At 73.1% G+C, this 85,278-nt stretch carries 52 protein-coding genes and 1 pseudogene (1 of these 53 only partly in view); 32 read left to right on the top strand and 21 right to left on the bottom strand.

The window, feature by feature from the left end; genetic code table 11:
- Positions 1 to 98 precede the first annotated feature (98 nt).
- Positions 99 to 2,183, bottom strand: a complete 2,085-nt coding sequence (ligA, locus tag ACFVQG_RS30305; RefSeq protein WP_383389422.1) for an NAD-dependent DNA ligase LigA — start codon at positions 2,181 to 2,183, stop codon at positions 99 to 101.
- Positions 2,184 to 2,601: 418 nt separating this feature from the next.
- Here ligA and ACFVQG_RS30300 point away from each other — a divergent pair, with 418 nt between their 5' ends.
- The 5 genes from ACFVQG_RS30300 (at position 2,602) to ACFVQG_RS30280 (ending at position 6,041) form a co-directional block, all read left to right on the top strand.
- Positions 2,602 to 3,213 carry a TetR/AcrR family transcriptional regulator gene (locus ACFVQG_RS30300; protein ID WP_383389420.1) on the top strand — a complete coding sequence of 204 codons (612 nt, stop codon included), beginning with the start codon at positions 2,602 to 2,604 and terminating at the stop codon, positions 3,211 to 3,213.
- A 47-nt stretch (positions 3,214 to 3,260) separates the two neighbouring features.
- Positions 3,261 to 3,932, top strand: a complete 672-nt coding sequence (locus tag ACFVQG_RS30295; protein ID WP_383389418.1) for an enoyl-CoA hydratase-related protein — start codon at positions 3,261 to 3,263, stop codon at positions 3,930 to 3,932.
- A 373-nt stretch (positions 3,933 to 4,305) separates the two neighbouring features.
- The gene (locus tag ACFVQG_RS30290) at positions 4,306 to 5,142 is read left to right on the top strand and encodes a prephenate dehydratase (protein ID WP_383389416.1); all 837 of its coding nucleotides are present in this window, start codon (positions 4,306 to 4,308) and stop codon (positions 5,140 to 5,142) included.
- Between the two features lie 221 nt (positions 5,143 to 5,363).
- A complete protein-coding gene (locus ACFVQG_RS30285; RefSeq protein ID WP_383389415.1) occupies positions 5,364 to 5,744 on the top strand; it encodes a hypothetical protein in 381 nt (126 codons plus the stop codon).
- A 135-nt stretch (positions 5,745 to 5,879) separates the two neighbouring features.
- Positions 5,880 to 6,041 carry a hypothetical protein gene (locus ACFVQG_RS30280; RefSeq protein ID WP_383389413.1) on the top strand — a complete coding sequence of 54 codons (162 nt, stop codon included), beginning with the start codon at positions 5,880 to 5,882 and terminating at the stop codon, positions 6,039 to 6,041.
- Here ACFVQG_RS30280 and ACFVQG_RS30275 read toward each other — a convergent pair whose 3' ends face one another.
- Both ACFVQG_RS30275 and ACFVQG_RS30270 read right to left on the bottom strand, forming a co-directional pair.
- Entirely contained in the window at positions 6,042 to 6,851 is an 810-nt protein-coding gene (locus ACFVQG_RS30275) for a maleylpyruvate isomerase N-terminal domain-containing protein (RefSeq protein ID WP_383389411.1), read from the bottom strand.
- Between the two features lie 8 nt (positions 6,852 to 6,859).
- On the bottom strand, positions 6,860 to 7,627 hold the full coding sequence (locus tag ACFVQG_RS30270; RefSeq protein WP_383389409.1) for an enoyl-CoA hydratase/isomerase family protein: 768 nt from the start codon (positions 7,625 to 7,627) through the stop codon (positions 6,860 to 6,862).
- A gap of 311 nt (positions 7,628 to 7,938) precedes the next feature.
- Here ACFVQG_RS30270 and ACFVQG_RS30265 point away from each other — a divergent pair, with 311 nt between their 5' ends.
- On the top strand, positions 7,939 to 8,859 hold the full coding sequence (locus ACFVQG_RS30265; protein ID WP_383389407.1) for a LysR family transcriptional regulator: 921 nt from the start codon (positions 7,939 to 7,941) through the stop codon (positions 8,857 to 8,859).
- A gap of 334 nt (positions 8,860 to 9,193) precedes the next feature.
- Here ACFVQG_RS30265 and ACFVQG_RS30260 read toward each other — a convergent pair whose 3' ends face one another.
- Positions 9,194 to 9,832 (bottom strand): hypothetical protein, encoded by a 639-nt coding sequence (locus tag ACFVQG_RS30260; protein WP_383389405.1) that lies wholly within the window; start codon positions 9,830 to 9,832, stop codon positions 9,194 to 9,196.
- Positions 9,833 to 10,093: 261 nt separating this feature from the next.
- On the opposite strand from ACFVQG_RS30260, the gene ACFVQG_RS30255 reads away from it, so the two are divergent.
- Together ACFVQG_RS30255 and ACFVQG_RS30250 are read left to right on the top strand one after the other, a co-directional pair.
- Positions 10,094 to 10,270: a hypothetical protein gene (locus tag ACFVQG_RS30255; RefSeq protein WP_383389403.1), complete on the top strand. Its 177-nt coding sequence runs from the start codon at positions 10,094 to 10,096 to the stop codon at positions 10,268 to 10,270.
- Positions 10,267 to 10,509 carry a hypothetical protein gene (locus ACFVQG_RS30250; protein WP_383389402.1) on the top strand — a complete coding sequence of 81 codons (243 nt, stop codon included), beginning with the start codon at positions 10,267 to 10,269 and terminating at the stop codon, positions 10,507 to 10,509. Before ACFVQG_RS30255 ends, ACFVQG_RS30250 begins: the two co-directional genes overlap by 4 nt.
- Before the next feature lie 308 nt (positions 10,510 to 10,817).
- On the opposite strand, the gene ACFVQG_RS30245 is transcribed toward ACFVQG_RS30250, so the two are convergent.
- Positions 10,818 to 11,390, bottom strand: a complete 573-nt coding sequence (locus ACFVQG_RS30245) for a hypothetical protein (RefSeq protein WP_383389400.1) — start codon at positions 11,388 to 11,390, stop codon at positions 10,818 to 10,820.
- Positions 11,391 to 11,789: 399 nt separating this feature from the next.
- Positions 11,790 to 12,353: a CGNR zinc finger domain-containing protein gene (locus ACFVQG_RS30240; RefSeq protein WP_383389398.1), complete on the bottom strand. Its 564-nt coding sequence runs from the start codon at positions 12,351 to 12,353 to the stop codon at positions 11,790 to 11,792.
- Between the two features lie 411 nt (positions 12,354 to 12,764).
- On the opposite strand from ACFVQG_RS30240, the pseudogene ACFVQG_RS30235 reads away from it, so the two are divergent.
- Positions 12,765 to 12,902 (top strand): annotated as a pseudogene (locus ACFVQG_RS30235) (oxidoreductase); the annotation flags it as partial.
- Positions 12,903 to 13,190: 288 nt separating this feature from the next.
- Here ACFVQG_RS30235 and ACFVQG_RS30230 read toward each other — a convergent pair.
- Positions 13,191 to 13,358 (bottom strand): hypothetical protein, encoded by a 168-nt coding sequence (locus tag ACFVQG_RS30230; RefSeq protein ID WP_383389396.1) that lies wholly within the window; start codon positions 13,356 to 13,358, stop codon positions 13,191 to 13,193.
- A gap of 473 nt (positions 13,359 to 13,831) precedes the next feature.
- Positions 13,832 to 14,305 carry a GbsR/MarR family transcriptional regulator gene (locus ACFVQG_RS30225; protein WP_383389394.1) on the bottom strand — a complete coding sequence of 158 codons (474 nt, stop codon included), beginning with the start codon at positions 14,303 to 14,305 and terminating at the stop codon, positions 13,832 to 13,834.
- Positions 14,306 to 14,399: 94 nt separating this feature from the next.
- Between ACFVQG_RS30225 and ACFVQG_RS30220 the strand changes: the two genes are divergently transcribed.
- From ACFVQG_RS30220 to ACFVQG_RS30205, 4 genes are all read left to right on the top strand, one after another.
- Positions 14,400 to 15,329, top strand: coding sequence for an ABC transporter ATP-binding protein (locus ACFVQG_RS30220; protein WP_383389392.1), 930 nt, complete (start codon positions 14,400 to 14,402; stop codon positions 15,327 to 15,329).
- A 52-nt stretch (positions 15,330 to 15,381) separates the two neighbouring features.
- A complete protein-coding gene (locus ACFVQG_RS30215; protein ID WP_383389390.1) occupies positions 15,382 to 16,152 on the top strand; it encodes an ABC transporter permease subunit in 771 nt (256 codons plus the stop codon).
- 119 nt (positions 16,153 to 16,271) lie between these two features.
- A complete protein-coding gene (locus ACFVQG_RS30210; RefSeq protein ID WP_383389389.1) occupies positions 16,272 to 17,462 on the top strand; it encodes a cytochrome P450 in 1,191 nt (396 codons plus the stop codon).
- A 338-nt stretch (positions 17,463 to 17,800) separates the two neighbouring features.
- The gene (locus tag ACFVQG_RS30205; protein ID WP_383389387.1) at positions 17,801 to 20,653 is read left to right on the top strand and encodes an AAA family ATPase; all 2,853 of its coding nucleotides are present in this window, start codon (positions 17,801 to 17,803) and stop codon (positions 20,651 to 20,653) included.
- 68 nt (positions 20,654 to 20,721) lie between these two features.
- Here ACFVQG_RS30205 and sigJ read toward each other — a convergent pair whose 3' ends face one another.
- Entirely contained in the window at positions 20,722 to 21,627 is a 906-nt protein-coding gene (gene sigJ / locus ACFVQG_RS30200) for an RNA polymerase sigma factor SigJ (RefSeq protein WP_383389385.1), read from the bottom strand.
- Between the two features lie 166 nt (positions 21,628 to 21,793).
- On the opposite strand from sigJ, the gene ACFVQG_RS30195 reads away from it, so the two are divergent.
- The 10 genes from ACFVQG_RS30195 to ACFVQG_RS30150 all read left to right on the top strand — a co-directional run bounded on the left by ACFVQG_RS30195 (position 21,794) and on the right by ACFVQG_RS30150 (position 64,488).
- Positions 21,794 to 22,873: an LUD domain-containing protein gene (locus ACFVQG_RS30195; RefSeq protein ID WP_383389383.1), complete on the top strand. Its 1,080-nt coding sequence runs from the start codon at positions 21,794 to 21,796 to the stop codon at positions 22,871 to 22,873.
- Positions 22,874 to 23,093: 220 nt separating this feature from the next.
- Positions 23,094 to 23,588 (top strand): hypothetical protein, encoded by a 495-nt coding sequence (locus ACFVQG_RS30190; RefSeq protein WP_383389381.1) that lies wholly within the window; start codon positions 23,094 to 23,096, stop codon positions 23,586 to 23,588.
- Between the two features lie 33 nt (positions 23,589 to 23,621).
- A complete protein-coding gene (locus ACFVQG_RS30185) occupies positions 23,622 to 24,134 on the top strand; it encodes a hypothetical protein (RefSeq protein WP_383389379.1) in 513 nt (170 codons plus the stop codon).
- Between the two features lie 34 nt (positions 24,135 to 24,168).
- A complete protein-coding gene (locus tag ACFVQG_RS30180; protein WP_383389377.1) occupies positions 24,169 to 25,590 on the top strand; it encodes a PfaD family polyunsaturated fatty acid/polyketide biosynthesis protein in 1,422 nt (473 codons plus the stop codon).
- Positions 25,587 to 26,453 (top strand): ACP S-malonyltransferase, encoded by an 867-nt coding sequence (fabD, locus tag ACFVQG_RS30175; RefSeq protein WP_383389375.1) that lies wholly within the window; start codon positions 25,587 to 25,589, stop codon positions 26,451 to 26,453. Before ACFVQG_RS30180 ends, fabD begins: the two co-directional genes overlap by 4 nt.
- 55 nt (positions 26,454 to 26,508) lie before the next feature.
- Positions 26,509 to 38,757: an SDR family NAD(P)-dependent oxidoreductase gene (locus ACFVQG_RS30170; protein ID WP_383389373.1), complete on the top strand. Its 12,249-nt coding sequence runs from the start codon at positions 26,509 to 26,511 to the stop codon at positions 38,755 to 38,757.
- 2 nt (positions 38,758 to 38,759) lie between these two features.
- Positions 38,760 to 48,725 carry an SDR family NAD(P)-dependent oxidoreductase gene (locus ACFVQG_RS30165; RefSeq protein WP_383389371.1) on the top strand — a complete coding sequence of 3,322 codons (9,966 nt, stop codon included), beginning with the start codon at positions 38,760 to 38,762 and terminating at the stop codon, positions 48,723 to 48,725.
- Positions 48,722 to 62,476 carry an SDR family NAD(P)-dependent oxidoreductase gene (locus ACFVQG_RS30160; protein WP_383389369.1) on the top strand — a complete coding sequence of 4,585 codons (13,755 nt, stop codon included), beginning with the start codon at positions 48,722 to 48,724 and terminating at the stop codon, positions 62,474 to 62,476. The genes ACFVQG_RS30165 and ACFVQG_RS30160 overlap by 4 nt, the downstream gene beginning before the upstream one ends.
- Positions 62,477 to 62,491: 15 nt before the next feature.
- Positions 62,492 to 63,589, top strand: coding sequence for a MupA/Atu3671 family FMN-dependent luciferase-like monooxygenase (locus ACFVQG_RS30155; protein WP_383389367.1), 1,098 nt, complete (start codon positions 62,492 to 62,494; stop codon positions 63,587 to 63,589).
- An 86-nt stretch (positions 63,590 to 63,675) separates the two neighbouring features.
- Positions 63,676 to 64,488 (top strand): SAM-dependent methyltransferase, encoded by an 813-nt coding sequence (locus tag ACFVQG_RS30150; protein WP_383389365.1) that lies wholly within the window; start codon positions 63,676 to 63,678, stop codon positions 64,486 to 64,488.
- A 9-nt stretch (positions 64,489 to 64,497) separates the two neighbouring features.
- On the opposite strand, the gene ACFVQG_RS30145 is transcribed toward ACFVQG_RS30150, so the two are convergent.
- The 3 genes from ACFVQG_RS30145 to ACFVQG_RS30135 are packed head-to-tail and all read right to left on the bottom strand — an operon-like array spanning position 64,498 to position 67,028.
- Positions 64,498 to 65,313: a thioesterase II family protein gene (locus ACFVQG_RS30145; RefSeq protein ID WP_383389363.1), complete on the bottom strand. Its 816-nt coding sequence runs from the start codon at positions 65,311 to 65,313 to the stop codon at positions 64,498 to 64,500.
- A complete protein-coding gene (locus tag ACFVQG_RS30140; RefSeq protein WP_383389361.1) occupies positions 65,280 to 66,335 on the bottom strand; it encodes a ketoacyl-ACP synthase III family protein in 1,056 nt (351 codons plus the stop codon). Before ACFVQG_RS30140 ends, ACFVQG_RS30145 begins: the two co-directional genes overlap by 34 nt.
- Before the next feature lie 24 nt (positions 66,336 to 66,359).
- Positions 66,360 to 67,028 (bottom strand): YitT family protein, encoded by a 669-nt coding sequence (locus tag ACFVQG_RS30135; RefSeq protein ID WP_383389359.1) that lies wholly within the window; start codon positions 67,026 to 67,028, stop codon positions 66,360 to 66,362.
- Between the two features lie 143 nt (positions 67,029 to 67,171).
- Here ACFVQG_RS30135 and ACFVQG_RS30130 point away from each other — a divergent pair, with 143 nt between their 5' ends.
- From ACFVQG_RS30130 to ACFVQG_RS30110, 5 genes are all read left to right on the top strand, one after another.
- A complete protein-coding gene (locus tag ACFVQG_RS30130) occupies positions 67,172 to 67,420 on the top strand; it encodes an acyl-CoA carboxylase subunit epsilon (protein ID WP_383389357.1) in 249 nt (82 codons plus the stop codon).
- Positions 67,421 to 67,457: 37 nt separating this feature from the next.
- Complete coding sequence (locus ACFVQG_RS30125; protein ID WP_383389355.1) at positions 67,458 to 68,414, top strand: GlxA family transcriptional regulator; 957 nt, start codon at positions 67,458 to 67,460, stop codon at positions 68,412 to 68,414.
- Between the two features lie 109 nt (positions 68,415 to 68,523).
- Positions 68,524 to 69,522, top strand: a complete 999-nt coding sequence (gene gap / locus ACFVQG_RS30120; protein ID WP_383389353.1) for a type I glyceraldehyde-3-phosphate dehydrogenase — start codon at positions 68,524 to 68,526, stop codon at positions 69,520 to 69,522.
- Positions 69,523 to 69,587: 65 nt separating this feature from the next.
- Complete coding sequence (locus ACFVQG_RS30115) at positions 69,588 to 70,235, top strand: hypothetical protein (protein WP_383389351.1); 648 nt, start codon at positions 69,588 to 69,590, stop codon at positions 70,233 to 70,235.
- 54 nt (positions 70,236 to 70,289) lie between these two features.
- The gene (locus ACFVQG_RS30110) at positions 70,290 to 71,129 is read left to right on the top strand and encodes a hypothetical protein (RefSeq protein WP_383389349.1); all 840 of its coding nucleotides are present in this window, start codon (positions 70,290 to 70,292) and stop codon (positions 71,127 to 71,129) included.
- Positions 71,130 to 71,360: 231 nt separating this feature from the next.
- Here the strand turns inward: ACFVQG_RS30110 and ACFVQG_RS30105 are convergent, their stop codons facing one another.
- The 8 genes from ACFVQG_RS30105 to ACFVQG_RS30070 all read right to left on the bottom strand — a co-directional run bounded on the left by ACFVQG_RS30105 (position 71,361) and on the right by ACFVQG_RS30070 (position 78,877).
- On the bottom strand, positions 71,361 to 71,624 hold the full coding sequence (locus ACFVQG_RS30105) for a hypothetical protein (RefSeq protein ID WP_383389348.1): 264 nt from the start codon (positions 71,622 to 71,624) through the stop codon (positions 71,361 to 71,363).
- Positions 71,625 to 71,750: 126 nt separating this feature from the next.
- Positions 71,751 to 72,119 carry a PPOX class F420-dependent oxidoreductase gene (locus ACFVQG_RS30100; protein ID WP_383389346.1) on the bottom strand — a complete coding sequence of 123 codons (369 nt, stop codon included), beginning with the start codon at positions 72,117 to 72,119 and terminating at the stop codon, positions 71,751 to 71,753.
- Positions 72,120 to 72,230: 111 nt separating this feature from the next.
- Positions 72,231 to 72,782, bottom strand: coding sequence for a tellurite resistance TerB family protein (locus ACFVQG_RS30095; protein ID WP_383389344.1), 552 nt, complete (start codon positions 72,780 to 72,782; stop codon positions 72,231 to 72,233).
- A gap of 163 nt (positions 72,783 to 72,945) precedes the next feature.
- Positions 72,946 to 73,527, bottom strand: coding sequence for a hypothetical protein (locus ACFVQG_RS30090; RefSeq protein WP_383389342.1), 582 nt, complete (start codon positions 73,525 to 73,527; stop codon positions 72,946 to 72,948).
- Between the two features lie 167 nt (positions 73,528 to 73,694).
- Positions 73,695 to 75,026: an erythromycin esterase family protein gene (locus tag ACFVQG_RS30085; protein WP_383389340.1), complete on the bottom strand. Its 1,332-nt coding sequence runs from the start codon at positions 75,024 to 75,026 to the stop codon at positions 73,695 to 73,697.
- A gap of 78 nt (positions 75,027 to 75,104) precedes the next feature.
- Positions 75,105 to 76,565 carry a hypothetical protein gene (locus ACFVQG_RS30080; RefSeq protein ID WP_383389339.1) on the bottom strand — a complete coding sequence of 487 codons (1,461 nt, stop codon included), beginning with the start codon at positions 76,563 to 76,565 and terminating at the stop codon, positions 75,105 to 75,107.
- Between the two features lie 127 nt (positions 76,566 to 76,692).
- A complete protein-coding gene (locus tag ACFVQG_RS30075) occupies positions 76,693 to 77,706 on the bottom strand; it encodes a Ku protein (RefSeq protein ID WP_383389440.1) in 1,014 nt (337 codons plus the stop codon).
- Positions 77,707 to 77,860: 154 nt separating this feature from the next.
- Positions 77,861 to 78,877: a LacI family DNA-binding transcriptional regulator gene (locus tag ACFVQG_RS30070; protein ID WP_383389337.1), complete on the bottom strand. Its 1,017-nt coding sequence runs from the start codon at positions 78,875 to 78,877 to the stop codon at positions 77,861 to 77,863.
- Between the two features lie 307 nt (positions 78,878 to 79,184).
- Here ACFVQG_RS30070 and ACFVQG_RS30065 point away from each other — a divergent pair, with 307 nt between their 5' ends.
- From ACFVQG_RS30065 to ACFVQG_RS30050, 4 genes are all read left to right on the top strand, one after another.
- Complete coding sequence (locus tag ACFVQG_RS30065) at positions 79,185 to 80,498, top strand: ABC transporter substrate-binding protein (protein ID WP_383389335.1); 1,314 nt, start codon at positions 79,185 to 79,187, stop codon at positions 80,496 to 80,498.
- A 112-nt stretch (positions 80,499 to 80,610) separates the two neighbouring features.
- Positions 80,611 to 81,588: a carbohydrate ABC transporter permease gene (locus ACFVQG_RS30060; RefSeq protein WP_383389333.1), complete on the top strand. Its 978-nt coding sequence runs from the start codon at positions 80,611 to 80,613 to the stop codon at positions 81,586 to 81,588.
- 13 nt (positions 81,589 to 81,601) lie between these two features.
- Positions 81,602 to 82,516, top strand: coding sequence for a carbohydrate ABC transporter permease (locus tag ACFVQG_RS30055; RefSeq protein ID WP_383389331.1), 915 nt, complete (start codon positions 81,602 to 81,604; stop codon positions 82,514 to 82,516).
- A 38-nt stretch (positions 82,517 to 82,554) separates the two neighbouring features.
- Entirely contained in the window at positions 82,555 to 83,997 is a 1,443-nt protein-coding gene (locus ACFVQG_RS30050) for a GH1 family beta-glucosidase (protein ID WP_383389329.1), read from the top strand.
- A gap of 69 nt (positions 83,998 to 84,066) precedes the next feature.
- Here the strand turns inward: ACFVQG_RS30050 and ACFVQG_RS30045 are convergent, their stop codons facing one another.
- Positions 84,067 to 85,278, bottom strand: the 3' portion of a protein-coding gene (locus tag ACFVQG_RS30045) for an FAD-dependent oxidoreductase (protein WP_383389327.1). Its footprint extends 450 nt past the window's final position; the window shows 1,212 of its 1,662 coding nt (coding positions 451-1,662); its start codon lies beyond the right edge, outside the window — the gene reads right to left on this strand; its stop codon occupies positions 84,067 to 84,069.

Below are 85,278 nucleotides of genomic sequence, written 5' to 3'. Positions count from 1 at the left end.
GAACACCACACCTGGCCCCAGCCCACCCACACCGGCACTCAAGCAGTCCGCATCCAACGACCCCAACCCGCCGACCCCTAAACGCAACGGCATTGCCCTTAGCTGACGTAGTCGGCGACCAGGGCGGCGAACTCGTCGGGGGTGGCCAGGCGTATTCCGAGGCCCTCGGCCTTGGCACGCTTGGATCCCGCGCCGTCTCCGGCGACGACGAGGGTGGTCCTCTTGGAGACGCTGGATGAGGAGCGGCCACCGGCCTGTTCGATGAGTTCGTTCATCTGGTTGCGGCTGAGCTTCTCCAGGGGACCGGTCATCGCGCCGGTGACGACCACGGTCATCCCGGCCAGCGGCCCGCCCGCACCCTCGGCGTTCCCGTCGCGACCGGTGTCGCCCTCGTGCGGGGCGGGCGGGGTCGCGCCGGGTTCGCTCATGTTGACCCCGGCGGCGGCGAGTTTGTCGATGAGGGGGGCGAGGTCGGCGAGTTCGGCGACGATCGAGGGGGCCTTCTCGGTGCCGATGCCCTCGACCTGCTGCATGGCCTCCGCGTCAGCGGCGCGGACGTGGTCCATGGTGGCGAAGTGGCGGGCGATGCGGCGGGACATGGAGCGGCCGGTGCCGCGGACGCCGAGCGCGCACAGCACCCGCGACAGCGGCTGGCCCTTGGCCGCCGTGATGGCGGTCAGGAGGTTGTCGGTGCTGGTCGCGCCCATCCGCTCCAGGCCCAGGAGCTGATCGCGGGTGAGGGCGAACAGGTCAGCGAGGTCAGCGACGAGGCCCGCGTCGACGAGCTGGACGACGCGGGTGTGACCGAGGCCTTCGATGTCGAGCTGGTCGCGGCCAGCCGCGTAGGACAGGGCGGCCACCAGGTGGCAGTTGCGTCCGTTCTCGCAGCGCCAGCGCTGCTCGCTGGTGTCGATGCCGGACCCGCAGCGCGGGCACATGTCGGGGAAGGCGATGGGTTGTTCGTCGCCGGTGCGCAGGTGGGCGACGGGGGCTTCTACGCGGGGGATGACGTCGCCAGCCCGGTGGACCATGACGTGGTCGCCCAGGCGCAGGTCGCGGCGGGTGATGTCGGCGGGGTTGTGGAGGGTGGCGTAGGTGACGGTGGCGCCGTCGATCTCGACCGGCTCCAGGACGGCGCGCGGGGCGATGATGCCGGTGCGGCCCACGTTCCACTCCACCGCGAGCAGCCGGGTGATCTTCTCGACGGCGGGCAGCTTGTAGGCGATCGCCCACCGCGGAGCACGCGAACCCGCCCCTGCCGCCCGCTGGTCGGCGGCCAGGTCGGCCTTGATGACGATCCCGTCGATCCCGAACGGCAGCTCGGCCCGCAGAGCGGCGATCTCCTGCACCCGGCCCAGCACCTCCTCGACGCTGTCGGCGGTGATACCGGGCACCGCGGTGACGGCGGTGGTGTTGATCCCGAACGCGGCGGCCCGCGTCATCAGCTCACTGTGGGCGACTTCCCCCAGGCGCGCCGCGAGCGCCGTCTCCGTGTCGGGCAGGGGCAGCAGGCCGTAGCCGAAGAACGTCATCGGCACCGTGTAGGCGCGCTCCCTCGCGCGCAGCGTGCCCGCCGCGGCGCCCCGCGGGTTGGCGAACGGCTGCCCACCGTGCCCGGTGCGCACCTCGTTGGCGTGTTCGAACTGAGCGGTCGTCATCAGCACTTCACCGCGCACCTCCACGGTGACCGGCTCGGCGAGCGTCTCGGGCAGGCCCTCGATGGTGCCGATCGCGTGCGAGACGTCCTCCCCGGCCGTCCCGTCCCCGCGTGTGATCAGCTGTCTGAGACGGCCGCCGGTGTAGCGGGCGGCGACCGCGAGCCCGTCCAGCTTCGGCTCGACACTGAACCGCTCGACCTCGTGGCCGACACGCCGGGCCAGGGAAGCGGTCCAGGCGGTGAACTCCTGCGCCGAGAACACGTTGTCCAGACTGAGCATCGCCACCGTGTGCGGGACATCGCCCTCCACGGCGCCGCCAGCGACCTTCCCCGTCGGCGAGTCGGGCAGCACCTGATCGGGATGCTCGGCCTCCCACACCGCGATGCCCCGCACCAGCCGGTCGTAGGCATCATCGTCCAGAGCCGACGTCCCGCCCGCGTAGTAGGCGGCCGACGCCTTCACCGCGTCCTCAACCGCCTGCGCATAGGCGGCGGCATCCCTGATCACAGCTGCACGTGTCGTCATGCCCGCCATCCTGCCCGCCACCACTGACATCGCCCCGATACAGCGGCACCGGGCGGCCTGCGCCAGCACCGGCACGGCCGCCCGGGGCGACGGAGTCGTTCGGCGGGACCGACGCCGACCGCAACGGCTGCGACACCCGCGCGGAAGTCGTGCTCACCGAGTCCGTCGAGGCGCTGACCGGCACCGGCCGGTGAGTACCCCAGCTCTCCCTGTGCCTTCTCCGCCCAGCGCAGCGTGGTGAGCCAAGTGCGTGCGGAGGCACCGTCGTAGCTGGCGCGCGCCTCGGCCAAGCGGTGCCAGCGCTGCGGATTCCATGACCGCCCGCCGCACCTCTTGCATGTTCTATGGCATACCCCATAAGTTACCGGCAGGTAGCTCGCTTGGTCGGCCGTATGGCGGTGGAGAAGGTGGTGAGGGGATGAGCCCGCGCAGGAGTGACAGCCGTGACCGGATGATCCTCAGCGCCGCCGCTCTGCTGCGTGAACACGGCGCCAGCGCCACCAGCATCGACCGGGTGCTCGCCCACAGCGGAGCCCCGCGGGGCTCGGTGTACCACCACTTCCCCGGTGGGCGGACGCAGCTCATCGACGAAGCCGTGGCACTGGCGGGGGACTTCATCGCGGGGCTGATCGACGCCGCCATGCAGGCGGACGATCCCGTGGCGGCCGTAGACGCGTTCTTCCTGCTGTGGCGTGACCGGCTCGTGGAGAGCGGCTTCCGGGCTGGCTGCCCGATCGTGGCGGTAGCCGTCGAGACCAATGACGACGCCCCCCAGCTTGCCCGTTCCGCAGCCGCGGTCTTCGCCCGCTGGCAGGAGTCCCTCGCGGCCCTCCTCCTGAGACACGGCCTGCCCGCGGAGCGCAGCCGCAGGCTCGGTGCCTTCATCATCGCCGCGGTGGAAGGCGCGGTGATCATGTGCCGGGCCGAGCGGAGCACCGCCCCGATCGAGGCCGCCGCTGCCGAGATCCACGACCTGCTCCTCCACGCCCTGCGTGACCGCCCCGGTGCCGAATCCGGTCCCCGGCCGTAGCCCGCAGCCGCCCAGCCGCCTCATCCACGTAGCTCGAAGGAGTCGCCATGCCCTCGCTCGACCGTCAGGACAACGTGTTCGTCCTCGACCTCGGAGACGGTGAGAACCGCTTCCACCCCGACTGGCTCTCCGCGGTCGGCGCCGCGCTCGACGAGGTGGAGAAAGCGGAAGGTCCCCGCGCCCTCGTCACCGCCGCCACCGGCAAGTTCTACTCCAACGGACTCGACCTGGAGTGGCTGTTCGCCCACGCCGACCAGCACCAAAGCTACGTCGTCTCGGTCCACGAACTGTTCGCGCGGATGCTGTCGCTGCCGGTCGTGACGGTGGCCGCGCTGCAGGGGCACGCCTTCGCCGCCGGGGCGATGTTCTCCCTCGCTCACGACTTCCGCGTCATGCGCGCGGACCGCGGCTACTGGTGCCTGCCCGAAGCGGACATCAACATCCCCTTCACCCCTGGCATGGCCGCCCTCATCCAGTCCCGGCTGGCTCCGCGGACCGCGCACGAGGCCATGCTCACTGCCTGCCGCTACGGCGGCACCGACGCCGCGGCCACCGGCATCGTGGACCATGCGGTCGCCGAGGACGCCGTGCGGTCCACCGCGATCGAGATAGCGCAGGCGCAGGTGAAGAAGGCGGGCGACACCCTGGGCACCATCAAGGCCCGTATGTACGCCCCGGCCCTGGCCACCCTGCGCGACACCACCAACCCACTCGGCTGACCAGTACCTCACCGACCGCACCCCCTGCGCCCCGGGCGCTTTCACCCGGGGCGGGGGTGGAGCACGCTGCCTCCGCCGGTTATACCCGCGACAAGGCCCCGCGGCTGGACCGCTGCCGAAACGGTGGCGTCCGGCTGACGTCACCACTGCGGCGGGAGACGGACGGCAGCTTCACCCCCATCGACCGGGACACCGCCATCCGCGAGATCGCCGCACGGCTGAAGACCCGTCCACCATGTGGTCGCCGCAGCGTACGGACACGTTCCGACGGCAGACTGGAGGGGCGGCCGGCACCCCTGGTGAACCACATCGACGCCGGTTCACGGAGCTTCTGCCGCCCCTCGACAGGGCCTCCTTCGAAAGGCAGTAACCGGTGACGACCGCCGCATATCAGGGTGAACCCGGATCCAATTCGGCGACCGCCGCGCGCGCCCTCTTCCCCGACGGCCGCGAACTGCCCTGCACCGGCTTCGAGCAGGCCCTGGACGCCGTGACGCTCGGCGCCGCCGACGTCGCCGTCATCCCGGTCGACAACTCCGCGGCCGGACGAGTCGCCGACGTACACCATCTGCTGCCCGAGTCGGGGCTGTTCATCGTCGCCGAGTACTTCCTCGCCATCCGCTTCGACCTGATGGGCGTACCCGGCACGACACTCGACGACATCGAGTGCGTACGCAGCCATGTGCACGCTCTCGGACAGTGCCGCAAGATCCTGCGGGAGGGCGGCTGGCGCACCCTCGTCAGCGACGACACCGCGGGAGCCGCCCGCGAGGTGGCCGCGCTCGGCGACCCACGGCACGCCGCGCTCGCGCCGCCCGCCGCGGCCGACCTCTACGGCCTCGACGTGCTGCGCCCCGAGGTCGAGGACGACCCGGACAACACCACGCGCTTCGTCGTCCTGTCCCGGGACGCGGCCTTCGTCCCGCACACCGGGGAGCCGACGATGACGAGCCTGTTCTTCTGCGTGCGCAACATCCCCAGCGCGCTCTACAAGGCGCTCGGCGGGTTCGCCAGCAGCGGCGTGAACCTCACCAAGATCGAGAGCTACCAGATGGGGGCCGGGTTCAACCCCAGCCGCTTCTACGTCGAGATCGAGGGCCACCCCGACGACGAGCGCGTCGCCCTCGCCCTGCACGAGCTGCGCTTCTTCTCCTCCGAGGTGCGCGTCCTGGGCGTCTACCCCGCACACCCGCACCGCGTGAGCAGCTGACGAGGGGACGGGTTCCCCGGTCACTCGGACGGTCCACACCCGACACGTGTGCGTGGGCACCGACATTCCCCCCCCGTACCCGAGTGCCAGCGGCGAGACGTCACGCGCCTGCGAGAACCACATGGGCCCCTTGGCCGCCCTGACGTTCGCCGCGGCCCACACCACGTGGGTCCGTCTCGGCATGAGCACGCTGAACGGTGTGTGGCAGCCGCCCGGGCTGGATGCCCGACGAGTACACCGCGGTCTCCGTACCCGGGAAGGGCCGCGGCGCACGGCTCGACGAGACCCTTGACGTCCGGGAGGAGTACGGGGCCAACGACCAGCACGGTGCCGTGCAGGGCACGGCGGTCGCCAGACATCGCGTCTTCGCGTACGAGGGACCGCTGTTCACCATCCCGGAGACCGTGGTGGGCCGCAAGCCGAGTCGGCGGCCCGGACCGGATGCCACGGGCGGGCACACTCGCCCAGTACATCGACTGCGCGCGGGCCGCCGTCGACGCGGGCGTGCACGAACTGTTCGTGAACCGCGGGCGAATACCGCGACCCTCGCCGAACGCGTCGACCTGGCGGGCCGCTTCATCGAAGGCGTCCGCCGAGGCTGATCGCACCGAGTCGTCGGTGAGCGGAATGCGTCGGCCCTCTTTTTGGTTGACCGGAGCACTCACCCTTCGACCCTCGCCCCCTCGGCGCCGCGCCCTGGGGGCCGGGGCTCGTCGAACGCACCGATGGGAGAAGCCTTGAAGCGCTCCACCGCCAGGAACGAGTCCCCTCGCCTCCGCCGCGTCCACCTGCCCGGCACCGTGCCGTCGCCCTCCCCGGCGGCCCCGCGCCCACGGGACGCGGAGGAGAAGCGGGAGGCCTCGGACAGGGACACGGCCCGGCACGTCGTGGAGAGATAGTCAGAATCCGGGGAAGAGGGCCGTCAGGTCGGTCAGGGTGACGGCGCCGCTCACCTGGACTTCGTCCGTGGGCTGGTGGCGGCCGTAGACGAGACGCAGCACGGCCTCCGCCGCGCCCGTGACGCAGCCAGCCGGTTCGGCTGGCTCACACGGGTACAGGTGCAGCTCGGCACCGAGGTCCAGCAGCACGGTCCGGGCCGGGCTGGTCAGGGCGATGGTGAGCTGTGCCGGAGCGAGCCGGGCGAGAGTGGTGGCGTCACGGAAGCGGGTGGCGACCAGGTCCAGCCGCTCCCACAACAGATCCACCTCTCCCGCCGGAATCGTCGCGCCCGGAGTGAGGGCGGCTTCGATGTCCCAGGCGTGGACTGAGTGCTCCGAGAGCCGGTAACCGGCGTAGGCGGGAAGGCTGAGCAGGCCAGCGAAGTACGGAACACGCACCCGCAGCTGCTGGGACATGTCCAGCGAGTCCAGAAGCTGCAGGTGTCGCGTATCAGCTTGCTGCCACGCCTCCCGCTGCGCCGGTGGTGGCAACGTGTTCCACCGCTGCCACACCGGCTCCAGGTCCTCCCGTACCGGCCCCCTCTCATCGCCCGCGATGCCACGCTCAAGCAGGCCGGTGGAGATCTCGGCGGCGCTGCCGAGATGGGACAACACCTGCGCAATGCTCCACCCGGCGGCCGTCGAGGGCTGTTTCAGCTCCCGCTCGGACAGGGAGGCAACAGTGTCGGCCAGGCGGCGGGAGCTGGTGTGGAGGGCTTCGAGCCAGACCTGCGGGCTGTCGGCCGCGTCGGTGGGGGAGGGTGCCGTCACATCCTCGCTCACTGCTGCTGGTAGGCGAGGTCGGCGGCGGTGAGGCCCTCGAGAGCCATGCCGAGCTGAAGACCTTCGGCCATGCGGCGGCTGATGCGCTGGCGCAGGGTGACGGCGAGATAGCGGGTGAGCAGCTGCGGCTTGGCGGCCAGGTCCTCGGCGAGCCGCTGGGCGCGGGGCAGGACCTGCTCCAGCGGCAGTACCTCGGCCACCGCGCCCCAGCGCTCGGCCTGCTCGGCCGTGAAGGAGCCCTGCGTCAGGGTCAGATAGCGGGCCCGGTTGACGCCCAGGGCCTCCTCCCAGGCGATCTGGATGCCGTCCCCGGGGACGATGCCGAAGGTCAGGTGGGGGAAGTCGGAGAAGACGGTCGTGTCGGCGGCGATGACGACGTCCGCCAGCAGGGCGTACTCGCTGTGGACGGACGCGGGACCGTTGACCGCGGCGATGACGGGCATCTCCAGGTCGACCAGGCGCTGGAGGACGCGGCGGCCCTCGGCGACCGTGCGGTCCCACTGGGCGGGCTTGGTGATGTCGCCCAGGCTGGCGCCGTCGATGTCGGTCATGAACCGGTCACCGGTGCCGGTCAGCACCAGAACCCGGTTGTCGCGGTCCTCGCCGATCTCGAAGAGAGCACGAGGGAAGTCGGTGTGCGTCTCACCGGTGAAGGTGGCCGGACCGTCGTCGGTGTGGAAACGCAGCGTGAGCACGCCCGACTCCGTGCGGCTCATCGCCAGGTTCTTGAACGCGGTGAAGTAGGAAGGGTTCTGCTGGGACACGGAAGGCTCCTGAAGTGGACCGGGCGGTCGCTCCGCCCTGTGCCCTACTCAACTCCTGCCGCAGCAGCATGCATAGCGCCTGGCCAGAGGGCTTGCCGAGGGCTGCCATAAGAATGGGTGATGGCGCAGTGCGGGGCTTGCCGCCGCACACCGCAAGCCCGTACCGGGTTCACGGGGACCCTCTCGGCGGCGGCCGCACCGCCCTGGACCCGCCCGGAAACCGAAAGCGCCGCGCTGCACGGATAGCCACACCCCATCGGGCCACGCGGCGCGCCTGACCGGCCGCTCGCGGCTCGTGATGCGATAGGGGCATGGAGATCCGAGCGATGCGCGCGTTCGTCACCGTGCTGGAAGAAGGCGGCCTGTCGGCGGCGGCACGACGGCTGCACATCAGCCAGCCCGCCCTGTCCCAGACCATGAGCGCCCTGGAACGCGAGTTCGGTCAGCAGCTACTGGTCCGCTCCTCCACGGGCGTGCGGGCCACGGACACCGGCCTGCTGCTGCTCGCGGAATCCCGTGCCGTACTGGCCCGCTACGACCAGGCACTCGCGGTCATGACCGCGCGCACCGGGGAGAGCGCGACCACGCTTCGGATCGGCATCCCCCTGGAACTACCCGCCGACCTGCTGTCCAAGGCACTGCTCGAACTGTCCGCCGCCCACCCCGACACGCGGGTCCAAGCCCGGCACCTGTCCACCTCGGCGCAGGTCACGGAACTGCGCCAGGGAAACCTTGAGCTGGGCCTGCTACGAGAACGCCCCCAGGGGCAGGAACTCGACGCCATGCTGGTCGTCGAGGAGCGCCTGGGTGTTCTGCTCGCGGCCGAGCGTGCCGCGGAGCTGGCCAGCCCCGACGGCATCCGCCTGGACGCGCTGAACGCACTCGCCTGGGTCGGTTTCCCCCGTTCCGGCAGCCCCGCCTGGTACGACGAACTCACCGCCATCCTGCGCAGCCACGGTATCGACCCAGGCCCGCAGGTCCCCGACGGACAGCCACTGATCGCCGAGGTCAAACTCGCCTCCGTCAGCGCCGGACACGCCTTCACCCTGGCACCCCCAGGCTGGTCCCAGCCCCTGCCCGACTTCGTCACCTGGTTCCCGCTGGTAGGTCACCCCATCGTCCGGCGCACCTGGGCTGTGTGGAACGCAGGCTCTCGCCGCCGCGATCTCGGCCATCTGGTGGCGGCCCTGGACCAGCCCGCCAGGAAAGCAGCGTCCGACGCGACGCCCTGACGCATGCAGCCCTCCAGCCGAGACGGAGGACGGACGGCACGAGGGCCGACCACGGAGAACCCGGGTCCACGTCTTCGGCCCGGACCTCCGGTCTTCGACAGGCTGCCGCGCAACGGCGAGCCGAACTGCGGGCCGTCTCGCAAAGCCTGCTGGGGCAGACGTGCGTAGTCACGTGCGTTGCGACGGGCGTTCATGCACCAGCCGATCGTGCGCTCGACTTTCCAGTACCGGGGAAGAACGACGAAGGCCTTGACCGTGGGTCGAGCGTGCCAGCTCTCACAACTGACGTGCAGTTCGTGACACCGCTCGTACGCACCGGCGAAGCCTCGGGCGCTCAGGCGCCGGTGTGGAGGTAAGCGGCCCACAGGAAGGGGACCTTCGTGCGGTCTAGCGTGCCCGGCAGGTCGTGGCCGTCGCGCAGGGCGCGTACCGCCTGGTGGAGTGCCCAGGCCGAACGGCCGGTGTCCAGTGCTCCGGTGGGGGTGCGCAGGTGGGAGTAGAAGGCGACGGCGGCGGCGGTGAACGGGTCGGACGCGTGGTCGTGGAGCAGGAGCAGGCTCCGGGAGGGGTCGACGGGGTGGCTGGCGCCGTGGCAGGCGAAGTGCGCGATCGGACAGTCGGGCAGGTGGCGCAGAACGGCGGCCTTGGTGGGCAGGTCCGTGGCGGGTACGTCCCGTTCCGTGGGGTCGGGCTCACCCGACCGCCACTGGTGCGGCGGGCGTGGCGCAAGGCGCGGATGGTCGGCGTGTAGGAGGAGACCACCCGGTCCATGACGGTACGTACGTCGGCACGCGTCGTCGGCAGGATCGGTGTGCTGGCCCGCGGCGTGCAAGGGCAGCAACCCCAGCGCCCCACCCGGCACCCACCACACCCGCGGCCAGTCGGCCTCCGCCGACGGCCGCCGGTGATGGTTCAGCAGGTCGAGCACGGGTCCTGCCGCGTTGTCCCACAGCCATTCCAGGACTGCTGTCATGTCGTCCTGCGCCGCGCGCCGGAGAGCGGTGCTCGTGCCCGTGGAGGCGGTGGCCAGTGCTTGCTGAAAGGCGGTGATCTGCCAGTTCAGGGTTGGGTGGTCCCTGCTCGTCCTGCCCGGCGCCCTCTACCTCGCCGTCGCCACCGCCGCCGTTGCCCTCGGTCACACCCACCCGTTCGACCTGCCCCGCGTCGCCGAACGGATCACCACCTGGGCCAACCATTCGGCCGCGACCAGGGGCGGCGGCCAGCAGTACTGCTGGTGGCCGCCGACGCGTACGCCCTGTTGCTGGCAGCCGCCACCCGTCTGCACGCCCGCGACCTGGCAGGACACCTGGGCCTTGACACCACCACCCCCCTCACCCCCGAGGCCGCCGACACCCTCACTCGGTATCTGGCGCCCACCCCGCCCCCGCCGCCGGACGGGGGTGACGGTTGAGCGATGCTGACACCCGGGTCTCGTCACCGGCACTCATCCGGCTCGATCGGGCGTTCCTTGCGGACCTTCACGTCGATTGGCTGGTGGATGCGGGTGCAGTTCGGTTGGCCGTCGACCAGGAGGGCGTAGCTCACGCATTCGCCGCGTCCGATTCGACCTGGCCCGATGTGCAGCTCACTGCCTTCCCCACCATCAGCGAGGTGTGGCTGCGCCTGCTGGAGACGAGGCGTGACTCATGACCACCGCACGCGACCTCGTGCTCGTCGCCCCGGGTATGCCGGTCGGGCAACTCGTGGGCCAAGGAAGTCTGTCGCTCGCGGTCGCGGGAGCCGAAGCGATCGACCTGCTGAGGAGCGGGGCCCTGTGCCTGGACGGCGACCGCATGGTGCCCGCTCCGCAGGCGGTGTCCGGTGACCCGCTGCTGGAGGAGGCGGACACGGGGACTCTCGACGGCTCGGGCGAGGGGTTTCCGGGGCGGGGTTCGACGAACACGTATCCAATTCCCGGACGCGTGTACGGCCGTACTCGCCCACTCCCCCTGGATGACTCAGTCCGAGCTGTCGCTGTCTGCCGCACCCGGCTTGACCAAGGTGTACATGACGGAGCGCTGCCGCTTGTGGCGCCTGATGCGGCCCTTGGCGACCAGGGACTCGAGGGTGTTCCGCACCACCTGCGGTGTGGGGTCGCGGTCCGGGTGCTTCTCGAGGAGTTCGTCGCGCAGTTCCTTCGCCAGGCGCGGCTCCTCGTACTGGCCGAGCAGGTCCGCCAGCAGGTCCCCGAGCAGAGGCTGACGTGACTTCCCCTTCGCACCGGCCTTCGCCGTCTTGCTGGTGGGAGCGCTCTTGGCCGATGTCGAGCGTCGGGAGGCGGCTCGGGTGGACGTCTTCCGCGCCTTCGTGACAACAGGCTCGTCCTGCGCCTGCTCGGGCAGCCGGGACGCGTCGGCGAAACCCTCGTACCGCTCGGCGAGGCTGAGGATGTCCGCGAGGAGGGCTTCCTCCTGCTTCAACACGGAGATCTTCTCCGCCAGCTCCTGCTGTCGCCGACGGTTCTCCTCCAAGTCCGACGCGGCCTGTGCTACGTACCGCGACCGGAGCGTGGCGGCTGATTGGCTGGTCACAACCGTTCACTCCCTTGATATGGATGTGTTGCGCATGCTACCCACGCCGCGGGCCCCGTGTGGACAAGTGTCAACGCCTGAGGGTTCCTCCGACACGCTCACTCTTGACGAGCAGGGCTTCCCCATAGCCCTGTCCGAGGGAGGTGACGAGTGTCGCGTCACCCATGAGGAACACGTGTTCACCGGACGCGGACGCAGACGCGGACGCGGACGTGGACGCGGCAGTGGGACGACACAAACACCGCACACGTCCGCTGGGGCCTCGGCGCGGACGGTGGGGGAGTCGCGAACGGCGCTGAGTTCCCTGGCGTAGGTGCGCCGCAGTTCATGGCATGTGTACCGCTCGCGGCCGACTGAGCCCCGCGTCCGCCGGAACGCCTACTGACCGGGGTCGGGGGTTCAGCGGGGGGCCACGGCGGGAGCGGACTTCTTGCGGGCGCGGTACGCGGCGGCCTTGATCTTGTTGCCGCAGGACTCCATGCCGCACCACTGGCGCCGCATGCCACGGGACCGGTCGATGTAGACCCGGGTGCACTCGGGGTTGCCGCACTCCTTCAGCAGGGGCACGTCGGGGCCGCTGAGCAGCTCCACCGCCTGCCGGGCGACCGTCGCCAGCGCCTGCTCGGGGGTCGCCTCGGTGAGCCGCCCGGTCGGGGTGAGCTGGGGTGTCACGGGGGTCTTGCGCGCGGCGGCGTTGACCGCGTCGAGCGCCTCGGGGTCCAACTCCTCACCGAGGCGGCGGTCGGTGACGAGCCGGTAAATGGCCTCGCGCAGGGCCGTGGCCTCCTCGACGTCGTCCTCCCGACCCGGGGTGACCGTGTCCACCAGGCCGGACTCCAGGTACCAGGCGTTCAGCCGCTCCGGGGTCACGAACATCTCGAACCGGGTCGAGCGCCGGGCCCGGAGCGTGGCCGCGAAGTCGAGGGCCGGGTGCCCGCATACGAAGACATGGTCAAGATTCACATCACCATCTTGACAGGTGACTTCGCTCGGACGCAAGGAACGTCACCGCTTCAGCCGGTGCTCCCGGCCGTGCCGCCAGGTGGGCACTGCGCTTGCCGCCGTAGCGGACCGGGGCATCTCCCGCCTGGGGCGCCCCCGTCTCCGCTGAGTATCCCGTCGGCCAGCCGCAGTCAGTGACTGACTCCGATCTCGGCGAGGAGTCGGTCGTCAGGCGTGGCCCTCTTCATATGTGCCACGAGACATGTTGCTGTCGACACCGTATATCCCCATGCCAGTATCACCACCGGTTGCACCAGTGGTGCCGCCTGAGTGAGGGCGTCGACAGAGTTCACACGTGTTCGTAGGAGCATGCGCAGCATGGCGGATGAGCCGAAGCCGAGGACCGGGGGCGCACCCGTGGGCCGACGGGCGATGCTGGGCATGCTCGGCGCGGGCGCGGCCGGACTCGCCGCCGCGCCCTACCTCCCGCACGGCTGGGAAGGGTTCCCCGCCAAGGCGTCCGAGGTCGACGCCACCGGTCTGACCGGCCTGCTGCCCAACCCGGGCGGATCGGTGCGGCCGGTCACCCGGTCGTAGACGAGGATGTCACCCTGGTCGTCGGTGCCGGGTCCCGAGTAGCCCTCCAGGTAGGCGACCTTGCGCCCGCGCTGATCGGGGCGACGCCGTACGAGACCTGGTGGCCCTCGTCCATCGCGGGTGCCAGGCGCTCGGTGTGCCCGGTGCGCAGGTCCAGGACGTGCACGGAGGACTGTCCGGTCGCCGCCGAGTACGAACCGGACGTCAGATAGCGTCCGGACGCGGAGAGTTGGGGTGCCGAGGTCGTTTCGCCGGGCACGGTCACGCGCTCCAGCGGTGCGCCGGGGCCCTTCGGTAGAAGACGCCGTACGAGACGTCCGTGCCGGGCACGAGATTGGTGGCCCCGGACGCGAAGGCCACCACCCGGCCGTCCGCGCTGACCACCGGATCCACCGAGTGCCGGTTGCCGCCGGTGCCGTCGGGGGCCACGCTGATCCGCTCGGTGCGCGGGACCCGGGTGTCGCCGCCCGTGGCCCCGGCGGGCCAGGTGGGGGGACATGAGGACGCCCGCCAGGACTGCCGTCGCGGCGACGCGTAAGGACGGTCTCATCGGATGGTCCCCCTTCGGCTGCGGGACGGCCGTCTGTCGCCCCGACCCCCGGCCCGCGCGGAGGGCTCAGGCGATGGAAGCGCGGAGCCCGCGAAGGGTCAACGCGCCCGCCGGACGCGGTGGCCGGTCAGCGTGTCCCTTGCGGCACGGGCGCAATCCTCGGCTGCCCTTGCCGCCCCCCAACGGACTCGTGCCCTTGCCGCCCCCCAACGGACTCGCCAGCGCGCCCACCCGGCGGCCGACCCCGGCCGATGTCGAACAGCTGGCCCCCTCCTGATCGAGGCGGCGGAGGCCGTCTCCCGCCGCCTCGGGTTCGGGTACCGGCCGGGCAGCACGGGGCGCGGGCTGACGGTCAGCGCTCGTCGGCGTCGTAGCGTTCCCGCCACTTGTCGATCAGTGCCGCCATCTCCCGCTGCATGAAGCCGTAGAAGTCCTGCATCTCGTCCAGCCTGCGGCCTGCGACGCTCTCCCGGCCCGCCGCCTTGATGCCCTCCGCCGCGGCGTTCCACATGCTGTCCAGCAGGGCGTTCTGGTTGCCCATCAGGGTCGCCCAGGCGTGTTCCCGGAAGCGGTAGTGGTCGCGGCGGCTGCCCGGCGCGGGGACCCGCTCGATGATGCCGGTCGGGACCAGCTGGTTCACGGCACCGGAGACCGCGCCGCTGCTGATCTGGAGTTCCTCGCAGAGATCCGCGGAGGTCATGGCCTCCTGCTGGGTGAACAGCAGCGCTGTCATCACCCGGGCGGTCGTCCGCTGCATACCGCTCTGGGCGAGCGTCAGTGCGAGTCGCTCGGCGCAGTCGCGCAGCTGTGCGTCCCTCTCGTCCATCAAAGCCCTCCGTCTTGACTGAATCTCAGCATAACGAGGAAGTCGGAATCTCAAAACGTTTACAGAACTCTGAAACTTCGGTACGTTCCGTGCCATGGAGAACGTGATCGAGCTACGGAAGCTCACCAAGACCTATGGCACCCGCCGCGGGCTGGTCGACCTCACCCTCGACGTACGGCAGGGCGAGGTCTTCGGCTACCTCGGCCCGAACGGCGCCGGGAAGTCGACCACCATCCGGCTGCTGCTCGACCTCATCCGCCCCACCTCGGGCGGGGCGACGGTGCTGGGCCTCAGGCCGCGTGAGGACGGGGTGGAACTGCGCCGCAGGGTCGGCTATCTGGCGGGTGACTTCGTCTGCGACGGCCGCCAGAACGTCCGCGCCTATCTGCGCTTCCTGGGCGCGCTGCGCGGCGGCGTGCCCGAGGCGCGCATCGACGCCCTGGCCGAGCGGCTCGGGCTCGATCAGACCACCATGATCAAGAAGCTGTCCAAGGGCAACCGCCAGAAGGTCGGCCTGGTGCAGGCCTTCATGCACCAGCCCGAGCTGCTGGTCCTGGACGAGCCCAGCTCCGGCCTCGACCCGCTGGTGCAGCAGACCTTCCTCGACATGGTCGCCGAGGCCCGGGACGCCGGGCAGACCGTGTTCATGTCCAGCCACATCATGAGCGAGGTCGAGGCGGTCGCCGACCGGGTCGGCATCATCCGCGACGGCCGCCTCGCCGCCCTCGACACCGTGGCCAACCTGCGCAGCGGAGCCGTCCGGGACATCGAGGTCACCTTCGACGCGCCGGTCCCCGTCGGCGCGTTCGCCGACCTGCCCGACGCGGAGCGGCTGCGACTGGACGAGGAGCGCACCACCCTGACCGGCCAGATCTCCGGCAGCCCGGACACCCTGGTCAAGGCGCTGGCCCGGTACACGGTCACCAGCCTGCGGGCCACCGAACCCGCCCTGGAGGAACTGTTCCAGAGCTACTACGCGGGGGCCGAGGACGCGCCGCGCACCGAGACGGCACAAGCCGTATGACGGCCTCGCCGTCGTCCCCCGTGAACCGCACCGAAAGGACAGGGTCCCCCCGATGAGCAGCGCCATCCTCGTCAAGTACCTCTCCGACGGCCGACGGAGCCTGACCGGCTGGGCCGTCGGCATCGCCGTCGTCGGCATGGTGTACGCCAGCACCTACCCGTCGCAGCGCGAGAACACCGCCAACCTCCCCGAGGCCCTGCGCGAAGGGCTCAGCATCGACCAGACCGCCGCGGGCTATCTGCACGCCAGCGTGTTCGGCATCATGCTCCCCCTGCTTGCCATGATCTACGGCGTCACCGCCGGTACCCGCGCCGTCGCCGCGGAGGAGGAGTCCGGGCAGCTCGACCTGGTCCTCGCCCACCCCGTCACCCGCACCCAGCTCGCGCTCGAGCGCTTCGGCGCGCTGATCGCCGGGGCGTTCGCGATCGGCGTCCTGGTCTGGCTGGGCATGCTGGCCATCCGCAACGGCTCCGAGCTGACCAGCGTGACCCCCGTGGAGTTCCTGGCGCAGTCCCTCAACCTCGCCCTGCTGGCGGTCCTCTTCGGCGCGCTCGCCATCGGGATCGGCGGGGCGGTGGGACGCCGGGCGGTCGTCCTGGTGACCAGCACCGTGATCGGCGTGGTGACCTACACCCTGGACACGTTCGCGGCCCAGCTGAACGCCGACTGGCTTGCCTATCTGTCGCCCTTCCACTACTACATCGGCGGTGAGCCGCTGCGGAACGGCTTCCAGTGGATGGACGCCCTGGTGCTCGTCGTCGCCGCCGCGCTGTTCTTCGGGCTGGGGGTGCGCCGCTTCAATCAGCGGGACATCAACAGCTGACCCGTGCGTGGGCGCCCAAGGCTCTGGGGTGGGTGCTGGGGGAGACCCCAGTGTGCGCCCCGGGGCCTTCTGGCGAGGCTGCATCGACCGACCCGACCTGGCAGGGGAAAGGTGATGGGGTGTCCACGACAGAGACAGAGATTCCGCCGCAGCCGAACGTGAACGACCCGGCGATCTACGACTGGTACCGCCTGATGCGCGACGAGCATCCCGTCCACCGGGATCCGGCCACCGGCTGGTGGGTGGTGTACCGGTACGCCGACGCACGGCACGTCCTGACGAACCCCGGCACCTTCTCCTCCGAGATGCACCGGATGGGCTTCCCGGAGTCGGGCCTGGAGAGCCTGCCCCAGATGGATCCGCCCCGGCACACCCGGGTCCGGCAGATCCTGAGTACGGCGTTCACGCCCGCGTCGATCGCCGCCTATGAGCCCGCGATCGTGCGGCTGACCCACGAGATCGTGGACGAAATCGCCGATCGCGATCAGGTCGACCTGGTCGCGGATCTCGCGTACACCGTGCCCATCGCCGTCATCCTGGAAATTCTCGGTCTCCCGGCCGAGGACCGGGTGCTGTTCTACGACTGGGCCCGCAAGGTCATGAACGTGACGCCCGAGGAAATGGCGCAGGAGGGCTACCTGGAAGCCCTCGGCGAGCTTCAGCAGGAAGCGATTTCCTATCTGCGCGAACGGGTGCGGGAGCGGAAGAACAAGAGCACCGACGACATGCTCACCCGGCTGGCCAACGCGGAACTGGACGGTGATCGCCTCACCGAGGACGAGACCGTCAACTTCGCGAATGTCATGTTCGCCGGAGGGCACATCAGCACCACCATGACCATTGCCAATGCGGTCGATTTGCTGGACCTCAATCCGGACGCCCAGGCGGAGCTGCGGCAGAACCGTGGCCTGATTCCGCAGGCGGTCGAGGAGGTGCTGCGGCACCGGCCCCCGATCACCACCGGGCTGCGCGCCTCCACCCAGGAGGTGGAGCTGGCGGGCGTCACCATTCCGGAGAACCAGCATGTCGCGGCCAGCTTCTGTTCGGCCAACCGGGACGAGCGGCAGTTCCCGGACCCCGAGGCTTACGACATCCACCGGCGCAGCGAGGGCCGCCACTTCGGGTTCGGATTCGGCACCCACCACTGCATCGGCAACGCGCTCGGGCGCCTGGAGACCAGGCTGGTCCTGAACGTGCTGTTCGACCGGTTCAAGGAGATCGCGGTCGACCGGGACGGCGATCTGGCCTGGGCGATCCCCCCGCAGATGGTCGGCTTCGACAAGCTGCCGGTCTTCCTGCGGCCCGCCTGACGCAATAGCTGATCTCTTCGGCCATCCCTTTTCGGACACGACCGGAAAGGGATGGCCGCGCTGCATTCCGGACCGGTGGCCGAAAGGGCACGAAACTATCCTGCCGCCCTATCAGGGATCTCTGCCGTCTCTTCCTGGGCATGCGCCACTGGCATGTGGTAGCTTGTGACGGACTTCTGTTTGAGCGCGATACTAATCGGTAAGAGAACGGGGGAACATGTTGGTGCTGTCAAGAACGGGATAGTGAAGCCGCGCGCAAAAGCGCATCAAGATTTCGTCCATTTTCCCTTTTCTGGAATATTTCCGGTTTCTCAATTTTCCATCAAGGGGCGTGGCACATGCGGCAGAACTTCCTGCTTCTCGAACGTGAGCGCGAGATGGAACTGATCCGAACCGGCGTCGACCACACGCTCGGCGGCGACGGCGCGGTCGTCATGTTCGAAGGAGCCCCCGGATCGGGCAAGACCCAACTGCTGACGGCGGCCCGGGCCGAGGGGGAGAAATCCGGTTTACAGGTGCTCCACGCCCGGGCGGGCGAGCTGGAACGCGGCTTCGCCTGGGTGGTGGTACGTCAGCTTTTCGAGCACCGGCTGAACACCGACGACGCCGCCGACACCCTGCTGACCGGCCCCGCGGTCCTCGCCGGGAGCATCTTCGACTACGCCGACCCCGAGGGCATCAGCGCACCGCCTACCGAGGGCGCGGGCCTCTACCGGGCCCTCCACGGCCTCTACTGGCTGTGCCGCAACCTCTCCTCCACGGCTCCCGTCCTGCTGCTCATCGACGACGCCCACCATGCCGACACCGCGTCACTCCAGTTCGTCAACTACCTGGTCAACCGCATCGAGGGCAGCGGTGTGCTGCTGGTGCTCACCAGCGTCTCCGACGCCACCGGGCCCGCACAGGAGCTGCTGCTGGCCGCGAGCCGCTCACCGGACTCCTGTCACGCCGTACTCGAACCCCTCGGCCGCGACGCCGTCCGCGAGGCCATCGCCGCACGGCTCGGCGACACCCCGCACGACGACGTGACCCAGGCCTGCCTCGCCGCCAGCGAGGGCAATCCGCTGCACCTCACCGAGTTGCTGGACGAGATGAGCCGCCAGGGCATCGCCCCCGAGCAGCGGGCCGCCGCGACCATCCCCAGCCTGACGCCCGCCCGCATGGCCAAGGAGGTGGTGCGCCAGTTGCACGGCCTACCCCCGGCCGCGCGCGCCCTCGCGGGCGCCGTGTCGGTCCTCGGTGACGACGCCGAACCCCGCCACTGCGCGGCTGCCGCCGCACTGAACCATCCCGAGGCGCTCCAGGCCGCGCACGTCCTGCGCGAGGCGGAGATCCTCAACCCCGGCCTGCCGTACGCGTTCCGGCGCTCCGTCGTCCAGCAGATCGTGTACTCGCGGATGACCTCGGAAGCCCGCAGCCAGGCCCACCGGCGGTCCGCCTACGCGCTGCACGCGGCGGGCGCGGACCTCACCACGGTCGCCGAGCACCTGTGCCGGACCGAACCCGGCAGCGACCCCTGGACCGTCAGGACCCTGCGCGCCGCCGCCGTCGAGGCGATGCGCCGGGGCGAACCCGCCGACTCCACCCGGTATCTGCGCCGGGCGCTCGCCGACTCCACCGCCGAGCGCGACCCCTGGATACTCGGCCAGCTGGGCTCGGCCGAACTGCGCGCGCGACAGCCCTCCGCCGTGGAACACCTGCGGGAAGCGCTGCGCCGTAGCCACGATCCGGCCATCCGCGGCCGACTCCGGCTGGAACTCGGAGTCGCGCTGACCGCCGCCGCCCGCTACGACGAGGCCCTCAAACTGCTGACGGACGCGGGCACCGCGCGCGAGGACCACGACGCCGCGGTCTCCGCCGGTCAGGCCGCGCGCACCGTCGCGGCGGTGGTGGCACGTATCACCCCCGGGCACCGCGCGACCGGCCGCCCCGGACCACGGACCGCCGGGGCCGCACCGCGCTCCCACGCGGCCATCGAGGCGCTCTCCCGAGGGCGCTCCTCCGTACGGGTGGCCCGGCTGGCCGCCGCCGCCATCGCCGACGGCACACCGCTCTGCGAGGAGGACACCGAACTCACGGACACGGCGGTCGCGGCCTGGGCCCTCAGCCAGTGCGACGAGGCGGACCCCGCCGAACGCGCCCTGCGCGACACCGCCCGCCGCGCCTTCGACGCGGGCCAACTGCTGGCCGCGGCCACCTCCACCAGCCTGCTCGGCGGTGTCCTGCTGGACACCGGCCGCCTCACCGAGGCCGAGACCGGGGCGCGGCGGCTGCTGCGGCAGCAGGAGGACAGCTCCCTCATGCTCGCCTGCGTGCCGCTGGCCGCCGCGGTGCTCACCCACTGCCTCATCGAGACGGACCGGCTGCAGGAGGCCGAGGAGACGCTGGACCGCCACGGCCTCACCGGACGGCTGCCGCAGTCCGCCCTGTTCGTCCCGCTGCGGATCGCCCGGGTACGGCTGCGGATCCGTCAGGACCGCTTCGAGGCCGGGCTGCGCGAACTGACGGAGTGCCGCGACCAGGCGGGTCAGGAAGGGTGGCTGTATCCGTCCGCGTCCTCCGAGTACCTGGCGGACGCCGCCAAGGCGCTCGCCATCACCACCGGGCCGCGAGCGGCCCGCGCGCTGGCCGCCGACGTCACCGAGCGGGCCCGGACCTTCGGCGCCGCCCGGCCCCTGGCCGCCGCCCTGCGCACCTACGGCGAGATCGTGGGCGGGGACGAGGGCCTGGAGATGCTGGAAAGCGCCGAACGCCTCCTCGGCTCCTCGCCCTACCTCCTCGAACGCGCGCGTGTACAGGTCGCGCTCGGCGCGGCCCTGCGCCGCCAGGGCCGCCGCGGCGCCGCCCGGCGCCGGCTGACCGCCGGTATGGACACCGCCCAGCGCATCGGCGCGTCCGTCCTGGAGGCCACCGCCCGCACCGAACTCCGCCTCGCGGGCGTCCGTCAGGTGCGCGGCGGCCAGCAGCAGCGGGCCCCGCTGACGCCCGCGGAGGAGCGCGTGGCCCACAAGGCGGCGGCCGGGCTGAGCAACCGGGAGATATCGCAGGCCCTGTTCGTCACGGTCAAGACGGTCGAATGGCACCTCAGCCAGGCCTACGCCAAGCTCGGCATAGCCAAACGGGCGGAACTGGGCCGGGCGTTGGCGGCGGGACCGGCCTCGCAGACGGGCGGGGTGTGGTGTTCCGCGTGACGGCCGGGGTGTGGTGTCCCGCGTGACGGCTGGGGTTCGCCGTCCAGCCCACACGCCTTGGGACGCGGTCACGACAGCTGCCAGGGGCGGAGCTTGTCCGGGTTGCGCACCGCCCAGATGCGGGTGATCCGGTCGTCGTCGCCGACCTCGAACGCGCAGACCGTGTCGATCCGGCCCCCGGCCTCGATCACCAGCCCCGGAAGCCCGTTGACCGTGCGCTCGAGGATCGCGCGGGGCGGAGAGAACCGGGCGATGGTCAGGTAGAGCCGGGCGATCTGCTCGGCGCCCTCGATCGGCAGCAGGCGGGCGATGGCGCGACCGCCGCCGTCGGAGACCGCGACGGCGTCCGGGTCGAGCAGGCTGAGCAGGACCTCGATGTCCCGCGCCTCCCAGGCCGCCTTGAACCGCCGGACGACCCCTGCCTGCCGGGCAGCGCTCGGGCTCGCCTCGGCCCGCGTGGCGGCGATGCGACGGCGGGCCGAGGACGCCAGCTGGCGGCAGGCCGCCGGGCTGCGGCCGACGATCTCGGCCACCTCGGCGAACGGGTAGCGGAAGACGTCGTGCAGCACGAACGCGACGCGCTCGGCCGGGGTCATCGACTCGAACACGACCAGGAAGGCCATGGTCACCGACTCGTCGAGGGTGATCCGGTCGGCCGGGTCCACGCCGACGCCGCCCGCCGCCCCGGCGATCCACTCGGCCGAGTCGGGCAGCGGCTCCGGAACCCATTCCCCGACGTAGCCCTCCCGCCGGGCGCGCGCCGAGCCGAGCAGGTTCAGGCAGACGCGGCTGGCCACCTTCGTCAGCCAGGCGCCCGGGGACCTGATGGCCTCCCGCTCCGCCGGGGACATCGCGTACCAGCGGGCGTAGGTCTCCTGGACGGCGTCCTCCGCGTCGGCCAGGGACCCGAGCATCCGGTAGGCGAGATTCAGCAGCTGCCGCCGCTCGCTCATGATCGCGCTCAGGGTGGTCATCCGCTCTCCGGCTCCCTCGTTCACGTGCGTTCCCTCCCCAGTACGACACATCGGGGCGGCGAAATGTGAGGTCGACGGCTCACCTCACATTCCTCGGGGCCGCGTTGTCGGACGGAGGAAGAGGAAACACCCCCAGCCACCGGACCGACAGGACAGGACGCTGAGCATGAACGACTTCCAGGAGATCGCCGACCGCGTCGAGATCGAGGCGCTGCGCGGCGAGTTCACCGACGCGGCGATGATGCGCGACCGTGCCCGCCTCGCGGATCTGTTCATCCCCGACGGCGTGCTGCGCATGCCGGACATCCCGGTCGAGTTCGTCGGCCGGGAGGAGATCCGCACCGGAGGCGAACGCCTGCAGAGCCAGTGGGACTTCTTCGTCCAGAACAGCCACCCGGGCATGATCCGGATCGACGGCGACACCGCCACGGGCCGCACTTACCTACAGGAGATCGGGCGTGCGCTCGACGGCCGCTCGGGCCTGAACTTCGCCATCTACCACGACAGTTACCGGCGTACGCCACAGGGATGGAAGTTCGCCGAGCGGGTCTACGAGATCAGGTACCTCGACACCACCCCCCTGGCGGGCTCCGCGCCCGGCTCCGGCGCTCGGGCCCACGACTCCGGTGCGGCGGCCGACGACTTCACCGCGCCCGTGTCCGCCGGACGGCTGGACCGGGCGGTCGCGGCGCTGCGGGCGAACGGCTTCACCGCCGAACTCCTCGACGACGCCGCGGCGGCCCGCGCCCGTGTCAAGGAGCTGGTCCCCGAGGGCGCGAGCGTGTTCACCGGGGCCAGCGAGACGCTCCGGCTCTCCGGCATCGCACGGGACATCGAGGCGGGCGACCGCTACGAGGCCATCCGGCCACGCGTGCTGAGGATGGACCGCGCCACCGAGTCCGACCACATCCGTCGGCTGATGGCCACCCCCGACGTCTTCCTCGCCAGCGTCGCGGCCGTCACCGAGACCGGCTCGCTCGTCATCGCCTCCGGCAGCGGCACCCAACTGCCCGCCGCCGCCGGAGGCGCGGCCCGGGCGATCTGGGTCGTGGGCGCGCAGAAAGTGGTGCCCGACCTCGGCACCGCCCTGCGCCGGATCGAGGAGCACGCCCTGCCCCTGGAAACCGCACGCGCCCAGGAGGCCTACGGGAAGCCGAGCGCGGTCAACCGCCTGCTCGTCCTCAACGCCGAGCCCCGGCCCGGACGCGGCACGGTCCTGCTGCTGCGCGAGGCCATCGGCTTCTGACCTCCCGCTGCCGCGGCAGCCGCCACGCGGCGACCGCGCGTACACCAGCCAAGGAACCGGCCGCACGACCTGGAGCCCGTACTGGGGTCGCTGCTGGGGAAGTTCCGGGGGCGGACATCCGCCCCCGTCCACCAGTCTTGGCGGCTGGTCCCGCCGGACGTCATCCCCCGGGCGTCCGACGGGACCGGACCGGCCGCACGCGAACCGAAAGGCGGGACAGGTGACGAGTACGACGGAGAAGACCTACGCGACGCTGACCGAGGGCGAGCGTACGTTCGTGGACGAGGTGGCCCGGCACTACCACGAGGCGCACGGCGTGACGTGGGAGAAGGGCCGGGTCATGGCATGGATGATCATCAGTGACCCGATCGAGCAGACGCTGCCGCAGATCTGCGCGGCGGTGGACGCCGCCCCGGAGAGCATCGAGCAGCTCATCGAGCAGCTGACCCTGGCGGGCCTGTACCAGCGCGTCGAGACGCCCGGCGAGGAGACCCGCTACCGGCTCGTCGACGACGGCTACCCCAAGGCGGTCTCCGACACCTTCGCGAGCTGGCCCGAGTACCACCGGATCTTCCAGTTCGGTCTCGAGGTGCTCGCCGACGCCGATGACGCCCGGCGCAAGCGCATCGCCGAGATCGAGGAGCTGTTCGGCCACATCGTCGGCGACCTGGCCGAGATGTCCAAGCGCTGGGAAGCGCACCGCACCGCCGCCTGACCTTCCTGGGACGCACCGCGAGGAGAGCGCAGTATGACCGAGCAGACCGCCACCACCACCCTCACCCAGGGCGAGCACGCCTTCGTCGAAAAGGTCGCCCAGTACTACTTCGAGAACGACGGCATGCCCCACGACCGCGGCCGGGTCGTCGGCTACATGATGATCTGCGACCCGCCCGAGCAGACCGCGGCCGACATCGAGAAGGCCCTCGGTGTCCCGCGCGCCGCGATCGACCGCATCGTCGACCAGCTGACCCCGGAGAACGACCCGGTCAGCGTCTTCGAGCGGACCGGCGCCCTCGACGAGAACTACCTCATACGGCTCCGCGAGAACAGCTGGGGCCCCAAGGTGCGGGGCATCTTCTCGGAGTTCCCCGACTTCCACCAGATCGCCGCCAACGGCCTCGCCGCGCTGCGCAAGGAGAACGCCTCCGACGAGCGCCTGACCCGGCTCGCCAACATGGAGCGCTTCCTCGGCTTCGTCAGCGCCGAGATGCCCGCCATCCTCGAGCGCTACGAGCGGCGCAAGGCCGAGGGCACCAGCTGAGACGACGTAGCGCCGACGCGGCAGGGAGCCAAGGATGACCACATCGCTCGCGCGGGCCGTCCACACGGCCGACGACCAGGGCCGCATCCGCGCCGAGGCCCTGGGCAGCGCGGCGTTCCGCACCGAGCACAACGTGCGGTACGCCTACGTCGCGGGGTCCATGTACAAGGCGGTCGCCTCCGAGGAGATGGTCATCCGTATGGGGCGGGCCGGTCTCCTGGCGTACTTCGGCACGGGAGGCCTGCGCGCCGACCGGGTCGTGGACGCCATCCGCCGCTTCCAGCGGGAGATCGGCGACGGCCCCTACGGCCTCAACCTCCTGGCGTCGCACGAGAACCAGGCCAAGGAGCAGGAACAGGTACGGCTGTTCCTCGCGCACCGCGTCCGCCGGGTGGAGGCGGCGTCCTTCATCGTCCCCACCCGGCCGCTGGTGCAGTACCGGATCAGCGGCCTGCGCCGCGCGCCCGACGGTTCCGTGCACGTCCCGAACCGCGTCATGGCCAAGGTGTCCAGGCCCGAGGTCGCCCGGTACTTCCTGGAACCCCCGCCGCGCGCCCTGGTCGGGGAACTCCTCGCCGACGGGGCCGTCACCGCCGAGGAGGCCGCCCTCGCCGAGCGGATCACCCTCGCCGACGACCTGTGCGCCGAGGCCGACTCCGGCGGCCACACCGACCAGCGCCAACTGGTCGTCCTGCTCCCCGACATGGTCCGGCAGCGGGACCGGGCGGCCCGCGACTTCCCCCCGGCCGCGGCCGTGCGGGTCGGCGCGGCGGGCGGCCTCGGCGTGCCGGAGGCGGTGGCCGCCGCGTTCGTCCTCGGCGCCGACTTCGCGCTCACCGGCAGCGTCAACCAGTGCACCGCCGAGTGCGGCACCAGCGACCGCGTGAAGGACATGCTCCAGCAGGCCGAGGTGCAGGACATGGCCGTCGTACCCGCCGGGGACATGCTGGAGACCGGCGCCCGCGCCCAAGTGCTGCGCCGCGGACTGTTCTACCCGGCGCGCGCCAACAAGCTCTACGAGCTGTACCGCCGCTACGACTCCATCGACGACCTGGACGACCACACCGCGGAACAGCTCCAGCGCCGCTACTTCCGCCGCACCTTCGACCAGGTGTGGCAGGAGACCCGCGCCTACTACGCCCAGGCCAACCCCGAGTCGCTCGCCCTGGCCGAGCGCGACCCCAAGCACCGGATGCTGCTGATCTTCAAGGCCTACTTCGTGCAGTCCATCCGGCTCGCCATGAGCGGCTCGGAGGAGAACCAGGTCGACTACCAGATCAACTGCGGTCCCGCGCTCGGCGCGCTCAACTCCCGGCTGCGCGGCACCCCGCGGGAGGACTGGCGCAACCGCCATGTCGACGAGATCGCCGACTGGCTGATGCGCGGCGCCGCGGACATCCTCACCGACCGGCTGGCCCGCCTGACCGCCACCACCTCTCCCGGGAGCGGAATGTGACTGTCGCCCATGTCTTCGCCGGACAGGGTTCCCAACGGGTCGGCATGGGAGCGGACCTGCTCGGCTCCTACCCCAACCTGGTCCGCCAGGCCGACGCCGCACTCGGCTACTCCATCGCCGACCTGTGCCTGAACGGCCCCGCGGAACGCCTGTCGGACACCCGGTACACCCAGCCCGCCATCTATGTCGTCGACGCCCTCGCCTACGTCGACTCGGTGCGCACCACAGGCGTCATACCCGACGTGGTGGCCGGGCACAGCCTCGGCGAGTACGCCGCGCTGTTCGCCGCGGGCGCCTTCGACTTCCGTACCGGGCTGGAGATCGTGGCGCGCCGCGCCGCCCTCATGGCCGAGGCCGGGGCCGGTGCCATGGCCGCGGTGATCGGGCTGGCCGAGTCCGAGGTGCGTGAGGTGCTGGACGCCGAGGACACCGATGTCGACCTCGCCAACCTCAACGCCCCCGACCAGATCGTGGTCTCCGGCAGCCCCGCCGGAATCCGCCAGGTCACCCAGGCGCTGTCGCCCCGCGCCACCGCGGTGGTCCCGCTGCCGGTCAGCGGCGCCTTCCACTCCCGGCACATGCGGCCCGCGGCCGAGACCTTCGACCGGTTCCTGCGGCAGTACGTCTTCGGACGGCTCAAGATCCCCGTCATCGCCAACGCCACCGCCCGGCCCTACGAGGACACCGGCATACGTGAGTTGCTCAGCCGCCAGCTGTGGTCCCCCGTCCGCTGGACCGACACGGTCCACCACCTGCTCACGCTCCCCGACTGCGAGCTGCGCGAGATCGGCCCGGGCAACGTGCTCACCGGTCTGACCCGCAGGATCCGCGAGGCCCGGGAGGCCGCCGGAACACCCGGCTGACGCGAGCGACAGGCGCCAGGCCCGCCGACCGACCCGACTGGAGGAACAACGGCGCATGCAGCCCAACGTCGTCGCGGCTGACTTCCGCGTCACACGACAGGACGTCCTGGCCTTCGCCGAGGCCGGTGGGGACGCCAGCCCACTGCACCTGGACGAGTCGTACGCCCGGCAGACCCCCTTCGGCCAGCCGGTGGCCCACGGGGCGCTCTGCGTGCTCCAGGCCCTCGCCCTGGCCGGGCCGCCCGAGGGCGGCGGACGGCGACTGGCATCGCTGAAGGCACGCTTCCTCGGACCGGTCTACCCGGACCAGGACTACAAGGTCGAGCAGGAGGGCGCTCCCACCGGAGGCACCCTGCGCATCCTCGACGGCCGCCGGGTCCTGGCCGAGATCGACGTACGGTACGACACCGGCCCCGTCCACCCCGCACCGGACGGCGGCACCCCCCACCGGTTCACCGACGACGCCGCACGCACCCCGCTCGAACACCTCGCCCCCGGCACCGAGGCGGGCGTCCACTACCGCCCCGACTGGCAGGCCCTCGGCCGCTTCACCGACGCCCGGCAACTGGTACGCCACGGCGTCGGGCCCGAACACGTGAGCGTGCTCGCCTGGGCCAGCCAGCTCGCCGGGATGGAGGTCCCCGGGCGCGCCGCCCTGGTCGGCGGCATCGACGCCGAGTTCGAGCCGAGCACCGCCGCGCGGCACGGCTTCTGCGCGCGAGCGGTGCTCGCCGACGTCGACCCGCGCTACCGGTCGGTCCGGCTGACCGGAGAGGTCACCGCCGGACACACCTCGGCCCGCGTCGAGGTGCGCGCGTTCGCCCGCCGCGAGGCCGCCCGGCCGGATCCCGCACGGCTGCCCGCCCTGCCGCCGCTACGAGGCAAGACGGCCCTGGTCTGCGGCGGCAGCCGGGGACTCGGCGCGGCCCTCGTCCAGGCGCTGGCCCGCGCCGGTGCCACCGTGCACCTCGCCTACCGGGACAGCACGGCCGAGGCCGAGGCACTCCTCGCCCCGCTCGGCCAGGACGCCGCACGGGTCCGACTGCACCAGGGAGACGTGGGCGACCCCGTCTGGTGCGCCGGGCTGAGCCGGACCATCCGGGAGGAGAGCGGCGCGCTCGACCACCTCATCCTCAACGCCGGACCGCCCGCCCGCCCCATGGACGTCCACCCGGACACGGTGGCGCGCTCCGCCGCCCACGTCGCCGAGGCCCTGCGGCTCGTCCAGGCACCCCTCGCGGCGTTCACCGGCGACATGGGCGCCACAGGAGTCGTCGTCGCGGTCTCCTCGGCGTACGCACCGGCGCCCCAGCGCGGACTGTCCCACTACACCGCCGCCAAACGCGCGGTGGAGGGCCTGACGGAGGCCGTGACCGTCGACAGCCCGCACCTGGCGGCGCTGATCGTCCGGCCGCCGCGCCTGGCGACGACCTTCGCCGACAGCGTGGCCGACGACAGCGCACTCCCCGTGGAACCCGTCGCCGCCGCCATCGTCCACAGGATCGCGGCCGGGGTCGAAGCGGGCACCACCGAGGTGCTCGCCCGCTTCGACGAGCGGCCCGCGCCGCCGACACCGGAGCCACCCGCCCGGGAAGACCCCTCCGGAACCCTGCTCGTCGCCGCCACCTTCACCACCGACCCGCTGCGCCCGCCCCTCACCCACTGGTCCCAGCGGCTCGGCCTCGACCTGGCGGTCCGCCTCTCGTCGTACGGCCAGGTCTTCCAGGAACTCCTCGACCCCGGCAGCGACTTCGCGGCCAACCGGCGCGGCTGCAACGTCGTCCTGCTGCGCGCCGAGGACTGGCCGGAGGGCGCCGAGGGGGAACGTACCGCCGACGAGTTCGCCGCCGCGGCCCGCGCCGCGGCCGAACGCTTCTCGGTGCCCCTGCTCGTCGCCCTCTGCCCCGCCTCCCCGAACGCCGGTACCGCCGTGCAGGCGACCGAGGCACGGGTGCGCCGGGCGCTCGACGGCGCGCGCGGCGTCCACCTGGTACGGCTGGCGGACCGGCACGACGGCCACTGGGTGGCCGATCACCACGACGCCGCGCGTGAGGAGCACGCGTCCATCCCCTACACGCCCGAGGCCTGTACAGCCCTGGCCACGGCGGTGGTCCGGGAGGTGCACGCGCTGCTCGGCAAGCCGTTCAAGGTGCTCGTCCTCGACTGCGACAACACCCTGTGGCGCGGTGTCGTCGGCGAGGACGGCCCCCGGGGCGTGCAGTTGGGCCCGGCCCACCGGCGGCTCCAGGAATGGGCCGTCCAGCGGCACGACGAGGGCGTCCTGATCTGTCTGGCCAGCAAGAACTCCGCCGAGGACGTCGAGGAGGTGTTCCGGCAGCGCCCGGAGATGCCCCTGCGCCCCGAGCACATCGCCGCCCGCCGCGTCGACTGGAACCCCAAACCCGCCAACATCGGGGCGCTCGCCGACGAACTCGGCGTCGGCCTGGACTCCTTCGTCTTCCTCGACGACAACCCGGTGGAGGTGGCGGCCGTCCGCGCGGCCCAGCCACAGGTGCTCGCCCTGCGGCTGCCCTGGGACGAGGGCGAGTGGCCCGCGTTCCTCGCCCGGCTGTGGGCCTTCGACCGCACCGAGGTCACCGACGAGGACCGGCGCCGTACGGCCATGTACCAGGCGTCCCGGCGCCGCGAGGAGGCCAAGGAGGCCGCGCCCTCGCTGGCCGGGTTCATCGAGAGCCTCGCCCTGCGCGTCGACGTCCACGAGGCCGACGGCCCCGAGCTGGCCCGGGTCGCCCAACTCACCCAGCGCACCAACCAGTTCAACCTGGCCCCGCTGCGCCGGACCGAGTCCGACCTGCGCCGCCTGCTCGACGAGGGCGCCCGCTGCTGGGTGGCCGAGGTCGGCGACCGGTTCGGCGACTACGGGCTGGTCGGCGCCGCCGTCACCCGGGAGCGCGACGGCGACGTCCTCCTCGACACCTTCCTGCTCAGCTGCCGGGTCCTCGGCCGGGGCGTGGAGCACGCGTTCCTCGCCTCCGTCGCCCGTGCCGTGGCCGGGGGCGGCCCGGCGCGGCTGACCGCCGAGCACCGGCCCACCGACCGGAACGCCCCGGCGCGGCACTTCTTCCACGCCGCGATGGGCGACCCCGAGACCGCCGGTCCGGACACCCAGGTCTTCCGGGCCGGTCTCGACGACCTCGCCGAACTGGTCTTCCGGCCGGACGAGGGCGGCGCCGCGGAACCGGCGCCGAGCACCTCACCACGGCGCGGCGGCGCCAGCACGGCGGGGGACGCCGCCCGCAGGGAGACCCTGGCGCGGCTCGCGGCCGACCTGACGGACCCGGCGGCACTGCACCGGGCCGTCACCGGGGAGGAGCCCGCCCGGACGGCGGCACCGGCCGAGCGCACCGGCGCCGACCCCTTCGAGGCCGTACGCGCGGTGGTGGCCCGGTTGAAGCGGCTCCCCGTCGCGGAGTTGACGCCGGACACCACCCTGGAGTCGCTGCGGCTGGAGTCGCTGGAGATCGTGGACGCGACGGTCGCGCTGGAGAAGGAGTTCGGGCGGCTGCCGAAGACGCTGTTCTTCGAGCACCGGACGCTGGGGGCGATCGCCGGGGTCCTCGCTCCGGCTGCCGCTCCGGATGCAGCCCCGGTTCCCGCTCCGGCTGCCGCCCCGGCTGCCGCTCCGGTTCCCGCTCCGGTTCCCGCCCCGGCTGCCGCCCCGGCTGCCGCTCCGGTTCCCGCCCCGGTCCCCGCCGTGGTCAGGACACCCACCGAGTCGGCGCCCCCCACGACCCCCGGAACGACCGACGCCATCGCCGTCGTAGGCATCGCGGGCCGCTACCCCGGCGCCCGGGACACCGCCCAGCTGTGGGAGAACCTCAAGGCGGGTGCCGAGTCGCTCGACGACGTGGCCGACCGGTGGAACCGGCGGGACGTCGTCGACCCTCGGGGCGGACCCGCCGTCACCTACACCTCGGCGGGCGGCCTGCTGGACGGCGTCGACGAGTTCGACGCGCTGTTCTTCCACCTCGCCCCGAGCGAGGCCGAGACGATGGACCCCCAGCAGCGCCTCTTCCTCCAGACCGCCTACCACGCCCTGGAGGACGCCGGGCACACGGCGGCGGACCTGGGCCGCGACGTCGGGGTCTACGTCGCCTCCATGGGCCCGGACTACGCCGTCCTCAGCGCCAACGCGGCCCTCGACGGCCACAGCAGGTACCCCAACAGCGACCTCTACCAACTCGCCAACCGCGTCTCGTACTTCCTGGACTTCACCGGCCCGAGCATCGCCGTCGACACGGCCTGCTCCGGCTCCGGGGTCGCGCTCCAGCTCGCCTGCGACGCCCTCCGCGCGGGCACCGTCTCCGCCGCCCTGGCGGGCGGGGTGAACCTGATCCTGCACCCCGCCCGGCGCATCCAGTACGCACAGCTCGGCATGCTGTCGCGGACAGGCCGGTGCCGTCCCTTCGGCGCCGAGGCGGACGGGATGGTGACCAGCGAGGGCGTCGGCGCCGTGCTGCTGCGTCCGCTGCGGGACGCGCTCGCGGACGGCGACCACATCTACGGCGTCATCCGCGCCGTCGGCACGAACAGCGACGGACGCACCAACGGGTTCACCGTGCCCAGCCCCCAGGCCCAGGCCGAGCTGATCGCGGGGACCCTGCGCCGGGCCGCCGTCGAGCCCTCGGAGATCGGGTACGTGGAGGCGCACGGCACCGGCACCCCGCTGGGCGACCCCATCGAGATCCGCGGCCTGACCAAGGCCTTCGGCACGGTGAACGGTCCGGCGCCGATCCCCGTGGGCAGTGTGAAGGGCAACATCGGGCACACGGAGGCCGCGGCGGCCCTCGCCGGGCTCACCAAGGTGCTCCTGCAACTGCGGCACCGCACGCTCGTGCCCTCCCTGCACTCCCAGCGCCTCAACCCCGACATCGACTTCGCCGCCACCCCGTTCCGCGTCCAGCAGGACACGGCCCCCTGGCCCGCCGCCCCGGCCGGTACGCCCCGGCGCGCCTGCCTCAGCTCCTTCGGCGCGGGCGGCGTGAACGTCCACCTCGTCGTCGAGGAGGCCCCCGACCGGCCGACGCCACCGCCGCCTCCCCCCGGCCCCGAACTGATCGTGCTCTCGGCGCGGGACGAGGAACAGCTCCGCCTCACCTGCGCACGGCTCGCCGCCCGCCTGCGCACCGCCGAGCCCGGCCTGCGGCTCACCGACGTCGCCTTCACCCTGCGCCAGGGCCGCGAGTCCTTCGACACCCGACTGGCGCTCGTCGTCAGCGGCCTCGACGAACTCGCCGCACGCCTGGAGGAGATCGGCGCGCCCGGTCCGTCCCTGGCCGAGGCGGCCCGCGGCGTCAGCGGCGCCTTCGCGGGCCGGGCCCGTGACGGCGCCGGTCTCGGCGACGTCTTCGACGGCACCCCGGCCGCCACGGAAGTCCTGCGCACGCTCGCCGACCGCGGCGAACTGGCCAAGCTCGCCCGGCTGTGGTGCCAGGGCGCCCGGCTGGTCTGGCGGGACATCCTGCCCTCGGCGGCGGGACGACGGGTGCCGCTGCCCGGCTATCCGTTCGCCCGCACACGGCACTGGCTGCCCGCCGCCGCTCCCGAGCCCGTCGCGCAGCCCCCCGCCGAACCGGAGGCCGAACTCTACGTCCCCACCTGGACGTCCGCCCCCGAGGCCCAGGCCACACCGGCCGACGGTGCCGCCGTGCTGGTCGTCGGCGGCACGGGCGAGTGGGCCCGCACCGCCGACCACCACGTCACACACGTCCGCGACCTGGCCACGTACACCTCCGGCCGGGCCCGGCTGATCGTGGTCGACCGGCGTGGTCTCGACGGCCGACCCGGGCCGCTGACGCAGGCCCTGCGGGAGGCGCCCGGCACCCTCGACGCGCTCGCCCGGCTCGCCGACGGCGGGGCCGCCCTCACCTACGTCACCCTCGCCCGCCCCGACCAGGACGATCCCGTAGCGGCTCTGGTGCCCGGGTTCGGGCGGGCGCTGGAGCACGAGGTGCCCGGCTTCCGGTCGGTGCGCCTGGAGGTCGGGGAAGGAGAGCCGGGGCTCGCGCGGGTGCTGTCCCTCCTGGACCGGGCCGAGGGGCGCCTCGACGAGGGCGCGGGCCGTCTGGTCCGTGCCTGGCAGCGGGCGCCCAGGTCCCCTGGCGGTCCCGTGCCGTTCCGGCGCGGCGGGCACTACGTCATCACCGGTGGCGGGGGCGGCATCGGCCGTCTGCTGAGCGCCCATCTCGTCGAGGGGTACGGGGCCCACGTCACCTGGGTGAGCCGTTCCGCGGGCTCCAGCGGTGGGGCGCGCGCCGTCCAGGCCGATGTGACCGACCCGGACGCCCTCGCCGCCGCGCTGGCCGACGCCCGGCGCGCGTACGGCCCCCTCCACGGCGTCGTGCACGCCGCGGGCGTCCTCGGCGACGGCGCGGCCCGCGACCGCGGCGCCGAACAGGTGCGTGCCGTCCTGGCGCCGAAGGCGGTGGGATGCGTGGTCCTGGACGAGGCGACCGCCGACGATCCGCTGGACTTCTTCGTGCTGATGTCGTCCTTCGTCGGCACCCTGGGCAACGCGGGGCAGACGTCGTACTGCGCCGCGAACCGCTTCCTGGACGCGTACGCCGAGCACCGGGCGCGGCTCGTGGCCGAGGGATCGCGGTCCGGGCGGTCCGTCTCGATCGCCTGGCCGCTGTGGCGGGACGGCGGGATGGAGATGCCGCCCGCCGTGCGGCGGCTGACGGAGACCACGGTGGGGCTCGTCCCCATCGGCACCCCGGCCGCGCTGGCCGCGCTGGAGGACGCGCTGCGGCTCGGTCGGCCCCGGGTGCTGGTCGGCTGCGGTGACCAGCGGCGGCTCGGGGCCGCGCTGTCCGGTCGGTCGACGCGCCCCGAGCCCGTGGCGCGCGGCAATGAGGGGGACCGGCTGCGCAGCCTGCTGCGCGACGAGGCCGCCGCGCTGGTCAAGGTCCCCGTGGCCCAGATCAGCGACACGGCCGAGTTCGGTGACTACGGCTTCAACTCGATGCTGTTCACGGACTTCACCAACCGCCTCAACGACCGGCTGGGCCTGACCCTCACCCCCGTGGTCTTCTACCAGCACTCGACCATCGAGACCCTGACCTCCGCGCTCCAGGGCACCGTGGACAGCGTTCCCGTCGCGCCGGAGGCCGAGGAGAGCGAGCCGACGCCCCCCGTGCCCGTCGTCGCCGCGCCGGAGCCCGGCACCATGGCGCCGGTCGCGGTCATCGGCATGGCGGGGCGGCTGCCGGGCTCGCCGGACCTGACGACGTACTGGAACCATCTGATCGAGGGGCACGACCTCGTCGCGCCCGGCCCGGTGGAGCGCTTCGGTGATCCGGCGCCGTCCGGTGGCTTCCTCGACGACATCCTCGCCTTCGACGCCGAGTTCTTCGCCATCTCGCCGCGTGAGGCGGGCCTGATGGATCCCCAGCAGCGGCTCTTTCTCGAGGCGGGGCGGCAGGCCGTCGAGAACGCGGGCATCCGGCCGTCGTCCCTCGCGGGCAGCCGTACCGGGGTCTTCGTGGGGGCCACCCTGTCCGACTACGCCGACCTGCTGGGCCGGAAGGGCGAGCGGGTGGCCGCCCACAGCATCACCGGGCACGTGCAGAGCGTCATCGCCAACCGCTTCTCGTACCTGCTGGACCTGCGCGGCCCCAGCGAGGTCGTCGACACCGCCTGCTCCAGCTCGCTGACCGCGCTGCACCGGGCGCTGGGCGCGCTGGAGGCGGGGGAGTGCGACCTCGCCGTGGCCGGTGGGGTGAACGCCCTGTTCTCCCCGCAGTGGTTCGACTCGCTCGGCCAGGCGGGCATGCTCTCGCCCACCGGCCGGTGCTGGACGTTCGACGAGCGTGCGGACGGGTTCGTGCGCGGGGAGGGCGTCGGTGTCGTCGTACTGAAGCCCCTGGACCGGGCGGTGGCGGACGGCGACCCGATCCGGGCGGTCATCCGGGGCAGCGCCGTCAACCACGGCGGACGCGCCCACTCCCTCACCGCACCCCGGCCCGAGGCCCAGGCCGAAGTCGTCGTCGCCGCGCTCGAACGCGCCGGAGTCGACCCGCGCGGTGTGTCGTACGTGGAGACGCACGGCACGGGCACCAAGCTCGGCGACCCCATCGAGATCGCCGGTCTGACCGAGGCCTTCGACCGCCTCGGCGCGCGGGCCGACACGCCCTGGTGCCACCTGGGCGCCGTCAAGGCCAACATCGGCCACCTGGAGTCCGCCGCCGGAATGGCCGCCCTGCTGAAGGTGCTGCTCGCCCTGGAACACCGCACCCTGCCGCCGAACCCCGTGGGCGAGCGCGCCAACCCGCACCTGCGGCTCGACGGCACGCCGTTCCACGTGCTGCGGGAGGCCCAGCCGTGGCGGCCCGTGGACGCCCAGGGAGCGCCGCTGCCGCTGCGGGCCGGGATCAGCGCCTTCGGCTTCGGCGGGGCCAACGCCCATCTGGTGGTGGAGGAGCCGCCCCCGCTCACCCCGTTCCCCGCGGCCACCGAGCCGCACGTGCTGCTGCTGTCGGCGCCCGACCACGGGCGGCTGCGCGCCTACGCGGCGGTGGTCCGGGACGAACTGGGGCGGCGGCGTGACGACTTCGCCGAGCTGGCCCACACGTCCGTCGTGGCGCAGGAGCCGATGCCCGCGCGGCTGGCCGTGGTCGCCTCCTCGGCCGACCAGGCCCTCACCGCCCTCGACGCCTACCTGGACGGGCGGGCGGCCCCGGGGCTGCACACCGACACCAGCCCCTCGGCCCCCGGCGGGCCGGAACGGGAGGCGCTCGCCCGTCGCTGGGCCGCTGGAGAGGCCGTGAGCTGGCCGGAGGACCCGCACCCGCGGCGAGTGCCGTTCCCCGCGCGGCCGTTCGACCACTCCACGGAGTACGGCCCGCAGGGCACCGTGAGCGGTCCGGCGGAGCACGGCTCGCAGGGCGGGACCGTGAGCGGTCCGGCGGAGCACGGCTCGCAGGGCGGAACCGTGAGCGGTCAGGTGGAGTACGGCTCGCAGGGCGGGACCGAGAGCGGTCCGGCGGAGCACGGTCCTCAAAGCACCGTGAGCGGTCCGGTCGACGTACCTGCGGGGACCACTCCCGACAACCTCCGGCTTCTGCGCCCCACCTGGACACCCGAGCCCCTCGGGGAGCCGACGCCCGCGCCCGGCACGATCCTGGTCGTCGCCGGGGCGGAGGCCGGTGCCGGGCTGCTCGAAGAGGTCGCCGGGCTCGCGGCGCACACCGTCGTCGTCCTGCGCGAACCGTCACCCGTACCGCTGCCGTCCGCCCGCACCCTGGAAGCCGACCTCGGCGACCGCGAGGACACACTGCGGGTCCTGCGCGGAGAACTGGCCGCGCACGGGCCGTTCGACCTGGTCGTGGACCTGGTGGACGCCTTCGCCGCCCCGGGCGCCCGGCCCCGGCACGCGGGCCGACTGGCCCTGCTCCAGGAACTGGCCGCCCGGTCCCGGCAGCACCCGGTCACCGTGATCCATCCCCGCCCGTCGGCTCAGACCCGTCCCGCCGACGCGGGCGAGGCGGTGCTCGACGCCGCGCGCATGGCCGGTTGCGTCCGTGCCGTCGGTGCGGAGTACGCGGCCGTGCACGCCGTCACGGTCGAGTACGACGCCCTGCCCCCCGGCACGTCGGGGCCGCTGGCGCTCGCCGCCGCCGAGCACGCCGCCGGGACACGGGACCCCGAGATCCGCTACGCGCGCGGCACCCGCCACGTCAGGACGACGGAAGCGGTACGGACTCCCACGGCAGGCGGCAGCGGCCACCTCGGCTCGGTCGCCGTCACCGCGCACCGCCCCTACGTCATCACCGGCGGCACCGGCGGCCTCGGCCTCGCCGCCGCCGAACTGCTCGTGGCCCGCGGCGCACGGCGCATCGCGCTCACCGGACGCCGTGCCCTGCCGCCCCGACAGCAGTGGGACAGCGCCACGCCGGACGACTGGTGGCACGCCTGCACGGCCGCCATCGCGCGGATGGAGGCGGCCGGTGCCCGGGTGCTGGTCGGCCACGGCACCGCCGAGCGGCTCCCGGCCTTCCTCGACGAGGTGCGCGCCCGCTTCGGCAGCCCGGCCGGGGTGCTGCACTGCGCGGGCGCGGTGTCACCCACACCCGCCTTCGTGCACAAGCCCCCGCACGAGTTCGACACCACCTGGGAGCCCAAGGGACCCGCGCTGGCCGCCCTCGCCGGGGCGCTCCGCGACGACGAACCGGACTTCGTCGTCCTCTACTCCTCCCTCTCGGCGCGGGTGCCCGAACTCGCCGTCGGGCTCAGCGACTACGCCGCCGCCAACGCGGCCCTGGACGACTACGCCGAGTTCGCCGCCGCCCACGCCCGGCAGCGCGGCGGCACCACCCGCTGGCTCTCCCTCGCCTGGGGCAGCTGGTCCGGCATCGGCATGGGCGAAGTGGTGACCCCCCGCTACGGCGAACTGGGCTTCACCGCCCTGCGCCCGGAGGACGGCCTCGCCCTGCTCGACGCGGCGCTGGCGACCGAGGGACCCGCCGGACTGGCGGCCGTCGCGACGACACAAGCACCCCCATCGGAGGCCGCCCCCATGGAGCAGGACGACGCCCGGCTCACCGAGCGCTGCGCGGAGCACATCACCGGCATCCTCGCCGACGTGCTGGGCATGGACCGTCACCGCATCGCCCCCGACCGGCCGTTCGCGGATCTCGGGGTGGACTCGATCCTCATCGCCAGCATCGTCGTACGACTGGAGGAGGCCACCGGTGCCTCCCTGGACCCGTCGGTGATCCTGGAGCACCCGACCGTGGGGCGCCTGGCCCACCATCTGACCGCCGCGCACCGGGAGGGCCTGAGCCGCTGGGCGGGCCCCGCACCGGAGCGCCAGCCCGCTCCCGTCCCCGCTTCCGCACCGACCACCGGTGACTCCTTTGACACCCCCCTCGCCATCATCGGCATGGCGGGCCGCTTCCCCGGCGCCCCCGACACCGCCGCCTTCTGGGAACTGCTCCGCGACGGCCGCTCCGGCGTCCGTGAGGTGCCCCGCGGCCGCTGGGACGTCGCCAGCCTCTACTCGCCCGAGTACGCGCCCGGCATGAGCATCAGCAAGTGGGGCGGCTATCTCGACGGCATCGAGGACTTCGACCCCGCCTACTTCGGCATCCCCGAGGCGGACGCCGCCCACATGGACCCCCTGATCCGGCTGTTCCTGGAAACCGCGGAGACGGCCATCGCCGACGCCGGATACCGCGGGGAGGAGCTGAACGGACGGTCCGTCGGGGTCTTCGTGGGCTCCGGGACCAGCACCTACGCCTCCCGCGTCACCGTGCCCGGCCGGGCGACGGCGACCGGGCTCAACCAGAACTTCATCGCCGCCCACCTGGCCCACCTGCACGACCTGCGGGGCCCCAACCTCGTCGTGGACACCGCGTGTTCGTCATCGCTGTCCGGCCTGCACCTGGCCCGGCAGTCCCTGCTGCTCGGGGAGTGCGAGATGGCCCTCGTGGGCGGTGCCGACCTGCTGCTCGACGAGACGCCGTACTTGTCGCTCAGCGCGGCGAGGGCCCTGTCTCCCGACGGCACCTGCCATGTCTTCGACGCGTCCGCCAACGGGTTCGTGCCCGGTGAGGGCGTCGGCGCCGTCCTGGTGAAGCCGCTGCCCGCCGCGCTCCGCGACGGGGACCGGATCCTCGCGGTGATCGAGTCGACGGCCATGAACAACGACGGCCGCACCATGGGGCTGACCACCCCGAACCCCGACGCCCAGCAGGCGGTCGTCCGCGAGGCCCTGCGCAGGGCGGGCGCCGACCCGGCGAGCGTGTCGTACGTCGAGGCGCACGGCACCGGGACGATGATCGGCGACCCCATGGAACTGCGCTCCCTGACCGGCGTGTTCGGCGAGTCGACGGACGAGCGCCAGTTCTGCGCCGTGGGCAGTGTGAAGTCCAACGTCGGCCATCTGCTGATGGCGGCGGGCATGGCCGGTCTCCAGAAGATCGTGCTGTCCCTCCAGCACCGGCAACTGCCGCCCACCCTGCACTGCGAGCGCCCCAACCCGCGCTTCGCCTTCGAGACGTCACCGTTCCGCATCCAGGACCGGCTCGGCCCCTGGGAGCCCCGGCAGGGCGTGCGGCGCGCCGGTCTCAGCGCTTTCGGCTTCGGCGGCACCAACTGCCACGTCGTCCTGCGGGAGCCCACCGGCCCCGCCGAGACCGACCGCCGGGCCGTACGGACCCCCCTGCCCGCGCCGGTGTTCCAGCGGCGCCGGTACTGGGTCGACCGTCCCGGCCCGGCGGACCCCCTGGACCTCCCGAACCCCCGGCCCCGTCCGCTGCTCGAGCTGGAGGAACTGATCTAGCCATGCCGCAGAACCGATCCGTCCAGCCCCCGCACGACCTGCTGCGCCCGCTCGCGGGCCGTCGCGCCACGACGGGAGTCAGCGCCGAGGACCCGGCCGTCCGGGACCACCTGGTCCACCAAGTGCCCGTCCTGCCCGGGGTCTTCCTGCTCGACCTCGTACTGCGCACGGCCCGGCGCGCCGGGATCGACCCCGCCCTCCTCGAACTGCGCCGCATCGTCTTCCACGCGCCCATCGCCGGGGCGGACGGGCGGCACGCCGTCGAGGTCGTCTTCGGCGACGCGGAACCGGGCGCGCCCCTGTCCGTCACCGTGCGCAGCCGCCCCGACGGCACCCCGGACGCGCCCTGGGAGACCAACTGCACGGCGGAACTCCACCAGGCCGACGACCGGTCATGGCCACGGATCGACCCGGACCGGCTGGACGGCGAGGCCCCGCGCACGGTCGGCGTCGACGACCTCTACGGCTTCGTCCGCGCCCTCGACATCCACCACACCGGGTTCATGCGGGCGTCCGGCACCGTCCGTGTCGGCCCCGGACACGCGCTGGCCCGGATGCGGCTGGCCGACGAGGCGACGGGACACCTCGGCCACTTCCACGCCCACCCGGCCGTGCTCGACTTCGCCACGCTGATACCGATGCTCCTGTTCCCGGAACAGGACCTCGGCGCGCCCCGGCACGCCTACATCCCGCTGTTCGTCGAGTCGTTCCGCGCCCGCGCCGGGGTCGGCGCCGAGAACCTCGTCCATGTGCCGGGACCGGTCACCGGAGGGTTCGACAGCGAACTCTTCCAGGCCGACATCGCGGTCTGCGCGCCCGACGGCGAGGTGGTCGCGGAGCTGACCGGCTTCCGCGCCAAGCGGGTGCGGTCCGCCGCGCTGATCACCGACCGGACACCGGCCCGTCCCGCCGAACCGCCGCGCCGCCCGGCTGCGGAGCCCACCGCCGGGTCCTTCGAGGAACGCGTCACCGCCCTTGTCGCCCAGCGGCTCGGCGTCGCCGCCGACAGCGTCGACCGCGACCTCGGCTTCTACGAGTGCGGCCTCAGCTCCGTCGACCTGCTGAGCCTCGCCGGGGACCTGGAGGAGATGCTGGGGACGGAGCTGTATCCCACCCTCCTCTTCGAACACCCCACCGTGCGGCGCCTCGCGGGCCATCTGAGCGCCGAGTACGCGCAACCGGAACCGGCCAGCGCCGAGTACGCGCGACCGGAACCGGCCAGTGCCGAGTACGCGCGACCGGAACCGGCCAGTGCCGAGTACGCGCGACCGGAACCGGCCGCCGAGGTGGTGCCCACGGCTGTGCTCAGCACGCCGCCCGCCCGCCCCGACGGCCAGCCCCTCGCCATCGTCGGCCTCGCGGGCCGCTACCCCGGAGCCGCGACCCCACAGGAGCTGTGGGACGTACTCAACGAGGGCGGGGAACGCACCGGACCCGTCCCGCCCGAACGCTGGAACCACGAGCCCTACTTCGACCCCCGGCGCGGCACCCCCGGACGCACCTACTCGCGCTGGGGCGCCTTCTGCGAGGGTGTCGCGGACTTCGACGCGCCCTTCTTCCAACTGAGTCCCCGCCAGGCCGAACTGATGGACCCTCATGAACGGCTGCTGCTCCAGGCGGCGTGGGAGGCCGTCGAGGACGCCGGACACACCCCCGAGGGGCTCGCCGAGCAGACCGGCCGCGCGGTGGGCGTCTTCGCGGGCGCCATGTGGAACGACTACCAGCTGCACGGCCTGGACCGGCTGCGCGACGGCACCAGCGACATCGCGGGCTCCTGGGCGTCCGCCCTGTCCAACCGGGTCTCCTACTTCTTCGACTTCGCCGGACCCAGCATCACCGTCGACACCGCCTGCTCCGCGAGCCTGGTGGCCCTGCACCTGGCCGCCGACGCGCTCAGGCGCGGCGAGTGCCGGGCCGCCCTGGTCGGCGGAGTCAACCTGTCCCTGCACCCGTACAAGTACCTGCGCCTGGCCGAGTTGGGTCTGCTCTCCCCGACCGGACGCTGCCGCCCCTTCGGCCGGGACGCCGACGGCTACGTCCCCGGTGAGGGCGTCGGCGCCCTGCTGCTGCGGCCCCTCGACGACGCCCTGGCCTCCGGCGACCACGTCTACGGGGTGCTGCGCGGCTCCAGCGTCCAGCACAGCGGACGCACCGGCGGGTACTCCGTGCCCAGCCCCGACGCCCAGACCCGCGTGGTCGCCGCCGCGCTCGCCGACGCCGGGGTCTCCCCGCGCACCATCGGCTACGTCGAGGCACACGCCTCCGGCACCCCGCTCGGCGACCAGATCGAGGTCGAGGCGCTCACCTCGGTGTACGGGCGGCACAGCCAGGACACCGGATACTGCGCGATCGGCTCGGTCAAACCGGTCATCGGCCACCTGGAAGCGGCGGCCGGGATGGCCGGTCTCACCAAGGTGCTGATGGCGCTGCGGCACCGCACCCTGCCCGCCATGGGCGACGTCGGTGCGCCCGCGCCCGGCATCCGCTGGGCGGACACCCCCTTCCGGCTGCCCGCCCAGCCGGAGCCCTGGCCCAGCCCCGTCGACCCCGACGAGGGACGGCCGCTGCCGCGCCGGGCCGCCGTGAGCGCCTTCGGCGCCGGGGGCGCCAACGCGCACGTCGTCATCGAGGAGTTCACCGGCGCCCACCCCGTGGACGACCGTGCCGACAGCGGGCCGCTGGCGGTTCCCCTGTCCGCCCGGTCCGCCGACCGGCTCCGCGAACTGGCCGGGCGGCTCGCCGGACATCTGCGCGCCCGGCCCGGGGCGAGCCTCGCCGACGTCGCCCACACCCTGCGTACGGGGCGCCGCGCCATGACGCACCGGCTCGCCCTCGTCACCGCCGACACCGGCGAACTCGCCGACGCGCTGGACGCCTTCGCCGAGGGCCGCCGCCCCGCGTGCCCGGCGTACCTGGGCACCGAATCCCTGGGCCGGGAAGGCGCGGCACCGGAGGCCGAGGCGGCCCGTGCGTGGGCCGCGGGCGGCACGCCCGCCTGGACGCCCGTACCCGCCAGGAGGGTCTCCTTGCCGACTTATCCCTTCGAACGGCGCCGCTACTGGCTCGGCGACCCGGTCACCCCGACAGCCCCGGCCGCTCCCACCGACGACGCCACCACCCTGCTGTACGTACCCGGCACCCGCCCCCTGCCCCCGCCGACCGGCACCCCCGACGGCCCCCTCCTGCTGCTGGACACCGACGACCAACGCCACCGGGCCCTGCGCGCCCTGCACCCCGACGTCGTACGCGTCACACCCGGCATGTCCTACCGCAGGACCGCGCCGGACGAGTTCGTCGTCGAGCCCGGCGAGGCGGAGCACTACGCCCGGCTCGTCGACACCCTGCGCGCGGAGGGCCGGGCGCCCGCGGCCGTGCTCCACCTGTGGGCACTGTCTGCCGGGGACGTCACCGGCGACATGGACGGGGGCGGCGTCCTCTCCACGCTGCTGCTGTGCCGCGCCCTCGCCGTCGGACTCGCCCAGCCCCTGCCGGTGGTCTACGCGTACGCCTCCCACGGCCCCGGCCCGGGGCACGCCGCCGTCGGCGGCCTCGCCCGCAGCGTCCGGCTCGAACAGCCGAAACTCCTGCTGAAGACGGTGCGGTACGAGGCCGTGGAGCCCACCCCGCGGACGCTGCTCGCCGAGGCCTGCGCGCCCGGCGACGCCTACGGGACGGAGATCCGCCACACCGCGCGGGGGCGTACGGCCGAGGTCTTCGTCCCGGTCGACGCGCCGTCCGACCGCACGGGCGTGCGGCTGGCCCGGCCCGGCGGGGTGTACCTGATCACGGGCGGCGCCGGTGGACTCGGCCTGCACACCGCCCGCCGTATCGCCGCCGCCGGATCGGTCTGCGTGGCCCTGCTGGGCCGTTCCCCGGCCGACGAGCGAACCGCCGCGGCCGTCGCGGAACTGGAGCGTCTCGGAGCCCGCGCCGCCTATGTCAGCGCCGACGTCACCGACCACACGGCGCTGGCGGCGGCCGTGCGGGAGGTGCGCGGGAGGTTCGGCGCGCTCACGGGGGTGGTGCACGCGGCGGGCGTCCTCGACGACGCACTCGTCGTCAACAAGAGCCGTCCGTCCGCCGAACGCGTCCTCGCGCCGAAGCTGCGGGGTACCGCCAACCTCGACGCGGTGACCCGCGACGACCGGCTCGACTACCTGCTCCTGTACTCGTCGCTCGCCGCGGCGGCCGGGAGTGCGGGCGGCGCCGACTACAGCGCGGCCAACCGCGCCCTGGACGCCTTCGCGGACTGGCGTGCGGAGCGGCGACGGGCCGGTGAGCGGCACGGCGTCACCCTCGCCGTCGACTGGCCCCTGTGGCGCGACGGCGGCATGCGCATCGAGTCGGCGCTCCAGGACCGCGTCCTCGCGCGCACGGGCTCGGTTCCCCTGGGCACGGACACGGCCTTCCGCGCGCTGGACACCGCCCTCGGCCTGGGCGTGGAACGTGTCGTCGTCCTGCACGGTGACGAGGCCCGCCTGACGGCCGCACTGGAGACCGCCGCGCCCTCCGACCCCGTACCGGCGGAGGAGCCGCGCGCCCGCCTCACCGACCACATCACCGAGGCCCTGCGCCGCACCGGCCACGCGCCGACCTCGCTCGCACCGGACACCGGCTTCATGGCCCTCGGCCTGTCCTCGGTCGAACTCTCCGCGCTCACGGCAGAGCTGGGCTCCTGGCTCGGCGTCGAGCTGCCCGCCACGACCCTCTTCAAGTACCCCGACATGGAGCGGCTGGTCGGCCATCTGCTGGACGAGCACGCCGACTCCGTGAGCGCCGCCCTGGTGACGCCCGCTCCCGTCCCAAAGGCACCGCGACCGACGCCGCCGCCCGAGCGCGAACAGCCCGTCGCGATCATCGGCATGGCGGGCCGTCTGCCCGGCTCCGGCGACCTCGCGGGCTTCTGGACCGATCTGCTCGGCGGGCGCGACCTCGTCACCGAGGTGCCCGGCGACCGCTGGGACCACCGGCTGTACCACGACCCGAGCGGCTCGGCGGCGGACGCCACCGACTGCGGACACGGTGGCTTCCTGGACGACGTGAGCCGCTTCGACGCGGCCTTCTTCGGCCTCACCCGCGCGGAGGCCGAGGGCCTCGACCCACAGACCCGGCTGCTGCTGGAGGTGCTCCACGAGACCGCCGAGGACGCGGGTGTCGCGGGCAGGCTGCGCTCCTCGGCGACCGGCACCTTCGTGGGCCGCTGCTTCAACGACTACGACCAGCTCATGACCGCCGCCGGGCGGAGTCCGGGCGCGCACGACGTGACCGGGACATCGGTCACCATGGCCGCCAACCGGGCCGCCTACCACTTCGACCTCGCGGGCCCCTCCCTCGTCGTCGACACCGCCTGCTCCTCCTCCCTCTACGCGCTCCACCTGGCCGTGGAGGCGGTGCGCCGGGGCGAGTGCGACATGGCGTTCGCGGCCGGTACCAACCTCGTCCTCGACCCGCAGCACTACGTGCGCAGTTCCGCGCTCGGCGCCCTGTCGCCGTCCGGCCGCTGCCACACCTTCGACGCCCGCGCCGACGGCTACGTGCCCGCGGAGGCCGTCGTCGCCGTGCTGGTCAAGCCCCTCGACCGCGCCCTGGCCGACGGCGACCCCGTGCACGCCGTCGTGCGCGCGGTCGGCGTCAACCACGGTGGCCGCGCGGGCTCGGTCACCGCGCCCAGCCCCGCCCGCCAGACGGAACTGCTGCACGCCACCTGGGCACGCGCCGGTATCGACCCCGCCGACATCGGCTATCTGGAGGCGCACGGCACCGGTACCGCGCTCGGCGACCCCATCGAGGTCGAGGGCGCCACGTCCGCCTTCCGCCGCCACACGGACCGTACGGCCTTCTGCGCGATCGGCTCCGCCAAGGCCCACCTGGGCCACGCCGAGGGCGCGGCCGGGCTGGTCGGGGTCGTCAAGACGGTGCTGCAGATGCGGCACAGGACCATCCCCGCCATGCCCGACTACCGGGAACCCAACCCCGACTGCCACTTCGACGGCACACCCCTGTACGTCAACACCGAACCCGTCCCGTGGGAGGCCCCCCAGGGGCGGCCCCGCCTTGCCGGAGTCAGCTCCTTCGGCTTCGGCGGCTCCTACGCGCACGCCGTCATCGAGGAGGCCCCCACGCCCACGGCGGCTCCGACCCCACGCCAGCCCCGCCTGTTCCCGTACTCCGCCCGCGACGACGAGGCGCTACGGCACCTGATGCGCCGACACCGTGCCTTCCTGGCCGCCGCCCCCGACACCCCGCTCGACCGGATGGCCGCCACGCTCCACCACGGCCGCGAGGCACTGCCGCACCGGCTCGCCCTGGTCGCCGACTCCGCCGCGGGCCTCCTCGACGCCATGGACGCCTACCTCGCCGACCCGCGTTCCGCGCACCGCGTCCACGTGACCGCCGACGCTCCCGGCCACGACCTGCTCGACGCGGCGCGGGCCTGGTCGGCGGGCGACGACACGCTGCCCGCCACCGCCGTACCGGACCCGGCGACGGCACGCGTCTCGCTGCCCGCGCACCCCTTCGCCGGGGAGCGCTACTGGTTCACCGACCTGCCGACGCCCGCCGCGCCGGACGACCTGCCCGCCGAGGTGCGCGAGGCCCAGCGGCACATCGCGGTGAGCGGCTTCCCCGGCCGCCGGGCCGCCGACGGCATGGAGCGGCTCAACGACCTGCTCCGGCGCTGGTGCCGCCACCTGCTCGCCGACGCGGGCACGCCCCCCACCGCCGACCGGCTGCGGGCGCTGCTGGCCGACGAGGGCCAGTACGGACGCCTCGCGGACGCCCTCGCCGCGATGACGGCCGGGTCCACCGACGCCTCCAGCACGGCCGGTGACTTCCTCGCCGAGGCGTCGGCGCTGGCCGCCGAGCACCCCGAACTGGCCCCCTGGGTGGCCCTGGTGAAGGTGTGCCTGCCCCGGCTCCCCGACATGCTCACCGGCCGCGCGGACGCCCTGGAGGTGTTCTTCTCCCCGGACCACCCCGACCTGCTGCTGCGCATCTACGACGGCAACGCCGTGGCGGACCACCACAACGAGATCGTGGCCCGGCTGGTCGCCGCCCGGGTACGGGAACTGCGGGCGACGCGGCCGGGCGAGCCGGTCCGGCTGCTGGAGATCGGCGGCGGCACCGGTGGCACCACCCGCCGACTGCTGGAGGCCCTCGCCGAGCACGGGGCCGCCGTGCGCTACCAGTTCACGGATGTCTCGCCGGCGTTCCTGCCCGCCGCCCGGGCCCGGTTCGCCGACACCGCCGCGGAGTTCGGCACCGCCGTCCTCGACCTCGACCGGGACCCGGGCGAGCAGGGCTTCGCACCCGGCTGCGCGGACATCGTCGTGGCCGCCAACTCGGTGCACGCCACCCGCCACCTGGGCGAGAGCCTCGGGCGCATCCGCGGTCTGCTCGCCCCGTCCGGCGTGCTCGTGCTGGAGGAACTGGTACGCAACCACGACTGCATGACCGCCATGATCGGCCCCCTGCCCGGTTACTGGTCCGCGGTGGACGCCCCGGCGCGGCTGCCGCACTCCCCGTTCTTCGACGTACCGCGCTGGCGGGCGGCGCTGGCCGAGCAGGGCTTCGAGGCCACCTGGGCGCTGGGGGCGCCGGATCTGCCGGAGACCGAGTTCGACAACGCGGTGCTGTACAGCCGCGTACCGGCGACGGCGACGGTCCAGGCGCCTGGTGCACAAGCCCCTGTCGAGGTCCGGGAAGCCCCCGTGGAAGGCCCCGTGGAAGCCCCCGCGGAGGTGGCCGCGGAGGTGGCCGTGGAGGTGGCCGCCGCCCCGGCAGGCGTCGACGAGATCCGCGACCGCCTCCGCCCGGTCTTCGCGCGGTTCTTCGGACGCCAGCCCCACGAGGTGGACACGGCGACCTCCTTCGACCGGTACGGCATGGACTCGCTCAGCGCCATCCAACTGGTACGCAGCCTGGAACCGGAGTTCGGCAAGCTGCCGAAGGTGCTGCTCTACGAGCACCCGTCGATCGACGCCCTCGCCGCGCACCTGGCCGAACACGCGCCCACGCCGTCACGGAAGCCCCGCCCGGCCGCACAGCCGACGCCCACCACCGCGCCCACGCCCCCGCCTTCGGTGGACGGCGACCCGGTCGCGATCGTCGGCATGGCCGGACGCTTCGCGCGCTCACCCGATCTGACGACCTGGTGGCGGCACCTGCGCGACGGAGTGCACCTGGTCGACGAGATCCCCGCCGACCGGTTCGACTGGCGGGAGGTCTTCGGCGACCCGCACCGCACCCCGGGCACCGTCAACAGCCGTTGGGGCTCCTTCATCGACGGCGTCGACCGCTTCGACGCCGACTTCTTCGGCATGACGCCGATGGAGGCCGAGCTGATGGACCCACAGCAGCGGCTGATGCTGGAGACGGCGTGGCGGGCCGTGGAGGACGCGGGCCACCGGCTCGCCGACCTGCGCGGCAGTCGTACGGGCGTCTTCGTCGGCGCCACCTCCCGGGACTACGACTGGCAGTTGCACCGCGCGGGCCGCCACCGCGAGGGCCATGTCGTCAGCGGCAACGGGCACTGCCTCATCGCCAACCGGGTCTCCCACCAGCTGGACCTGCGCGGCCCGAGCGAGGCCGTCGACACCGCGTGCTCCAGCTCGCTCACCGCACTGCACCGGGCGGTGCGCTCGGTGCGCTCCGGCGAGTGCGACGCGGCGATCGTCGGCGGCGTGCACCTGTTCCTCACCGCCGACCTGTTCGTGGCGCTCGGACAGCTCGGCATCATGTCGCCGGACGGCCGCTGCGCCGCCTTCGACCGGCGGGCCAACGGCATGGTCCGCGGTGAGGGCTGTGTCGCGGTCCTGGTCAAGCCGCTGTCCCGGGCGCTCGCCGACGGCGACACCGTCTACGCGCTGGTCCGCGGCAGCGGCGTCTCGCACGGCGGCGGCGGGCACGTCAACTCCCTGATGATGCCCAACCCGACCGCCCAGGCCGACCTGATCGGCTCGGTGTACCGAGAGGCGGGCGTGGACCCGCGCTCGGTGTCCTACATCGAGGCCCACGGCACCGGGACCGAGGTCGGCGACCCCATCGAGGTCCGCGGGCTGCGCAAGGCGTTCGCCGCCCTCGACGGCCGGTCGGACGCGGCGGAGGTCGAGCCCTGGTGCCTGCTCGGCACGGTCAAGTCCAACGTCGGCCACACGGAGGCCGCCGCCGGACTGACGGGCGTCGTCAAGACGGTGCTGGCGATGCGGCACGGCATGCTGCCGCCCACCCTGCACTTCACCGAGCCCAACCCGCTCCTGGACCTGGAGGGCAGCCCGTTCCAGGTGGTCGACCGGCTGACCCCCTGGACGCCGGGGGCCGACGGCGCGCCGCGCCGGGCCGGGGTCAGCTCCTTCGGCCTCGGCGGGACCAACGCCCATGTGCTGCTGGAGGAGTACCCCGACCAGCGCGCCGAGACCGTGGCCCGCGACCGGGGCCCGCTCGTCGTCCCGCTGTCCGCCCGTACGCCCGACCAGCTGCGGACCCGCCTCACGGACCTGCACGACGTCCTCACCCGGGACCCGGCCGAGCGGCCCGGGCCCTTCGCCCTCACGGACATCGCGTACACGCTCGGCACCGGACGCGACCCGATGGCGCACCGCGCGGCGTTCGTCGTCGAGACGACGGAACAACTCGCGGCGGCGGTACGCCGACTGCTGGACGGCGACCCCGGCCCACAGACCGTCACCGGCACCGCCGATCCGGTGGCGGAGCGAGGCGGCGGCGCCGAACCGCACTCCGATCCGTACGAGGCGGCCCGTGGGTGGGTGACGGGCGCGGGCGCCCTCCCGGTCCGCCCGGGGCGGCGGATCCCGCTGCCCGGCTACCCCTTCGAAGCGCAGCGCCACTGGGCGGAACCCCTCGAACCACCCCGGACCGAGGGGACCGGCCTTCCCGACCTGCTCCAGGCACTCAACGACGGCCGTCTGTCGGTGGACGAAGCGGAACGCCTCATGGAAGGTGCACGGTGATCTCCAGGAAGAACCGGCGGGACATACTCGAACGCGTCAGGTCCGGACAGATGTCCGTGGCCGAGGCGGTCGCCGCGATGACCGAGGCGCCCCGCACAGAACCGACCGCCCACCAGGTGGTGGCCTACACCTCCGGCTGGCAGCGCGCCGAGCCCACCGCGGACCGCCCCGCCGCCGGGGACCGCCCGCTCGTCGTGCTCGATCCCTCGGCCGCGCGCCGCCCCGGTCTGCTCGCACCGGACGACGCCACGGTGGTGCGGGCCGACGAGGCCGCCCTCACCGACGACCCCGCCTGGGAACGGCTGTGGGCCGGGCTCGCCGCACGGGACGCCACCCCCCGACGCATCCTCCTGGTCACGGCCGACGGCCCCGAGACCTGCCTCGACCTGGTCTATCCCGCCCTGCGCACCCTGATCCGCGGCCGGGTCGGCGACCGCCTCGCCCTCGCCTGTGTCGCCGTGGGGGAGGACAGCGCGCGGACGGCGGACGCCCTCGGCGGCTTCTGCTCGATCGCCGCCCGCGAGGACGGCAGGCTGCGCCTGGTCGCCGTGGCGGCCGGAGACTGCCCCGACCCGCTCGGCCGCGCCCTGCGCGAACTGGAAGAACCCGCCGCCCCGTTGCACGAGGTCCGCCACGACGCCCAGGGCCGTTGGCTGCGTTCCATGACGCCCGCCCGGCTCCCCGACGCCGACGGCGCCACGGTGACCGGAGGCGTCCAACTCCTGTCGGGCGGCGGCGGGGGCATCGCCGTGAGCCTCGCCCGACAACTGGCCGAGGCCGACGCCCGCGTGGTCCTGCTGGGCCGCTCCAGCCCCGGAGCCCGCGTGGACTCCCTGCTGCGGGGCACGGGCGGACGCGTCCGGTATGTGCGCGGCGACGTCACCCGACCGGAGGACGTGCGGCGCGCCGTCGAGGAGGCGCACACGGCGTACGGCCCCGTCACCGGCGTACTGCACCTGGCCGGGGTCAACGAGGACGCGTACATCGTCAACAAGGCACCCGGCAGCCACGCGCGCGTGCTGGCCCCCAAACTCCGCGGCGCGCGCACCCTGGACGAGGCCACCCGGGACGAACCGCTTGACCACTTCGTGCTGTTCTCCTCCCTCGCCGGATACGCCGGGCACCCCGGCCAGGCCGACTACGCCGCCGCCAGCCGCGCCCTGGGCGGCTTCGCCGCGCACCGCGCCGCCCTCGTCGAGGACGGCCGACGGCGCGGCACGACCGTGTCGATCGGCTGGCCGCTGTGGGCGGACGGCGGCATGACCCTCAGCGACACCGACCGGGAGGCGGTCGAACAGCTCCAGGGCATGGTCGAGATGCCCCCGGAGACCGGTCTGCGGGTGCTGCGGGGCGCGCTGCGGTCGCGGGCGCCGGAGGTGGTCGTCGTCCACGGGCACCGGGCGCGCATCGAGCGGTTCGTGCGGGAGCGCCTGACCGGCGCGGACGCCTCCGACGATCACCCGTCGGACGCGGCCCCCACGGGGACGGAGGCGGCGCGGGCCTTCCTGCTGGACGTCTTCGGCAGGCTCACCCGGCTGCGCCCCGACCGGATCCGGCCCGACCAGGAGTTCTCCGCGCTCGGCATCGACTCCGTGATGGTCAAGCGGGTGACGGTCGCCCTGGAGGACCGGCTCGGCCCCATGCCCGCGACCCTGCTGTTCGAGCACCGCACGATCGACGACCTGACCGGCTATCTGACGGCCCATCACGGCCCGGCCCTCGGCGCGCTCCTCCCCGACCCCGGTGAGCACCGCAACGGCACGGTGACCGACGCACCGGCGAAGGCACGGACCGCCGTACCCCTGCCCGCGCCGGACGACGCCACGGTCCCGGACGACGCCATCGCGGTCGTGGGCCTCGCGGGCCGCTACCCCGGCGCCCACGACGTGGACGAGCTGTGGCGGTTGCTGGTGCGGGGACGCGACGCCATCGGCGAGATACCGGAGTCCCGGTGGGACAAGGAGCGGTGGTTCGACCACGACGGGTCCCGCGGGCGCGGCACCAGCTACGGACGCTGGGGCGGCTTCCTCGACGACGTGGCCCGCTTCGACTCCCTCTTCTTCTCCGTCGCCCCCCGCGAGGCGCGCCGCATGGACCCGGCGGAGCGCCTCTTCCTGGAGGTCGCCTGGTCGGCGCTGGAGGACGCCGGGTACACCCGGGACCGGCTGCACCGCGCCACCCGCACCGACGAGGGGCACGGGGTGGGCGTGTTCGTCGGCACCACCGGCATGGCCTACGGCCTGGTCGGGGCCGAGGAGTGGGGCAAGGGCAACCCGGTCTCCGCCTACTCGATGGAGTTCTCCCTCGCCAACCGCCTCTCCTACTTCCTCGACGTGCACGGCCCCAGCCTCACCGTCGACACGGCCTGCTCCGGCTCCCTGACCGCCCTGCACCTGGCCTGCGAGAGCCTGCGGCGCGGTGAGTGCCGGATGGCCGTGGCGGGCGGCGCCTACCTCAATCTGCACCCGTCGAAGTTCGCCATGCTCGCGGAACAGCGCATGATCTCCCCGGACGGGGTCTGCCGGGCGTTCGGCGAGGGCGGCAACGGCTTCGTGCCCGGCGAGGGCGTGGGCGCCGTGATCCTCAAGCCGCTGGCCGCCGCCCGCGCCGACGGCGACCGCGTCGACGCCGTCATCCGCGCCACCGCCATCAGCCACGGCGGCCGGACCAACGGCTACACCGTGCCCTCACCGCGCTCCCACGCCTCGGTGATCAGTACGGCGCTGCGCCGCTCCGGCATCGACCCGGCCACCATCGGCTACGTCGAGGCCCACGGCACCGGCACCGAACTCGGCGACCCCATCGAGATCGAGGGCCTGACCCGGGTGTTCGGCCGGTCCACCGCCGAGCGCCAGTTCTGCGCCCTCGGCTCCGTGAAGCCCAACATCGGGCACGCCGAGGCCGCCGCCGGTATCGCGGGCCTCACCAAGATCGTGCTGCAGCTCCGGCACCGCACCCTCGCCCCGACGCTGCACAGCGACCCACCGAACTCGAAGATCGACTTCGCGCGCAGCCCGTTCCGCCTCCAGCGCACCGCCGAACCCTGGCGGCCGCGCCGCCCCGGCCTGCCCCGGCGCGCCGCGCTCAGCTCCTTCGGCGCGGGAGGCGCCAACGCGCACGCGGTCGTCGAGGAGTACCCGGCCCCCGACCGCGGGCGCCCCGACGACGGCACGGAACAGTTGATCCTGCTGTCCGCCCGCACCTCCGACCGCCTCACCGCCACCGCCGACCGGCTGGCCCGCTTCCTCGACGCACGTCAAGGGTCCCTGCCGCCGCTCGCGGACATCGCCCACACCCTGCGCACCGGGCGGGAGGGCTTCGAGCACCGCGCCGCTTTCGTCGTCGCGGACCACCGGGGCCTGCGCGAGGCGCTCACGGAGTACCTCCGCACGGGCGCCGCGCACGCCTCCGGCACCCTGTCACCAGAGGCACCCCGACAGCGCGCGACCGACGCCGCCACCCTCCTCGCCCAGGGCCGCCTGAGCGACCTCGCCGCCCGCTGGGCCGGGGGAGAGGACTTCGACTGGCCGGACACCGAACGGCGGCCCCGCGTCGTGTCGTTGCCGACCTACCCGTTCGCCGGGCCGGTCCACTGGCCCGACATCGCGGAGGCGGCGCCGGGCCCGGTGCGGTCGGACGAGGCGTCCCCGGTCACCCTCGGCCCCGGCCACCCCTGGGTCGCCGACCACCTCGTCGACGGCCGACCCGTGCTCGCCGGAGTGGCCCTGCTGGAGCTGGCCCGCGCGGCGGCCGAGCGCACGGCGGCCCGCCCGGTCACGGAACTGACCGACGTACGCTGGCGCACCCCCGTGCTCATGGACACCGGAGAGCAGCCCGTCGTGCGCGTCCTGACGGAGGACCAGGAACCGCGCGTCGAGATCACCACCGGCCCGGCTGAACACCGCGTCGTGCACACCACGGCCACCGCCCACCCCGACACCCGGTTCACCGCCCCGCCGGACGTCGACCTGACGGCCGTACGCCACCACTGCGCCCGCGAGATCGCCCACGACGACTTCTACGACCGCGCACGGGCGGCGGGCCTCGCCTACGGACCGTCCTACCGCCGCGTCGAACGCCTGTGGTGCGGCGACGGACAGGCCCTGGCCGAACTGGCGGCCCCGAGCGACGGACAGCCGCACGGCGGCACCGCCGACCCCGGGACCACCGACGCCGCGCTGCACGCCGTGCACGGCGCCGTCCCCGCCTGGGACGAACCGGCCACGCGGCCCGCCGCCGTGGAACGCGTCCGCGTCCACGACACGGACACGGCCCCCCGCTACGCCCACGCACGCCTGGTGTCGGCCGACGAGACGCGCGGGACGGTGCGGTGCGACGTGCTGATGACGGACGCCGCCGGGCGCGTCCTGGTCGAGTTCACGGGACTGACCGTCGTACGGCCGTCGCGCGGCGCGCCCGACGCGCCCGACGTGCCCTACCTCGTGCCCGCCTGGCACCTGGAGCCCCCGCGGGAGGCGGCCGTCCCGCGCGGCCCGGCGCTGGTGCTCACCGCCGGGCACGACCACGGGCTCGCCGACGCCCTGGTCCGCCACCACGGCGGCGACGCCACCAAGGCCGACCTCGGCGGCCTGCGCGACCGCTCCGACCACCGGGCGCTGCTGGCGGCCCACCCCGGTGCCGTGACGATCTACTTCGCGGGCGGCGTGGACACCCGCCGCCACTCCACCACCGACCTCGCCCACCTGACGCACGCCAGCCGCCTCGGCTGCCGGGCCCTGTTCCACCTCGCGCAGGCGCTGTCCGACCTGCGGCCCCAGGGCGTCCGGCTCGTCGTCCTCACCAGCGACAGCCAGCAGCCGTCGCCGGACAGCCCCGTCGACAACCCGTACGCCGGTGCCCTGCACGGCATGGCCCGTACGCTCTCCCGCGAGCTGACGTTCCTCGACGTCGTCTGCGTGGACCTGAGCCGCACGGACCTGGAGCAGTGCGCGGCACGCGACGCCTGGACGCCCCTGGTCGCAGCCCTCACCGCCGAGCCACCGGGGCGGCCGTTCCAGGAGGTCGCCCTGCGCGAGGGGACCCGCCTCGTCAGACGGCTCGTACCGGCGCGGCTGCCCGCGCCCGACGCCGACCGCCCGCCGCTGCGGCGCGGCGGACGCTACCTCGTCGTCGGCGGACTCGGCGGCCTGGGCCGGGTCGTCAGCGAGTACCTGCTGCGCGAGCACGACGCCCGGCTGGTCGTCATGGGCCGCCGTACCGAGCACGAACTGCCGGACGGCGCGCTCGCCCGGCTGCGCGCGCACGGCGGGCAGGTCGCCTACCACTCGGGTGACATCACCGACCCCGAGGCCACCCGGGCGGCCGTCCGCCTGATGCGCGAGCGGTACGGAGGAGTCGACGGCGCGGTGCACACCGCGTTCGTCCTCGCGGACCGGACCATCGGGCAACTGGACGACGACGTCTTCGACGCCGCGTTCGCCCCGAAGACCCTGGGGACCGTCGCGCTCGCCGACGCCCTCGCGGCCGAACCGCTCGACTTCTTCGCCCTCTTCTCCTCGGCCATCGCCCACACCGGGAACCCCGGGCAGTCGAACTACGCGGCCGGTTCGTCGTTCCTCAGCGCGTACGGCGCCCACCTCGCCACCCGGCTGCGGTGGCCGGTGACGGTGTTCGACTGGGGGTTCTGGGGGGACGAGGGCGCCGTCGCCACCCCCGAGCACCGCGAGCGGCTGGCACGGTGGGGCGTCCAGCCACTGACCGCGGCCGAGGGCCTGCACGCCTTCCGCCAGGTGCTGGGCGCCGGACTCACCCAGGTCGCGCCCCTGCGCGCCGACATGGACGAACTGGGCCGGGTGACGCGCCTGCACCCCGTCACCCGGGACCTCGGGAGTCACGGCGGCGACAGTGACGTCCTGGCCGCGCCCACGGCGGCCGTCGCCGCGACGCAGCTCGACCTCGGCGAGCCGTACGCGCCGGACTACCTCGACGCCGTGGACGCCTATGCGCGGGTGGCGGTCCGCGACGCCCTGGGAGGCACCGACCCGGACCAGCGGCTGGCGGTGCACCCGGATCGGGAGCGGCTCCACGATGCCCTGCTCACCGTACTGGAGAGGGGAGTCGAGGAGGCCAGCCGGGACGGGCTGCGGGAGGCGCTCGTGGAGCGCTTCCCCCACCTCGTCCCCACCCTCGACCTCCTCGACGACTGCGCCGCCGCCCTCCCCGACGTCCTCGCCCGCCGCCGCAGCGGCCTCGACGTGCTCTTCCCGGGCGGCTCCGACCGGCGCATGACGGCGCTGTACGCCGACGATCCCCGCACCCGCTACTTCAACCACCTCACGGCCACGGCGATACGGGCGGCGGTGGCCGACGCCCTGGACCCGGACCCGGAGCGGCGGATCCGCGTCCTCGAGATCGGCGCGGGCACGGGCGCGACGACCCGGGCGGTGCTGGACGCGCTCGCGGAATACGGCACGGCGGTCTCGTACGACGTCACCGACATCTCGCCGTCGCTCGTCTCAACGGCCCGGCAGCGGCTGTCCGACGCACGCGCCCGCACGGACTTCCGGGTGCTGGACATCTCCCGGGACCTGGACGAGCAGGGCTTCGGCGGAGACCGTTACGACATCGTCGTGGCCACCAACGTCCTGCACGCCACCGGCGACATCCGGCAGACCCTGCGCAACGTGGCGGAACTGACCGCGACCGGTGGGCTGCTGGCCGTCAACGAGGCCACGCGGGTCCTGGACGCCGTGACGCCCATCTTCGGCCTCACGGACGGCTGGTGGCTCTCCCAGGACGCGGACCTCCGGCTCCCGCACGCACCGCTGCTGGCCCCGGCCGCCTGGGAGGCGCTCCTCACCGAGTCCGGGTTCGACCGGACCCGGCGCGTGGGTGTCCAGGGCTGGACCGGCCACCAGGCCGGGCAGCACCTCTTCCTCGCGGAGCGGGGGGCGTGGGGCGCGCCGGTGGTGGCCACCGCTCCCGTCCGGGAGAGCCCGGCGGCGGTCAGTGCGGCCCCGCCCCCCACCGCCGCGGCGGACGGTCTCCTCGCGGGCACCGAGGAACACCTGAGGAACCTCTTCGCGGAACTCCTGCGCATGCCCGTGGAGGAACTCGACCCCGCGGTTCCGCTGGCGTCCTACGGCACCGACTCGCTCACGGTGCTGGAAGCGGTGGAGCGGCTGGAGCGGGACATCGGGCGGGTGCCGCAGGAACTGCTGGTCACCGGGGAGTCGGTGCGCTCGATCGCCCGGGCGCTGGTCTCGGCCAGGACGACGGAGCTGGCCGCCCTCACCGGCTCCGGGGAGCCGCCTGAGGCGGTGGAACCGGCATCACCCGCACCGGCGCCGCCGGAGGAGGCAGTGAGTCAGCGCACGCCCACGCCCACGCCCGCACCCCCGCCTCCCGCCGACGAGCCGATAGCCGTCGTGGGCCTGGCGGGCCGCTACCCGGGCGCGCCGGACGTCGACACCCTCTGGACGCGACTGCTCGCCGCCCGCAGCCTCATCACGCCGGTCCCGCCCGACCGTTGGGACACCGCCGACACCGCCGACACCGGCGACGGGTCGGCCTGGGGCGGTTTCCTCGACGACGTGGACCGCTTCGACCCCCTCCTCTTCCGCATCTCACCGCGAGAAGCGGAACGCATGGACCCGGCCGAGCGGCTCTTTCTGGAGACGGTGTGGGAGGCGCTGGAGGACGCGGCGCTGCCACCGGCCCGGCTGCGCGAGCGGGCCACCGGCCGGGGGGAACGCACCGGTGTCTTCGTCGGGGTGATGCACCACCAGTACGCGCTGCTCGCCGCCGAGGAGCGCGGCAGGGGCAACACCGTGCGGGCGCTGTCCTCCGGCTGGTCCATCGCCAACCGGGTCTCGCACACCTTCGGCCTGACCGGGCCCAGCCTGGCGGTCGACACCGCCTGTTCGTCCGCGCTCACCGCGCTCCACCTCGCGGTGCGCAGCCTGCGCGCGGGGGAGTGCGCCACCGCCGTCGCCGGGGGAGTGAACGTCATCCTCCACCCCAGCCACCACACCGACCTGGCCGCGGCGAAGATGCTGTCGCCGGGCGGTCGGCCCCGGGTCTTCGACACGGCGGCCGACGGCATCGTCACCGGAGAGGGCGTCGGCGCCCTCGTCCTCAAGCGGCTCTCGGACGCGCTGCGGGACGGCGACCGGGTGCACGCGTGCGTCCGTGGTACGGCGGTCAACTCCGACGGCCCGACCGAGGCGTACGCGGTGCCCAGCGAGGCGGCGCAGACCGACCTGATCGCCCAGGCCCTCGCCGCGTCCGGCGTGACCGCGCCCACGGTGCAGTACGTGGAGGCGCAGGCCACCGGCTCACCGGTGGGCGACCCGCTCGAACTGGCCGCCCTGCGCCGGGCCTACGGCGTCGGCGAGCAGGGCCACCGGCTCCGCGTCGGCTCCGTCAAGCCGAACACCGGGCACCTCGAGGCCGCCTCGGGCATGGCCCAGCTGACCAAGGTGATCCTGCAACTCCGGCACCGCACCCTGGCCCCGACCCTCGGCACCGACGGACCCCTGACGGCCGACGGCTTCCTCGTCCCCCGTGAGCCGGTCCCCTGGCCCGCGCAGCCGGACGGCACCCCGCGCCGCGCCGCCGTCAGCTCCTTCGGCGCGGGCGGCGCCAACGCCCACGTCATCGTCGAGGAGGCCCCGCAGCCGCCCCCGGCGGAGAGCGCGCCGTCCTCCCCCCGCCCGTACCTCCTCACCCTGTCCGCCCGCCGCCCGGACGCCCTGGAGACCTACGCCCGCCGCCTCGCAGACTTCCTACGAGGCCAGGGAGCCGGTCTGAGCGCCCGCGACGTCACCCACACCCTGCGCATCGGCCGCGAGCCCCTGCCCGCGCGTCTCGGCGCCGTCGTGCACGGTCCCGCGGAGATCGTCGCCGTACTGGACGCCTACGCGGAACGGCGTCCCGACGAACGGTTGGTGACGAACCGTCAGGACGAGGCGGCCCCGGCGCCGCACCGCCTGCCCGCCGAGGACGCCGCCGTCCTGCGGGCCGCCCGCGACTGGGTGGACGGCAAGGACGCGGCCCACTCCCGGGACCCCGGGGAGGACGGGGCCCGGGTCGTCTCCCTGCCCCACTACCCCTTCGCCTCCGGCCGCTACTGGATCCGCACCTCGCCCACCGAAGCCACCGGTACCAGCCCCTCCGAGGAGCCCACCGTGACCCGCCCTGACCCGACCGTCGACACCGTGGGCGGCACCACACCGTCTGCCTTCACCGCGATGCTGGCGACCGTCACCGACGCCATCTGCTCGCTGCTGGGTGTGTCACCCTCCGACATCGACCCCGCCGACCACCTCAGCGACTTCGGGTTCGACTCCGTGACGATGGTCCAGCTCGCCGACCGCCTCTCCGCCGACACCGGCGCAGAACTCCCGGCGCCGGTTCTGTACGGCTGCCGGGACACGGCGGCGCTGGTCGAGTACCTCGTCTCGGCGACCGGCGGCGGCGCGGGGGCCCCGGCCGCGCCGGAGGTCAGCGAGAGCCCGGTGCCGGTGCCGGTGCCGGTGCCGGTGCCCGCCGTGTCGGTCCCTGCCCCGACGCCAGTGGCGGCCCCGGCCCCGGCCCCGGCCCAGGCCCAGACTCCGGCCCAGACCCCGGCCCAGGCCCAGACCCCGGCCCAGGCCCAGACCCCGGCCCAGGCCCAGACCCCGGCCCCGATCAGCCATGACGCGTCCACCGCCCCCATCGCCATCGTCGGCATGGCCGGAGCCTTCCCGGGCTCGTCCGACCCGGACGCCTTCTGGGCCAACCTGATCCAGGGCCGCGACCTGGTCTCCGAGGCCCCGGCCGACCGCTTCGGCACCAGTGGGCGCCCGCCCCTGCACGGCGGTTTCCTGGACGGCGTGGACCGCTTCGACGCGGACTTCTTCCAGATCACGCCGCGCGAGGCCCGCGTCATGGACCCGCAGCACCGCCTCTTCCTCCAGACCGTGTGGTCGGCCATCGAGGAGGCGGGCTACGACCCCACCGTCCTCGCCGGTACCGCCTGCGGCGTCTTCGTCGGCGTGGCCTCCTCCGAGTACGGGGAACTGGCCCGCGAACGCGGTGTGGACGTGGACGGTCAGCTGATGACGGGCAACGACCACAGCGTCCTGGCCAACCGGGTCTCCTTCCTGCTCGACCTGCGCGGCCCCAGCGAACCCGTCGACACCGCATGCTCCAGCGCCCTGGTCGCCGTGCACCGGGCCGTGCGCGCCATCCAGTCCGGCGACTGCGAACTCGCCATCGCCGGAGGCGTCAACGTGATCGTGGCGCCGACGGCGTTCGAGGCGTTCGGCCGCTCCGGCATGCTCGCCCCCGACGGCCGCTGCAAGTCCTTCGACCACCGTGCCGACGGCTATGTGCGCGGTGAGGGAGTGGGCGCCGTCCTGCTCAAGCCGCTGGACCGGGCCCTCGCCGACGGCGACCACATCCACGGCGTCATCAAGGGCTCCGCGACCAACCACGGCGGCCGGGCGGCCTCGCTCACCGCGCCGAACCCGGCCGCGCAGGCGGAGGTGATCTCCCTGGCGCAGCGACGGGCCGGGGTCGGCCCCGAGACGATCGGCTATGTGGAGGCACACGGCACGGGTACGGCGCTGGGCGACCCCATCGAGATCACCGGGCTGCGGACGGCCTTCGACCCGCCCGCCGATTCGGGGCGGGCCCCCGCACCCCGCCAGTACTGCGGTCTCGGCAGCGTGAAGACCAACGTCGGCCACCTCGAGACCGCGGCCGGAATGGCGGGCCTGTTCAAGGTCCTGCTCTCGCTGCGCCACGGGATGCTGCCGCCCACCCTGCACGTCGAGCGCGTCAACCCGTTGATCAAGCTCGCGGACTCGCCCTTCCACCTCGTCACCTCCGCCCGCCCTTGGACCCCCTTCACGGACGGCGCGTCCGGCGCACCGCTGCCCCGGCGCGCGGGCGTCAGCTCCTTCGGCTTCGGCGGCATGAACGCCCACCTGATCATCGAGGAGGCCCCGGCGGCCCACCCCGCGACGCCCGACACCGACCAGCACCTGTACGTGCTCAGCGCCCGCGACGACGAACGCCTGCGCGCCGCGGCCCGGCGGCTGTCGGACCGGCTGGAGGCATGGGAGCGCGACGGCCGGTTGCGTACGGTGTCCCCGGCCGACGTCGCCTACACCCTCCAGGTGGGCCGCACCCCCCTGCCCGCGCGCCTCGCGATCCCGGCCTCCTCCCTCGCCGACCTGGCGGACGCCCTGCGCACCCACCTCGACGGCGGCCAGGCGCCGGGGCTGGTGCACGGCGCCGGTACCGACACGGCAGGGCGGTTCGACGCGGACGACCTGGCGGACGCCCTGCGCCGGGCCGCCGCGGGCGACGTCGGCAGGCTCGCCGCGCTCTGGGTACGGGGCGCCGAGGTGCCCTGGCAGTCCCTCCACACCGCCGCCCCCCGCACCAGGGCCTCCCTCCCGACCTACCCCTTCGCTCCCGAGCGCCACTGGCTCCCGCCCGCCGTCGCCACGCCGACTCCCACGCCCACCACAGCACCGGAACCTCCCCGGAAGGAGCCCCTCCACCGCCGTACACCCGAGCCCGCACCCGAGCCCGCACCCGCACCTGCACCCGCACCCGCACCTGCACCCGCGCCCAAGCCCGCACCCGCACCCAAGCCCGCGCCCGCGCCCAAGCCCGCGCCCGCGCAGGAACCCACCCCCGACCGCCTGGCCACCCTCCGCCACGACGTCCGCGCCGCCGTCGCCGACGGCATCGGCATCCGTACGGAAGACGTCGACCCCCAACGGGACTTCGCGAGCTACGGCGTCGACTCCATCGGCGCCATGCGGATCATGCAGACCATCCAGGGCCGCTACGGCGACCACATCCCGATGGCCGCGATCCTCGAACACCCCAGCGTGGAGCGCCTCGTCACCCACCTGGACAAGAGCTACGTCCTGCCCGACGAGGTCCCGGACACCCTCGGCCCGCAGCCCGCCCCGACGCCGCCGCGCCCCCGGACGGCGGCGCCGCCCGCACCCGCGCCCGCCCGCCTCGTGCCGTTCACCGAAACCGGACCGGGGGTTCCCGTCTACTGCGTCTTCGGTGACACCGGCGAGCTGACCTGGGCGATGCACCTGTGCCGTGGCCTCGCGGAGGACGGCCCGGTGACCGGCGTGGAGGCGCCCGGCTTCCGCTCCGGCGACACCCCGCCCGCCGACATCGGGGCGCTCGCGCGGGCCTGTGCCGACGCGATCGTGCGGGAACAGCCGGAAGGCGCCTGCCGGATCGCCGGGTACGGACTCGCGGGGCTGGTCGCGCTGGAGACCGCCCGGCTGGTGCAGGACCGCGGCCCGGAGGTCACCGAGTTGCTGCTGGTCCAGACGCCCGGACCCGGCGAGGTGCCGCCCGTCGAGAGCGAGGCGCGGGCGCTGGCGGAGACGGCCGCGCACCTGGCCGGGGTCTGGGGCGCGCACCGGCCGCCCGTCCGCACCGGGGAACTCGCCGGACGCGGCCGGGCTGAGGCCCTGGACCAGGTGACCGAAGCCCTCGCCGCCGTGGCGCCGATGGGTGCCGAGGCGTTGCGCGGCAGGCTGGAGCGCGCCGTCGCGTGGCGCACCGCCCTGTCCGCCGCCGCGGCCGGGTACTCCCCGCGTCCGCTGGGCCGTCCCGGCCGGACCGTCGTCGTGCGTGCCGCCGGAGCGGGGGACGCGGTGGGGGCGTACCACCGCTGGATCGCCCCGCCGCCCGAGGTGGTCGAGGTCGACGCCGAGCCCTGGCTGCTGCTCTCGGAGGCCAACGCGCCCCGGGTGTACGGCACTGCGCCCGCCGCCGTCCCGCAGGCGGACGCGCGTGACGACGTGTCCCCCGTGGTGGCGATCAACCGGCACGGCGACAGCCGCCGGTCGATCTGGGCGCACAACCTGTACGGCGAGGTGAGCTACGCGATCTACCTCTCCCGCCACCTCGGCCTGCACAAGCCCGTCATAGGTCTGGAGCAGATCGGCGCGGCGACCCCGAAGGGCGCGCCCCGCCGGTACGACTCGGTGGAGGACATGGCCGCCCACTACACCGGGGAACTGCGCGAACGCTTCCCCGGCGAGCCCTATCTCCTCGGCGGCTGTTCCTTCGGCGGTGTGCTCGCCTACGAGATGGCGCGGCAACTCCAGGTGGCCGGTGAGGAGGTGAGCCACCTGATCGCCATCGACCCGATCATGCCGGGCACCGAGGCCTGGGACAGCGTCGACTGGGGCACCGTCACGGAGGTGGAGGCCGAGGCCTTCTCGCTGGTGATGCTCGGCAACGCGATGTGCCAGCGGTGGGGCGTCGAGGAGCAGATCGGCCTCGCCGCGCTGGCGGACCTGGACCTGGACGCCCAACTGGACCTGGTGGCACGCCACATCCACGACCGGTCCGCCGCCAGGCCCGACCAGGAGATGATCAAGCACCAGATCCTGGTCCGCCATGAACTGATGCTGCACAACGGCGACCTGCTCCAGGCCTACGAGCCCAAGCCGCTGCGCAGCGCGGTCCCCACCACCCTGTTCCACGCCACCCAGGGGTTCCTGGCCCCGGGCAACAGCAACGACCTGCCCGCCGTGCCCCGGACCAGCGCGGACAAGTCGAACGGGCTCGCTCAGTTCGTCGGCCCGCGCATCACGATCCACGAGATGCACGCCGACCACCACACGATCGCGCACGACGAGAACCTGGCCCGTATCGCGGGGATGCTGGCCCCCGTGCTCGATCCCCGTGCCTTCCCGGCCAGCCTGTTCCCCGCCTCGCTCAACCCGGCGGGCCCCGACGGCGACAGGTGAGGAATCCGATACCCCATGGACTTCAGCGTCTACTTCTTCTCGGCCAACGACCGCAACGACTTCGGCGACCGCTACCGTTTCATCCTGGACGTCGCCCGCTTCATCGACCGGCAGGGCTTCACCGCCATCTGGACACCGGAGCGGCACTTCCAGGAGTTCGGGGGCAGCTTCCCCAACCCGGCCGTGCTGTCCGCGGCGCTCGCCGTGGCCACGGAGAACCTGCGCATCCGCGCGGGCAGCGTGGTGGCACCCCACCACCACCCCGTGCGGGTGGTCGAGGAGTGGTCCCTGGTCGACCAGTTGTCCGGGGGACGGGCGGGGGTGTGCCTGGCCACGGGCTGGCACCAGGGCGACTTCGTCTTCTACCCGGAGAACTACGAGACCCGGCGCGAACACACCCTCGACAACGTCGAGACCATCGCCGCGCTCTGGCGGGGCGAGACCCGGTCCTTCCCCGGCCCCGACGGCCGCACCCTGGACGTACGGACCTATCCGCGGCCCTGCCAGCCGGAGCTGCCGATGTGGCTCGTGCACACCTCCAACCCGCAGACCTGGGTGGAGGCGGGCAGGCGCGGACTCAACGTCCTGTCGCTGCTGACCAGTTGGGAGAAGCTGGAGGAGGACATCGACCACTACCGCGCCGCCCGCAAGGAGGGCGGGCACGACCCGGCGACGGGCACGGTCACCGTCGGCATGCACACCTACGTGGGCGATGACGAACAACAGGTCTGGGACCTCGTACGCGAGCCGGTGAAGGGCTATCTGGCGTCCTTCATGACCCAGAAGCGCAACGACGACAAGGTCAGCGGCACCTCGCGCGGCACGGACGCCGCCGAGCAGGACAAGCTCGCGGAGCTGATGGCCGAGGACTACTACAGCCGCAGGTCCCTGCTGGGCACCGAGGACAAGTGCGCCGCGACCGTGGAGCGGCTGCGCGGCGTCGGGGTGGACGAGGTGGCCTGCCTGGTCGACTTCGGGCTCCCCTTCGACACCGTCACGCGGGCCCTGCCCGCCCTCGACGCGCTGCGGCGGCGCTGCGCCGGATCCACCGACCCGGACCCGGCCCCCGAGGCGTCCGGAACGGGGCCGATGAGCTGGTACTACACCACCTGACCGGGGCCGTACGGTGCGGTGCCGCGGCGCTCCCCGAGGGGCCCGCGGCACCGCGGGCCTGCCCTCCGACGTCGAAGGGGCCCCGCATGACCTCGTCGCATCCGTCCCACGCCGAAGCGGTCGCCGTGCTCTACGACTCCTTCAGCGCCGTGCACGCGCGCGTCTGCGACAGCAACCTGCACGTCGGCTACTGGACGGAAGCGGACGACGAGGCGACGTTCGAGGCCGCCACGGAGCGGCTGACCGCGCTGATGGTGGAGCGGCTCGCCCCCCGGACCGGCCAGCGCGTGCTGGACATCGGGTGTGGCATCGGGCAGCCCGCCTTCCACCTGGCGCACGGCCACGCCGTGGAGGTCGTCGGGGTCTCCGTCAGCCGCTGCCAGATCGAGCACGCCAGCATCAGGGCCCGCCACGCGCGCCTGGCCGACCGGGTCCGCTTCGAGCGGGCCGACGCGCGGCAACTGCCGTATCCCGACGCGTCGTTCGACGCGGGCTGGTTCCTGGAGTCGCTCATCCACATGCCCGACAAGCCGCAGGCGCTGCGGGAGGCCGCCCGGGTCCTCAGACCGGGGGCGCGGCTCGCGGTCGCCGACATGTTCCACGAGCCCGGCCGCGACTGGTCGGCGAGCCACCCGCTCGTCACGGCGGTCCCGCTGGCCGCCTATGAACCGCTGCTGTCCGCCGAGGGGTTCGACGTCCTGGACCTCACCGACGTGACCGCCCGTGTCCGCGTCCCCGAGCCGGTGCGGCGACGGCTGCGGGCGATGGTGTCCGAGCACCGCGCCGAGTGGACGGCCCTCGCGGGCGACGAGGTGGTGCGCCTCCTGCTCGACACGGTGAACGACACCTTCGACACCCCGGGACTCGGCTACGTCCTCATCACGGCCCGCAGACGCTGACAGGCCCGCTCACGGCACCAGCGCGCGCAGCAACTCCCCGGACAGATGCGTGAGCAGGCGCTCCTTCGACGGCTGGAGGAAGAAGTGGCCGCCGGGCAGCAGGAGCGTGCCGCACCCCGCGCCCGTGACCTCCGCCCAGGCGCCCAGCGAGTCGGTCGTCGTCTCGGGGTCCTCGACGCCTCCGTAGGCGAGCACCGGGCAGCCGAGCGGGGGCCCGGGCACGTAGCGGTAGGTCTCCAGCATGGTGGTGTCGGCGCGCAGGATCGGCAGGTACATCGCCCGCATCTGCGCGTCCTCCCGCAGCAGCGGCGGGATCGCCCCGTAGCGCCGGTCCAGCACGTCCAGGTACTCGTCGTCGGGCAGCCGGTGCACGGCCCCGGCGTACGTGCGGTGCTGCGGCGCGTTACGGGCCGACACGGCCAGCAGCACCGGCTCGGGAAGCCCCAGCTCCCGCAGCGCGCGCACGGTCTCGAACGCGAGGAAGGCGCCGAGACTGTGCCCGAAGAACGCGTACGGCCCGCTCAGCGCGGGAGCCAGCGCCTGCGCCAGCTCCCGTGCCGTGGCCACCAGATCGGTGCGCAGCGGTTCATGGAGCCGGGCGTCACGGCCCGGCATGCGCACCGCCCACGGTTCGATGGCCGGGGGCAGCAGCCCGGCCCAGCTGTGGAACGCCGCCGCGCTGCCACCGGCGTACGGCACACAGACCAGACGCACCAGCGGCTCCCGCGCGGGCGCCGCGTCCCGCATCCGCAGCGCCCACAGGTCGGCCGGACGGGCGGTCGCCTCGACGGTCATATGGCCGGGCCCGGCGCGTCGTCCGCCCACGCGGGCACGTCCAGCATCTCCACCACCGCGCACGAGAACGAGATCCCGGCCCCGGCGCCCAGCAGCATCACCCGGTCACCGGCCCGCACCTGGCCGGTCGCGACGAGATGGTGCAGGGCGCTGGTCTGGTCGTTGGCCCCGGTGTGCCCCGTCGAGCGCCCGAAGTCCCACACCCCCTTGGCCACGGCGTCCTCGCCGAACGGCTCCAGGAGACGCGCCAGCACGTTCCGGTCGCCGACGAACTGGTGCGCCACCCGCGTGATGTCCCGCGGGGCGAGGCCCGCCTCGTCCAGGGTCTCCGCGATCAGCGCCCGCTGGGTCTCGCCCATCAGCTGCCCGGCGTTCACCAGGTCCTGGCCGCCCTTGTAGGTGACGGCACGCTCCCGCAGATCGACCCGTACGCCCGTCGTGCACCCCGGCGGGAACAGCGGCTCACCACCCCGGTTCAGCTCCTCCAGCTCCGGCAGCGACACCGCCCGCATGTTGACCAGGCGGGCGAAACCACCGCGCCGGGACAGCACACAGGCCGTCGCCGCGTCACCGAACAGCCCGCCGGGGGTCGCCCGCCACCGGTCGACGAGCGGGTCGCCCCAGTTGTCGGCCGAGGTGATCAGGGCGGCGGTGCGGTCCGCCGCGGTGGTGAGGTAGGCGCTCGCGAACTCCATCGCCGCGAGGAAGCCGTTGCAGCCCTGCCGGATCTCCAGCGCCGGGATGTTCCCGCCCACCGTGTTGCGCAGGACGTAGTGCTGCGGCGACCACAGGTCCGGCCCCTGGTGGTTGCAGGACACGTGCAGCAGTACGTCGATGTCGGCGGCGGCGTGCCCCGAACCCTCCAGCGCGTCGTGCGCCGCCGCCACCGCGAGGTCCGGCGCCGGTACGGCACCGGCGACGGCCACCGACTCCCAGCCGAGCGCCTGCGCCTCGTCGGCGTCGTACCAGCCCGCGGCCACGGCCTCCTTGGTGGTGACACGCTCGGGGATACAGGCACCCAGGCCCGCGATGTACGTGTCTGACAGCAGCATGTCGAGACCTTTCACTCGGATCGCTCAGGCGGGATCGGCGTCCGGCCGGACCAGCACCGGAGCCGGACGGTCGAGACCGTGGTTGTGCAGGGAGAACAGGCGGGTGTTCAGCCACATGCAGGGCTGGATGAGCGTGTCGACGAGCACCAGGAAGCAGACCGTGCCGACGCCCACCGGGCCACCGAGCGCCCAGCCGCCCGCCAGCAGGACCAGTTCGAGGCTGCCCTTGGCGGCCCAGAACGGCAGGCGCCAGCGGTGCGTCATCGTGATGGCGACCAGGTCCATGGCACGGATGCCGACACCGCTGATGATGATCAGCGCGGATCCGTAGGTGCACAGCGCCACCCCGATGAGCATCAGCGCACCGGGCGTGACCGGGACGAGACCGGCGGCGTCGAGCGCCCGGAGGGCGTCGATGAGACTGCCGCAGAAGAAGAACGTGAAGAACGGCGAGAGCGGTGGCCGCCGCCGGTTCCACGCCGCCCAGACGGTCAGACACACCACGGCCACCGAGGCCTGTACGACACCGATGGTCAGCGGGGCGTGCTCCAGGACGCCCAGCGCGAAGACGTCCAGCGGGTCGGTCCCGAGGTCGGCGTGGATGAAGCAGGCCGCACCGCCGGAGAACAGCAGGCACCCGATCAGATAGACGGCGAGCTGACCTCTGCGAGGTAACCGGTGAGATATCGTCACGGGCCCCGAGCCTGCCCGACCGGTGTCGCCGCCCGCCCTGGTAACCGCCCCAGCATCGACCCCAGTTCCGCCGCGTCCGCATGGCGGGCACCGACCGCCGCCCCTAGCGTCGTTCGGGTCGGCCGACGTGAGGGAGGTGCGTGGTGGCGGCACCGGACGACGGCCCCGCTGCCCACCTGCGGGTGGAGCGGGGCAACCCCAGCGATCTGGATCTCGCCGCGCTGGTCGTCGTACTCGCGCAGCTTGGGCAGCTTGGGCAGATGGGGCAGCTTGGGCAGATGGGGCAGCGGGAGGGCGCGGGCAGGTTCCGCGGCAGGGCGCCGCGGGCCACCTGGCAGCGGCTCGAACGGCGCCGGTACCACGACGTTCCCACCAGTTGGAACGCCCTGTAGCGCGGCGGCGGGGAGCGGGCCTCGTACCCTGTCCGACGTGCGATCCTCCCCGCTGCGCCGCGTTGCCGTCCTGGTCCTCGAAGGGGCGAAACCGCTCGACGTCGGCATTCCCGCGCAAGTGTTCACGACCCGGGCGAGCATGCCGTACGAGGTACGGGTGTGCGGTGCGGCGCCCGGCCTGGTGACCGGCGGCGACGGACTCTCGTACCACGTGGCGCACGGTCTCGAGGTGCTGGAGTGGGCCGAGATCGTCTTCATCCCCGGCTACCGGTTCCCGGACCGGGACGACCCGCCGCGGGCGGTCGTCGACGCGCTGCGCGCCGCGCACGCCGGGGGCGCGCGGCTTGCCGCCATCTCCACCGGCGCGTTCGCGCTCGCCGCCACCGGTCTGCTCGACGGCAGACGCGCCACCACGCACTGGCACTACGCGCGGGCGCTCCAGGACCGGCACCCCCTCGTCCGGGTCGACGAGAACGTCCTGTTCGTCGACGAGGGCAGCGTGCTGACCTCGGCCGGGGCCGCCTCCGGTATCGACCTGTGCCTGCACATCCTGCGCGGCGACCTCGGCGTGGCCGCGTCGAACCACGCCGCCCGGCGCCTGGTCGCGGCCCCCTACCGCAGCGGCGGGCAGGCGCAGTTCGTGCCGCGCAGCGTGTCCGAGCCGCTCGGCGAACGGTTCGCCGCCACCCGCGAGTGGGCACTGCACCGCCTCGGCGAACCCCTCAGCCTCAGAACGCTCGCCCGGCACGCGGCCGTCTCGCCCCGCACCCTTTCGCGGCGCTTCGTCGACGACACCGGGTACACACCGATGCAGTGGGTGATGCGCGCCCGCGTCGACGCGGCTCGTGAACTGCTGGAACGCTCCGAGCGGAGCGTCGAGCAGATCGCCGTCGACGTGGGCCTGGGCACCGGCGCGAACCTGCGCCAGCACTTCCAGCAGATCCTCGGCACCACCCCCAGCGAATACCGGCGCACCTTCGCCCAGGGCGAGTAGCCGACCCCCTGGCGCGATCCTTGCGAACCATGGCGCCCACGCCCAGGCCACCGGCACCGTCGGCGCGCGAGGCTGGTGACGTACCGAAGGGACCGGAGGGACACCACTCATGACTCGCATCGCCATCAACGGATTCGGCCGCATCGGACGCAACGTGCTGCGCGCGCTCCTCGAACGCGACAGCGCACTCGAGATCGTCGCCGTCAACGACCTCACCGAGCCCACCGCCCTCGCGCGCCTGCTCGCCTACGACAGCACGGCGGGCCGCCTCGGCCGCCCGGTCACCGTCGACGGGGACACCCTCGTCGTCGACGGCCGCCGCATCAAGGTGCTCGCCGAGCGCGAACCGGCGCGGCTGCCGTGGGCCGAACTCGGCGTCGACATCGTGCTGGAGGCGACCGGCCGCTTCACCGCCGCCAAGGCCGCCCGCGCCCACCTCGACGCGGGCGCGAAGAAGGTCCTGGTCGGCGCCCCGTCGGACGGCGCGGACGTCACGCTCGCCTACGGCGTGAACACCGACGCCTACGACGCCGAACTGCACACCATCGTCTCCAACGCCTCCTGCACGACCAACGCGCTCGCGCCGCTGGCCGCGGTCCTGGACCAACTCGCCGGTATCGAGCACGGGTTCATGACGACCGTGCACGCCTATACCCAGGAGCAGAACCTCCAGGACGGCCCGCACCGCGACGCCCGCCGCGCCCGTGCCGCCGCGGTCAACATCGTGCCGACCACGACCGGCGCCGCCAAGGCGATCGGCCTCGTGCTGCCGAACCTCGACGGCAAGCTGTCCGGCGACTCGATCCGCGTGCCCGTGCCCGTGGGCTCGATCGTCGAACTCAACACCACCGTCGCACGGGACGTGACCCGCGAGCAGGTGCTGGAGGCGTACCGCACCGCCGCCGAGGGCCCGCTCGCCGGAGTCCTCGAGTACTCCGAAGACCCGCTGGTCTCCTCCGACATCACCGGCAACCCGGCCTCGTCGATCTTCGACTCGGCCCTCACCCGGGTCGAAGGACGCCACGTCAAGGTCGTCGCCTGGTACGACAACGAGTGGGGCTTCTCCCACCGCGTGATCGACACCCTGGAACTCCTCGCCCAGGGCTGACACGCCACCCACCTGGGTAGGTCTCCCCCCACGCGCACGCGCTGAGGGTGGGGGGAGCGGGCCCGGTGACAAGGCGCCGACCGGCATCGAGCGGTACCCGGCGACGCCAGGCGGTGCGACTGCTGCGCGCCCAGGGCCGATACGGGCCCGAGTTACGGGAGGTACTGCCCGCGCTCACCGGTCTGGTGCTGGTCGTGTGCGGCGCGTTCGCCGGGCTGGCGGTGGCCTACCGGCACCTCGGCGTGGGCGTGCCGCTCGCCGCGTCGGCGCTCGTGGCCCTCGTCGCCCCCGTGGTCGTCGTACGCCGTCGGCCCCACCTGCGCCGCCGACTGGGGCACTACACCCCGGAGGAGATCGCCGACCTGGACCTCGACGGCCTCGCCCTGGCCGTGTGCCGCATGCTCCGTCGCGACGGCTGGACGGTGCGGCGCGCGGCCCAGACCGGGGTCCGGCCCCGGGTACGGGCACGCCGGGCGGGCGGACCCCGCCTCGAGGTGGCGTTCCGCCCCGTCGCCGAGCCACTGCCGGACGAGGACCCGCCGCACCGCCGTGCCGACCGGCCCTGGCTCCGGCTGATCGTCCACCGCGGCACCTTCGGCGTCCGCGACACCGAGTGGGTCCGCACCAGGGGCGACACCCGCCTGATGGACGGCACCCTGCTGAACCGCTGGGCACACGGCACTCCGCTGGACCGGCTGATCGACCTCGACTAGGCCCCGTACCGGCCCCGTGACAGAATCGGCGTACGGGGGTGGTGGGAGGACAGAGTGGATCTGGACGCCGTCACCGACGAGTTGTACGGCCTGCCGCCGGGCGAGTTCACCGCCGCGCGTGAGGAGCGGGCCAAGGCCGCGCGTGCGGCGGGCGAGGGTGAACTGGCCACGCGGATCCGCCGGTTGCGCCGACCGACGCTGGCCGCCTGGGCGGGCAATCTGCTGGTGCGTGAGCTGCCGGACGAGGCCGAGCGGCTGCTGCGGCTGGGGGAGGCGCTCCGGCAGGCCCACCGCGATCTGGACGGCGAGCAGCTGCGTGAGCTGTCCGCACGGCAACACCAGCTCACCCAGGCCCTGTCCGGGCAGGCCGCCGAGCTGACCGACCGGGCCGGGCAGCGCATCAGCGACGACGTCCGGCAGGAGGTCCAGGACACCCTGCTCGCGGTGCTGGCCGACCCCGAGGCGGCCGAGCAGTGGGCGAAGGGGCGGCTGACCAAGCCGCTGACCGCGCCGGTCGGCTTCCCCGTCGGCGCCCGGCGGGCCCGCCCCGCCGAGGTGGCCGACCTGGACGCCGCCCGCGTCAAACGCCGTCAACGACAGGAGCGGGCGAGCCAGGAGGCCGCGGAAGCCGAGCGGGACCTCCACGCCCGGGAGGACGAACTGGCCGCGGCGGAGGAGGAACAGCGCCGGACGGAGGAGGCACGGCGGCAGGCCGAACAGCACGTCACCGACCTGTCCCGGCAGTTGCGCGACGCCGAACGCGAGCAGCGGCGCGCGCAGGGGGCCGTCCGGAAGGCCCAGGACGACACCCGGGCGGCCGAACGCGCCGTCCACCAGGCCCGGCGCCGGACCGAGGAGGCCACGGCCCGCGCCCGCAAGCTCACCGAGCGGTGACGACGGCGGCAGCCGACCGGCTGGGGCCTGTCTGACCATTCCCGTCGTCGCCCGAAGGGCGGCTCAGCGGCGTCAGGTGCGTGCTCTGGGGGTCCCCCTGATCGAGGAGCTTGGGGGAGTGCCCGGCCCTGACCCACGTACTGGATGTACGGGGGGTACGTGGGTCAGGGCCCGGTGCGGCGAGAGGGCGTGCATGGCGTCGCGGAGCAGGCGGGAACGGTCGGACAGACCCTAGGGCCGGGGACCGCCCTCGCCCTCGACCATCCCCGCGTGCAGCAGGAGCAGACGTGCCAGGTCACGCGCCTCGTCCGCGGTGAGCGCCGCCCAGACCGTCGACTCGCCGCCCTGGTACTGACCCACGTCCAGGGTGACCCGGCTGATGGGCCGGTCCGCGGTCGCGAGCCGCAGCCGCCGTACGGCGATCCTGCGCCCGCAGCGGGTCACCAACGATGTGTCATCGGTCGAGTACGGCCAGTCACGCTGTGCGGTCGTCATCGGTCTCACGCTCCTCCGCCGGACGGGTGATGTCTCCGACGGCGGTCCGCTGGGACCCGTGAACCCGCCGGGGCACCCTCGTCAGCACCGGCCGCGGCCGGATTGTTCCCCACCGGCGCGGGCCGCTCAGTCCTCCAGCCCCCAACTGTGGATCCGCCGCGGATGGATGCGGATCACCTCCGGGCTGAAATGCGGACCCAGGTCGTGCGGGCCGACGAGCAGCTCGGCCTCCCCGCGGATGTCGACCCCGCGCACCTTCCAGGGCCGCACACTGGCAAGGTCGTCGACGACCAGGGCGACCTTGGGATTGCGCTGGAGGTTGCGCCACTTCTTGGTGCTGCCCATCGCCGCGCCGCCGACCAGGATCGTCCCGTCGTCCTGCGGGAAGAAGCCGACGGGGTTCGCCTGCGGCTGCCCGTGGGGATCGACGGTGGCCAGCCGCCCCAGCCGCTGCGACTTCAGATACGCGCGCTCGGCCTCGCTGAATGACGTCATGACCGCCAGCCAAGCACGCCGACGCGCCGGGCACATCGGCGCGCCGCCCCGCTGTCCTCCGACCGTGGTCCTACGTCCGCGGACGGGGTGCGGGGCGGCCGATGCCACGGATCAGAGCTGGAACTCCGCCGGGGAGATCCCCAGTGCCGCGCACACCTCCCGGATGACGGCCTCCTCGGCCTGCGAGAAGTGCCCGTCGGCACCGGCGATCACGATGCCCATCTGGACCACCGCACGCGCCTCGGTCGGCTTCTTCGCCGTCTTGACGATCTCCTGCATCGCCTCGGCCTTGCCCTGCGCGAAGTTGTACGTCAGCTGGTCGACATGCTTGCCGAAGCGCTGACGCAGCTGCTCCGGCGGGAAGTTCCGCAGCACGTCGTTGTCGAGGATCATCGCCTCCATCTGCTGCCGCTCGGCCGCGTCCACCTGGCCGTCGGCCGCCGCGACCAGCGCGCACATCGCCATGCTGGCGTCCCGGTACGCGCCACTCTTCAACTCGGTCTTCAGGGAACCGAGCTGGGTCTTCAGCGCGCTGACGAGCTGCGCCCGTCCGCCACCGCCGGAGCCCGTGCCATGGCCACCGCGCCCACCGACGGGACTGCGGCCACCCTGCCCCTGCTGGAGGGCCTTGGCCTGGTCCTTGAGCCGGTCCCACACTGCCATTGACGTCACCTCGGTATCGATCTGAACGATCTGTCACGAACAATGAACCACACATGACGAGCCGCACCGCCACGAACCCGCGGCCGTGCGCTCGATCCTTCCAACGTCCGGCCCCCTGGCAAAGGTTCCGCAAAGCGCACAGCTCGCGGCGCCCCGGCCCGGCTCAGCGCTCCACCGGGGACAGCCCCAGGCCGAACAGCGACCCGACGGCCCCCGCGAGGCCGCTCGCGCACTGCCCGGCGGACTCCGCGGGCACGGACAGCCGTCGCAGCGCCCCGGACAGGACGTCCTCCATGAGCGCGACCTGCCCGCCGAGCATACGGGCTCCCGCCTGGCCGCCCCGCTCCCGCCGGGCCAGATACGTGAGCACTTCCTGTGCGTCGGACTGGAGTTCCTGAAGGGCCTGCCACTCCCGCGCCGCCGCCCCGCCCCGGTTCAGCACCTCGGGCAGCCGCTGCCGCAGGCTCCCGTGCCACAGCGCCAGCGCACCCTCCATCTCCGCGCGCATCCCCTCGAGGCAGAGCCGCAGCACCAGGGCTCCCGTCGTCACCCCGACCACCGGAGCACCCGTCCGCACGGTCGCGGGGGTCGGCCGTCCGGCACCCAGGTAGTTGCGCAGGACGACCGGCATCACCTCGACCTCGGCCGAGGGCCCGTTCCGGTCCGGCGCCAGCACCGCGCTGACGGGGCCGAGGGAGTGGGCGGCCTGCTCGGCCGCCGTATGGCATGCGTAGTCCGTGGGCACGATGCACTGTTCCTTTCCCGGCTGCGTTCGGCTGCGGCCAGTTCTTGTCCGGTTGCACGCCGTGCACGGGCCTTCGGTTCATCACGGGGCCGGAAAAGACGGACTGCTGGCGGACTGTTGGCGGATACCTCAGCCCGTGCAGGCGACCGGGGGGACCCCGGCGGCGGTCACACGCCCGCGGGCCAGGTCAGTTCCTCCCCGCCCGGTGCCGGGGCGGGCCGCAGCGGGGTCAGGGCCGCGGTGCGGTCGACGTAGCAGAAGGCGTCGTAGCGCTCGGACAGGACCGTGGGCACGTAGTTGCCCAGGCGTTCACGGCGCGGCTCGTAGACGACGCCGATCGCCCGGTGGCCGCGCTCCTGGTGGAACCACTCGCGCGGGCCGGTGACGGGTGGCCGCTGCAACTGCACATGCGGGAAGACGAACAGGGCACGACGATCGGGCAGCGCCTCGTGCAGCAGTTCCTCCAGGCTGCCGGTGTGGGCCCGCGGCATCTCCATGATCCTCGGCTCGTCGCCCCACTCGTCCGCGGCCAGCACCGTCCCGGCACAGGAACCGAACCCGACCAGCACCACCCCGTCGGCCATGTGCCGTTCCCGCACCAGTTGGCCGATGTTGATCGTGCCCGTGTCGACCATGTCCGTGGCGCGGGCGTCGCCGACATGGGTGTTGTGCGCCCACACGACCGCCTTGGCGGTGGGACCGTAGTGCTCCATCAGCCGGTCGAGGGTGTCGGCCATGTGGCGGTCGCGGATGTTCCACGACTCGGGGCCGCTGCCGAGCATGGTCCGGTAGTAGCGCTCGGCGCCCGCCAGCACCTCCGCGTTCTGCCGCGCCGCGAGTTCGGCGAGGGAACCGTCCGCCACGGCCGTCCGCGCGGCCCGCTCACGCGCCTCGGCGAGCAGCGACAGCACCTGCGATTCGCAGCCCGCGGGCAGGATACGGGTGGCCAGCGCATAGGACTGCGGGTCCTCGGCATACGGTTCGAAGCAGCGGTACGCCTCCAGGGCCCGGTCCACCCGGTCCGGGTCGTGCTCGCGCAGATGGTCGAGGACCGCGTGCAGCGACTCCCACAGGCTGTAGACGTCCAGCCCGAAGAACCCGACCCGCCGCCGCGGCGACCGCTCCTCGTTGTACCGGCGCAGCCACCTCAGGAAGGCGGCGACGTCGGTGTTGGCCCACATCCAGGTCGGCCAGCGCCGGAAACCCGCCAGCGCCTCCCGGGGCCCCTCGGGCGAGCCCGGCGCCGCGACCACCGACGCGTGCACGTCCAGGCAGTCCGGCCAGTCGCCCTCCACGGCCACGAAGGAGAAGCCCTTCTCCTCGATCAGCCGCCGGGTCAGCGCCGCACGGACCTGGTAGTACTCGGCCGTCCCGTGGGACGCCTCGCCCACCAGCACACAGCGGGCGTCGCCGATGCGCTCCAGGAGCGGATCCAGCGACGCCGCGTCGGACAGGGGCAGGGCGTGGTCCCGGATGCGCGACAGGTCGGTGTCGGACACGGCTCGTTCCCCTTCCGTACGCCCGCGCACCCGGGTTCCCCGCGGCCCCTGACGGGAAACAGCACGGCACCGAACGGCCTACGGCGCTATCCCCACGCCGTCGATACGGCTCCACGCCCGCTCCTGCTCCGCCGTCATCGCGGGCCAGCCGAGCCCACCCGGCCGGGCCTCGACGCGCATCGCGTAGGGGGCGGGGCGGAAGTCGGCGTCGTAGAAGCAGCCCGTGCCGTAGGTGCGGTCGAAGGCCGCGCACGACGCCGCGACCGACCGCGGCGACGGCTTCCGGCCGGTGCTCGCCCAGCGGTCCAGCGCGGCGATGGACGCGGCGTACTCGGCGGCGCTGAGCTGGCTGTGCTCGTGCTCCTCGGTGAACGTCTGCACCAGGTGCTGGTCCCGCCGGGCGCCCTGGAGGGTGGCGTGGTAGGCGGCCTCGTGCTCGACGAACGCCGTCGGGTCGTCGATCGCGTGGAGCGTGAGTACCGGGATGGACACCCGGCCGGTGAGGTCACTGTCGTAGGACAGGTCCCGGACGGCGGACGGATCCGCCGCGAAACGCTCGACGCCCGCGTTGAGCGCCCGGTCGTCGTGCGAACCGGAGTAGCGCACGCCCACGTTGCCGAACGGGTTACGGCCGCCCAGACGGCCGTGGACGATATCGCGGAACGTGAAGGTGGCGAACCGCAGATGGGACTCCAGCGTGCGCTCCGGGATCTTGGTGACGGCGAGGATGTCGTCGAGGTTGCGCTGCTGGAGCGGGGTGCGGTCCTGCGGGGCCGACGCGTAGCCGGTGCACTCCTGGAGGCGGGCCCGCAGGCCGCTCGACGTCATCGTGGAGTCGGCGCGCAGGCCCTGCCACAGCGGGTACTGCGGCTCGGTGGGGCGGGGGTGGTTGTGGCAGTAGTACTGGTAGACCGCCCGCAGGTCCACGCGGTAGTCGTAGCCGCGCGAGCCACCGGCCAGCACACCGTTGGTCAGCAGCGCGCCGTCGTAGGGGCCGCCGCGCTGCCCGTACGCCTCCACGACCTTGGCCGCGACATCGCCGCCCCAGGACTGCCCGTGCACGTAGGTGCGCTCCGGGCTGCCGAAGGCGGAGACGAACACCCGGCGTACGTTCTCGGTGTCGGCGGCGGCCATCCGGGTGCCGTAGCCGCCGCGGCGGTAGGACGAACCGGCCCAGGCGTAGCCCTCGTCGACCATGACCGACCACCGGTCCAGGTCCTCCAGGCCGCGCGCCGGATCGGAGGCGTCGCCGAGGTCGGGGCCGCCGTGGGCGTGCACCACCAGGGAGCCGTTCCAGTCGGCCGGGACAGCGATCGCGTAGTGGGCGCCGTTCGCGTCCTGGCCCGTGTAGCAGGTGGCCTTTCCGGCCAGGGCGGCCGGACAGTCGGCGGTAGCGGGCGCGGGCGTGTCCGCCACGGCGGGCGTCATGGCGGCGAGCACGCCGACGACCACCCCCGCCGCACCGAGAGCCGTCGCCGTCGCACGCAGTCTTCCGCGCAGCCGGTCGCCGGTACGCCGTGGTGAATGGGGCCTGATCAAGGTTCTGCTCCTTGCCTTCGGCAGCGCGTCCTTGCGCAACGCGCTGCGATGCTAGGAACAGGCGGGGCGCCCGGCCATGGCGTGATCGTTTCTGTTCATAGTGTTCGTGGGCGGGGGAGACGGGCGTTCAGGCGGCGCCCTTCTTCCCCCGGCGCCCGCCCGCGGACCCGGTCGTCCCGGCCAGGGCGTCGATCAGTTGCTCGCGGTTCATGCGCGACCGGCCGGGCACGTCCCGCTCCGTCGCCCGCTCGTACAGCTCCGCCTTGCTGAGCTGCTCCAGCTCGCTCCTGGCCCCCTTCTTCGCGCCCTTCTTCGCTGACTTCTTCGCGGGCTTCTTCGCGGGCTCGCGTCCTTCGGAGCCGCGGGCCGCCCGGTCCAGACTGCCCTGGAGCACGTCCATCAGATCGATGACGTCGGTCGCCGCGGGCGCCTCCTCCGCCACCTCGACCTCCTGGCCCTCGGCCTTCGCCCGCACCAGCTCCCGCACCTTCTCCTGGTACGTGTCGTGGTACCGGCTCGGCTCCCACCGGCCGCTGAGCGCCTCGATCAACTGGAGCGCCATGTCCAGCTCCTTGCCGCGCCCCGCGCGCCCGGACGGCGGCTCGGGCAGCTCCCGGGCCGGGTCGCGGACCTCGTCCGCCCAGCGCAGGGTCTGGAGGACGAGCAGGTCGTCCTGTGCGCGCAGCGCGGTCAGGTACTGCCTGCCGCGCATGACGAAGGTGGCGATGCCGACCTTGTTCGCCTTCGCCAACGCCGCCCGCAGCAGCTCGTAGACCTTCAGGTACTCCTTGCCGCGCGGGGCGAGGTAGTACGTGCGGTGGAAGTAGACCGGCTCGATGGCGTCCAGGTCGACGAAGTCGGAGATCTCGATGGTCTTCGAGCGGCCCGGCGCGATCTCGTCCAGCTCCTCCGGCTCGACGACGACGTACTCGCCGTCGGCCACCTCGAAGCCCTTGACGATGTCCTCGCCCGCGACCTCCTTGCCGGTGCGCTCGTTGACCCGTCGGTTGCGGATGCGATCGGAGGTGCCGCGCTGCAACTGGTGGAAGTGGACCGTGTGGTCCCGCGTCGCGGTGAACAGCCCGGCAGGCACGCTGACCAGCCCGAACGTCACCACGCCTGTCCAGATCGCCCGCGCCATGACCGCCCGCTCCGTCCTGTCAGGCACCGCCGTGCCCTGCCGCACCGGCCGCCTCTGCCTCCACGCTGGCACCGCCGCCCGCACTCCGCGCGCCGAGCGGTCGGCCGTACGGGCGAGGTGCCCGTGCGGGCGGTCACCTCGGTGCGGCGCGCGGTCAGGACGACTCGCGCACCACCAGCTCCGTCGGCAGCGTCAAGTGCCGCCCCGGCGGCGTGACTTCGGTGATCTCGTCCAGCAGCATCCGCGCCATGGTCCGGCCCAGCTCCTCGACCGGCTGGCGGACCGTGGTCAGGGGCGGGTTGGTGTGGCGGGCGAGGACGGAGTCCTCGAAACCGACGACGGCGACGTCCTGCGGAACCCGGCGCCCCTGGCGGCGCAGTTCGGTCAGGGCGCTGACGGCCATCAGGTCGGAGGCGGCGAAGACGGCGTCCAGATCCGGGGCGCGTTCAAGAAGCGAACGCATGGCCTGACGGCCGCCCTCCTCCGTGAAGTCCCCCGGCTCGACCAGGGACTCGTCGGCGGGCACCCCGGCCTCGCGGTGCGCGTCACGCCACCCGGCGAGGCGGCCACGGCCGACGTCCATGTCCAGCGCACCGGTGATCGTGGCGATCCGGGTCCGCCCGCGCGCCAGCAGATGCCGGACGGCCGCGGCGGCGCCCCCGGCGTTGTCGGAGGTGACATGGCTCAGCCGCTCCCGCTCGTCACGGCGGCCCGCGAGGACCGTCGGCAGGCCCAGCTCCTCCAGCAGGCCGGGCAGCCGGTCGTGGGCGTGCACCGAGACCAGCAGCACCCCGTCCACCCGCCGGGTCGCCACCGACGCGGTGAGCTGGTCACGTTCGGCCTGGTCACGGACCAGCATCAGCTGGAGCTGGGTGCGGGTCTCGCCCAGCGCCCCGCTCACCCCGCGGATCAGGGCGGCGAAGAACGGCTCCGAGCCGAGCCTGCTCTCCGACTCCGGGATCACCAGGGCCACCGCGTTGGTACGGCTCGTCACGAGGCCGCGCGCGACCGAGTTGGGAACGTAGTTCAGCTCCTTGATCGCCGCCAGGACCCGGGCCCGGGCGTCGGCGCTGACGAGTTCCGAGCCGTTGATGACCCGGGACACGGTCGTCCGTCCCACCCCGGCGCGGGCGGCGACCGTCTTGATCGTGGGACGGCGGCTCCCCACCATGTGCTCCTCCCCGTCGGCGACCGCGGCAGCACCACCGGTCGCTGGCCTGACCAGCGGCAATTGTGGCAGACGCCAAGGGCGGCACAGCACCCTCCCGGGAGGGGGAGCGCACGCTCGATCCGATTAAGTCTGACTAATTTGTTTTCAAGTTATTGACATGGCCGTTCCCTGCCATGAGTCTTCGTACGGCCGGTGGGTACGTTCCCACCCCTCGGTGGGAACGTACCCACCATGATCATCAACCTTGCCCTGATCGTCGTATGAGTCGCCGCTCCGTGCGTCAGAGCCGTCCGTTGGAGGAAGAAACATGGGCACAGTCCACAGGTCGTTCCGAACCAGAGCGGTCGCGGTCGTCGCGTCCGCCGGTGCGCTCGCGCTCGTCGTCGGCTGCTCAGGCGGTGACGACTCCGTGACGGGCGGCGGCAAGAAGGACGGCAAGACCGTCATCACGATGGGCATGTTCGGCGTGATGGGCATCAAGGAGACGGGGCTCATCGAGCAGTACGAGAAGGAGAACCCCGGCGTCGACATCCAGGCCGAGGTCGCCGGTGACGAGCAGACCTACTACACCGCCCTGCAGACCAAGCTCGCCGCGGGCAACGGCCTGAAGGACATCCAGGGCATAGAGATCGGCAGGGCCAAGGAGATCACCGACACCCAGGCCGACAAGTTCGCCGACTTCTCCGATGTGACGGGCGCCGACCACTTCCTGCCGTGGAAGCAGTCCCAGATCACCACCGGGGACGGCAAGGTGCTGGGCCTGGGCACCGACATCGGCCCGATGGCCGTCTGCTACCGCAAGGACTACTTCGAGCAGGCGGGCCTGCCCACCGAGCGTGACGAGGTCGCCAAGCTGTGGGAGGGCGACTGGGGGAAGTACGTCGAGGTCGGCCGTGACTTCAAGAAGGACTTCAAGGGCGACAAGGTCGCGTACATGGACGCGGCCAGCGGCCTGTTCAACGCCATGGTCTACGGCCACTCCGAGCAGTACTACGACGAGCAGGGCGAGCTGATCTACGACAAGAACCCGGTCGTCAAGGATGCCTGGGAACTCGCCGCCGACGCGGCCGAGGACGGGCTGACCGCCAAGCTGCGCCAGTTCCAGCCGGGTTGGGACCCGGGCCTGGCCAACGGCACCTTCGCCACCGCCGTGTGCCCCGCGTGGATGCTCAGCCACATCAGCGAGAAGGCCGGTGACGCCAACAAGGGCAAGTGGGATGTCGCCAAGGCCCCCAAGGGCGCCAACTGGGGCGGCTCCTTCCTCGGCGTGGTGGAGCAGAGCCCGGTGAAGGAGGAGGCCAAGAAGCTCGTCGCCTGGCTGACCGCGCCGGAGCAGCAGGCCCACATCTTCAAGGAGATCGGCAACATCCCGTCCTCGCGCGAGGCACTGGAGAGCCCCGACGTGAAGACCGCCACCTCGGAGTACTTCAGTGACGCCCCGATCGGCGAGATCTTCGGCGCCGCCGCCCAGGAGATCCCGGACAAGCAGGTGCTGGGCCGCAAGGACGGCACGATCAAGGACACCTTCTCCCAGGGTCTGACCCTGATCGAGCAGCAGGGCACCGCGCGCGACGAGGCCTGGGACACCACCGCGGAGCGCATCGAGAAGGCGGTCGGCTGACCCGCCGCCCCGTAGGGCGTGTCCGACACGCCCTGGGCCGCCCCGGGCCTGCCCGCACCGTCGGCGGGCCCCGGGCCGCGGCTTCCCCCTCTGCTCTCAGGAAGGAACTCCGGTGGCGACCTCCACCACCAGCGCCCGGGCGGACCTCGCCGAGCCGGGCGGCAACGGCACCAAACGGCGGCGCGGCGCGCTGCTGCACCGCCTCGACATCAAGGGCGCGCCGTACGCGTTCATCGCGCCGTTCTTCGTCGTGTTCGCCGCGTTCAGCTTCTACCCCCTGATCTACACCTCCTGGATCTCCCTGCACCGGGTGGAACTGGCCACCCTCAACGTCATGGAGTGGGTCGCGTTCGACAACTACGTCGAACTCTGGGGCGACTCCAGGTTCTGGAACGCGCTGCAGAATACGATCACGATCGGCGTCATCTCCACGGTGCCGCAGCTGCTGATGGCGCTCGGCCTGGCGCACCTGCTCAACTACAAGATGCGCGGCTCGCTGTTCTTCCGCGTCGCCTCGCTCGTGCCCTACGCCACCTCGGTGGGCGCCGCCGCCCTGGTGTTCACGATGCTCTTCGAGCGTGACTTCGGGATGATCAACTGGGCGCTCGGCACGGTCGGCCTCGACCCGGTGAACTGGGAGGCCGAGAAGTGGCCCGCCCAGGTCGCGATCTCCACCATCGTCATCTGGCGCTGGACCGGCTACAACGCGCTCCTCTACCTGGCCGCCATGCAGGCCATCCCCGCCGACCGCTACGAGGCCGCCGCCATCGACGGTGCCTCCCGCTGGAAGCAGTTCACCAACGTCACCGTGCCGGGGATCCGTTCCACCATCGTCTTCACCATCGTGCTCTCCACCATCGGCGCCACCCAGCTGTTCGGCGAGCCGCTGATCTTCGGCCAGGGCCCCAACGGCGTGACCGGCGGCGCGGACAACCAGTACCAGACGCTGGGCCTGCTGCTGTACGAGGAGGGCTGGAAGAACTACCAGATGGGCCGCTCGGCGACCGTCGCCTGGGCGATGTTCCTGCTGCTCGTCCTCGTCTTCGTGGCGCAGCGCCTGATCAGGGTCCTGCGCTCCCGTACGTCCTGACCAGGAGTCCGCCATGACCACAGAAAGCCTCCCGGTCCGGACGGACGGCACGCTCCGGACCCCCGCCAAGAAGGCCACCGGCCGCCGCGTGCTGGGCCAGCGCGCGGGCCGCCAGCACCACGCGGGCCCGCTCGCCTACGTCCTGCTCGCCGTGATGGCGCTGCTGTCGATCTTCCCGCTGTACTGGACGATGGTGGCGGCCTCCACCGACAACACCCGTGTCAGCCAGACGCCACCGCCCTTCCTGCCCGGCCCCAACCTGTTCAGCAACCTCGCCCGCGCCTGGGACGAGGCGGCGATGGGCAAGGCCATGATCAACAGCCTGATCGTGGCCGGGGTCATCGCGCTGTCCACGGTGTTCTTCGCGACGCTCGCCGGATTCGCCTTCGCCAAGCTGCGGTTCAAGGGCCGCAACATCCTGCTCATGCTGGTGATCGGCACCATGATGGTGCCGCCGCAACTGGGCGTCGTACCGCTGTTCATGATGATGTCCGAGCTGGGCTGGTCCCAGCAGTTGCCCGCCGTCATCTTCCCCACGCTGGTCAGCGCGGTCGGCGTGTTCTTCATGCGGCAGTACCTGTCCGAGGCGCTGCCGGACGAACTCGTCGAGGCGGCCCGCGTGGACGGCGCGCACTCGCTGCGGATCTTCTGGAGCATCGTGCTGCCGGTCGCGCGTCCCGCGATGGCGGTGCTGTTCATGATCACCTTTGTGCACGCCTGGAACGACTTCTTCTGGCCGTTCGTGGTGCTCGACATGACCAACCCGACCGTCCCCGTCGCCCTCACCCAGCTCAGCGCCGGATACATCCGCGACCAGTCCCTGATCATGGCGGGCGCGCTGCTCGGCACGCTGCCGCTGCTGGCGATGTTCATCGTCTTCGGCCGCCAGATCGTCAGCGGCATCATGCAGGGCGCCGTCAAGGGCTGACCCCCGCCCCCCACCCCCTCCGACTCGAAAGGACATACGTGGGCACCGCAGCACAGCAGCAGACCGCGTCCGCCCCGGACGCCCCCCGCACCTTCCCGAAGGGCTTCCTCTGGGGCACCGCGACCGCCTCGTACCAGATCGAGGGCGCCGCCGCCGAGGACGGCCGCACCCCGTCCATCTGGGACACCTACGCCCGCACCCCGGGCCGGGTCCGCAACGGCGACACCGGTGACATCGCCACCGACCACTACCACCGCTGGCGCGAGGACGTCGCCCTGATGGCCGAACTCGGCGTCGGGGCCTACCGCTTCTCCCTGGCCTGGCCCCGTATCCAGCCCACCGGCCGCGGCCCCGCCGTGCAGAAGGGCCTGGACTTCTACCGCCGCCTCGCCGACGAACTCCTGGCCAAGGGCATCCAGCCCGTCGCCACCCTCTACCACTGGGACCTCCCGCAGGAGCTGGAGGACGCGGGCGGCTGGCCGGAGCGCGCCACCGCCGAGCGGTTCGCCGAGTACGCGGCCCTCGCGGCGGACGCCCTCGGCGACCGGGTGAAGACCTGGACCACCCTCAACGAGCCCTGGTGCAGCGCCTTCCTCGGCTACGGCTCCGGAGTGCACGCCCCCGGCCGCACCGACCCGGTCGCGGCCCTGCGCGCCGCCCACCACCTCAACCTCGGCCACGGTCTGGCCGTGCAGGCGCTGCGCGACCGCCTCCCCGCCGCCGCCCAGGTCTCCGTCACCCTCAACATCCACCACGTCCGCCCGCTCACCGGGTCCGACGCCGACGCCGACGCGGTGCGCCGGATCGACGCGCTGGCCAACCGGGTCTTCACCGGCCCGATGCTGCGCGGCGCCTACCCGGAGGACCTGCTCGAGGACACCGCCTCGCTGACCGACTGGTCCTTCGTCCGCGACGGAGACGTCAAGACGGCCCAGCAGCCGCTGGACTTCCTCGGCGTCAACTACTACTCGCCGACCCTCGTCTCCCGGGCCGACGGCTCCGGCACCCACAACTCCGACGGGCACGGCAAGAGCGCCCACAGCCCCTGGCCGGGCGCCGACGAGGTCGCCTTCCACCAGCCGCCCGGCGACACCACCGCCATGGGCTGGGCCGTCGACCCCAGCGGTCTGTACGAGCTGCTGCGCCGACTGTCGTCGGACTTCCCGGAGATGCCGCTGGTCATCACCGAGAACGGCGCCGCGTTCCCCGACTACGCCGACCCCGAGGGCAACGTCAACGACCCGGACCGGATCGCCTATGTACGCGGCCATCTGGCGGCCGTACACCAGGCCATCAAGGACGGCTCCGACGTACGGGGCTACTTCCTGTGGTCGCTGCTCGACAACTTCGAGTGGGCGCACGGCTACAGCAAGCGCTTCGGCGCGGTGTACGTGGACTACCCGACCGGCACCCGCATCCCCAAGGCCAGCGCCCGCTGGTACTCCGAGGTGGCCCGCACCGGCGTCCTGCCCGGCGCCTGACCACGACCGGGAGCCCGTCCTGCGTCCCGGACCCCCGGGTACGGAGGACGGGCCCACCCGTCGCCGCGGTCAGTCAGGGGTGCCCGGCAGACGGACCGACTGCCGGTGCCGGAAGACGTCGCGTGGGTCCCAGTGCGCCTTGGTGCGCTGCAGCCGTGGGTAGTTGGCGCCGTAGTAGAGCGTGTGCCAGGGCTGGCCCACCCCCGGCGGGTTCAGGGCGGGGTCGCTGAGGTCGGCGTCGGGGTAGTTGACGTAGCAGCCGTCGGTGGTGGAGGGCGGCTGCCGCTCCCCGTCGGTCGCCACCACTGGCACGCCGCCCGTCTCCTGGTACATGTCGCGGTAGAAGTCACGGATCCAGGCCAGGTGGGGCGCGGCGATGGCGGGGTCGGCCTGGGCGTCCTGGTAGTCGAACACCCCGTCGTGGTTGGCGTCCTTGCCCCAGGTCCAGTAGGTCTGGTACTGGAGCTTGAGGACCGAGGACCGCTGCGGGACGGCGGTCGCGGACGGGTCCACGTCGTTGATCCGGCCGCCGTAGGAGTCCACCTGGAGCAGCGCCTGGTCGTTGGTGTAGCTCCGGTTGGTCAGACGGTCGTGGATCACCTTCAGCTGGCGCTCGGTGAAGTTGGCCGTGTGGTAGGCGGACTTGTACTTGCCGCAGCGGCTGGGCCCGGAGTCGTTGAGGTTCTGGGTCGCGGTCAGCCAGGGCAGCCGCGTGGGGATGTGCAGCGCGGCGAGCGGGGGATGCTCGCCCATCTGCACGTCGAGCGGGGTCGGAGGGTAGTCCCCCTCCGGTGCGAGCCAGTCCAGGAAGAGGCGCAGGCGTTCGGCGGAGTCGTCCCGGGTGCCGTCTAGTTGGAGGACCAGGCCGACCTTTCCCGCCGCGTGGTTGTTCAGCTTCAGCAGGGTGAACAGGTCGCGGTAGTCGTGCTCGCGCTGGAAGCCGGGCCCGTCGCCGGTGCGCTCGGCCTCGAAGAACTGGCCGTACCGGCGCACGAGGTCGGTGAACTTCTCGGGCCGCTTCTCGAAGATCCGCCAGTCCCAGGCGAGGGTCTTCAGCAGCACCTGGGCGGGCGGTTCGGGCAGGCCCCGGAACCAGTACCGCGTCACCACGCCGAAGTTGCCGCCGCCCCCGCCGGTGTGCGCCCACCACAGGTCCCGCAGCGCGGGCTCGGGGGAGTCCGCGCGGGCGACGGTCACCTCGGCGTGGGTCAGATCCCGCACGGTGACCACTTCCACGGCGTACAGGTGGTCGACCGTCAGCCCGTGCAGCCGGGACAGCAG

The organism is Streptomyces sp. NPDC057877 (genome assembly GCF_042796855.1).
Classification (GTDB): Bacteria; Actinomycetota; Actinomycetes; order Streptomycetales; family Streptomycetaceae; genus Streptomyces.
Note: the sequence above shows the minus strand (reverse complement) of the source record. Positions and strands in the feature narration are given on the sequence as shown.

Coding starts and splice junctions, on each gene's coding strand:
- ligA (WP_383389422.1), bottom strand. CDS start 2,183: ATGACGACACGTGCAGCTGTGATCAGGGATGCCGCCGCCTATGCGCAG.
- ACFVQG_RS30300 (WP_383389420.1), top strand. CDS start 2,602: ATGAGCCCGCGCAGGAGTGACAGCCGTGACCGGATGATCCTCAGCGCC.
- ACFVQG_RS30295 (WP_383389418.1), top strand. CDS start 3,261: ATGCCCTCGCTCGACCGTCAGGACAACGTGTTCGTCCTCGACCTCGGA.
- ACFVQG_RS30285 (WP_383389415.1), top strand. CDS start 5,364: ATGCCCGACGAGTACACCGCGGTCTCCGTACCCGGGAAGGGCCGCGGC.
- ACFVQG_RS30265 (WP_383389407.1), top strand. CDS start 7,939: ATGGAGATCCGAGCGATGCGCGCGTTCGTCACCGTGCTGGAAGAAGGC.
- ACFVQG_RS30260 (WP_383389405.1), bottom strand. CDS start 9,832: ATGACAGCAGTCCTGGAATGGCTGTGGGACAACGCGGCAGGACCCGTG.
- ACFVQG_RS30225 (WP_383389394.1), bottom strand. CDS start 14,305: ATGGACGAGAGGGACGCACAGCTGCGCGACTGCGCCGAGCGACTCGCA.
- ACFVQG_RS30220 (WP_383389392.1), top strand. CDS start 14,400: ATGGAGAACGTGATCGAGCTACGGAAGCTCACCAAGACCTATGGCACC.
- ACFVQG_RS30215 (WP_383389390.1), top strand. CDS start 15,382: ATGAGCAGCGCCATCCTCGTCAAGTACCTCTCCGACGGCCGACGGAGC.
- ACFVQG_RS30205 (WP_383389387.1), top strand. CDS start 17,801: ATGCGGCAGAACTTCCTGCTTCTCGAACGTGAGCGCGAGATGGAACTG.
- sigJ (WP_383389385.1), bottom strand. CDS start 21,627: ATGACCACCCTGAGCGCGATCATGAGCGAGCGGCGGCAGCTGCTGAAT.
- ACFVQG_RS30195 (WP_383389383.1), top strand. CDS start 21,794: ATGAACGACTTCCAGGAGATCGCCGACCGCGTCGAGATCGAGGCGCTG.
- ACFVQG_RS30185 (WP_383389379.1), top strand. CDS start 23,622: ATGACCGAGCAGACCGCCACCACCACCCTCACCCAGGGCGAGCACGCC.
- ACFVQG_RS30180 (WP_383389377.1), top strand. CDS start 24,169: ATGACCACATCGCTCGCGCGGGCCGTCCACACGGCCGACGACCAGGGC.
- ACFVQG_RS30170 (WP_383389373.1), top strand. CDS start 26,509: ATGCAGCCCAACGTCGTCGCGGCTGACTTCCGCGTCACACGACAGGAC.
- ACFVQG_RS30165 (WP_383389371.1), top strand. CDS start 38,760: ATGCCGCAGAACCGATCCGTCCAGCCCCCGCACGACCTGCTGCGCCCG.
- ACFVQG_RS30155 (WP_383389367.1), top strand. CDS start 62,492: ATGGACTTCAGCGTCTACTTCTTCTCGGCCAACGACCGCAACGACTTC.
- ACFVQG_RS30150 (WP_383389365.1), top strand. CDS start 63,676: ATGACCTCGTCGCATCCGTCCCACGCCGAAGCGGTCGCCGTGCTCTAC.
- ACFVQG_RS30140 (WP_383389361.1), bottom strand. CDS start 66,335: ATGCTGCTGTCAGACACGTACATCGCGGGCCTGGGTGCCTGTATCCCC.
- gap (WP_383389353.1), top strand. CDS start 68,524: ATGACTCGCATCGCCATCAACGGATTCGGCCGCATCGGACGCAACGTG.
- ACFVQG_RS30105 (WP_383389348.1), bottom strand. CDS start 71,624: ATGACGACCGCACAGCGTGACTGGCCGTACTCGACCGATGACACATCG.
- ACFVQG_RS30100 (WP_383389346.1), bottom strand. CDS start 72,119: ATGACGTCATTCAGCGAGGCCGAGCGCGCGTATCTGAAGTCGCAGCGG.
- ACFVQG_RS30095 (WP_383389344.1), bottom strand. CDS start 72,782: ATGGCAGTGTGGGACCGGCTCAAGGACCAGGCCAAGGCCCTCCAGCAG.
- ACFVQG_RS30075 (WP_383389440.1), bottom strand. CDS start 77,706: ATGGCGCGGGCGATCTGGACAGGCGTGGTGACGTTCGGGCTGGTCAGC.
- ACFVQG_RS30070 (WP_383389337.1), bottom strand. CDS start 78,877: ATGGTGGGGAGCCGCCGTCCCACGATCAAGACGGTCGCCGCCCGCGCC.
- ACFVQG_RS30065 (WP_383389335.1), top strand. CDS start 79,185: ATGGGCACAGTCCACAGGTCGTTCCGAACCAGAGCGGTCGCGGTCGTC.
- ACFVQG_RS30055 (WP_383389331.1), top strand. CDS start 81,602: ATGACCACAGAAAGCCTCCCGGTCCGGACGGACGGCACGCTCCGGACC.